The sequence below is a fragment of the Ensifer sp. EB106-03-01-XG145 genome (assembly GCF_058792075.1).
Genome location: NZ_JBYTEC010000009.1, coordinates 111,035 through 224,153, shown reverse-complemented (window position 1 = coordinate 224,153; position 113,119 = coordinate 111,035). Strand labels below are relative to the sequence as shown.

The window sequence follows — 113,119 nt, the reverse complement described above, 5'->3', positions numbered from 1 at the left end:
TAGACCCCCCATCACCAGTTGGGGCATTCTCTTGACGGAGGCCAAGAGCGTCAGCGTTATTGCTTTCTACCCCTGGCTCCTATTTCCCACAATTCCGGTCATTCTTGTGATTTTGGCGTTCAACTTCTTAGGAGATGGGTTGCGTGACGCAGCCGATCCCTACAAATGAAGCCCGATTTGAAGCTGACAACCAGTCAGCGCCAAACGGTTCATTGATCCTGAGCGAAAGGTTTCTTGCATGATGCGGCGTTTTGAAGATGCCCGGATCCTCATGTATAGCCATGATACGTTCGGGCTTGGGCACCTCCGGCGGTGCCGCACGATCGCGCATTCCCTGGTGGAAGACTACCGCGGTCTGAACATCCTGATCATCTCCGGCGCGACGATCGCCGGTGCGTTCGACTACCGTGCGCGCGTCGACTTCGTGAAGATTCCGAGCGTCATCAAGCTGCACAATGGCGACTACACCTCGCTCGACCGTCATATCGAGCTCGACGAGACGCTGAAGATGCGTCAGGCAATCATTCGCCACACAGCCGAGACCTTCAAGCCGGACATCTTCATCGTCGACAAGGAGCCGATGGGCCTGCGCGGCGAGGTCGAGGAGACGCTGACCTATCTGAAGGCGCATGGCACGACGCTGGTCTTGGGCTTGCGCGAGGTCATGGATGCGCCGCATCTGCTGGAAGCGGAGTGGAAGCGGCGCGACACCATGCGCAAGATCGAGCAGTATTACGATACGATCTGGGTTTATGGCCCGCCGGATTTTTACGATCCGCTGACCGAGCTCGAAGTGCCGCCGGCTGTCCGCGACCGGATGAATTTTGTCGGCTTCCTGCAGCGCAGCGTTCCGCGGGAAGAACTGCCGGGCCATAAGCCGCAGGGCGATTACATACTGGTCACCACTGGGGGCGGAGGCGATGGTGCGGACCTGATCCACGACGTTATCCACGCTTACCAGCAGGACCCGGAGCTTACGCACAATGCGTTGATCGTGCTCGGGCCCTATATGCCGGTCAAGAAGCGGGAAAAGCTGATCCGCAAGGGCAGCAAGATCCCCTATGTCAAGATCATCGAGTTCGATAATCGCATGGAAGAGCTCATCGCCGGCGCAAAGGGCGTCGTTGCCATGGGCGGCTACAACACCTATTGCGAAATCCTCTCCTTCGACAAGCCGGCGCTGATCGTGCCGCGCATCCAACCGCGCGAGGAGCAGTTGATCCGCGCCCGCCGCGCGGCCGAGCTTGGGCTCGTCGAAATGCTGTTGCCGGACGAAGCGGACGATCCGCTGCGGTTGGCGGCGGCGCTGAAGGCGCTGCCGTCCCGGGCGCCGCCTTCGAAAAGCACCGCCAACGGCTTGCGGCTGGAAGGGCTCGTGCATATCTCCGAGATCGTTGGTCGGTGGCTCGACCGGCCGTCGAGCGACCACTTGAATATCGTGAAGAAATCGAGCTGAAGCATTGCCGACAGATCGCAAGATTGCAGTCGTGCTGAAGGGCTATCCGCGTCTTTCGGAAACCTTCATCGCGCAGGAACTGCTTGGCCTTGAGCGGGCCGGACTAGACCTCGTACTGATCGCGCTTCGCCGTCCGACCGACGGCAAGCGTCATCCGGTGCACGACGAGATTCGTGCCGATGTTCACTATCTGCCCGAATATCTGCATGAAGAGCCGCTGCGGGTGCTGCGCGGTCTCGTGCGTTCCCTGACGAAGCCGGGTTTCTGGCCGGCATTCGGGCTCTTTCTGAAAGACCTGCGCCGCGATTTCAGCCGCAACCGCTTTCGCCGGTTCGGGCAGGCGGCCGTGCTCGCTTCGGAATGGCCGGGCAATCCGCGCTGGCTGCACGCGCATTTCATACATACGCCTGCCTCGGTGACCGCCTATGCCAGCGTGATCGCCGGTACGCCCTGGACCTGCTCGGCGCATGCCAAGGACATCTGGACGTCGCCGGACTGGGAGCTTTCCGAAAAGCTTGGCCGGGCGCGCTGGACGGTCACCTGCACGCGCATGGGCTACGAACATCTGAAGAGCCTGACGAGCGAAAAGGCGAGGGTGCATCTGAGCTACCACGGTCTTGATCTTGATCGTTTCCCTCGTTTCGAGGGCACGCATTCTGACCGCAATGGTTCCGACCCTTCGGATCCCGTCCGCATCGTCAGCGTCGGCCGCGCCGTCGACAAGAAGGGCTACGACGTCTTGCTGAAGGCACTCTCGCTGTTGCCGGCGGACCTTCATTGGCGGTTCGAACATATCGGTGCCGGCGAACTGACCAGCAAGCTCAAGAGGCTTGCGACCGAACTTGGCGTTTCCGGCAGGGTTTCCTGGAAGGGTGCGCTCGACCAGACCGACGTGCTGGCGCATTACCGGACGAGCGATATCTTCGCGCTTGCCTGCCGGATCACCGCCGACGGCGATCGCGATGGGTTGCCCAATGTGCTTGTCGAAGCATCGAGCCAACGACTCCCGTGTGTCTCGACGGCGATTTCCGGCGTTCCGGAACTTCTCGTCGATGGCGAGAACGGCAGGGTCGTCCCGTCGGAAGATCCGCAGGCGCTTGCACGGGCCCTGGAGCAACTCATCCGAGATCCCGCGCTTCGTCACTGCCTGGGCGGTGCGGCGGAGCGGAAGGTCCGCGTGCAATTCGACCACCACACCAGTATCGATCAGCTTGCCGCCCTGTTTGCCAGCGAATGGAGAGCCGCGTGATGCGTGCGCGCCGTGTCTTTTTCTACGTGCAGCATCTCCTCGGCATCGGCCATCTGGCGCGGGCGAGCCGGATCGCGAGCGCACTTGCCGCCAGGGGTTTCGAGGTGACCGTCGTGACCGGCGGCAGCCCGGTGCCGGGTTTCCCGGGGAATGACGTAAAGCATGTGGCCCTTCCGCCGGTGCTCGCCGGCGACAAGGGGTTTTCCGGCCTTGCCGACAGCGAGGGAAATCCGGTGAGCGACGCTTTCAAGGATCGGCGCCGGGAGCTGTTGATCGAGGCGTACCTTGAATGCGACCCCGATATCGTCATCTTCGAAGCCTTCCCTTTCGGCCGCCGCCAGATGCGTTTCGAGCTGATGCCCTTGCTTGAGGTGATCGAAAGGCAGACCCCAAGACCCCTCGTTGCCGCTTCGCTTAGGGACATCCTGCAGGCGCGGACGAAACCTGGCCGTGCCGAGGAGACCCTCGACGTCGTCAGGGCATATTTCGATCTCGTGCTCGTGCACGGGGACCCTGCCTTCGCGCGGCTCGAAGAGACCTATCCCTATGCGGCCGAGATCGAGGACAAGGTCGCCTATACGGGCCTCGTGGCGGGGCCTGTACCGGCCGCTCCGGCGGAAACGTTCGACGTGCTCGTTTCGGCCGGTGGCGGGGCGGTGGGCAAGGAACTGATCGGCGCGGCGTTGCAGGCGGCGAGCTTGCTGCCGCGCGAGCTGCAATGGTGCCTGGTCACGGGGCCGAACCTGCCGCAGCAGGACTATGACGCCTTCCAAGCCGCCGCGCCCGGCAACGTGCAGCTCTTCCGCTTCCGAAAGGATTTCGCGAGCCTGCTTTCGGGTGTGCGGCTTTCGGTTTCTCAGGCCGGCTACAACACGGTCTGCGACATCATCCGCGCCGGTTGCGGATCCCTGCTGATCCCCTTCGTCGCCGGCGGCGAAACCGAGCAGTCGACCCGAGCGGAACGGCTCGACAAGCTCGGCCTTGCCGGCGTTCTGCCGGAGGCCGAGGTGACGCCCGAGAGGCTGGCGCGCGATGTCGAAGCGATGCTGGCGCGACCGAAGCCGAACATTCCGCCGCTGGATCTGGACGGCGCGATGAAGACCGCCGAAATCCTGGAAGGCCGCACGGCTCTTTGATCGGTCTCCGCGCGGGCGGCGTCTTCTGTGAACGGTCGGCGTCTTATTCGACGGACAGATAGCTCGCTTTGCTGCGGCGCCCGAGCCGCCCTCAGACCGTACCGATCAGCATGAAGCGGGTATATCTTTTCGTCGGCAGCGCGCCGGCAAATTCGATCGTCGAAAGCGCCGCCTGTTTCGTGAACTCCTCGACGGAAGCCACGCAATTGATATGGGTGGGCTCGCTGAAATAGTCGTTGGATTGCAGCAGAACGCGCGTGCCGGCGGGAATGCGATCGAGCCACGATCTCAGATCGGCGATGTGTTCGCAGCTCGTGTTGATGACCAGGTCGGCCCCAAGCGTCGTATAGTCGATCGCATACATGTCGGCCGTGACCGCACGGAATTTCTCCGGGAAGGCATAATTCAGGGTTCGCGCAACCGTTTCCACGTCCGGGTCGATGTCGAAGCTGTCGACCGCAGCCACGTTGAAGCGCGCATCCTCCAGCAGCATCGCGCCGAGGATGCCATACCAACCGCCGAGGATCGCAATCCTGGCGTAGGATGAACCCGCAACACTCAAAAGCGTGTCGCGCGCCCAGACCTTGCAGGCAACCTGCTTGTGATTGAAGGCGTTGGCGATGTGGGCTTCGGGATGTTTGGCGATTACCTTCGCGACGCCTTCGATGAGGGGGCTCTGCGTATAGGCGGCGATACCGCGTGCCAAATCAAAGGCATGCTCGTACCAATCGCTGGTTTGGGAAGTCGGGTGGCTGGTGTGTTTCATGCTCTCGTTGTAAGCTGGGCGCCGGGCGAGTGCAATAACGGCGTGTGCTTCGGAGAGTGACGTTCTCTGTGGTTGCCTTCGCGGCAGTGGAGTCGGAACCGCGTCCATTGCAGATTTCCCTCGCACCTGCATAATCGACAGAACCGGATTCGGCGCCGGACGGAATATGCAGGCATCCACTTCGCGATCGAGCGCCGACAGGCACCCATCCGGAGGCTTCGCCGAGGAATGATGCGTGGTGAGGCAAACGGCAGCCCGCCACGCCAGCAGCTATCGTGTTCAATAAGGTCCTATTGCCAGACACATGGAACCACGCCTTTCCCGCTACATCTGGGCCCACACGCGCAAGGATCAGCTTTGGATTCTGGTGATCGTCGCGCTGTCGATGATCCCCTATTTCCTGTCCTTCGACCTGCCGAAGCAGATCGTCAATGGACCGATCCAGGGTGACGGCTTCGACAGTCCGGAGGCGACGCAGGCCTTCCTGCCGATTTCGTTCGACTTGCCGTATTTCGGAACGATCAATGTCTTTGACGGTTTCCATCTCGGCCGAGAAGGCATGCTGCTCGCGCTCAGCCTGGTGTTCCTGCTGCTGGTGGTCATCAACGGCCTTTTCAAGTTCTACATCAACACCTTCAAGGGCCGACTCGGCGAGCGCTTGCTGCGGCGTATCCGCTTCGAACTCGTCGATCGTGTCCTCCGCTTCCCGCCAAGCCACTTCAAGAGAGTGAAGCCGGCCGAAATCGCAACGATGATCAAGGATGAGGTCGAGCCGCTCGGCGGCTTTACCGGTGACGCCTTCGTCTCGCCGGCGCTGCTCGGCGGCCAGGCGCTGACGGCGCTGGTGTTCATCCTGCTGCAGAGCTTCTGGCTCGGTCTGATCGCGACGCTGATCGTCGCCGTGCAGGCGGTCATCATCCCGCGCATGCGCAAGCGGCTGCTGGTGCTTGGGCGTGAACGGCAGCTGACGGCGCGCGAACTCTCCGGTCGTGTCAGCGAAATCGTCGACGGCATCGGTGCCATCCGCGGGCACGATACCTCCAACTATGAGCGCGCCGACATCGCGGCGCGGCTCGGCCGGATCTTCAAGATCCGCTACGACCTCTACCAGTGGAAGTTCCTCGTCAAGTTCATCAACAATTTCCTGGCGCAGGTCACGCCTTTCCTGTTCTACGCGATCGGCGGCTATTTCGCGCTTCAAGGTCGCCTCGATATCGGTCAGCTCGTTGCCGTCATAGGCGCCTATAAGGACCTGCCAGGTCCGCTGAAGGAGCTGATCGATTGGGATCAGGCTCGCCAGGACGTTCAGGTCAAATACGCGCAGGTCGTCGAGCAATTCAGCATCGATCCGTTGCTCGATCCGAAGGTTCAGGCCGTTGCGGCGGGGACCATCGAATCGTTGAGTGGTCCGCTGGCGGCGGTGAACCTGACGGTGATCGACGACGGCGGCTCGACCGTGCTCGACCACGTGTCGCTTCAGGTGCAGCCTGGCGAGAAGGTGGCGCTGACAGGCGGTGGCGAGGTGCTGGCGGAGGCCTTCGGCCGGCTGGTCTGGCCGGCGAGCGGCAAGGTGGTCATCGGCGGCCAGGACATTCTGGAGATCCCGGAATCGGTTACCGGACGTCGGATCGCCTACGCTTCGTCCGATGTCTACGTGTTCCAAGGCAGCCTCGGCGACAACATCCTCTACGGCCTCAAGCACGCTCCGCTGACGGAAGTAAACTACGAAGGGGAGGGCGCTACGCACCGCAAGTGGGAAGTGACCGAGGCGCGCCTGGCCGGCAATCCGCATTTGGATGTCAACAGCGACTGGGTCGACTACGGTTCGGCCGGGGCGAGCGGTCCGGATGATCTGCTCGTGCAGATCCGCCCGGTTCTCGACGCCGTGCTGCTGACCAATGACGTGATGGCGCTGGCCGTCCGCTCGACGATCGACGCGAACCGCCATGCGGCGTTCGCAGCCGGCATCGTCGAAATGCGCAGCGCGCTCAGGCAACGTCTTGAAAAGGAAAAGCTCAGCGATCTCGTCGTGTTCTTCGAACCGGGAACCTACAACATCGAGGCGACGATCGGCGAAAACATGCTGTTTGGCACGATCACCGATCAGGCGATGTGGGCGAACGCGCTTGAGAACCACCCGTTCTTCAAGACGATCCTGCAACGGGTCGGGCTGCGTGACACATTCTACGCGATGGGGATCGAGATCGCCGAGAACGTCGTCGAACTGTTCCGCGACTTGCCGCCGGATCACCCGTTCTTCCAGCAGCTGACCTTCATGACCGCCGAGGAAATACCTGTCTACGAGGCCATCCTGCAGAAGGTGCGCAGTCGCGGCAAGGCCGAGGTTTCCGAAGACGATCAGATCAAGATCATCCGGCTGTGCTTCGATTACATCGAGCCGCGGCACCGCTTCGGTTTACTGACGGAAGAGGTCATGGCGAAGGTTGTTGCCACGCGCCGTGAGTTCGATGAGGGCTTGCCGGCCGACCTCGCTGGAATGATCGAGCATTATCGTCCGAACCGTTACATTGCCTCAGGCAGCATCATCGACAACGTGCTCTTCGGGCGTATTGGCCACAAGCATGCCGATGGGTCGGAAAAAATCCGGGCGATTGTCCGCGATCTCTTCGAAGCCGGCGGCCTCTATAACGAAGTGCTGGCCTTCGGTTTCGACTACAATGTCGGCGCGGGCGGCAAACGTCTGACGGCAGCGCAGCGACAGAAGCTCGATCTTGCGCGCGCGCTTATCCGCGCCTGCGATTTCTATATCTTCAACCAGCCGCTGCTTGCGCTCGATCAACGCGTCCAGGAGCAGGTCGTGCGCAACGTCTTCTCGATGCTTGACCGGGCCGGGCGCGATCCAGCGATCGTCTGGGTTCTTGCCAATCCCTCGTTGATGGACCTCTTCGACCGTGTCGCAAAGTTCGAGAATGGGCGCCTGATTCATGACACCGGTGCCGATGCCGCAGTGGATGACGGACGCGACTACAAGGAAATGGCATCTTGATGTAATATTAATGTCAGGGCACGAGCATATGGTCCCGCCGCGATGCGGGAGGCAGACTGCTCCCGACGGGAAATCGGAGACACGGATTGTGATGTTGCTCAAGGATGAAGTTGAAATGCTGCGCCGGATAACCCTGTTTTCAGGATTGCCGCCGGCAAAGTTGAAGCTTCTTGCCTTCACGTCCGACAGGGTGATGTACGGTGCCGGCGACGCGCTGTTCTATCAGGGTGACATCGGCGATGCGGCCTATGTCATTCTCTCCGGCAAGGCGGAGGTACTGATCAACACCGCCGGCGGGCCCTTCAAGATTGCCGAGTTCGAGCAGAATTCGATCGTCGGCGAAATCGCCATCCTCTGTAATACGCCTCGCACGGCGACCGTGCGGACCACCACACCGCTCGAAGCCTTGCGTATTCGCAAGGAGGATTTCCTCAAGCTGCTGGCCGACTTTCCCGAGATGGCGGTGGAAATCATGCGTGTCCTGGCTGACCGCCTGGCCCAGACCACGGCCGAGCTCAGCGAAGCCCGTAACCAGGTCGAGCGGGTCGACGCCTGACGCACCCCGCAACCTAAGCTGTATCATGTGGAGACATTCCCTCAGGGCATGTGAGCCTTTCGCAAAAGCGATTCCGCTTGGCGGGTTTATCGGCTAGACAGGCGACATGCGTTCGATCACCTATTTCCGCAAAACCGTTCAGTTTCCCGACAAGCCGGAGAAGAAGCGTTTCTTCGCGCGGCTGCAGAATGGCGATTGGGAGCCTTGTACGTTTCAGAACATCGAGCGCCTTGTCGATCGCAAGACGACCTTCATCGACATCGGCGGATGGATCGGAGTGACGCCCTATTGGGCCGCGCAGATCGCAGACAACGTCATCACCGTCGAGCCCGACCCCGTCTGCTTCGGCATCCTCAAGGAGATGCAGCCCGAAAACAGTGGTGAGGTGCGCGTGATCAACGCCGCACTTTCCGAGGACGAGGTGCTGGTGTTGCACTCTGTCGGCGGCGGTTTCGGCAGCTCGGAAACCTCCGCGCTGATTGCCGACGACAACGGCGAGGCGATCCGGGCGCAGACGGTTACGATCGCCGAGCTTCAGACCATGGCCCGGACCGAGCGGCTCTGCTTCAAGATCGACATCGAGGGATATGAGTATCGTGCCCTGGATCAGTTCCGGGCTATCGATCCGCAACGCACAGCCGGCGTCCTGCTTGCGGTGCACCCGCAAATCCTCTTTGCCTCGCTCAGCGGTCCTTCGGTGGTGCGCGCCATTCGCACGATTACAGCCACGATGCGCCTGATCCGCAGCCTGCGCGGCTTCAGCCTCGACAATCCCTCGGCGATCTGGGCGGCGCTGCGCAAATCGATCGCCCGCCGGGAGTTTCGGGGCTTCGACCTTTTGTTCGTTTCCAGGCAGCGCGACCGCTAGGCGGTTGCGAGAACGGCACCGATCGCTTGAATCAGATGGCTGTCTCTTCGCGCAGACGCGCTCGGCGATAGGCGTTCAGGTCACGTCCTGCGGGATCATTCTGGAGCGAGACACGTTCCCGCCGACAACAGGCGCGGAGCCGGCATGGTTAACCATTCTTTAGAGAATGTTAATTCTTCGTTTAAAGACGTAATTTTCAGTGCTATAAATTTCTTGGCCGCTATTGCCTACCGCGCCGCGCGTCATATGAGACGCGCAAAGGTTGTTGTAGTACTTTGATTTGCTGCATGCCTTTGTCCTCAGATTGAGGTCGATCTAAGGATTCATGCAGGAACCTTGATATTGTATCGTGAGGGCGACCGCATGTCATGGATGTATTTTGCATCTGCCGCCTATTGCCTGACCGCCTTGTTTCTCATGGCGATGACTTATCTCGAAGGTTTGCAGGCGCGTGCGCCTTGGAACATGTATCGTTTTGCCGGGCTGGTCATCTGCATTCTTTGGCCGGTCCCGTTTCTCTATCTGATGTTTAAAATGATATCGAAAACAAGAATCTCGGAGCGTTAAGGTTAGACTTCCCTGCCTCTATGTCGGGTTTTGCGCCCGAACCGTGGCATTTACCATACAACCAGAAAATGCCGGAGATTTAACCCATGAGTACCTCATGCGGATTATGCTTCAGCGGTGATCGACCGGTGTGAAAGTAGTTGAACATGTGCGGTTTCGGTGGCTATTTCGGCTCAATTCCAGACGCAAAGCACCTCCTCGAGAGAATGGTTTCCGCGATTGCCCATCGCGGCCCGGACGAGAACGGCGTCTTCGTCGACAAGGAGGCCGGACTTGGTCATGCGCGCCTGTCGATCGTCGGTCTCGGCGACGGCCAGCAGCCGATGTCGGACGAGAGCGGTGAATTGACGATCGCCTTCAACGGCGAGATCTTCAATTATGTCGAATTGCGCGATGAGCTGCGTACCAAGGGCCGGCGCTTCCACACCTCGAGCGACACCGAAGTAATTCTGCATCTTTACGATGTCATGGGGGAGGAGTGTCTGTCCCGTCTGAATGGCGATTTTTCCTTCGCCATCTGGGATCGCCGCCGCCAGCGGATGATGCTGGCACGCGACCGGATGGGTGTACGCCCGCTGTTCTATATGAACCGTGGCGGCACGCTCTATTTCGCTTCCGAGATCAAGGCCCTGCTTCAGGTGCCGGGCGTTTCCGCCGAACTCGATCCCATCGCGCTCGACCAAATTTTCACGCTCTGGGCGCCGATCGCGCCGCGCACTGGCTTTCGCGACATTCATGAGCTCGAGCCGGCGCATCTCATGATTGCAGAAAAAGGCAAGGTCGCGATCCGGCCCTATTGGCAACTCGACTATCCCGACAGCGGGGCATCGCCACTGTTCACGGACGAGCGCGCCGCTGCCGAAGAACTGCGTGCGCTGCTCACGGATGCCACCCGGATCCGGATGCGCGCCGATGTTCCCGTCGGCTCCTACCTTTCGGGTGGGCTCGACTCCTCCATAGTCGCGGCGATGGCGACCGGCATGGCGCCGCAGGGGCTGAGGACCTTCTCCGTCACTTTCGACAGCGTGGAGCACGACGAGAGCGCCTTCCAGATGGAAATGGCGACAGCGCTTGGTACCCACCACAGCGCCGTTGCCTGCCGGGTGGGCGACATCGCGCGGTCTTTCCCGGAGGTGATCCGCTTTGCGGAGCGACCGATTATCCGAACGGCGCCGGCACCTCTCTATCAGCTTTCAGGTCTCGTCCGGGAGCAGGGGCTGAAGGTGGTTCTGACGGGCGAAGGGGCCGACGAGGTCTTTGCCGGCTACGATATCTTCAAGGAGGCGCGGGTCCGCCGGTTCTGCGGCCGCCAGCCCGGGTCGCGCATGCGCCCGCACCTCTTCCGCAAGCTCTATCCCTACATCCCGGGCCTGCAGCAGCAATCGGCGGAGTATCTCGCCGCGTTCTTCGGCGCTGGCGATGTGCCGCTCGACGATCCGCTCTTCTCGCACCGGCCACGCTTCAAGAGCACGGCGGCGACCAAGATCTTCTTCTCGGGCGACCTGCGTACGCGGCTGAGCAACTACGATGCGGCGGAGGATCTGGCGAGCCGGCTCCCGGCAGCCTTCGGACGTTGGCACCCCTTGCACCAGGCGCAATATCTCGAAAGCCGCTTCCTGCTGCCGGGCTATATCCTGTCGAGTCAGGGCGATCGCATGGCCATGGCCCACGGGATCGAAGGACGCTTCCCGTTCCTCGATCATCGCCTCGTCGAATTTGCGACCCGTCTGCCGCCCGAAATGAAGCTGAAGGGGATGGTGGAGAAGCATATCCTGCGCGAAGCGACCAAGGATCTGTTGCCCCCGTCCATCGGCCAGCGAACCAAGCAGCCCTATCGCGCGCCCGACAGCCATTCCTTCACCGGGGCGGGCGAACTCGATTACGTCCGCGATGCCATGAGTGAGGCGCGCGTCAGCGACAGCGGGCTTTTCAATGCCAAAGCCGTGACGAAGCTCTACGAAAAATGCCAGTCGCAGCCGGTCACCGGCTTCCGCGACAATGCGGCTTTCGTCGGAGTCCTGTCGACACAGCTCTGGCTGCAAACCTTTACCGGCACCAGCGTCCGCGCGGCGGAAGCAGCCTGAACCATTTAGGAAAGGGAACCACATGACGGAAACGATCAAAGACAAGGTTAGAGCCTTCGTCATCGAAAACTTCCTGTTCGGCGATACATCCTACGATCTCGCCGATACAGCCTCGCTCATCGAGAATGACATCATCGATTCAACCGGCGTTCTCGAACTGGTGGCCTTCATCGAAGACCAGTTCGGCATTGTCATGGGCGACGCCGACATCGTGCCTGCGAATCTCGATTCTCTTGCGCGCATTTCGGCCTTCATCGAGGCCCGGGTCGGGGCGCCGGCCACGGCATAATCAAGGCGCGAGGGGGCGTCCATGCGGTTCGAGCAATTCCTTATTGGCAATGCCGGCAGGCAAGCGGCGAAAACGGCGCTGGTCACCGACCGCCGTCGCCTTAGCTACGGCGAATTCGACGACCTAACGGGCAGGCTGGCTGCCGCGCTGGCGCGGGCCGGCGTCAAACGCAACGATCGCGTGCTCGTCTTCATGGACAATTGCTGGGAAGCGGCTGTTTCGATCTTCGCGATCCTGAAGGCCGGCGCGACCTTCAGCCCGATCAACGCCTCGACCAAGGCGGACAAGCTCGCCTATATCATCACCGACTGCGAGGCGGCGGCGATCCTAACGCAGGCAAAGCTGATGCCGATCGTGGCGGAGGCCCAGGCGCTGAGCGGCAAATCGGATCTCTTCGTGGCCTCGACGGCTGCGCCCAATGGCCAGACGCCGGCTGACGCGATCTCCTTCGAAACCTGCCTCGCGGAAGTGGCAACGCCCGTGCCGCATCGCGGCATCGATGTCGACCTTGCGATGCTGATCTACACCTCGGGTTCGACCGGTCGGCCGAAGGGCGTGATGATGACCCATCGCAACATCGATGCGGCATCGGAGTCGATCACCACTTATTTGCGCAACGAACCGGACGACATCATCCTCAACGTATTGCCGCTTGCCTTCGACTACGGCCTCTATCAGCTGCTGATGGCGATCCGCATCGGCGCGACGCTGGTGCTCGAAAAATCCTTCGCGTTCCCGCATGCGATCTTCGAGCGGATCCGGGAGGAGGGCGTTACCGGCTTCCCGCTGGTTCCGACGATGGCGGCGATGATCCTGCAGATGCGCGATCTGGAACCCGGCTTCCTGCCGAGCCTGCGTTATCTCTCCAACACCGCCGCTGCCTTGCCGCCGCCGCATATTGCGCGGCTCCGCGAGCTCTTCCCGGGCGCCCGGCTCTATTCGATGTACGGGCTGACGGAGTGCAAGCGCTGCACCTATCTGCCGCCGGAAGAACTCGACCGCCGGCCGGGTTCGGTCGGCATCGCGATCCCGAACACCGAGGCGTTCGTCGTCGATGACGAGGGCAAATGCGTGCCGCCGGGCGTTCCCGGCGAACTCGTCATTCGCGGTCCCCACGTCATGCAGGGCTACTGGCGCAACGATGCCGCGACTGAGCGGATGCTGCGACCGGGGCCGAACCCCTGGGAAAAGGTGCTCTATACGGGCGACCTCTTCCAGACCGATGAAGAGGGCTTCCTCTATTTCGTCGGCCGCAAGGACGACATCATCAAGACGCGCGGCGAAAAGGTCGCACCCAAGGAAGTCGAGACGGTGCTGCATGCGCATCCGGGCATCGCCGAGGCCGTGGTGGTCGGCGTCGCCGATCCGGTGCTCGGCCACGCGATTGCGGCGCTGGTGGTGCTGTCCGATCCCAGCCTGACGGACAAGGACATTATTCGCCACTGCACCCGCCATCTCGAAGATTTCATGGTGCCGAAGATTGTCGAATTCCGCACCGAACTTCCAAAGACGGATACTGGTAAGGTCAGCCGCCGCCTTGCAGCCGAGACAATGGAGCCCGCCCAATGAACATTCTGATGACTGAGGGCGCGCGCCCGTTTTCGGCCGAGACGCTGACGATCGATCATGCGGCCGAGACTGACCGGATCGTCGCCGGGCTGCGTGAGCAGTTGCGGACGATGAAGAAGCGCGGTCTGGTGCTCGGGCTCTCCGGTGGTATCGACTCGAGCGTTTCGGTCGCGCTGGCCGTGCGTGCCGTCGGCGCCAAGAATGTCTTCTGCCTGTTCATGCCGGAAAACGATTCCGATCCGGAAAGCCTTCGCTTTGGCCGTCTCGTCGCCGAGACCTTCGGCGTCGCGGCAATCATCGAGGATATCGGTCCGACGTTGAAGGCGATGGGCTGCTACGAGCGTCGCGATGCTTTCATTCGCGAGCTGGTTCCGGACTATGGCGACGGATGGGCCTCGAAGATCGTGATCGCCAATGCGCTCGAGGGCGAAGGCTACAATATTTCCTCGCTCGTGGTTCAAAGCCCCGAAGGCACGCGGTCGAAGCACCGCATGCCGCCTTCGGTCTATCTCGGTATCGTCGCCGCCACCAACATGAAGCAGCGCACGCGCAAGCAGGTGGAGTATTATCACGCCGACCGGCTGAATTTCGCGGTGCTCGGCACGCCGAACCGGCTGGAATACGACCAGGGTTTCTTCGTCAAGAACGGCGACGGGGCGGCTGACGTCAAGCCGATCGCGCATCTCTACAAGTCGCAGGTCTACGCGCTTGCCGCCTATCTCGGCATTCCCGAGGAGATCAGACGCAGGCCGCCGACGACCGACACCTATTCGCTGGAGCAGACGCAGGAGGAGTTCTACTTCTCGCTGCCATACGACCGCATGGATCTCTGTCTCTACGGGCTCAACAACGGCATCGATATCGACGCCGTCGCTCAAGCGGCAGGCTTGACGGTCACGCAGGTGGAGCGCGTCTGGGCGGATATCGCCGCGAAGCGCAAGGCGACGCGCTACCTGCATCTGGGTCCCCAGCTCGTGCAGCCGGTGGAGGAGATCAAGGGCTGATGCGAGCCGCGTAGCTCGGCGAGGTTGTTGCGGTGGCTTCAAGGAAACGCCGCAATAACCGAAGCCCTGGTCAGTCGAACTGTCCGGCGATCAGCCGGCACCAATGCTCTCCGGCAATACCGTTGAAAAAGCCTTGTCCGTCCCGGCAGGCCTGGACGATTGCGGGATCACGGGAGTGAAGCACCGTCGAGGCGACATGGACGAAGGCGATCCGACGCCCGAGCATGGCTTCCATAAGCACCGGTTGTGTCCGTCCCCGCAGGCCCGGAAGTCCACGCTTGGTGGCATGATCGACAAGACAGTCGATGACCGGGCCGGCCTGGCCCGGCAGCGCCAATACCTGCAGCACCCGCCCGATCTCGCTCGCCCTGGCGTAATAGGCGAAAGCGCCAACGAGCGTGCCGGTGCGCGCCGTGACCAGAGCGTAGACGAGCTCTCCCTGTTCGGGCTTTTGCTCCGCATCACCGAGAATGTAGTCGAGCTGCCCTTCGGCCCATTCGGGGCGAAGCGGAAACTGCGCGATGAAGCGATCGACCACGGCGGCAAAGCCATTGCGATCGGTTTCCTGTGTCGTGAAACCGGCCTGGCCGATGCCGGCGGCAGACACGGCAGACCAGCGTTGTTCGCCCGGCGCCATCCGCTTGCGGTAGGCGCTGTCAATGGCCCGCGCGAAAGGTGCGGCGAGCCGCGCCGGCTTGATGCGGTTGGCCGCAACACTCAGGCTGAAGGAAGCGGGCTGGATGACGCGCACCCAGTCGAGGCTGTATTGCGGCAGGACGACGCCACGAAGCCGTGTCCACATCTGCGCCGAGACGTCGCTTGCAGTTTCGCTGAAGGAAAGATCCTGTGGTCCGGCCAGAAAGGCCTTGAGGATGCGCGCTCCGGCCAAGGGATCGTTCTCGCGATCCTCGACCATCAGCGAGCCGCAGATGGCCGCACGCAGCCGGCGGCCATTCAGCACCATTGGCAGGACGTTGACGCCGACAAATCCGGAAATGACGCCCTTGTCGTTCACGTGCACGAGGGGGCGTATCTCCGGATCGCAGCCGGGCGCATCGAGGTAAAGCTGCTGCATGTAATCGGCAAGTGCCGGCGGCGGTGTGCCCTGGTCGTTGCGGAACACCCGCTGGAACATGCCTGCGATCGCTGGGATGTCCGCGCGTTCGAGCGAACGGATTTCGCTCATTTGGGTAAGCTTCCGGCCCGGTCGTCGACTTTCCTGACGATCGCGACGCGCGGCTTGCCGTCGCGGTCGGTTGCGAACGTCACCGGCTCATAGGTCTTGATGCGCGACAGAAGGGCGGCCGCCTGTCGATCCTGGCCTTCGCCAAACTCGAACAGCAGCCAGCCACCCGGCTTCAGAAAGGCAACGGCGTCGCGGATCAGCCGCTGGTGAATGGATATGCCATAGGGGCCGCCATCAAAGGCTTCACGCGGCTCGCTTTCAAGCAGGTGCGCCCGGTCTCCCTCCAGACGTCCGGTCGAGATGTAAGGCGGATTGCAGACGATCATATCGACCGCGCCTTCGAGATTATCGCCTTCGAAGGCGGCGAAGAGATCACCTTGCCGGATGGAGACACGTGCGCCGGTCTCGAGCCGGTCGACGTTGCGGCGCGCCAGCGCAACGGTGCTGTCCGTGAGGTCGGCGCCCCAGACGCGGGCAGACGGGACGTCGTTGGCGATACCGAGTGCGAGATTTCCAGAGCCGCAGCACATGTCGATGACGGTCGGTGCCGAAGGGCCATCCGCGAGGATCGACACGGCTTTTCTTCCCAGGAGCTCCGTTTCCTCGCGCGGGACGAGAACGTCGGGTGCCAGTTCAAGCTCCACGCCCATGAAGCGATGCAGACGGATATGATTGTCGTTGTGCGGCACGGCCACCCCCTCGTGTCCTCGGTCGAATTGTTCCTGGATAAATCTGTAGACGCGCAGTGCTGCAGACTATTGTAATCGGGTAAATGAAGCTCAAATGCAATTGCGGCGCATGTGTTAACCGCGCAATCATCTCTACCTGCTACCTTGCGCAGCGATCAAAGGCGATTGCTCGCTGTCATTGAGTGCACTTTTGCGCAATGAACGGTGCGGGTTGGTGTCAAGGGCAGATCGGAATGGCTTCGGAAGGTGTGAAGGAACGCGCGCACAGACCGTTCCTCTCGATGATCATGTCCTATGCTGCATCTGGCGGCAGCCTCGTCATCGGGTCCGCCGCCCAGCTTCTGACGTTTGCTATCCTGGCGCGCTGGCTTGGTGTGCATGAATTCAGTGTTTTCGTCGCAATTACCGCTGTCGCCAACATCGCCGTGCACCTGTGCGGTCTTGGCGCGATGGAGTGCCTGGTGCGCCGCGTGGCGCGCGATCGCAGCATGTACGCGCGCATGCTCGGGCACAATATTCTGCTGACCGCCGTGAGCGGCGTGATCCTGGTTCTGCTCGGCGCTGCCGTCCTGCCGTTCTTCTTCACGTTGTCACCGAATCCCGCGACCAATGTCGCGGTGATCACGCTGATGCTCATCACCAACATCGTCTTCGTTCGCATCATCGTGCTGGCGGAGCAGATCTTCCTCGCGCATTCGAATTTTGCCTCGGCAAACAAGGTCGTCGTCGGCTTTGCCGTGGCGCGCACCATTGCCGCCGCGCTCGCCTGTATCGGGTTCGGAGTTGCGACGGTCGCCTCCTGGGCAGTGTGGCAGTTCATCTGTCATGTGCTCGTGGCAGTCGGATGCTGGCGTGCAGTCAAGGTGCTGGGGCGTCCGACCTATGGCATCGTCCGTGAAGAGTTGCCGCTGGGGCTCTATTTCAGCATCCCGTTCATCCTGCGTGCCGTCAGGCAGAATGCCGACCTACTGGTTTTGAGCCTGGTGGCGACTGCCGAGGTCATGTCGAGCTACAGCGTCGCGCGGCGTATGCTGGAGAGCAGCTATCTGTCGGTCGAAGCGCTGAACCGGTTGATCTATCCCGGCTCCGCGAAGGCGACTGCAACCGGGCTGCATCATGCGTTCGAACGTGTGCGCAAGGTGCTAATTGCCGCCACCTCGATCAGTATCGCCGCCGCTATTGCGGTCTTTGTACTCGCTCCAGTCCTGCCTTATCTTTTCGGCAAGGATTACGTGTCGCTCGTTTCCTTCGCCCGCATCCTCTGCTGGGTCGTCGTGCCGCTTGCCATGTGGACGGTTGCAATGGAGGCACTCGGCGCATCGGGTCACCATCCGGCGCGCGCCTCGGTCATGGGCCTCGGCAGCGTGCTCGGCGCCGCGCTGACTGCCTGGGCCACCTGGTATGCGCCGCCGACCGGAACCTTCGTCTCCTTCTATGTCATCGAAATTGCGATGGTCATCGTGTCCTGGACCGTCTTCTTGCGCTTCGTGCGGAATGATCGGGAGCAGGCCGCTGGCGGTGCGTCTCTGGCAACGAGGATGGCCCATGAAATTTGAGGCCGAAAACATCCAGGCCGCAAGGCCGCTCAGCCGGGAAATGCCGCGCCTGGGCAACGTAAGGGCCATGGAGCCGCGGGATATTCCCATCGTCAGCAGCATGTTCACCCGGATCTTTCGTAAGCGCCAACAGGCGGCGAGCGAAGAGCTTCGACACTATCTCGAGACCACCTTCTTCGGCAGCCCGCTCTATAGCCCGGACAACGGCAGCATCGTCTATGACGACGGGACTGGCGGTATCAGCAGCGCCATACTGGCGCTCCCGATGGAGTTCACGGTCAATGGACGACATACGGTGGCGAAACTGCTTTGCGCCTTCATGTCCGAAGGCAAGGTCGGCGCAGTCGGCGCGGCCTGCCTTGCCCGCGCCATGCGCGCCGCCAAACAGGACATGTGCTTTTCGGACAATTCGTCGCCGGTCAGTGCGGACCACTGGGTGGCAGGCGGGGGCGTCGTGCTTCCGATACAGAGCCTCGATTGGCGCCGTTCCTTCCGGCCGCTCAAAGCCTGGGCTCTGACGATCGGCCGGCAGGCGCCGCTCCTCCGGTCGCGCGTCGTCCTGGGGCCGCTTGCGGTTGCCGATCGAATCTTGCGCCGCCGTCGCCCCCGGACGAAGCCGGACGCCGCGGCCGGTTGCGCGACGCGCGCCATCGATCCCGCGGCCTTTGTCGAATGCGCCGAGCCGATGCTCCAGCGTTTTGCCGTCAGACCCGTGTGGTCCCGCAGTGAATTCGACTGGCTGACGGCCGTCGCCAGTTTGAACAGCACTCTGGGTGAACTCCTGAGCCGGGAGGTCGTGGATGAGGGCGGGCGTGTGATCGGCGCCTATCTCTATTTCGGCAAGGCCGGTGAGACGGCGACGGTGCTCAACATCGTCTGCGAGGCCGGCCGTGAGTTCGACGTCACCGCGCAAATGTTCCATTCGCTTGATGCGGAGGGCTACGCGCTTGCCACCGGCAGCGCGCAGCCTTTCCTGATGAACGCGATCTCTCGCCAGAGATGGCTCTCCTTCCATCATCGCGGCTACTTCTGCATGGTGACCCGGCATGCGGATCTCAAGGATGCCGTGCAACGCAACGATATCTATGTCGGCGGACTGGCATCTGAGAGCTGGAGCCGGTTGCTGACCGACTTCTGACCCCGTGCGTTAAGCGGCAAGCCCTTCCGTTTAACGGAATATTCACCCTACAACCTTAATTCTGCGATAGCAGGCGGCTCGCGGGGTCACGATCTTCGCGTCTTGATGGGCGTGCGTGAGGGATGCTTATGTACAGGCCGGACGAGGCCGAAAAACGGAGGCCCAGCCAGCCGGCGCACGATCAGCGTGCACCGGCCGCGAGAGGCTCGTTGCTCGATCTGCTGTCGTCTGACTTGCCCGAAGCGGAGCAGGTGGCCGAGGAGCCTGTAAACGCCCGGCCGCAACCCAAACATCCCTCGGAAGTATCGAGGCGCCAGGTCAAGGCCGCTGCGTCACACAGCTATCTCCCCGGATTGAACGACCTCGGCAACATCGGCGTCGATGATATCATCGGCTGGCTGCGCGAAGGGCTCCTCTGGATCGTCGTCGCAGTGATGCTCTGTGTGGCCGCCGCGCTCGCCTATGCGGTGACGGCGACGCCGCGCTACAATGTCTACACCGACATCGTTGTCGACCCCTCCAATCTCAATGTCGTCAGCGACGACGTTTTCACCTCCAATCCGCAGCGCGACGCGCAGTTGCTGGAGGTCGAAAGCAAGCTTCGCATTCTTACATCGCGCAACGTGCTGTCGCGCGTGATCGACCAGTTGCGCCTTGCCGAGGATCCGGAGTTCGTGAAGCCCTCGGCCTTCGGTTCGCTGAAGAACCTCTTTTCGACGAAGGCGGAGCAGCAGGCAGGAAATGAACTTGCCGCGATGCGGGCGCTATCGGAGCGCGTCGAAGCCCGGCGCGAGGAGCGCTCCTTCGTCGTGGTCATGAAGGTCTGGAGTGAGGAGGCGTCAAAGGCGGTGACACTGTCCAACACGATCGTCGCGGCCTTTGAGCAGGAACTGTTTCAATCTGCCGCCGAGAGCGCCGGCCGTGTTGCCCAGAACCTCAATGCACGGCTCGACGAATTGCGCCACAATGTCACCGAGGCTGAACGCGCCGTCGAGGATTTCCGCCGCAAGAATGGTCTGCAGTCCACCAATGACGGCCAGCTCGTCAGCAATCAACTTTCAAACGAATTGAACACGCAGGTTCTCGACGCCCAACAGCGCTTCATCCAGGCGGATACGCGCTACCGGCAGATGAACGATGCCATCGCTCAGGGCCGAACCGCGAGCGCCTCGGAGTTCGAATCCGTCAACATGACGAACCTGCGCGAGCAATATAACGTGCTGCAACAGCAGATCGCCTCGATGCAGCGCACCTATGGTGAGCGCCATCCGCGTCTCGTCAATGCCCGCTCCGAGCGCACGACGCTGGAAGGGGCGATGACCGACGAAGCGCGCCGCATTCTCGATCGTGCCAAGGCGGACATGGATCGCGAGCAGCAAGCGTTTGCTGCTCTGCGGGCCAAGGCGAGCGACGAGAAGTCCAACGTGTTTTCCGATAACGAGGCCCAGGTTCAGCTTCGAGACCTCGAACGCGATGCCCGCGCCAAGGCCACCATTTACGAGACCCACCTGGCGCGCGCCCAGCAGATCACCGAGCGCCAGCAGATCGACACGACCAATGTCCGCGTGATCTCGCGCGCGCTGCCGCCGAATGCGCGGAGCTGGCCGCCACGGACATTGATCCTGCTCGCGGGCGGCGCGATCTTCGGTCTCGCACTTGGTATCGGCCTGGCCCTGACGCTGGGGCTCTGGCGTTTCCTGCGCGGACGCCGGCCCGCAGTGGCCTGAGAGAGGGGACGGCATGACGAGCGCCGTCTATCGCGAGGAGAGCCCGGCGGACCTGATCCGCGTCCGCGTCGGGACCATGCTCTTCATGGCGACGTTCCTGTTTTTCTGGATAACGACCACGCCCTTCATCGACCTGACCGGGGCGGCGGTGCTGGATCCTTCGGCCGGCAACTCCAATCGGTTGAACCAGATCGTATCGCTTGCACTCTTCGCGGGCATGTTCGCCTATGGGCTGGCGCATCCGATGCGGGGCATCATCCTGCAGCCGCGGCCATTGCTGACTGTCCTCTACATCTGGTTCCTGTTCGTCTCGGCTATATCGGCCTATCCGATGTTCGGCATCAAGGGGACCGTGCTCGCCGTAATGGTGACGATCAACGCCAGCATTTACCTGCTGCTGCCCGCTTCGGAGCGACATTTCGCCAAGATGCTCGGTATCGGCACCCTGTTCATGCTGGCGGTCGCCTATTACGGGATTCTCTTCAAGCCGACGCTTGCAATCCACCAGGCCTCCGAGCTGCGCGAACCGATGAACGCCGGCCTTTGGCGTGGTCATTTCCCCCACAAGAACAGCGCCGCGGCGGCCATGGTGATTGCCGCCTTCTTCGGCCTCTTCGTCATGAACGTCTGGTCGCGACTGGCGGGCCTTGCCATCGTCATCCTGTCGTTCAACTTCCTGCTTCATACCGGCGGCAAGACGTCGACCGCCATGCTGCCGGCGATCGTGCTGCTTGCCTGGGTTTTCGAGCGGATCCGCTTCCTGCGCATCCCGATCGTTATCGGCGGGGTCGGTCTGTTCAATCTCTTCGCCGTCGGCTCCGCGGTGTTCAAGCCACTCAGCGACTTCGTCACCGAGCTTGGCATCGATGCAACCTTTACCAACCGCGCCGATATCTGGCGCTTCGCCTTCACGGCGCTCGCCGAACAACCGATCACCGGCTACGGCTTCAAGGCTTTCTGGCAGACGTCGGAACTGGTCAACAGCGGTGGCTCGATCGAGACCTGGGCTGTGGCAGCCGCAAATGGTCACAACTCCTATCTCGACATCGCCCTGACGACGGGTTTTCCCGGATTGTTGCTGACGGTGATCTGGCTTTTGGTTCTGCCTCTCCGCAACATCGCGCGCCTAGCACCGGCCGTGGAGCATTCGCATCTGACCCGGCTTTACATCCGCGTCTGGCTCTACACGATCTTCAACGCCGGCCTCGAAAGCCTGTTTTTCGAGGGCGGCAACCTGCTGTGGTTCACCTTCCTCTTTTCCCTCTACGGCCTGCACCTACAATCGCGCGCGGTTCTCTCGGTGGCCCCGCAGCAGGTAAAATCCGGAGCCGTCTATGCCTGATCTCCTGCAAACCGTCGACGGCCTTGTGGATCGCGTCGCCAACCGGTTGATCTGGCGGTTCGCGGCCAAGCCGCGCGACGTTGTGACCGATGTGCCGCTCGTTTCCTTCACCTTCGATGACGTGCCGGATACTGCGCTTCATAACGGGGCAACGATCCTCGAACGCCACGGTGCGCGGGGAACGTTCTACATCGCCGGCGGATTGGCCGATCGCGTCGAGGTTGATCGCACTCTGATCTCAGCGCAGGGATGCGCCGATCTCGCCGATCGAGGCCATGAAGTCGGCTGCCACACCTTTTCACATAGCAAGATCAGGCGCCTGGGTGCTGCCGGTCTTGCTCGGGATCTCGACCGCAATACCGATTATCTGAAGCGCAGCGGTGTCGGGCCGGCAGCGACGAATTTCGCCTTTCCCTACAATGCCGCCTGGCCGCTGTCGCGCCGGGAACTGGGTCGGCGCTACCGCACCTGCCGCGCCGCTGGCGAAAGCATCAATCGCACCGCCGTCGACCCGTTGATGCTGAAGGCAGTGGAGATCCGTCAGCCGGAAGCGGATGCGCGGGCACTGAGCGGTTGGATCGACGATGTGGTCGCCCGCCCCGGCTGGCTCGTGTTTTTTACCCACGACATCGCCGCGCGTCCGACGCCCTATGGCTGCACGCCGGAGACCTTCGAACACCTCGTCGAATACGCGGTCGCAACGGGATGCGTGGTCCTGCCCGTCGAGCGGGTGCTCGACAGGCTCGGCTGGTAGGAGAGCGCCATGTCTGGTCAGCGGCTGCTCGCCATCAACAACTACTTCTATCGCCGCGGCGGCGCCGAAGCGGTTTTCTTCGACCATATGAAGATGTTCGGCGAAATCGGTTGGGACGTGGTGCCCTTCGCCATGGAGCATGAGGACAACGAGCCTTCGCCATGGTCCGACTATTTCGTCTCCGAGATCGAATATGGCCGGCGCACCAATCTGCTGCGCAAGGTCGTGCAGGCGGCGAGCGTGATCTATTCGCGCGAGGCGCAGCGCAATGTCGACCGGCTGATCCGGAGTGCCCGGCCCTCGATCGCCCATGCGCACAATGTCTACCATCATCTGTCGCCGGCGATCTTCTCGACGCTAAAGCACGCCGGCATCCCTGTCGTCATGACGGCGCACGACCTCAAGCTTGCCTGCCCCTCCTACAAGATGCTGCGTGACGGCACCGTCTGCGAGGACTGTCGCGGCGGGCACGTCTACAACGTGTTGCGCCACCGCTGCATCAAGGGAGAGGCGACGCTGAGCGCGGTGGTGCTTGCGGAAACCCTGGTGCACCGCGCTCTCGGTCTCTACCGCAACCAGGTGGACCGCATCGTCGTGCCGAGCAAGTTCTATGTCGAGAAGCTGGTCGAGTGGGGATGGCCGCGTGAGCGCATGGTCCACATTCCGAACTTCGTCGACGTCGAGGACTATTCCGAACAATGGACAGAGGGCGACTATTTCGTCTTCGCCGGACGTCTGGCGCCGGAGAAGGGGTTGGGGACGTTGATCCGAGCGGCGGCATCGTCGCGCCAGCGCCTGGTGATTGCCGGAACCGGGCCCGAGGAAGCGATGCTTCGCGCGCTCGTCGAGCCGACGGGGGCCGATGTCACATTCGCCGGTTATCTCTCGGGCCAGGCCCTGCACCGTCTGATTGGGGAAGCACGCGCCCTGGTCCTGCCGTCTGAATGGTACGAGAACGCACCGATCAGCGTGCTTGAAGCCTATGCGTTGGGACGACCCGTCATCGGCGCATCGATCGGCGGTATTCCCGAAATGATCCGGGAAGGTGAGACCGGGATGACGGCAAAACCCGGTGATGCTGACGATCTCGCGCGCGCATTGACGCGGATGGCGGCGCTCCCTTCCTCCGAACGTGCGGGTATGGGGGCATCGGGCCGGCGCTGGGTCGCCAGTGAATTCTCGGCCGCCGCCTATCGCGACAGAACCCTGGACCTCTATGCATCGCTCGGGGCGGGGGAGGGCCGGTGCCGTTAACCGTCGCGCGCAATTTGTAGTAATGTGGGCTCGCCGTATGGTTTCTGGTCAGTTATATAAGTGGTCAATGAAATATTTACTTGGTTGATAAGTATTTCGCCGTGAAATCTGGTGCGGACAACTTTCGAGGCGACGCATGAGCAGTAACTCTGATGTCTCGCGAAGTCACCGCCAGCAGCCGGTGATTGCACAGGAGATGGCACAATCCGGGCTGTGCGAGGGACGCGCACAGATGCCCCGGCGCGGCGCGGCTCTGTCCGGGAGGCAGCGGGCTCTGGCCGTCCAGAGTGGAGCTGTTGCCGCCAGAGGCGAGCGCAAGCGCGTGATGATGCTGGGCTTGCGCGGTATTCCGAACGTCCAGGGCGGTGTCGAGAAACACGTTGAAATGCTCGCCAGCAAACTCCTGGGCTACGGCTGGGATGTCGAGGTCGTCGGGCGTCGGCGCTATCTTCAGGAAAGCGACTGCTACGCCTGGAACGGGGTCGAGGTCATCCCTCTCTGGTCGCCGCGCCGCATGGCGCTGGAGGCGCTGGTTCACACGTTCCTCGGCGTATGTCTTGCCGCCTGGCGGCGGCCGGACGTACTGCATATCCACGCCATCGGCCCGGCATTGATGACGCCGCTTGCACGCGTTTTCGGGCTGAAGGTTGTCGTCACCCATCATGGCTACGACTACGACAGGCAGAAATGGGGCGCCTTTGCCAGGCGCACGCTGAAGCTCGGCGAGTTCTTCGGCATGCGGTTTTCGAACGGGCGCGTGGCGATATCGCAGGATATCGTCCAAACCATGCGCGCGCGCCACCATGTGTCGATGACGCTGGTCCCAAATGGTGTCGCGATTACGCTGCCCTCCGGCAACGCCGGCATCCTGCGTGAATTTGGCCTGGCGCCGCGACGCTACATCCTGCTCGCCGCACGATTGGTTCCGGAGAAACGGCAGCTCGATCTCATCAGGGCCTTTGCGAAATGTGGGCTCACGGGTGTTCGGCTCGTGATCGCCGGTGGCGCGGAGTTCGAGACACCCTATGTCCGAGAGATGAGAACCCTCGCCGCCGAGGTGCCGGGGGTGGTGCTTACCGGCTTCCAGTCCGGCGATAGACTGGCAGAACTCTTCGCCAATGCCGCCCTGTTCGTGCTGCCTTCAAGCCATGAGGGCATGCCGATCGCGCTGCTGGAGGCGATGGCCTACGGCCTGCCCTTGCTGGCAAGCGATATCATTCCCAACCGGGAACTGGACCTTGCGCCCGACGAGTACTTTCCGCTGGGCGATATCGATGCGCTTGCTGCCGGCATCACCGCAAAGCTTGCTGCGCCACTCAGCGATGACGATGTGCGGGAGCGCGCGGCCCACGCGGAAGCTACCTACAGTTGGACAAACGTGGCGCAAAAGACTGCGGCGGTGTATAGCGCATTGCTGGCGAAATAGGCCGACGTTCGCGTCTGCCAGGTGTCTTCGCCAATCAAGTACGACAGCGCGCCTTGCACGTTTGGACGGGCAGGCGGGCGCCGTCGTGGTCCGTTCGACGATTGCCGTGCCTTGCACGCCGCCTGGAAGACAAGCTGACAATGAACCTCAAACGCGCCGCCGGCCTTTTCGCATGGCTCCTTTTTGCCGTGATCGCCTATTCGACAATGTCTCCCCTCGAATTGCGTCCGCGCATCGGGCATCTCGTCCACCTCGAGCGGTTCGGCGCTTTCGGCCTGCTGGGGCTGCTGTTCGCGATCGCCTATCCGAAGCACCTCATGCGTGTCTTGGTTCTCGTGCTTGCCACCGCGATCGGCTTCGAACTCTTGCAGATGATTTCGGCGGATCGCCATGCGCGGGCGGCTGATGTCGCCGTCAAGCTTCTCGGTGGTGTCTGCGGCGCCTTCGGCGGCTGGTTCCTCTTTCGCTATCGGTTGCCATTGCTGCGTTTGCTGGGGCGGTAAACCAAAACGCAAAATATTGCGGGTAAGATCGTCCGCGACTTGGGCGCGGTTGTCGACGCGCTGTTGATATGAGGAGAATGCGTGGCAGTATCCGTCATCATCAAGACGCTGAACGAAGAAAAGCGCATCGCCGCGAACATCGAGAGCGCGCTTGTCGCCCTCAAGACGGTCGGCGGTGAGGTCATCGTTGCCGACAGCGGTTCCTCCGATAGAACCATAGAGATTGCCTCCCGCTATCCGGTCGTCATCGCCCAGATCAGCCCGCCGGCGCTTCCAAGTTGCGGGATCGGTCCGCAGCTCGGTTTCCAGTATTCCCGCCACGAGCACATCTGCCTGCTCGATGGCGACATGCTTCTGGACAGCGATTTCCTTGAGGTTGCCGAGGTGTTCCTGGCCGACAATCCTAAGGTCGGCGGCGTCACCGGTCATGTCCAGGAAATGCTGACTTCCAACCTCGAATTTGCCCGGCGAGTAACGCGCAATGCGCCCGAGAACCGCATCGGCGCGATCGACCGCATGAACGGCGGCGGCCTGTATCGCCGCTCGGCGATCCAGGCGGTCGGTTACCTCTCCGATCGCAATCTCCACGGCTACGAGGAGTTCGACCTCGGTATCCGGCTGCGCAGTGCCGGCTGGAAGCTGCATCGCCTCGACCGCCGCTTCGTCCAGCATTTCGGCCACACGGACAATTCCTACCGGCTGCTCGTCCGCCGCTGGAAGAGTAAGTATCTGTTCGGCATTGGCGAGCTGCTGCGCGCATCGCTTGGCCGGCCCTATTTCCTGCAGCTCATCAGGGAGCTGCCGGAGCTCAAGCTCTGGGCTCTGGTTTATCTCTGGTGGGCGGTTTCGCTCGGCCTGCTGCTTTTCATGCCTAACAAGGCGCTCGCGCTCGGCGTGGTCCTTGCGATCCTTGTCGGCGTCGTCGGGCTCATGAGCCTGCGCAAGGGAGGCATCAGCATGGGGCTCTATACCGTCGTCGCCTGGTTCTTCCATGCGGCCGCCCTGCCGGTCGGCTTCTTCCGGGTGCGCCGGAAGCCCGATGCGCCGATCGAGAGCAAGCTGCTCGGAGCCCCGGCGTGATAGGGCGTCGGCTGTTCGCTGCTGCGGCAATGCTCCTCGCATTCGGTTCGCCCATGCGCGCATCGGATCAGTGGCTTCCCGTGCGCGAAGTCTCACTCGAACTAGAGGCTGGCAGCCCTCTCGACTTCTCATCTTTCCTGCCGAACGGGACGATCAATGCGGATCGTCGCCTGGTCGCAGGCACCAATGGCCGACTCGCGTTCGCGAGCTCGCCCGAAAAACCTGAAAGGATGCTCTGCGCGTCACTCGCCTGGAGCCCGGCGTCCGGCGGGTTTCCCGATCACGTAACGGCCGATCGCTACGCCCGGCAGTTGGCGATGCACGGCTACAATCTCGCTCGACTGCATTTCGTCGATGCCAGCCTGATGTTCGGCCGTGACCGGGATTTCGACTACGACCCCGAGACCCTCGACCGCATTCAGTATCTGCTGGCGGCGCTGAAGCGCAACGGCATCTACTGGATGGTCGATGGCCTCTCGTCGCTGCGCGGCGTCTATGGCGGCTTTGACGACCGTTGGGACGATGGAGGAAACCTCAAGCTCGAGCTGCTTGTGGATGACCGGGCGTTCGATCACTGGAAGCGCATGCAGGAAACGATCCTTGCGCGCGTGAACCCCTATACGGGCGTCGCGCCCATCCGCGACGATGCCCTGGCGGTCGTCATTCTCGCCAACGAGAACGGGATGGAGTTCGACGCTGTCGTGCACGATCGGCCGGGAAAAGCGCCTTACGATCCGTTGCTCGCCAAGCCCTTCAATGACTGGCTGGCGAAACGCTATGGCTCCACCGAAGCTTTGGCCAAGGCTTGGCCCGATCTTCGCTCCGATGAGACGATCGAGGCGAGATCGGTCGAGCTTCCCGCAGACCGCTACGGCGACAGCGCGCGTCTGCGGGATCTGCAGGCTTTCTTCATCGAGACGGAACGGGCCACAACCGCACGAATGAGCGAGGTGCTGCGCGGGCTTGGCTACCGCGGCCTGATCAGCAACTACAACAATTGGCCGACGGTCCAGGCGTCGCTCAGCCGGCGCGACCTCGAAGCCGTGACCATGAATACCTATCACGACTGGGTCAGCGGCTACGCGCCGGGCAGCAAAACCACCCAGGCCAGCTCGATTGCCGACGGGGTGAACTATGTCCGGCTGATCGCCGCAGCGCGCTGGCTCGGCAGGCCCTTCGTGATCAGCGAATACGATCATCTCTTCTGGAACCGCTACCGCTTCGAGGCGGGGCTGGCGATGTCGGCCTATGCGGCGCTCCAAGGCTGGGATGCGCTTTGCCGCCATGGTCACGGCCCGATCGTTCTTACCTATGGCGAGCCCTTCGCACACAAGAAGGCAATGCTTCCCTATGCGATCGCCCTCGATCCCGTCGCCCGTGCCGGCGAGACGCTGGCAGCGTTGCTTTACCGCCGCGGGGACGTTGCGACATCGGACGTAACCGTCCCGTTTGCCGTGCGTGGTGAAGAGGATCTATCTGACGACATGCAGGCGCGGGAGCCGGAATATCTGACCGACCTCGCGCTCGTCGGGAGGATCGGACTTGAGGACGTAAAGGATCTCGGCAAAACACCTGCCGTACTGCAACCACGTCAGCAAAACAGCGAAGCGCTGCTCGAAAGCCTGCGCCAAAGCGGCGCGCTTCCGGCGGACAATGGCACGAACATCGATGCCGGCATCTATCAGAGCAGCACAGGCGAGATCGTGCTGAACCGTTTTGCCGGGCAATTGCGCGTTGCAACGACCGCGACCGAAGCAGCAGCCTTCTCGTCGCTACGCGAGCCTATCGATCTCGGGGTCCTGAGCATCGACGGGGCCGACGGCAATGGGCTGATCGCGGTCTCGGCCCTCGATGCGGAAGCATCCCTGAGCAAGAGCCGCCGTTTCCTCTTGATCTTTGCGACCGATGCGAAGAACACCGGCATGACATTTCGCGACACCGAAGAGAAGGTGATCGAGGATTTCGGGCGGTTGCCCGTCCGGATCCGGGAAGGCTATGTGGACCTTTCGCTGGAGCGAAGCGCTGCGAGCTGGAGCGTCTCGCCTGTTGGTCTCGATGGGACTGTGCATGCGCCCGTCGTGAAGGGGAAGGGCGCCGTCGCCTTCCGTCTCTCAAACAAACTTCCCTCCGGTCCGACGACCTATTTCCTTCTCGAGCTGCAATAGAAATCGTCTGTCGCCAGTGGATCAATGAATGGCCACGATGTCAGCTTATTCTCCGCCGCTTTCAAGCACAGGAGGGTACGATGAAAATATCGGAAGCCATGCATCCCGGCGCTCGCTGGATCTCTCCCGAAACAGATATCAAGACGATCGCACGCATCATGCGGGACGAGGATATTGGGGCCTTGCCCGTCGGCGAAAACGACCGCCTGATCGGCATGGTCACGGATCGCGACATCGCCTTGCGTGCCTTTGCCAATGGGCGCGATCCCGCTTCGATGACGGCACGCGACTTGATGACCAGGGATATTGTTTACTGCCGCACCGGTGAGACGATCGAACACGCCGTCCACCTGATGGAGGCGAAACAGGTCCGGCGTCTGCCTGTAATCGACGAGGACAAGCGCATGGTCGGCATGCTGTCACTGGGCGACATATCCCATGCCAGCAGCCGGCAGTTGTCAGGTGAACTTGCGCGGGCAGTCACGGCTCATCACCTCTAACATCCTGCCTCTACAGTTGCGGCGCCTACTACGGCGCCGCAAACGGTTTCTCGCGTCGCTCCGCGAACGGATCAGAAGCGGTAACTGATGCCCGTGCCGATCAGCCAGGGGTCGAGTTTGACCTTGCCGCTGACCGCACCGGCACCGGGCAGCGTCGCGTTGACCTCAGGCTCAAGGAACAACTTCTTGACGTCGAAGTTCAGACCCCAATGGTCGTCGAGCTTGATGTCGACGCCCGCCTGCAGCGCCACGCCGAAGGTATTCTTCATGTTGAAGCTCGAGAAATCGCCCCGGGGCTTCTCGTTGTAGAACATCGTGTAGTTCACGCCAGCGCCGACATAGGGCTTGATCTCGTCGGTGACGTTGAAGTGGTACTGCAATGTCAGCGTCGGCGGCAGCAGCCACGCCTTGCCGATTTCGCCGAGACCGGAGATCGAGCCGCTGCCGCGCGCCGTGTGCGGCGTCGTGCCGAGGACCAGTTCAGCCGCGATGTTGTCGGTGAAGAAGTAGGTGATGTCGAGTTCCGGCACGACGGAATTGCTGACGCCGACCTTTTCGCCATCAAGCGCTGTGCCATTCAGGGAGAGCGAGGCTTTGTCGTCGGGCAGGACGGCCAGCGCGCGGGCGCGGATCATCCATCGGCCCGGCTCGCTGGCGAGAGGCATTTCCGGTGCCGCGACCGCGCTCGGCTCGGAGAGATCTGCCGCCGTCGCGATCGCGAGCGGCGCCGCGAGTACGGCAAAGACGACGGCAGATGGCAAGATGGCGCGAGTAGGCATGATTTCCGGACCCCCAGAAGAAATTGAACATCGCCGGTTAGGGCGTTCGGCCACAGGGTATCTGCGGCCGGCGGCACTATGCTCACGAAGTGCGTCTCAGGGGTTGTCCTGGATCAATGCGGCCACGAATCACCAAGTCCTTGGGGGTAATGGCGGATTCGTCCGGACCCAAGAACTTCGTGCAATCCCTTGTCAGGCAGGCATGCGCGGAATGCTGGCAAGCAACCGCTGCGTATAGGGGTGCTTGGGTACAGCCAAAATGTCGCGGGTCTTGCCGCTCTCGACCACCTTGCCCCGTTCCAGGATGATCATTTCTTCACAAAGGGCGGCAACGACGCCGAGATCGTGGGAGACGAACACCAGCGTCAGTTTTTCCGAAAGCGTCTTAAAGAGCTCGACGATGCGGATGCGGGTCGAAAGATCGAGCGCACTGACCGCTTCGTCGGCGAGCACGATCTGCGGACGGGCGACGATCGCACGGGCAATAGCGATGCGCTGGCGCTGGCCGCCCGAGAATTCGTGCGGATAGCGGCGCATCGCGTCAAGCGGCAGGCCTACCGCTTCGAGCGCTTCGGCGACCGTCTGCGTGCGATCGCCCGGGATCCGCAACGACCTGAGCGGCTCGCCGATGATGTCGATCACCCGCTGGCGCGGGTCGAGGGACGAATAGGGATCCTGGAAGACCGGCTGCACCGCGCGTCGATAACGCTGCATGAAGGCACTGTTGCCAGTATCGATGCTCTCCTCGCCGAAGCGAATGACACCGCTGGTCGGGCGAATGAGCCCGAGCATCAGCCTCAGAAGGGTCGTCTTGCCGGAGCCGGATTCGCCGACGAGGCCGACGCTCACGCCACGGCGGACCGAGAGCGAGACGTCGTTGAGCGTGGTCTGCTCGCGGGAATAGCCGAAGCTGACGTTTTGAAGATCGAGCATCATCATCCGGTTGCCCCGAGCGCTTCGTCGAACAGGCGGGCGGCCTCGACCAGGGTTTTGGTGTAGTCGTGTTGCGGGTTGCCGAAGACCGTCTTGACGGGCCCTTCCTCGACAGCAACGCCGTTCTTCAGCACGATGACGCGTTCCACCACCTGGGCAACCACTGGCAGGTCATGGCTGATGAACAGGAGGGACATGCCGGTCTCGCGGACCAACTGGTCGAGCAGCGCGAGGATTTCCGCCTGGGTCGTGACGTCGAGCGCCGTTGTCGGTTCATCGGCGATCAGCAGTTTCGGGCGGCAGGCGAGCGCCATGGCGATTGCCACGCGCTGACGCTGGCCGCCTGACACTTCGTGTGGGTATGAATTGATGATGCGTTCCGGCTGCGGCAGCGCCACCTTGTCTATGAGGTCGCGGACTTCGCGCTGGACGGTATCCTTCGATGTCTTGCCGCTCTCCCGCTCCAGTCGGCGGCGAACCGGTTCGGCGATCTGCCGGCCGATCTTCATCAGCGGGTCGAGTGCTGTCAGCGGCTCCTGAAAGACGACGGCTGCGGCAGCGCCGCGCAGGCGGTTCAGGACCCTGTCGGTGGCGCCGACCACCTGCTGGCTGTCAAGCTCGATCGAACCGCTTACGCCGATCGACACGGGCAGCAGGCCGGTCGCAGCCATGGCGGTCATCGACTTGCCTGAGCCGGACTCGCCGATCAGTCCGATGCGCTCGCCCGGCCGGATCGAGAAGGAGAGATCGGATACCAGCGGCTTATCGCCGGCGCGAATGTGGAGGCCCTGGATGTTGAGAAGCGCTGTCATCGCGATCTCCCGCGTGTCGGATCGCCGATGTCGCGCAGCCCGTCGGCGAGAAGGTTCATGCCGATGACAAGGGCGACCAGGGCGATGCCGGGAGCAATCGCGCCGATCGGCGCCGTATAGACGGTGCCCTGCGCTTCCTGCAGCAGCCGTCCCCAGGAGGCGTTTGGCGGCGGTGCGCCGAGACCAAGATAGGAGAGCGACGCCTCGGCGATGACGGCAAGGCCGAACTGCAAAGCGAAATTGACCGAGAGCGTCGGCCAGATATTGGGAAGCACGTGGCGAAAAACGACGCCGGCCCAAGAGGTTCCCGATGTTCGCGAGGCGACGATATAGTCCTGGCGCAGCACCCGTTTGGCGAGGATGCGGGTCAGCCGAGCGACGATTGCGGAGATCGCGAGGCCAAGGGCCAGGATTGCCGTCCACAGACTGGCGCTGTCGCTTGCCGCGACCACCAACATGGCCAGAAGCAGGGTCGGGAAGGCGATCAGGATATCGAGCGTCGCGGCCATCACGTCGTCGGCAAGGCGTGTTGCAAAGGCGGCGAGAACGCCGAGACTGACGCCGACCGTCGCGCCGATCGCAACGGCGCCGGTGCCGACAAGAAGCGCCGTTCGCGCACCGATCATCAGTTGCGTGAGCAGGTCGCGCCCCAGCCGGTCGGTCCCGAGCCAGTGCAGCAGCGATGGCGCTTCCAGTCGGCCACCGGAGGCGTTCAAAGGATCGTACGGCGTCCAGAACAGCGTGAGCAGGGCGACGAGCAGATTGATGCCGACGAGCGTGAGCCCGAGGGTGAGGGCAAGAGAGTGCCGTTGCTCCCGTCTGGATACCGACGTCTCGACCGGGCTCATGCGCTGCCTCCAACGGCGCGCTCGCGCAGGCGCGGATCGATCAGCCGCTGGGTAAGATCGGCGCCAAAGCCGATCAGCAGCACCAGTAGCGTCGAGATGAACAGCACGCCCTGGACGTTGGGATAGTCACGCTGCTCGATCGCGAGCAGCAGCATCGAGCCGAGACCCGGCAGCGCGAATACACGCTCGATGACGACGGCGCCGAGCAGGGTCGTGGCAAGCTCGATGCCGAGAATGGAGACGATCGGCACGGCGCCGTTGCGGATGCCGTGGCGAACAAGCGCTTCAGGAAAGCTGGCGCCGAGGGCGCGCGCGGTGCGCAGGTAATCGCTGCCGAGAACATCCTGTGTCGCCGAGCGCACGTAGCGCAGCAGCGATGCGCCCATGACGAGCCCGATCGTCAGAACAGGCAGCGCCAGCGCATAGAGCACCTGTCCCTCATTCTGCCAGCCGCGGCGGGGAAAGCCGCCTGATGGAAACAGCCGGAATGTGACGGCAAAGACAGTGACGAGCAGGATGCCGACCCAGAAGACCGGAATGGCGATGCCGAGCTGCGAGACCGTCGAGATCAATCCGCCATACCAGCGGTCGGCCTTGACGGCCGAGAGAATGCCGAGCGGCACCGCGATCAGAATGGACAGCAGGAAGCCCATCAGCGCCAGCGGTACGGTGACCGTCAGCCGCGCGGCGATCTCCTCGATCACGGGCTTGCCACTGACGAAGGAGGTGCCGAGATCGAAGCGGGCGAGGCTGCCGGCAAAACGAAGGAACTGCTGCCAGAGCGGCAAGTTCGAGCCGACCTGCTCGCGAGCCTTTTCGATCTGCGCGGCATCGGCGCCGACGGACAGAAGCGCATTGGCCGGGTCGCCGGGGAGCAGGCGCAACAACACGAACAGCACCACCGCCGCGATCAGCAGCGACAGGATGAGGATGGCAAAGCGGCGGACGAGATAGGTGAGAATGGCTGCATTCCTTTCTTCTCACGGGGTCCCGCGATCAGAGAAGTTGGCTTTTGCATCAAAATGGAGAGGGAGGCTAGAGCGGCGGCTCTATTTTAGTGTGGCCTGTATCGGACTGGCCGAAACGGCTCGGGCGAGGCCAAGCAAGCTTGCGGAACGCAAAGCCCCCGGATTGGATCCGGGGGCTCTTCATTGCCGCGAAAAGCGGACGTCGTTTCGCTTACTGCTCGCTCTTCTTGATGCCGTAGGCAAAGAACTGCGAGTTCAGACCATTCACCGGGTAGCCTGACACAGCCGAGCTCGAAACGACGATCTGCGGATAAAGATAGAGCCAGTTGCTGGCGGCATCCTCGGCGATGATCGTGTTGGCTTCCTTGAGCTTGGCGGTCTGCTCGTCGGTGTTGGCGGCGGCTTCCGAGGCCTTGATCAGGTCGACAACCTTGGGGTTGTTGTAACCCCAGTAGAAGTCCGGGTTGCCGTAGAAGACGATGTCGCGGTGGTTGACGTGCTCCTGCAGCGTCGCCTGGAAATCATGTGCCTTGTAGACCTTCGTGTACCACTCGTTGGCGGTGATCACGTTGATCTCGACCTTGATGTTCACCTTGGCGAGTTCGCTCTGGATGAACTGGGCGACGATCGGGTGCGGGTCGTAGTTCGGCGTGTCGAGCTTGAAGGTGAAGCCATCGGCAAAGCCTGCTTCCTTCAGGAGCGCCTTGGCGCTTTCGACGTCATAGGTGTCGACGGCGGTGAGGTCCACGTACCAGGGATCGGTCGGCGGCACGAAGGAGCCGATCAGCGTGCCGTACTCGCCCCAGATCGAGGTCAGCAACTTCTTGTCGTCGATGGCGCGGGCGATCGCCTTCCTGACCTTGACGTTGTCAAAGGGGGCGACGCGGTCGTTGAAGGCAAGCAGTTCCTTGGTGGTCGACTGGCCGGCGGTTACGGTGAAGTCAGGATTGTCCTTGAACTGGGCGATCGAGTCCGGGCTCTGGACACTGGTGATGATGTCGACGGCGCCGGTCAGAAGCGCATTGTTGAGTGCTGTTGCGTCGGTGAAGTACTGGAAGACGACTTCGCCATTGGTCGGTGCTGTGCCCCAATATTTGTCGTTGCGGGTCAATGCCAGCGACGAGCCGCGGCGCCATTCGTCGAGGCGATAGGGGCCGGTGCCGTCTTCGCTGGCGTTCAGGTCCTTTGCCGCATCGTTGACGATCCAGACGTAGCTCAGATTGTAGGGGAGCGAGATCGAGCGTGCGGACAGCTTGACGACGACGGTTTGGTCATCGGGCGTCTCAATCGCGCTGATCGTCGAAAGGCTCTTCTTGCGCGAACTCTTGGATTGCTCGGCGGTCACGCGCTCGATGCTGTACTTCACGTCGGCTGCGGTGAGCGGGTCGCCGGAATGGAAGGCAACGCCAGGGCGAAGCTTGAACGTATAGGTAAGGCCGTCTTCGCTGACGCTCTGCTCGGCGACCAGACCCGGCTGGACGTCGCCGGCATCGGTCAGCGTGAACAGCGCTTCGTAGACATTACCGTTGAACGCTTCGTTGATGCCCTGGCCGGCGCCGGCGGTGTTGTCGAGGTTCTGCGGCTCATAGAGCGAGCCGATCGTGATCGAGGCGTTGGGGTCAAACTTGGCGTCCTCGGCGAAGACGGCTGTGCTCGTCGACAGAGCGAGCGCCAGTGTGGCGGCAGCCAGAGTTGCTCCTCGTGCGCGGCGGGCTTTTCCCGCGGTCTTGCCAAAACCGATGATAGTGCCAGTCATGTCCCAAACTCCTGCATTGTGCCTGTCACGCGGATCGCGTCGCCACCCGAATGTACGCACCGGATGATTGCGATGCATCATACTTATTCCCTAGTAATTTAGTGGGAAAATTGGTTTCTTTTGTCCGTAGAAGTTGAAAATTGTACCCGCGGCCGTGGCGGATGGGCATACGCGTATTTCGCCTTCCGTCGTCCGGCGCACTACCGAGATATATCAGGGAGCCTTCACGGACCAGCTTGGTTCCGGCGAATTGGGCCGCCACCCAACTCTGATTTTGAACGGTCTTCTCCATAAGCTTTATGCAGGATTGCCGGCTTGGAATAAGGGGGGGGGCGTCGATTGTTATTCATGACAATTTTCCCTCGAAAATTGCAAAATGCAACACGTCGACAAAAGGATTCGACACCCAGGAGATTCTGATATATCGCATGATTAATCGTTTAATCATGCGATAGCGGAAACCACGGATTTTGGCGCGTTCCGGACCAAAACTAACGAGGATTGCCAGAACGCTCGGCGTGTCCGCAGCCACGGTTTCGAACGCGCTCTCCGGCAAGGGCCGCGTGTCTGCCGAAATGGTGGAGAAGATCCGCGCGACCGCGGCCGAGCTCGGTTACGTACCGAGCCAGGCGGGCAGAGCGCTCAGGACCGGTCGCACCGGCGTCATCGGTCTCGTTCTTCCCGATATCGCCAATCCGCTCTTCCCCCAGATCGCCCAGGCGATCGAGCTTGCCGCCTCGTCGTCGGGCTACGGCGTGCTGATTGCGGACTCGCGCGGCGACGTCTCGACCCAGACCAAGGCGATCGAGCGGCTGATCGACCGCGACGTCGACGGCCTGGTGATCGTGCCGCGGCGCGGTACCCGCGTCGCCGATGTCGGCTGTCCGGTTGCCGTCATCGATACGCCCTCGACGCCCGGCAACACGGTTGCCGCCGACCACTGGGGTGGCGGCCAGCAGATCGCCGAGCACCTGAAGGCGCTCGGGCACCGGCGCGTGCTGATCATCGGCAACAATCCCGCCTCGAACGTGCAGAACGACCGCGCCGGCGGCATCCGCTCCGTCTTCGGCCAAGGGCTTCATACCGACACGCTCTGGATCGAGCCCTTGGAGAAAGTGTCCGGCAAGGGCTGTCCGCTCGGGCTCGCCGGGAAGGTGGCGGAAGGCTACACCGCGTTTGCCTGCATCTCCGATCTCCATGCGCTCCGGGCACTGACCGAATTGCAGCGCGCCGGCATCAATGTGCCGGAAAAGGCGAGCGTGACCGGTTTTGACGATCTGATCTGGTCGCCGGTTATCACTCCAGCGCTCACGACCGCGCGCATGGACATGACCGAGATTGCCGCGATTGCCGTTGCCGCGCTCGTCAAGGCGATCCGCGAGCGCGATCCGTTCGATCCCGAGATCGGCGCACCGGTCACGGCCGAGAAGTCGAAAGTGCCGATGCATCTGGTCGTCAGGCAATCGACCGCCGCACCGCCCGCGCTTCAACCCGTTCATACCACTGCCACCGCAGCCACATCCGTCACCGAAGGAGGACACCAGTAATGAAGAAGTTCCTGCTTGCCTCGAGCGCGCTCTTGCTCGTCGCCCCTGCCGCGTCTGCTCAGGAAAAGACGCTCACAATTTCCGTCTACGGCTTTGCCCAGGACGCATTCAAGGAGCTGGTCTACACGCCGTTTGAGCAGAAGTGCGGTTGCAAGCTGGTGGTCGAAACCGGCAACAGCGTCGAGCGCCTGGCAAAGATGGAAGCCAACAAGGCAAGCCCGGTTGTCGACATGGCCGTCGTTTCGATGGCCGACGCGCTCTCGGCTTCGCGTGCTGACCTGATCGAAAAGATCGACACCTCGAAGCTCCAGAACTTCAACAAGCTCTACGATCTCGCCAAGGATCCGAACGGCGACGGCATGAGCGTCGGCTACACCTTCTACGCAACCTCGATCGTCTATCGCTCGGACAAGATGGAAGTGAATTCCTGGGCCGATCTGCTCGACGAGAAGAACGCCAGCCACGTCGCCTTCCCGAACGTCACGACCAACCAAGGCCCGCCGGCGCTCTACATGGTTGGCGAGGCTATCGGCAAGAATACGCCGGACCTCAAGGAAGCGATTGCCGCCGTCGGTGCCAAGAAGGACGACATCGTCACCTTCTACGTCAAGTCTTCGCAGCTCGTGCAGTTGATGCAGCAGGAAGAGATCTGGGCCGCACCGATCGGCCGCTTCTCTTGGGAAGGCTTCACCAAGCTCGGCCTGCCAATCAAGTGGGCAACGCCGAAGGAAGGCCAGACCGGCGGCATGAATGTGATGGTGCTGACCAAGGGCGGCAAGAACCAGGACTTGGCGCTTCAGTTCATGGATTTCTGGCTCTCGACCGAAATCCAGACGGCGCTCGCCGAAAAGCTGGTCGACAGCCCGGCCAACAAGGACGTCAAGGTTTCGCCGGAGATCGCCGAGAACCTGACCTACGGCGAAGAGACGGTGAAGAACCTGAAGCTGATCCCCTCGGCTGTTGCCCTCGACAACCGCGAAGCGTGGCTGTCGGAGTGGAACGCGCAGGTCGGCCAGTAAGCCAAACAACTGAACTCCATCGGCCGGACTTTTCGGCCGGTGGAGCCACGGCCACCGTGACGGGCAGGCCGCTCTACTTGATGCCTTGAAAGGAAGAAGGATGTTTCAGAACCGTGCCGAAGCCCTGGCGCTCGCTCTGCCCGCAGCGGTCTTTGCGGCGATCGTCTTTCTTGCGCCGGTGGTGATCCTGCTGGCGGAAGGCTTTCGCAACGCCGACAGCTGGTCGCTGTCGGCCTATACGACCTTTTTCTCGGATCCGCTGAACCGCACCGTCTTCCTGCGTACCTTCCGACTTGGTCTGATGGTCACCGCTGTTTCGGCGGTCATTGGCTATGCCGCGGCCTTTGCCATCGTCAATCTGACGCCGCGCAACAAGGGGCAGATGATCGGCCTCGTCGTGCTGCCGCTGATGATCTCGTCGGTTGCCCGCACCTATGCCTGGATCGTCATCCTCGGCCGCACCGGCATCGTTAACCAGGCGCTGCAACTGGTCGGCCTCTCGGATGAGCCGATCCGCTTTCTCTTTACCGAAACGGCCGTCTTCATCGGTCTCCTTCAGCTCTTCCTGCCGCTGATGATCCTGTCCTTGATCAGCGCGCTTGAGAACATGCCGAAGGATGCAATTCCTGCGGCGCGTGTTCTTGGCGCCAACTGGTTCCAGGTGTTCTTCAAGGTGATCCTGCCGCTCACCAAAGAGGGCCTTGTGATCGGCGGCACGCTGGTCTTCACCGGCTCGCTGACGGCCTACATCACGCCTGCGATCCTCGGCGGTTCCAAGGTGCTGATGCTCGAAACGCTGCTCTACCAGCGCGTCACCGTCGCCAACGATTTCGTCGCAGCGAGCGTCATCGCCTTCATTTTGATCGTCATGAGCTTTGCCGCCAATCTTCTGTTGAAACGGCTTGCCACCGCGAGGAACAAGCGATGACACCGCGCGTCTTTTCCCCCCTCGTGCTCTTCCTGGTGATCGGCTTCCTGATCGGGCCGTTCTTCATCATCGTCGCCGCCTCGCTGTCGGGCGGCGAGACTTTGGCCTTCCCGCCGCAGGGCTTTTCGCTCAAGTGGGTCGCCAAGGTCTTCACGGTCGAGAGCTTCCAGGAGAGTTTCGCGATCTCGATGCTGCTTGCGATCGGCGGCACGGCGGCCGCTCTCGTGCTCGGCGTTCCCGCTTCTTACGCCCTTTCGCGCTACAAGCTGCCTTTCGGCGAAACCATCCGCACGATTGTCTCCTTGCCGATCATCGTGCCCGGCATCATCGTCGGCCTGGCGCTACTGCGCTATATCGTCGTGCCCTTCGGCCTCAACATCACGCTGACACTGTTCCTCGCGCATACGGCGCTGGTTCTGCCCTATGCGGTGCGGGTCGTCTCGGCGAGCCTCAACAACCTGCGCTCCGATATCGAGGAGGCGGCGGTGCTGCTCGGTTCCTCGCGCGCCGGCGCCTTCTTCCGGGTGGTGATGCCGAACATCCGCAGCGGCATTCTGGCCGCCTTCATCCTCGGCTTCGTCACGAGCTTCAACCAGGTGCCGGTGTCGCTCTTCCTTTCCGGCCCCGGCGTGCGCACGCTGCCGATCGACATGCTCTCCTATATGGAGATCACCTACGATCCGTCGGTCGCAGCCCTCTCGGCACTGCTCGCCTTCATGTCCATCGCCATTGTCTTCCTTGCCGAACGCTTCCTGGGATTCTCTCGCTATGTCTGACGCCGCTTTCCTTAGCCTTGAAAAACTGACGCTCGCCTATGGCGATACCGTTGCGGTGAAGGATCTCGACCTTTCGATCCGCAAGGGCGAACTCGTGGCGTTCCTCGGACCGTCCGGTTGCGGCAAGACGACGACGATGCGCTCGATCGCCGGCCTGCTGACGCCGGCCTCCGGTGCCATCAGGCTCGACGGTGCCGATATTACTCGGGTCTCCGCAAACAAGCGCTCCGTCGGTCTCGTCTTCCAGTCCTATGCACTGTTCCCGCACCTGACCGTGTTCGAAAACGTCGCCTTCGGCCTGCGGCTGAAGAAGCTGCCGGCGACAGAGATCGAGAGCAAGGTAACGGCCGGGCTGAAGTCGGTCGGGCTTTCGAAGTTCTCCGCCCGCAAGCCGGGCGAACTCTCGGGCGGCCAGCAGCAGCGCGTGGCGCTGGCGCGCTCGATGGTCATGGAGCCGAAGGTGCTGCTTCTCGACGAGCCGCTGTCGAACCTCGACGCCCGCCTGCGCCTCGAAATGCGAACGGAATTGCAGCGCGTCCAGAAGGAAACCGGCGTCACGATGATCTTCGTTACCCACGACCAGGGCGAAGCCTTGTCGCTGGCGGATCGGATCGTCGTCATGCTCAACGGCGCGATTGAGCAGATCGGCACGCCCGAGGATATCTACAACCGCCCGATCTCGCGCTTCGTCGCCGATTTCGTCGGCTTCGAGAACATCTTTGCCGTCGAGGGCGGCAAGCTTGCGGTCGGCAACGGCCCGATCGATCTTTCCGGATCCCTGCCGCCTGACACGGCAGGGCTTGCGTGGCGTCCGCGCATGGTGACCCTTGGTTCAGGTCCTTTCCAAGGCACCGTGCGCGGAGCCTCTTTCTCCGGCAGCACGCGCGAATACCTGCTCGATACGCCGCTCGGTGCCATCAAGGCCGAGGAAGATGCCGCATTGGCGGCGCGCGAAACCGGCTCTACGATTGCCTTCGATCTCCCGGTCGACAAGGCTGCGCGCCTCAAGAAGTTCGGTTGACGTCATATGGGTGTCTGGATCGATACGGACATGGGCTTCGACGACATCGCCGCGGTGCTTGTCGTCCTTCATGCCGCTGAAGAAATCGACGGCGTTTCGCTCGTCTTCGGCAACACGCCGATCGAACAGGTGAAGCGCAACGCCGCCAGTGCCGCGCTCGCCTTCGGCTGGAACTTCCCCATCCACGAGGGCCGCGCCTCGCCAGTGCTTGGCAGGCTTGAGACTGCCGAACGTATTCTCGGCGAGGCCGGCATGCCGACCGCCGGGCTGACGCTGCCGCGAGCCGATGCACTGCCGCAAAGCGACGCTTTCGCTGCTCTCTCAGCCTGGTTGGAACAGGAAGGGCCAAAGCGCATTCTCGCTCTCGGGCCGCTCACCAACCTTGGCGCCCTCTGCCTTGCCCGCCCGGACCTTGCCGCGCGCATCACCGACCTTACCTGGATGGGCGGCGGCGTCACCAGCGGCAACCACACAGCCTCCGCCGAATTCAACGCCTTTGCCGATCCGGAGGCGCTTGCCATCGTGCTCGCGCACGGCCTGCCGCTGCGCATGGTCGATCTCGATCTCTGCCGCAAGGTCTTTGCCTATCCGGACGACGTTGCGCCGATCCGCTCGGCCGGCGGCGTCAATGCCGCGCTGATCGCCGATCTGCTTGCCGGATACATCTCGATCGGTACCAGCCGTGGACGCCCGGGCATGGCGATCTATGACCCCTCAGCCGCCGTCGCCTTCGTCAACCCCGGCGCAGTCTCCTTTAAGAGCGCACGTATCGATGTCGAGCTTGGCGGATCCCTGACGCGAGGGCGTACCGTCGTCGAAACCCGCGCGAGCCATGCGACCTTCAATGCCGAATACGCCGTTGACGCACACGTGGAGACGACGCGGGCCCAGATCCTGGGTGCGTTGATGAAAGAAGCGCAGAAATGAACTCCGTGCTGCAGCCTCAGGACCTGGCCGATGCGGCGCTCCGGACCCGCGCGGTGGCCGCAGCGCGCGGTGAGCAACCCTTCGACATCCTGATACAAGGCGGGACGCTGGTCGACGTGGTCACCGGGGAGCTTCGTCCGGCCGATATCGGTCTGGTCGGATCGTTGATTGCGAGCGTGCACGAGCCCGGCACGCGCAGCGACGCGGCTGATATCATCGATGCGGGCGGTGCCTTCGTTTCACCTGGCCTGATCGATACGCATATGCATGTCGAAAGTTCGATGGTGACACCGGCGACCTATGCCAACGCGGTGCTGCCGCGTGGTGTCACGACCGTTGTCTGGGACCCGCATGAGTTCGGCAACGTCAACGGTGTCGCTGGAGTGCGGTGGGCTGCGGATGCCATTCGCGATCTGCCGCTGCGCACCGTTCTGCTGGCGCCGTCCAGCGTACCGTCGGCGCCGGGTCTGGAACTGGCCGGCGCCGATTTCGACGCTGGCATCATCGCCGACATTTTGAGCTGGCCGGAAATCGGCGGCATTGCCGAGATGATGAACATGCGCGGCGTCATCGACGGCGAGGCGCGCATCAGCGCCATCGTCCAGGCCGGGCTCGCCGCCGGCAAGCCGGTCAACGGCCATGCGCGCAGCCTTGCCGGCACCGACCTTCAGGCGTTCGTCACCGCAGGCGTCAGCTCCGACCACGAGCTCGTGTCCGGCGACGATCTGATGGCGAAGCTGAGAGCAGGGTTGTCGATTGAACTGCGCGGCTCGCACGATCACCTGTTGCCTGAGTTCGTCAATACCCTCAATGCCCTAGGCCATCTTCCTCAGACGGTGACGCTCTGTACCGACGACGTCTTTCCGGACGATCTCGCCCGCGCTGGCGGCCTTGATGATGTCGTCCGCCGGTTGGTCCGCTACGGCCTGCCCGCCGAATGGGCGCTACGGGCGGCGACGCTCAACGGTGCCGTCCGGCTCGGCCGGCACGATCTGGGGCTCGTTGCGCCCGGACGCCGGGCGGATATCGTGGTCTTCGAGGACCTGAGCGAGTTCCGCGCGCGCACGGTGATCGTCGACGGCAAGGTCATCGCGAAGAGCGGTGACATGATCGAGCCGCTGACTGACATCGATGTCGCGCCGTTATACGGCACGATGAAAATTGCACCGCTCGCAGAGGCCGATTTCCGCATCTGCGCTGCCGGAACGAAGGTGCGCGTCGCGACCATCGATCGCCCGCGTTTCACCCAATGGGCCGAAGCAGTTGCCGAGGTGGAAGGCGGCTTCGTCGTGCCGCCCGAGGGGACTACGGTGATCGCAGTCGCGCACCGCCACGGGCGCGCTGACAGCCGGCCACGCGTCGGCTTGCTTTCGGGTTGGGGCGCCTGGCGCGGGGCCTTCGCCACCACGGTCTCGCACGACAGCCACAACCTCACCGTCTTCGGTGGCAACGCTGCAGACATGGCTGTGGCGGCCAATGCGGTGATCGCCGCCGGCGGCGGCATGGCCGTCGCGTCCGGCGGCAAGGTTGACGTTCTCCTACCGCTACCGATTTGCGGGTTGGTTTCGGAACAGCCGCTCGCGAAGATAGCTGCCGGCTTCGCAGAACTTCGCGATGCTGTTGGCCGCATTGTGGATTGGCAGCCACCCTATCTGGTCTTCAAGGCCTGCTTTGGCGCGACGCTCGCCTGCAACGCCGGACCGCACCAGACCGACCGCGGCATCGCCGATGTCGCAACCGGCAAACTGATGGAAAGCCCGATATTGGAAGTGCTTTGAGGTGTAACTCGCGCGGGCAGCTCGGTTTAAGCCGCCTGTGCGATCCGCTCTCAGCTCCAATGGGACAGATCACTTCTCCGTTCAGAGAACTGATACAGGCCCCTGAAATTGCGCATCTTCGGGTGATTTGCGGCCACGCGCCCGGGCTGGCGCGCGCTATTCGGCGCGCGGCAGCTCCTGCTCCACCAGCGTCGACCAGAAGGCAACGCCCGGGCCGATCGCGGCGTCGTTGAAATCATAGGCGGTGTTGTGATGCAGCGCGCCGTCGACGGCGGGGCCGTTGCCGAGCCACACATAGCAGCCCGGAGCTTCGAGCCCGAAAAAGGCGAAATCGTCGCCGGCGGTGGAGGGCGGAAATGCCGTGCGGGTCTTTTTGCCGAAGACGGCTTGGGCCGCCTTCAGCGCCCGGGCGGTCGCATCGCCATCGTTGACGACGGGTGGGATGCGGCGCTCGAATTCGTAGTCGACCGCAATCCCGTACATTTCCGCCGTGCCTCGGGCCAGTCGTCCGATCTCGGTTTCGAGCTGGTCGCGCACTTCGGGTGTATAGGCGCGGGCGGTGCCGCCGATTTCCACGATGTCGGGGATCACGTTCAGTGCTTTTGGGTCGCCGGCACGCACGGAGCAGGCGCTGACGACGGCCGGTTGCAAGGGATCGACGACGCGGCCGACGATCGACTGCAGCGAGGCAAGGAAGGTACCGGCCGCCGTTACGGGGTCGCGGCCGAGATGCGGCTTGGCACCGTGGGTTCCGACACCGCGGAAGGTCAGACGCCAGCTGTCCGAGGAGGCGAGCTGCGGCCCGGCGACGACGGCGATTTCGTCCGGATCGAGGCCGGGCATGTTGTGCAGACCGTAGACGGCGTCGCAGGGAAAACGCTGAAACAGCCCTTCCTCGACCATGCGCTTCGCGCCGCCGCGGCCTTCCTCGGCCGGTTGGAAAATGAAATGAACGGTGCCTGAGAAATTGCGGGTCTTTGCCAGATGGCGGGCGGCACCGAGCAGCAATGTGGTGTGGCCGTCATGGCCGCAGGCATGCATCTTGCCGGCTTCGCGGGACTTGTAGGGTCGGTCGGCGATTTCGGGCATGGCGAGTGCGTCCATGTCGGCGCGAAGACCGATCGAGCGCGTGCCGTTGCCCACTTGCAGGGTGCCGACGACGCCGGTTTTTCCCAAGCCGCGATGGACCTTTAACCCCGCCTCTTCGAGCCATTTGGCCACGAGGTCGCTGGTGCGGACCTCCTCGAAGCCGAGTTCCGGATGGGCATGCAGATCGCGACGGAAGTCGGTGAGGAAGGTGAGGTCGTCGGCTATTCCGTCTGGCAGGCGCATCGGCAGGCATTTCCCATGTTTCATCTGGCGAAGGGGCTTGTGAATTCCGCGCGCTTTGCTTGCTCGGAGGTGCCCTTTCGGTTTGATCGAAGTCGCAAACGGTATAGACGAAAACGGCCGGGACCAGAACAGCAAGCCGGCTTTTTTGATCGCCTTTCATTCCGGGCGAAATGCGTAGACGAGGACGGAACCGATGCAGCCTCACGACTTCTGGCAGGAGGTCTACCCGCCGAAAAGTTTCGACATTCAGGCGGGTTATCGCGATTTCTTCCCGGCGACGCTCGGTAACGGGCGCCAGATCCTTTTGCCGATCCGTCCGTTGTCGGACGACAAGCATGCGCTCGCCTCGCTGATCGTCAATCAGGCGAGTTTTGCGGTCGAAGATGCTCTGGCAACCGAACTTGCGACAAGGCTCGCTGCCTTCGAACCCGAAGTCGTCGCCGGCCTGCCGACACTGGGCCTGACGCTTGCTTCTGCCGTTGCGCGCAAGCTCGGCCATAGCCGCTACGTGCCGCTCGGGACCTCCAGGAAATTCTGGTATGTCGATGACCTGTCGGTGCCGCTCTCGTCGATCACGACGCCGGACCAGAAGAAGCGGCTCTATGTCGATCCGCGCATGCTTCCACTGCTCGAGGGGCGGCGTGTGGCGCTGATCGACGACGTCATTTCCAGTGGTACATCTATCCTTGCGGGCCTGACGTTGATGAGCGCCTGTGGCATCGAGCCGGTCGCGATCGGCGCCGCCATGCTGCAGACCGAGCGCTGGCGCCAGCCGCTTGCAGCACTCGCGCCACATTGGCCGGAACGGGTCGTCGGCGTGTTCCAAACGCCGATGCTTCAGCGTGATGAACACGGCAGTTGGCACGCCGCCTGAATTCCTTTGCGTCGTGCGTCGGCCGCGATAGGTTTTGCGGCAAGGCGTCACGAAAGGAATTCCATGCGATTTATTAATCCAATCCCTTTCGTCCGAGACATCAGCCGATCCAAGGAATTCTACGAGGAAAGGCTTGGCCTTACGGTGCTGGAGGACTTCGGAAACTTCGTCCTCTTCGAAGGCGGTTTCGCCATCCACGAAGGACGGTCGCTGCAACAGACGGTCTGGCGAGAAGTACTGGCTCCGGCGGAACCCTACGGGCGGCGAAACCTGCTGCTCTACTTCGAGCACGAGGATGTCGACGCGGCCTTTGAACGCATCGCACCGCATGTGGAGCTGATACACCCCGTCGAGCGTCAGGCATGGGGCCAGCGCGTGTTCCGCTTCTACGATCCGGACGGACATGCGATCGAGATCGGGGAGCCGCTGGACTTCGGATCATCGGGCAAGGGAGAAGCCTAGCTTTCCTGATTGGATACTTCAGCTCGGAAGGCACCTCCACACGGTAGAAGCGCCTTCGATCTCCTGGCCCCGAACCACGCCGAGGGGCCGAGTGCTACTTTGTCCTGGCGCTACTTCACCGGCCGGACCTGATAATAAACCGTCGACTTCGCGCCAGTTGCCTTGGCGATCGTATAGACGTCGTAGGAGGCCTGCGGATCGTTGCCCATGCCGAGCGAGCCCGTGGGCATGCCAGGCACGGCAATACCGGCGATATCCGGCTTCTCGGCAAGGAGCTTGCGGACCGCTTCCACCGGCACATGCCCCTCGATGACATAGCCGTCGATGACGGCGGTATGGCAGCCTTCCACGTCGGCCGGCACCGCGAAGCGGGTCTTGATCACCGACATGTCGGCCTCGTCGTACACCTCGACCTTGTAGCCGGCCGCCTCCATCGCCTCGGCCCATTGCTCGCAGCAGCCGCATTGCGGATCCTTGTAGACGGCCATGGTGCCGGCCGCAGCCGCGGCGGCTGTCGCAAAGAGGGTGATGCCTGCGATTGCGCCTGCTACGAAATGTCTACGTAACACGTCCATTGGACGCTCCTTTCCGGTTCTGCCTGACTATAGCATCGTGCCGGCCCGGGCGGCGTGATTTCGACCCGGGCCGTTTGTCGCAGCTTACTTGACTTCGGTCACGGTCAGCTTGCCGTTGACCCGGTCGGCGACGAATTCGATCGAGGCGCCTTCCTTGAGCTTGGCCAGCATGGCGTCGTCGCCAACGCGGAACACCATGGTCATGGCCGGCATGTCGAGGTTCTTCAGGTCTTCATGATCGATCGTCACCTTCTTGGCCTTGGTATCGATTTTCTTGACGACGCCCTTGGTGAACTCCGCCGCGTGTGCGGGAAGGGCAAAGGCGGCGGCGGAGGCAGCGAGCGCAAGCGCTGCGAAGAATGTACCTACGGTCTTCATGGTCAGATCCTTTTCTATGATCGGGGATTACTTCTTCACGACGTCGAGCGGACCGTGCATGCCGGCGTCGTAGTGGCCGGGCACCAGGCAGGCGAACTCGAAGGTGCCGTCATTGGTGAAGGTCCAGTAGATGTCGCCGGATTTGCCGGGCTCGAGCCGGATGGCGTTCGGGTCGTCGTGCTCCATGTCGGGGAACTTCTCCATGGTGATCTTGTGTTCCTGGATCGTCGCCTTGTCGTCGAGAACGAATTCATGGGCCAACTCGCCGGCATTCTTGATCGCGAAATGAACGGTCTGGCCCTGCCGCACCTTGATGGTCGCCGGCGTGAAGATCATCTTGCCGTCGTCGGTTTCCTTCATCGTGACGCGGATCGTCTGCGTCGCCTTCTTGCTGTCACCGGGCTCGCCGACGGACACTTTGTCGTGGCCGCCCGAGTGGCTGCCCGATGCGAGCGCCTGGGAGGAGAAGGCAGAGGCGACAACGAGCGCCAGAGCGAATGCTGTTTTCTTCATCGTGGTTTTCCTGGTCGATTTGAGAGAGTTCATAACAATCAGCCGTGTCGTCATGGTTTCGGCGTGATCACTGTCTTGGCATCCTTTGCCCTTGTCAGATCCGGCAGGTCGCCGGTCCACTCCCGGGCTTGCGTCCCCGGCGGGTTTTCGTACCAGCCAGGGTCGCTGTAGTCGCCGGCGGAGATGCCTTCGCGCACCTTCACCACCGAGAACATACCGCCCATCTCCAGCGCGCCGTGCGGACCCCAGCCCGTCATCATCGGGATCGTGTTGTCGGGGAGCGGCATTTCCATTTCGCCCATGTCAGCCATGCCGGCCGTTCCCATGGGCATGTAGTCGGGCTTGACCTTGCGGATCTTCGCCGCGACCGACATCTTGTCGGCGCCGATGAAGGTCGGGATATCGTGGCCCATCGCGTTCATCGTGTGGTGCGACTTGTGGCAATGGATCGCCCAGTCGCCCTCATATTTGGCGTCGAACTCGTAGGCGCGCATCGCGCCGACGGGAATGTCGATCGTCACCTCCGGCCAGCGCGCCTCCGGGCGCACCCAGCCGCCGTCGGTGCAGGTTACCTCGAAGTCGTAGCCGTGCATGTGGATCGGATGGTTGGTCATGGTGAGGTTTCCGACCCTCACCCGCACCCGGTCGTTCTTGGAGACGACCAGCGGGTCGATGTCCGGAAAGATCCGGCTGTTCCAGCACCACATGTTGAAGTCGGTCATTTCCATGATGCGCGGAACGTAGGTGCCGGGATCGATGTCATAGGCATTGAGCAGGAACACGAAGTCGCGGTCGACGCGCATGAAGTCCGGGTCTTTCGGATGCACCACGAAGAAGCCCATCATACCCATGGCCATCTGCACCATTTCGTCGGCGTGCGGGTGGTACATGAAGGTACCCGACTTCACGAGGTCGAACTCGTAGACATAGGTCTTGCCCGAGGGGATGTGCGGCTGCGACAGGCCGCCGACGCCATCCATGCCCGAAGGCAGGATCATGCCGTGCCAGTGAATGGTGGTGTGTTCTGGCAGCTTGTTGGTGACGAAGATCCTGACGCGGTCGCCTTCCACCGCCTCGATCGTCGGGCCCGGCGATTGGCCGTTGTAACCCCAGAGATAAGCGGTCATGCCGTCCGCCATTTCGCGTTCGACCGGCTCGGCGACGAGGTGAAATTCCTTGACGCCGTTGTTCATGCGGTGCGGCAGCGTCCAGCCGTTGAGGGTGACGACCGGGTTGTAGTCAGGTCCGCTCGTCGGCACGAGCGGCTTCTGGGTCGCGGCATTGTCCATGCTTGCCGCTTCGGGCAGGCCGGAGTTGGAGGTTTGCGCCCATGCGGCGGTGGAAACGAGAGCCGCGCCGGCACCAAGGAAGTGTCTTCTGTTGAACATGATCCTATTCCTTCTCAATGCCCTGCAGCGGCGGCTTCCGCCGTCGCGGGGGCCGCCGCTGCTTCGGCTGCTCCGCCTGATCCGCCACCGTGGATCGCCGTCATCAGATCGGTGTCGGCGAGCCAGAAATCGCGTTTCGCATTGACTGAGAGAACGGTCGAATCGACCCTCGCCCTGACATCGGCCAGCAGTTCGAAGGTGCTGGTGATCATCCCGTTGTAGCTAAGCGTCGCCTCCTCCTCGATCTTGCTGCGCAGCGGCACGACATTGTTGCGATAGTGGCGGGCGATCTCGTAGCGCGAGCGATAGGCCTCATAGGCCGAGCGGGATTCGGAGCGGATATTGACCGCCTTTTCCGCAAGCAGGTTCGCTGCGCGCATATGGGCAAGCTCCGCCTTGCGCATGCGGGCGTTGCCGCTGTCGAAGATCGGGATGACGAATTCGAGCTCGAACTGGCCCGTCGTCTCGACCTTGGTGCCGTGATCCTCTTGCTCCCGTTCCGCTTCCGCGCCAGCGACGAGTTCCAGATCGGTGACGAAGCGGGTCGCCTCGGTCAGCTTGTAGGATTTCGCCACCGCTTCCAGATCGAGGCGGGCGATCTGCAGATCGACGCGCCGCTTCAGCGCCTCCGCCTCGATGCTATCCTTGCGGGCAAGCATCTTCGGCAAGTCCGGCAGGCGGTTCGGCACCTGGTAGTCGATATCGGATCCCCACAGGCCCATCCGTCGTGTGAGGTTCTCCTTGGCAAGCCGCGCGGTAAGTCGCGCCTCGGCCGCCTGGCCGGCCAATTCGGCATTGAAGACATGCTCGCGTGCCTGGTTGCCCTTGCCCATGGCACCGGTCTCACCGAGCTTTGCGGCGAGTTCGGAGGAGGCATCCGCCGCCGCCTGAGTCTGCTTGAACTGTCCGACGGTTTCCCATGCGGCGACGGCCTCGATCCAGGCGCGACGGGTTTCTGCGGCAAGCTGCAGGGTGCTGAGCGCCGCAATGAGCTGCGCCTGACGGAACCTTGTGTCGGCGACGGCGATGGTCTTGTCGCGGGTCAGAAGTGCCAGGATGTTTGTGGTAACCAGGCCCTCGATTGCGCGGTAGGCTTCGAGTTCCGGCGCGCCGATCCCGGTCGTGCCGATCGATACCGTCGGATTGAGGAACAAAGTCGCCTGCCAGGCGTCCGCCGAGGCATCGCCAAGATCGGCGTAGGTCGCCTGAAGACCCTTGTTGTTGAGAAGCGCGATCTGAACGGCGGTATCGGCGTCGATCGTTTTGCGCTTCAAGAGCGCCTTGACCTCGGCATTGACCTTGTCCGCCTGTTCTCGGTTCTGGATCCAGACGCTTTTCTTGGTCGCAGCTGTCGCAACCTTCGCATCCACCGTCGTAAAGCCAGCGTCCCTGGCCGAATATTCGGCGTTGGTCGCGCAGCCGGCGAGCACGAGCGGCAGGCCGATGAGCGCTGCCAGCTTGATCTTGCGGCTCATCATGACGCGTCTCCCTTCTTGGGCGACTGGGCGTCGTTCAATGGACTCCACGGCTTCGGGCCGATCGGCTCGCGGTGGGTATAGCCGACAACAGGGCTTCGATACTGGAGGCTACGAATTCCGCTGGTGCCGTCGGTGGGATCGCTAAGGCCTGAGACCTCGGCAGGCAAGGTGGCAGCGCATCCGCCCAGGATCATGGGCAGGAGCGCCATGGAAAACAATCGTTTCATGGTCAAACCTGAAATGTGAATGGCAGAGGTCGGCGATCGACCGGCAACAGTCCGGGCGGGCCTCGTCGCGGACCGCGCTACAGCGCCGTGCGCCTCAACAGGCGCGCGAGGGCCGCTGTGCTTTGCATTGCTGCAGGCTCTTGCCCTTCAATCGGCTACGACCAAAGGAAACATGCAGTAGCGGTCACGGGTTCAGAAGTCAGGCTCTTGGGGGGCGATGAAGGCCGTCGAGCTCACCTGGGGTCAACTGCGGCTGCGGTCCGAAGTTGCGGATGGAGCGCGGGGAAACGGGATGGCTGGCGCCGGTATCGGCAAGGACTGCAACGGCGGCACAGAAGGTCTTGCAGCAATCCTTCTTGTCGGCCTTGCCGCTATCCTGGGTCGGCTTCACCTTGCCCTTGTCGAAGCTCGGGCAATGCCCGGTCGCTGCCTGGATCGGGTTGTCTGAGGACACCTCGATCTGCATCGAGCCGTGCGTGGCCGCATGTGTCATGCCGGATGCCGTGGAATAGGGCAGCAAGGCGAGCGACACCGCGATCGCCAGCTTCAACACAATCAGCAAACGCAGATATGTGGTTCGCACCTTTTCCATAGTCGATCCGTAGAAACGCTCGCGATTCCTGTCAATGCCGCCTGCGCTTCGCACCGTCACGAATGCGTGAGACTTTGCCAAGCGCATGGGACCACGTCATCCGCGGCGCCGGTTGCGAACAGGATCGATGCCGGCCGTGCCGAAACGGGCGGGCTCCGCCTGCTTTGCTGGGGTGTTCCCGGCATCGGCCAGATCGTCAAGAATAGGACAGTCCGGGCGTCCGTCGCCATGGCAATGGGCCGCGAGATGCTTGAGCGTCCGGCTCATCGCCTTCAGCTCCTCCGCCTTGCGTTCCAGTATCTCGACATGTTCGAGGGCGATCTTCTTGACCTCGCCGCTGGCACGCGACCGGTCGCGCCACAGCGCCAGGAGGTCGGCCATCTGCTCGACGGTGAAGCCGAGATCGCGTGAGCGGCGGATGAAACGCAGCGTATGGACGTCGTTGTCGCCATAGTTGCGGTAGCCGGCTTCACTGCGGTCGGCCGGCGGGATCAGGCCGATCGTCTCGTAGTAGCGGATCATTTTCGTCGAGACGCCGGAGGCGCGTGAAGCTTCGCCGATATTCATGATTTCATCCTTGCAGCCGCCTTCGCGGCCATTCCCTTCGAATATAAGGGCTCGCCCCGGCTTCCGCCACGCTGTGGCAGAAGCCGGGGAGAATGTCGATCTTACGCCGCGCGTCCTGCCGCTACCGGGCGAAACGCTCTCAGCCGCAAGGCGTTGCCGAGCACGAAGACGCTCGACAGCGCCATGGCGCCGGCGGCGAAGATCGGCGACAGCAGGAGCCCATAGGCGGGATAGAGCACGCCGGCGGCAACCGGGATCAGCACCGCATTATAGGCGAAGGCCCAGAACAGGTTCTCCTTGATGTTGCGGATCGTTGCCTTGGACAGTGCGATCGCATTCGGGACGCCGAGCAGATCGCCGGACATCAGCACAACGTCGGCGCTTTCGATGGCGACATCCGTGCCTGTGCCGATCGCCAGCCCGACGTCGGCTTCGGCCAGCGCCGGCGCATCGTTGATGCCGTCGCCGACGAAGGCGACCGCGCGTCCGCCTTTCTTCAGCTTCTTCAGCGCTGCGACCTTGCCGTCGGGCAGCACTTCGGCGATGACCTCGTCAATGCCGAGCTTGGCAGCGATCGCTTCGGCGGTGCGGCGGTTGTCACCGGTGATCATCGCCACCTTAAGACCAAGGTCGTGTAGCATGCGGATCGCCTGCGGCGTCGTTTCCTTGATCGGGTCGGCAACGGCGATGATCGCCGCCAGCTTGCCGTCGATCGCCGCATAGAGCGGGCTCTTGCCTTCGGAACCCAGGCGGGTCGCCTGCTCGGCGAAAGCGGAAACGTCGAGCTTCAACTGCGCCATCAGCCGGTCGGCGCCGACATGGACGGTGCGGCCCGTGACTTCGGCGCTGGCGCCGAAGCCGGGGATGGCCTCGAACTTCGCCGGCTCGGCGATTGCCAGGCCCTTTGTCTTTGCGGCCTCGACGATTGCTTCGGCGATCGGATGCTCGGAGCGGGTTTCGACGGCGGCGACCAGTGCCAGAACGGTATCGCGGTCGAAGCCTGCGGCGGTTTCTAGGTCGGTCAGTTCAGGCCGTCCCTTGGTCAAGGTACCGGTCTTGTCGACGGCGATGACGGCGGCATTGCGCAGCGTCTGCAGTGCCTCGCCCTTGCGGAAGAGTACGCCCATTTCGGCGGCGCGGCCGGTGCCGACCATGATCGACGTCGGGGTGGCAAGGCCCATGGCACAGGGGCAGGCGATGATCAGAACTGCGACGCCGTTGACGAGCGCGAAGGTCAGCGCCGGATCGGGGCCGAAGACCAGCCAGATGCCGAAGGTCAAAAGCGCGATGGCGATGACTGCGGGCACGAACCAGGCGGTGACGCGGTCGACCAGCGACTGGATCGGCAGCTTCGCACCCTGGGCCTGCTCGACCATGCGGATGATCTGCGCCAGCACCGTGTCGGCGCCGACCTTGGTTGCACGGAAGGTGAAGGAGCCGGTCTTGTTGATCGTGCCGCCGACCACCTCGCTGCCGCCGATCTTTTCAACCGGAACCGGTTCGCCTGTGATCATCGATTCGTCGACATAGGAGTTGCCGTCGATGACGCTGCCGTCGACCGGTACCCGGTCGCCCGGGCGTACAAGTACGGTGTCGCCGGCGGTGACGTCGGAAAGCGGGACTTCGATCGTCTCGCCGTTACGGACGACCCGGGCGGTCTTGGCCTGCAGGCCCATCAGATGCTTGATTGCTTCCGATGTTCGGCCCTTGGCGCGCGCTTCGAGGAAGCGGCCGAGCAGGATCAGGGTGACGATGACGGCGGCCGCCTCGTAGTAGACGTTGGCAGTGCCGTCAGGCAGCAGATCCGGTGCAAAGGTTGCGACGACCGAATAGATCCAGGCGGCGGACGTGCCGATCGCGACCAGCGAGTTCATGTCGGGCGCCAGGCGGAAGAGGGCCGGGACGCCCTTCTGATAGAAGCGCATGCCCGGGCCGAAGAGCACCAGCGTCGTCAGCACGAACTGCAGATACCAGCTTTCCTGCATGCCGATATTGTTCATGACGAAGTCATGCACGGCGGGGATGAAGTGCGAGCCCATTTCGAGCACAAAGATCGGCAGCGTCAGGACGCCGGCGATCAGCAGCGAGCGTGCGAGCCGTCGGGTCTCCTGTTCGCGTTTCTCGCCTTCGCGGTCGACGCTTTCGTCGCCGGTGATGCGCTTGGCGGCGTAGCCGGCAAGGCGGACAGCGTCTTCGAGCGCGGCGGCCGTTGCGATCCCCTTCGTCACGTGTATGGAGGCGCGCTCGGTCGCCAGATTGACATTGGCTTCCGTGACGCCCGGTACGGTCTTCAGCGCCTTCTCGATGCGCGCGACGCAGGAGGCGCAGGTCATGCCTTCGATTGTGAGTTCGATCGTATCTTCGGCGGCGCCGTACCCTGCGTTTTCGATCGCCTTGACGATGTCGGCGGACTTGGTGCTGGCATCGAAGCGAACATCGGCGCGTTCCGTTGCGAGGTTGACCGAGGCTTCGGTGACACCGGGCACGGCGCGGATCGCCTTTTCAACGCGGGAGACGCAGGACGCACAGGTCATGCCCTCGACGGGTATGCTCGCACTCAGCGCGGCCGCGGAAATCGCTTCGAGATCGTTCGTTCTAATGGGGGTCACCGATCCCATGATCGTGCTCCTTTCGCTGTCTTTGTCACAAGATGGAGCTTCCAACGATGGGAAGGTCAAGGGCGCTGCCGAACTTTCTCCGCTGCATTCCCACCACCTTTCTGATGGGCCAAAACTAAGTTGGAGCAGCGCCAAAAAGACACGATACAAACGCAAAAAATGTTGATGTATTTGTCGGGGGTGCGCCCAGTCATCCCCTTTTGCTTGGGGTGGAAAATAGGCTAGGAGACCGAGCCGCGATGGTTTAGCCACATTAGCCGGTGTCTTCTGGCCTTCCATCTGGGCCTCGCGAGAGCGGTCGGGCAATGGAAATTAACCTCGTGCGTGCATCTGCGCGCGCGACGGGTTCACCGAAGCGCCTGTGCCCTAGGGTTATTTGCGGCGGCGTGCGGAAGGTTCCGTCATGGGTGATCAAAAAGGGTCACGGTACAGTAATCATCTGGTTTTATTGGCTTGCGAGTTCAGGCCGAATATCTTGTAGGCTGCAATTCGCGACGCGACTGGATGCGCGGGCATCGTGCACCCTGCGACTCTTTTGAATCGCCTGTGAACACACCGCGCAACAACGATCCGTCAGAGAACGGCGTCCAGAAACGCGTTGATCTTGCGCGACGAACGCCGTTCCTGCAGGCAGGCAAGTCGATACTCGGTTCTCACGCCGCAGTCAGCGATTGCGATCTGAAGGGCTGGGCACTGGCGGTCGCCAGACGTGCCGGTCCCAGAAAGGCGCGCGTGGCGCTGGCCCGCAAGCTGGCGGTGGTGTTGCATCGCATGCTCAGGGACAGAACCAATTTCATTGCTCATAAGCTGGCGCCAGCCCTGGCGGCTTGATGGGAGGAGACGACAAGACAGGTTTCGGACGGGCACAGCCACCAGCCCTTCGGAGCAAGGTCCCTTCGCCGGGACGAGGGATGGGTTAGGCCGCTTTGCGATCAGCAGCACGCGGTGACTGCGCCCCTAAAAGATTGGCCAACAAGCCCTCGCGAGGGATTAAGCGCACAAGGGATTGACGCAAAGCCCGTTACAGAAGTTCGCATAAAGTATCGTCGGGAACCACGATGGCGATATTGTAAGGGTCGCCTCTGCTGTGGAGATGGTTGAAGTCCATTCGCGCGGGTTTGGCGGGCGACCGGCGAGACCCTATGCTGCTTCGGTTTCGGCCTCGTAGTGCGCGAGGATTTCCGCGCCGGTGGTGATCCAGACGTCGTCACGCGCGGCGATCTCGCTGAGGAAATCCCGCAGAATCCGCCACCGCATCGGCCGGCCGGAAACCTGCGGATGCAGGACAAGCGTGGTCACGCCGCCCCACTCGTGGGTTCCGACAAACTCCTCGCGCCAGATGGGTAGGATAGCGTCCCTCCCGAAGAGCGGGCGCGCATCCAGCCGACCGGTCATGCCGAAATTCCAGTCGTCGAAGGCGTAGTTGACCGGAATTTCCACCGGCCCCGGGCGGCCGTCCGCCAGACGGTGACGATAGGGGCGGATATCGTCGCGGAAGGATGAGGAATAGCGCAGGCCCCGTTCGCAAAGATAGGCGAGAAGCTCGGGAAAATTCTCGCCGGATGGCGCGCGATAGCCGACGGGTGTGACACCGAGCCGGGATTTCAGCGCTTCGAGGCCGCGGTCGATCTCCTCTTTTGCTTCGTCCAGCTTGTTGCGATCCGGGCATTTGTGCAGGTAGCCGTGATGGGCGATCTCGTGCCCGGCAGCGACAATCGGTTCACACGCGGCTGTATGGGCCTCGACCGTCCAGCCGGGAATGAAGAAGGTCGCCTTGAGGTGCAGCGTATCCAGCAGTTCGAGGATCTTTGTGATTCCGACCCGGGCGTCGTAGCCGCCGAGTGAGGTCGTCACCATCCGGTCGACATTGGCGTGGTTGTTGCCGATCCAGGCAGTCTCGGCATCGACGTCGAAACCGATAAAGAGGGCGCTCTTCTTGCCGTACGGCCAGTCAAAAACGGGGGCTGGTGACGCGGGGTTGAGTGGGCGAGGGCTGAGATCGTAGGTCATGAAACTTCCTTCTCAAATGAAGACCGGCGCTTCGGGTTCGTCTGCGACCAGCAGGTCAGAAAGGCCCCGGCAGTCCGCGTGTTCCTCCAGCACGCCCACGAAATCGGCGAGGTCCGCGATACGAGCCGCAGGCAATGCCATCGACGCGAGGCTGTCGAATTTGGCACGGATGGCGGCGTCGCTCATCGGCCGCTCGCTGGAGCCGGTGGCGCGGGGCACCATCGCCGTCCTGCTTTCGTCATCAGCGAAGGTGACGGTCACCTCCGGCTCGGCCATTTGCGGCATCTGCGCATCGGGATGAAAGCGGAAGCGGCCGAGAACATCGGCGATGCGCGAATCGCCGCGGGCGGCGGCGGAATACTGTTCGAGGTCGACGCGGCCGAAGACCAGGAGCGCCGCCAGTGCATAGCCGAGGCTCATTTGTGCGCCCGCCAGTGTTTCCAGCCGCGCCCCGCCGCACATGTCCATCAGGAAGGAGCTAAGGCGGACGTCAACCCTCGCGATATCGGCGGCAGTGCGGCCGGTCTCGGCAAGGATGTCGCCGACAGCGTCGATGGCGGAATGCGCGCCGCGGCAAGCAGCGTAGGGCTTGAGCGAGGCCCGTTCAATCTTCCAGTTCGTGCCCAGCCCGGCTGAGAGTTCGCCGGTATGCCCGGCATCCCGGACATAGGTGCGGAAGAAACCGCCCCAGACATCGTCGAACACATGCGAGGGACCGGAAAAGCCGGCGCCGGCGAGATCGGCGGCGAGAAGTCCGCCTTCAGCCGCCCGGCCCGCGTGGACCTTCTTCGCTTGGCTGCCATCATGATTGAAGGCCCACAGGCCAGAGGAAAAGCTGGTGGCCAGCGCCAGGGCGTGGCGAAAGAGGGCGCTGTCATAGCCGCGCAGCCGCGCGACCGCTGCCGCGGCCGCGAGCGTGCCGCAGGTGCCGGTGGAGTGCCAACCGGCACCATTGTGCACGCCGTAGCCGCCGGATGCATCCAGCACGCGGCGGCCGACCTCGTAACCCGCCGTCAGCGCGCAAATGAGATTGCCGCCGGAAATCGGGGCCTCGCAGGACGGAAGAGCTGCCAGTAGCGCGGGCAGAACGACGGCGCCTGTATGATCGCAGCCGCCGGAATCGTCGAGTTCGAAGACATGGGTGGCCACCCCGTTGGCAAGGGCCGCGTCGCGCGGTCCGGTTCGCTGTGGCGAGGCCAGAAGCGGTGTTGTTCCCCCTGGTGCGACGAGCGCACGTACCTTGCGGAATTCGATGGAGCGAGTGCCAGCGAGTGCTGCGCCGAGCGTATCCAGAAAGTGGGATTTGGTACGGGCGGCGATCCGGGTCGGTAGATCGGCAGGCGCAAGTCGGGCGCAGAAATCGGCAAGCGCCTCGACATGCGTCAACGCTTGCACGCCGCTTCGGGCTACATCGGGCATCATGATATCCTCGTTCGGGCAGGCCAGGGGAGCGGCCCGGTTAATGCACCGGGCCACCACCTGATCATTTCACGGCTTCGCCGTTGATCATCAAGCCGTCGAGTGTGCTGCTGGCAAGGCCGTACTTTTCGAAGATCGCCTTGTATTCGCCGGAGGCCATGAGGGCTTTCAGTGCGCCGGCAATCGCGTCGCGCAGCTCTGGCGTCTGCTTGGAGAAGCCGATGCCCTGATAGACTTCCGTAAAGGGCTCGCCGACGATGGCGTAGGTGCCCTTTTCAAGCTGCAGCAGGTAGGGCAGGGTTTCCGAGCCCTGGACCGCGCCGTCAAGGCGGCCCTGCTTCAACTGGGCGCGGGCATCGGCCGAGCCTTCGGTGCCGACGATCACGAGCGCCGGCTTGCCGTTGGCTTCGCAGTTGGCAGCGCTCCACTTCTTGGCCTCGTCCGGGAAGGAGGTGCGGCGGCTCATGCCGACGGTCTTGCCACAGAAGTCGGTGAGTTCCTTGAACTCATCCTTGCGTTTGGCCGAGGTATAAAACTGCGCGCCGGAGCTCATATAGTCGACGAAGTCCATGGTCTCGCGCCGTTTGGGCAGGTCGCTCATGCCGCTCAAAACAAGGTCGGCGCGGCCGGTATTCAGCGAAGACACCATTTGCTCGAAGCCGATCTCGGACCATTCGATCTCGGTGCCGAGCTGCTTGGCCAACGCCTTGCCAAGCTCGATGTCGACGCCCATCAGTTCGTTCGTCGCAGGGTCGCGATATTCCATCGGCGGATAATTCGGCGTGTTCGCCACCACAAGCTTGCCCGCGGATTTTTGTTTCTCCGGCAGATCCTGTGCGTGGGCGGTAAAGGCGAGCAGGCACGCCGAGGCGGCCAGAATTGCTTTTTTCATCGTAGTTCCCATCCTGTCGGTTTTTTGCGGTTATCGTTGCACAGCCTTGAGAAAATCGGCGGTGCGGGGGTTGTCGGGTTGGGTCAGGACCCGCGCCGAAGGGCCGTGCTCAATCAGCCGCCCGCCGTCCATGAAGGCGACGGTGTTGCTAACGTTGCGGGCAAAGCCCATTTCGTGGGTGACGACGATCATCGTCATGCCGGAGGCGGCGAGATCGTTCATCACATCGAGCACCTCGGCCACCAGTTCGGGGTCGAGTGCGGAGGTCGGCTCGTCGAACAGGATGAGCGAGGGACGCATGCCCATCGCTCGGGCGATGGCGACGCGCTGCTGCTGGCCGCCAGAAAGCTCCGAGGGATAGTTGCCGGCCTTGTCGGCAAGGCCGACGCGTTTCAGGAGTTCCATCGCGTGTTCGCGGGCGGCCTTCGGGCTTTCGCCCAAAACCTGTACCGGCCCTTCGATCACGTTTTCCAACGAAGTCTTGTGCGGGAACAGGTTGAAGCGCTGGAAAACCATGCCGATGCCCCGGCGCTGGCGGGCGATTTCCACGTCGCTCAGCTCATAGAGCCTGTTGCCGTCGCGGCGGTAGCCGATCATCTCGCCATTGGCCCAGATCGCGCCGGAGTCGATGCGTTCCAGAAGGTTGATGCAGCGCAGGAACGTGCTCTTGCCGGAGCCCGAGGGGCCGATGATGCAGCTCACCTCGCCCTTACGCACTTCCAGAGCCACCTCATTGAGCGCCTTGAATGTGCCGAAGCTCTTGCAGACGTCAACGGCCTTGACCAGGATTTCGCTTGTCATGTGCGCCCCCTTCAGATCGTCGTGCGGCCGCGGGTGCCGCGGGCGTAGTAGCGTTCGATCCGGGATTGGATCAGGGAGAGGGCGGTGACGATCGCTAGATACCAGAAGCTTGCGACCATCAGCAGCTCCAGCACGCGGGTATTGGCGTAGTAGATCACCTGCGCATTGTGCAGGATCTCCGAATACTGGATCACCGAGGCGAGCGAGGTGAGCTTGACCATGCTGATCACCTCGTTACCTACAGGCGGAACCATGACGCGCATGGCTTGTGGCAGCACGATGCGGCGCAGCGTCTGCATTCCCGTCATGCCGATCGTCCGAGCGGCTTCGTACTGGCCGGCGTCCACGGACAGGAGGCCGCTTCGCACGACTTCCGAGGTATAGGCGCCCTGCTGGATGCCCAGGCCGAGCATGGCGGCGACGAAGGGCGTCATCACCTCGACGGTGTTGAATTCGAACAGGCCCGGAATGCCCATCGTCGGGAAGATCAGCGCGAGGTTGAACCAGAGCAGCAGTTGGAGTAGCGCCGGCGCGCCACGGAAGATCCAGACATAGACGAGCGCGATGTATTCGAGCACCGGATTGCCGGAAATGCGCATGATCGCGATGAGGACGCCGAGTGCGATGCCGAGCAACATCGCCGCGACTGTCATCAGAAGCGTATTCCAGATGCCCTGGATGATCACGGGGGCGAACAGGAATTGGCCGACGACCGGCCATTCGATCTGGCCGACAACGAAGGCGCGGATCAGGAGCGCCACCAGCAGCACCACGATGGCGGCGAAGACCTTGCGCCCCACATGCCTGCGCGGGACGAGTTCAAGATGGGCGATGTCATGGGCATCGCGGCTGGATTGGGGTAGGGGCGTGTCGGTCATGCTTCCTCTCCCGTTAAGGGGACTAGGGCAACACCCGAGAGATCCTGTTCGGCCCAGGTACGCTGCTCTTTGCAGGTGTCGGCAAAGGCCGCGATCTGCTCGCGCACGCGGGCGGGGGCGGTTCCCCCCTGGCCGAAACGTTCGGCGAGCGCCCGGGCTGGGTCGATCACCTTAAGTACATCCGGAGTCAATGCCTCATCGATGTTCGGCAGGTCGGTCTCGGTCAGCCCGTCGAGGTCCATGCCGCGCTCTTCGCAGTAACGTACGGTGGCGCCGGAGATCTCATGGGCATGCGAGAAAGGAATGCCCTGCCGCACCAGCCAATCCGCCACCTCGGTTGCCAACGTGAAGCCGCGTGGCGCGTCGGCGGCCATGCGTTCAGTGTCGAAGGTCAACGTCGCGACCATGCCGGCGAAGGCAGGCAGGATCAGGTCGAGAAGATCGATCGTCTCAAAAAGCGCGCGCTTGTCCTCGGCGAGATCGCGGTTGTAGGCGAGCGGCATCGCCTTGAGAGTGGCGAGCATGCCCGCAAGATTGCCAATCATGGTGCCCGACATGCCGCGCGTCAGCTCGGCGATGTCGGGATTCTTCTTCTGCGGCATGATCGACGAGCCGGTCGAGTAGGAATCGTGCAGCTTCACCCAGGCGAACTGGCGCGAAGCCCAGATGCAAATCTCCTCCGACAGGCGCGAGAGGTTCACGCCCAGCATCGCGGTCACGAACAGGAATTCCGAGACCACGTCGCGGCTCGCGACGGCATCAATGGAATTCTCGCAGGGACGGGCGTAGCCGAGATCGCGCGAAGAGCTTTCAGTATCGCGGGCGAAAGCCGAGCCGGCCAGGGCGGCGGCGCCGAGCGGCGAACGGTCGAAGCGGCGGTCCCAGTCGATGAAGCGCTCGATGTCGCGGCTGAGCGACTGTGCATGCGCCATCAGGTGATGGCCGAGCGATATCGGCTGAGCGGGCTGAAGGTGGGTGAAGCCCGGCATGACCGTCTCGATATGCTCATACGCCTGGGTGGCGAGTGCGTCCTGCACCGCAAGGACCAGCTGCACCAGTCGCCGCGCCGTGCGGCGAAGGTAGAGGCGGGTGTTGTTGGCGGTCTGGTCGTTGCGCGAGCGGCCGGCACGCAGCTTGCCACCGAGGGCACCCAGCCGCTCGATCAGCAGGCGCTCGTGGAAGGTGTGAAGATCCTCATCCGAGGCTTTCGGCTTTTCGCGGCCGGCCGCGACATCGGCCGCGATCGTATCGAGCGTTTGCAGCATCCGCGGCAGTTCGTCCTCGCTCAGTACGCCAGCGCGCGCAAGTTCGCGCGCATGGGCGCGAGACCCGGCGATGTCTTCGGGGGACAGGCGGAAAAAGCTTGGATTGCTTCGCGAGAGCGCCGCGAGTTCCGGAGAGGGACCGCTGGAAAATCGGCCTCCCCACAGCGATGTCGCTTGTTCTGTCATGACAGTCTCCCATCTCGGTAATTATGTTCCCGAGTTGAGGTTGCCTTTTAGGGATCGCTTGCACAAACGCGAAAAAGCGATACCGTTATGACGAAACCGACTAGCCCCTTGCCGGAGAATGCCCTTGGTTCATACCTCCGTACCACTGCCTTCGATGACTGCCCTTCGCGTGATGCTGGCGATTGCGGAGCGAGGCTCGACGACGGCGGCTGCGGAAAGCATCAACCTGTCGCAAAGCGCCGTCAGCAAGCAGTTGCTGACCCTCGAAAACCTTCTCGGCGCGCAGATGTTCACGCGAAAGCCGTCGGGCATGGTGCCGACAGACCTCGGCCGCATCTATTTGGAACAAGCGCAGGTGGCGATCAAGGCGATGGAGGAGGCCGCTTTCCGCGCGGCGAGCCTGCAGCCCGATTCCCATACGCTTCGGCTGAAGGTGTTGCCCATCCTCGGCGACCGCTGGCTCTTGCCGCGCTTTTCCGACTTCAATCAGAAACACCCGGATATCGACGTCCAGTACACCACCTTTGCGACCGACAACCCGGCGGCTCAGCCGGACGCAGTGTTCCGCTTCGGCCGTGGGCCATTCGCGAACGAACACTCGGTCTACCTTTTCGGCGAGGATGTCCGGCTCGTTTGCGCACCCGCTTATCTCGCGCGGCTCGGCTCCTGTGAAACGCTCGAGGATGCGGCGCGCGGTGTCATCATCGAGCATCCGAGCACTCCGCTGCGCTGGATCGACCTCGTGGCGGAACATGGGAAACCGGACCTCGAGCCACAGGGCGTCATGCGCTTTGACTATTATACGCTGGTCCTGCGCGCCGCGATCTCCGGCCAGGGCATGGCCCTCGTTCCACCACAGCTCGTCGAGGAGGAACTGAGGACCGGAAGCCTTGTCAATCCCGGGGGGCTTCACTACGCATCCAAGGTCGCCTACTGGTTCACCACCCCAACGGACCGCAAGCCTTCATCGGCGCTCAAGGCGTTTCAACGTTGGCTGATGCAGCAGGTGGAATAGTGGAGAGGCCGATGGAAAAAGTGACGATACGGCATGCGAGCCTGGCCGATGCGGACGCAATCGCGCATTTCCACGTGCGGGTCTGGCGACAAACCTATCGCGACCTTGCCCCACCCGAGATTTACGCCGCGCTCGATGAAAGCCTTCGCCGCAACACCTGGCGCGAAAAGCTTGCGGTAGCGGACCTTGACCAGATCGTGCTTCTGGCCGAATTGGAGGGAAGGCCGGTCGCGATCGGCGCTGCCGGTGCACCCTCAGATGCGATCTTTGGCGATCTTGGCGAGATCAAAAACCTCTACGTCGATCCGGATGTCAAACGCCAAGGCATCGGCCGCCTATTGCTCTCAAGGCTTGCTTTGCATTTGCGGGAGAGAGGATTTCCCGGAGTTGGGCTGGGCGTGGTCGACGGCAACGAACCTGCGATCGCTTTCTACGACGCGCTCGGCGGCAAGCGGGCCGGGGAATACACGGATGCTGGCCCGATCTGGCGCTCGCGAAATATCGTCTTTGTGTGGGCTGACAGTTTGGTGCTCTGAACGTCTCTGGCAGTCAACAGTTCGATTCCGTTCACATCAGGATTTTTGTCAATGGTTCATTCACGTGGCATCGAATTGTTCCTTCGTAAGCGGATCCACGGTCTGAGCCCATAGCATTTACCGGCCCGTCCCCGGACCTGTACAATCTCACATCCGGTCGCCGCTTGTTACGGCTGCACCACTAACCCGCTTTCGACGGGAACGGGCTCAGGAGAACGGGACCAATCTCAAGGTCGGCGGGTAAAGCCAAACGGAATCCCGGTCCGTCCACCTGGATCCGTCAGGGCTGATCAAGCCCTGAGGATTGGAATTTAGTCTATTGGCTCGTTTGATGGCTTAAGCGCTTTTCATGATCGCGCCCTCGATGACGACGCCAGAGCTCACGTATTTCCAAAGTGCAACCAGCAACTTGCGAGCCAAAGCCACGATCATCGGCTGTTTGAGACGGCCGCTGTTGCGGGCAATGCGCTCCTTGAACCAGAGAGCGAGCGCCGAATTTGGTTGGTGACGCAGCCACAACCAGGCAAGCTCGACCATCGTCGCTCGCAAACGCGGATTTCCTGCCTTCGAGACACCTTGCTCACGATTAACGTTGCCGCTTTGCCAAGGCGAGGGAGCTAGTCCCGCGTAGGCAGCGACTTGGCGCCGATTGTCGAAGTGTCTGAACAGACCTTCCGAGTAGAGGATCGTCGCGAACTCAGGACCTATTCCCCGGATTCCTAAGAGCGCGGCGGCTCTTGGCGGTGTCTCGGCTGTCTCGCGAGCGATCAAAGCATCCCGGTCTGCTTCCACAGCCTTGATCTGTGTAAGTAGCAATTCAAGGCGATCGAGTTCTCGGCAGATTTCGGCTTTCAGGTGCTTTGATAGCATCCGGCCATCGCCAGTACGAGCTTCCTCCAGTCGCTGACGGCGATCGCGACGCAATGGCTCGTACTCTCGTATTCCTTGCGTAAACAGCAGCCCCTTTATGCGATTGACGTGGAAAACACGCTCCGCAATCAGGGTTTTTCGCTCCCGTCCAAGCCTGCGGATGTCTTCCTCATCCGGCGTAAGCAACTTGACCATTGAACAAGCACGCGGCTCGCCGCGTTTCCAGGCCATCAAGGCGCGTATCAAGGTTTCGCCATCGATGCGGTCCGTCTTTGCGCGGCGATGACGGCGCGGCATGGCAATGGATGCGGCTTCCACAATATGGCTCTCGATCCAGGTTTCCTTGCTGAGCACTCGCCCCAGCCAGAAGCCATCAAGCCCGGCTTCTTGGATCACGACCAGCGGGTAGAGCCTGTCCTTGCGCCGCTGAACTTTCTGGCGCAGGGAGGCAAAACATGAGAACAAGCCGGTGATGTCGCCTCCAGCAACAGCAAAACGAGACATCTTTTCGGTCCCCGGCGAAAGCGCCGTCACGAGCCATGTGGATTTGCTCAGACCGTATGTTCTCGGTGTGAAGGTGGCTCACCCCCGCGATAAGCTGAAATCGGGGGTTGCTTCGGAGTGGCCGAAGCCGAGCCCCATAGCTTAGCGAGGGTGAACCATGAATAAGCATAACAGGCTTTTTGTCGGTTTGGACGTTTCGAAATTGAAGATTTCTGTGGCCGTCGCTGAAGGTGAGCGGGGCGGGGAAGTAAGGTTTTATGGTGACGTAGCCTCGGATCCGACCTCGGTGGCGAACATCGTGGAAAAATTGGCGAAGCGAGGAGCTGTCCTCCACTTCTGCTATGAGGCCGGACCGACAGGTTACGAGCTTTACCGTCAGCTTACCCGCATGGGGCACGACTGCGTGATAGTCGCGCCTGATCACCTTCGACGAAACTGGCGTCACCTTCCGCTACAAGGACTACCGCCGCGGCTGCGCGGACCGGCAGCAGATCATGACGCTCGCGGTCGATGAGTTCATCCGCCGCTTCCTGCTCCATGTCTTGCCGCGTGGCTTCCATCGTATCCGGCACTACGGCCTGCTCGCCGGCTCAGCCCGCAAGACCAGCCTAGCGCTCGCACGCGAACTCCTGCACGTCGCCGCACCAGCCGACAACGGCACACCAGGCGAACCGGATGACTTCCGCCCGCCATGCCCCTGCTGCGGCGGACGGATGATCGTCATCGAGATGTTCGAACGCTGGAAACAGCCGCGCGGACCGCCGGATGCGACGGCGACGAACCGGGAGACGGCTTCATGACCCGGCATGGCATGGTCAAGACTTCAGTCGCAGGCGTCACGCCTCCGGCAACCGACCCGCATGCGTCCGTGGTGATCATCGCCGCCGACAGGGTCGTGACCAACCAGGTGACAGGCCAGAAAAACCACGCATACGTACAACGAAGCGGCCTGTCAGTGTCCATAATCCCGCACACTGGCTGCGATCGTGCGATCGCGGATATGAGCCGCAGATTGAAATCTCCATAGCCTTCAACTGTGGCCCGCGGGTTCCTTCCTCGGGGACTTTTGTACGCCTGCCGGCGCCCGAAACTCTTCACGGAAGGAGACTGGCCGCATCTGGAGAGTTGGCCAGAAATGCAGAATTGGCGCCGTTGCAGTTCGGGTTTCCCCCGGAACGCAACTTCGCGAACAGAACTGGGACTTCCGCCGAAAGCCCCCGCTCGCCGCCCATCACCAGGCGTTCAAGAACCATCCGCTTTCCGTGGATACTCATTTCCGTGTCGTCCACTTCGACGCCGTCGGTCACAAAGAAGGATGACGGCTCGATGGAGGTGGAGATCGCCTGGACATTACCTCCGACCACTTGTTGACTCACCCGCGGTCGAACAATAACTTGCGAACTCGGTCGTTAGGCTTGTCCTTACATGACGGATCAGTCTCTTCAGCGTCGCCTTGCCGCCATCGTCGTTGCCGATGTGGTGGGATATTCACGCCTGATGGAGGCTGATGAAGTCGCAACGCTGGCGAACCTCAGGGAACTCCGTTCTGGCGTTATCGAGCCGGCTGTGATGCGCCACAACGGTCGAATCTTCAAGCTCATGGGCGACGGATTCTTAATCGAATTCGTTAGCGCGGTGGACGCGGTCACAGCAGCGTTGGAAATGCAACGAGCCACCACTGCTGTTGAGGCTTCCGGAGACCGGCGCCTGCTTTTGCGTGTAGGCGTCAATCTGGGAGATGTCATTGACGACGGTTCAGACGTCCTCGGCGACGGCGTCAATGTCGCGGCGCGCCTCGAGACGCAGGCCGCACCGGGAGGTATCTGCATTTCAGCCAAAGTTCACCGCGAGATCGTCGGCAAGATCGGCGAGCGGTTCTTTGATGCAGGCGAACGCTACCTAAAGAACCTGACTCGCCCGGTCCACGTGTGGCATTGGCCGGATGCGCTGCAGAGCATATTGCCGCTGCCCGAATGTCCCTCGATCGCTGTATTGCCGTTCACGAATATGAGTGGGGATGAAGCGGACGCGCCTTTCGTCGACGGCTTGACCGAAGACCTGATAACCGACCTTTCCCGTACGGCTGGCCTGTTCGTCATCGCGCGCAATTCCGTGTACGGCTACAGGGGCAAGCCGGTCGACGTACGGCTGGTCGCCCAGGAGCTCGGCGTCCGCTACGTCCTCGAGGGGAGCGCCAGACGCGCAATGGGCCGTGTCCGCATCAATGCCCAATTGATCGACGCGCTTTGCGGCCAGCACTTGTGGGCCGAACGGTTTGACAGGACGGTGGAAGATGTTTTCGAATTACAGGATGAAGTTAACGCGAAGATTGTTGAAGCCCTCGTCGGCCGGCTGAGCATCCCGACGCAGCGCAATCGGCCGAAGAACTTTGAGGCGTACGATCTGTGTGTGCGCGCCCGCCTCCTGACGGAAGAGTCGCCGCAAACTGAGCGTGAGGCCTATATGCTGCTCCAACGCGCGGTTGAGCTCGAGCCATCATATGCCGAGGCGCTCGGTCTGCTCGCCTATAACCGTTGGCTTGCCTGGACTCATTTCGGCGAGCCCGAAGATCCTAACCGTCGGATGGCGGCGACGTTCGCGCAGAAGGCGGTCGACCTAGATCCCAACGATGCCGGCTGCCGTTACGTTCTGGGGACCATTTTGGCTTATGAGCGGCGATGGGAGGAATCGGAGGCCGCCTTCGCCAAGGCCCTGGAGCTGGACCCCAACCACGCCGACACCTGGGCCGCCATGTCGGACATGTCCGTGCTGGACGGCAGGGTTGCCGACGGACTGGCGCAGATCGAAAAAGCTCTGCGGCTCAATCCCTATCCAACCTGCTGGTATCTTTGTCATCTTGGGCAGGCGCAATACGCCGCGCGTGACTATGAGGCGGCAACCGCTACACTCCGCAGGAAAGACACGTATCGTACCAACTCACGCAAATTCCTGGCTGCTTCGCTTGCGCAGTTGGGCCACCGTGAGGAGGCGCGGCGAGAAGCAGAATTGTTCCTGATCACCCACCCTCATTTCACGATCGGCCATTGGCTCAGCTCCCAGCCGCTGCGCGATGCATCTGTACGAGACCACTTTGTCGACGGCTTCCGAAAGGCTGGCCTGCCGGAGATGTGACAGCGGGTGGGGGCAATCCCGACGCGTTCGAGGACTTGATCAACGGATCCGCACTGCGCGAGAACGGCGGTCTTCTGGATCGCAGTGCCGAGCTTCTTCAGACGCTCCACAATACGCGTCAACCAGCCCGAGTCTCGCATGACTTTTCCGCTGGACCGCCTTGCATCATGGTGGCGATGAGCCCGTAGCCCAGAATGAAGACAGGGTGCTTTGCGAAACATTTAAGCAGCTTCGCCGAGACATGAAGGCGACGGCGCTTATATCCGCTATCGGCGGCGCAAAGATGCCGTTACCTTGAAACTAGACAATGTCTGCTTTCCGGCAGTTGCAAGATCTGCTTCAACGGCCGAAATGGTGAAGGCGACGACAAGACAGGACAGGCTTTCGGACGGGCACAGCCATCAGCCCTCCGCAGCAAGGTCCCTTCGCCGGGACGATGGATGGGCTAGGCCGTTATGCGATCAGCAGCACGCGGTGACTGCGCCTCTAAACGATTGGCCAACCGGTCCTCAGCAGACACCATAGAGCAGCGGCAAAGCTCCGTCTGCGGACATATGTGGACGGCCCCCTCCTTGCAAGAACTCTGCGTTCATATGTCCGGCCTGTTGCGCTCGCACATGAACGCCGGCCAAGATGAGTTCCGCGACATGGATTCCAAACAGAAGGTCGACTTCAAAAGCCACTGTCCGCAACGGAGTGTCCCACGTCTCGGATCGATCGATCACACCATCTGCTCGTTTCTGCAAGTTCACGCATCAGATCAACGCGGTAGCTTCCAGCTTGCCATGGTTGCCTGATTTCTTAAGCCGCACTTGCCAACTTTGGCGGCTCAGCGTTTTTGGCGATAGGTTGCGCCGGTCACCATCATCTTTCGTTGCGCATTTCACGGATCGTGACGACCGCGCGTTCGAGCAGCCGGCGCTTTTCAAAGTTGGTCAGGTGTTCGACCAGGTTGGCCGCCCAGACGAGCTCAGAGTTGAAGGCAGTGGTGAGGGACATGACGGGCAGCGTACGTCGCTGTGGCGGGGCGTCAATATTCGCTAGGCAGCCCCTAGTGCCCCCGTGCCTTCCGAGGCGATCTCTACGTATCAGCCGATCGACCATAGGTAATTTACAATCTCCCGCCGGATTGAGTCTCGGTCGCCGTACTTCTCGCAGATGCGGTTGAGCTCTTCGCTCACGGCCTCCTGCTCCTCGTCGTCGCAAATCACGTACATGTTGTGCCCCACAGCGTTGATGTGGCACCCAGCCTCGATCACGTCTGCCACGAATGCAGGAATTTCTTCTTCGTTCATAAGGTGCAACAGGGCCGCATTGCTCATGCTGAGGTTCCTTCTGCTTTCGGACCGCTAGTAAGGTTTGGGGCAAGGACAACGACGGAGAAGTCAGCCAAAATTGCAAGAGAGCAAAGGTGCTCGTCAGCGATCTGGATCAATGCGACGGCGACCTCATCGTCGGACCAGCCCGCCGCCGTACAGTAAGCGGCGAACGCGCCGAACGCCTCTTTGAGAGCTTCTTGGCATTCATCACTGCTCTGCTCGTATCTAGCTTGGCGGGTGGGAGGGGCAATTTTCGGTAAGTTTACCTGCATCATAGTTTCCCCGAGCGGCCTCATTGTTCTTTTGAGCCCCAGCGGAGCCATCTATGTGACCGTGGCGCTGAGGCGGTAACGCCTTGGTTGAAAACAGAATATGCGGCGATTGGTTTCCACCGCAATTGACCTCAGACCATTGGCGGGCCACCTAAGACTTGAGCCCTACAGCGAACGGGTACTCCCCGGCAGCTTCCTACCTCAACTTAGCTATTTGTAATTTCAAAAAGGATTACCTACCGCGCCGGGCCGACCACGAGGTCGTAAATGAAGAGGTTCTCGTAGTTCCGAGCCTGATCCAGCCGCAGACTGACCCCAGAGCGCTACGTCGCTTGGGGCTGGGGCGCGCTCTGGGGTCACTAGCGCCAAAGGTGCGGTTGACGCTCAACTAGGAATGGCAGCGCCAATCGGATTCGGCAACGCAGATAGGACCTTTGCCGGAGCGCGTCAGACCTAGGTCGGGGTACTTCCGGTATTGCGACTGATTAGCGCTTCAGCTTACCGACCTTGATCGTATTGCCGTCGCTGTTCCGGCACTGCTTGCAGCGCACGCGTGGCGCCAGCGTTGCCGGCTTCCGATCGTCTCAGTCGGGTGGTTTTCTGCCTTCCGATCGGAACGTGCAGGCAGTGCCATCGTCTGGGACATTGCGCGTGTGGCGATCCGACCCCGTTGACGACCTTGGTCGTTGCAGACTTAACGTCATAAACGAGGTCGAAAACTGACCTTCAGGCGACTTCCCCTTGGACGCCACAGAACGGGTTTCGGGGGACGTACATGGTGTGGGCGACACGTTCCTCGATCGACTCTGACTGTCACCCCCTGAGGGCGCCACATCAGACGACACGAGCGGCCTCGTATTTCAACACGACAGATGAACGAATGGTCGCGCCCCGACAAAGCAACCAGGCGGCGAGGCGCGCGTCACGCAACTGTCACGCGCAAAGAACTTTAGAAACTGCTAAGAAGTAGAGAGCCATGACGGTGTTCGAGTACGAAGATGCGCCGATACCTCTTTCACATTCATCTTCTTGGGACGGTCAATCGCGACCACACCGGAGCGTTTCATGCTAGCGACAGCCAGGCGGTGGCGCGCGGGAGATCGGTTGCGGACGGGATCGCAGAAAACGACAGGCACCGGAGCGTGATCGTAACCGTTGAGAGGGCAGGTGGCCCTGTTTTGGCGCGCGTAACTGCGGCGAAGGCCATGCCCCCCTGGCAGTCTGCAAGCTCGAGGTTCGAACACGCTTGGCGGGAACTGACCGGCTTAGATACCAGCCAACGCCCAAGGGATTGCGCCCGCGCTTTCAGGGAGGAATGAAGGTTTGGACGATGAGCTGGTCCTGACAGACTAGCCGATCAGTGGAAATACTTGAGGTTGATGGTTGCGCTGAATTCGCCGTTCATGAGTCGCTTCAGGTGTAAGCCAGCGAGCGGGTCCTCAGGATTGCGACCGACCAGCGCAGCGAATGAAGCTACGACACGCGGCCCTGACCGGGCGTTCCTCTGAATAGAAGATGCCGGACGTGTGAAAGGAACACCGGTGCCCGGTCACTGCGGCTCGGAACCACGCGAACCATACCGCTCGAACTGGGCGGCAGTCATCAATAGGCATTCCGCCGACCTCATTGCGGTAGAATGTTCTGGTTCATGTGGAAGAGATTGTCTGGATCGTAGTCGCGCTTGACCTTCTGAAGCCTTGCGTAGGTTCCTGCACCGAACGCGTCGCGAACTAGGGTCTCACCCTCCCCAAATCCGGGAAAGTTCAGATACAGGCGACCGGTGGAATGGGGCTGCATATCCTCCCAAACGTCGCGAACCCACTCGATGTTGGTATCGTCGTCCGCCGGATCGGACCAGATTGCATCGAGACTGAGCATGAAAGGCATGGAACGGTCGCCAAAGGCGGTGGCATCGGCGGCAACACGTTGTACCGCGCGGCCAAACTTCCAGATCGAGGCAAAGGTCATCTCGGACGGGCGTTTCGCCAGATGCTTGGTGATCTCGCTGACAACACTGTCGCCGAGACCCGAGAGGTATGTCGATTTCCAGTAGCATCGGTCGCGGCCCGTGGGAAACAATCCGTCGTAGATGGACTGCAGCGCACGGTATGGCATGCGGCCGCTGAAATCGAGCAGCGGTTCACCAAAGCTGCGCAACGGCCGCGTGACACGCTCGCCCTCTTCAGCCGGACCATCATAGACTGTGGCGAGCGCCAGCACACGCTTGCCCCATGTGTCTTCCGGATACGCCGGGTCCCTGGGTATGGTGGAAAATTCGGCGAGACCGCTGACTTCGTCCGGTGCTGAGGCCAGGTAGTCACGCCATTGCTGAAGGATGTCGTTGGCACGCTCTTCGGGATAGGCCGGAGCGCAGAACATCAGCTCTTCCACGATCGGATGTAGCCGAAATTCGAAGTTCACGACGATGCCGAAGTTTCCACCGCCTCCCTTCAGTGCCCACAGCAGGTCGTAGTTTTCCATCTCGCTCGCATGGATCAGGTCACCGCCGGCAGTAACCACATCGGCGGCAATGAGATTGTCGCAGCTAAGACCGTGCCTACCCCGCAACCAGCCAATGCCGCCCGACAAAGTGAGTCCGGCGACACCCGTCGTCGAAATCAGTCCGCCGGGCGTGGCGCGTCCGAAAGGCGTCGTTGCGGCATCGACATCGCCCCAGGTGGCCCCGCCTTCGACATACGCCCGGTCAAGTCCAGACGTAATGCGGACGGCATTCATCGGAGACATGTCGATCATCAGCCCGCCATCGCAGACGGCATAGCCGGCGACATTGTGTCCGCCGCTGCGAACGGCAATGGCGAGCCCATGGGTGCGAGCGTGCTTCACCGACGCGACGACGTCGGCGGCGTTGCGGCATCTGGCGATCAGCGCCGGCCGCCTGTCGATCATCCCGTTCCACACCACCCGCGCAGCGTCGTAGGCGGCGCTTCCCGGAGCGAGCAGTTCGCCGCGCAGTTCATAGCGGAGTGCTTCATCCGTCATGTCGAGACCTCCTCTTGCCCCGTATCAGCCTAGTAGCGCCGGACGTTCGGGACTAAAGTCAAAAATGCTGAAAAGCGGTCGTTTCTGCCATGCTCGATCAAAGAAGCCGCATCAATGTAGCCATCCTCGCGGTGCCTGAGGTTACCGCCTCGGCGTTGTTCGGCATGTTTGACCTGTTTTCTTCACCCGGCCGGGACTGGTCCTACATCGTAACTGGTGAAGCAGGCGAGCAGCGCATGCGGCCCTACATCGTTGCTCGATCCCGTGAGGGTTTCGAAGCCGCGAATGGCATCCGGGTGAAGCCGGACCATGATTTCAACGGATGCCCGCGCCCTGATATCGTCTGCATTCCGGATTTCTTCGTCAATCCGGGCGAAAGCGTTACCGGACAGTATGAACCTGAAGCGAGATGGCTGAAGCGGTCGCACGAGGATGGCGCGATGTTGGCCAGCGCCTGTTCAGGTGCGGTGTTGCTCGGCGAAGCCGGGCTGCTCGTTAATTGTGATGCCACCATTCACTGGGGCTACGTCGCGACGCTCACCAACAACTATCCGGGCGTACGGGTGAGAGTGGATCGGTCTCTCGTGCTGACGGGCGAAGCGCAGCGCATCGTCATGGCGGGGGGCGGATCGAGCTGGCAGGACCTCGCATTGTATCTGATCGCGCGGTTTGTCGGTCTGAAGGAAGCAATGGAAGTCGCCAAGGTCTACATGCTGCAATGGCATGACATGGGACAGCAGCCATTCGCGTCGCTCGTGGGCCTCCGGCAGACAAGCGATGTGGTGATCAACAGATGCCAGCGCTGGCTGGCGATGAACTACAAGGCTCACACTCCGGTCGCCGCGATGGTGGCACTTTCCGGCCTTCCCGAGCGCTCCTTCATCCGGCGCTTCACCAAGGCCGCAGGCATGACTCCCCTCGACTACGTGCATGCATTGCGTATCGAGGAAGCCAAGCAGATGCTGGAGACCACCGATCTGCCGATCGAGGCCGTCGCCAACGAAGTTGGCTACGAGGATGCGAGCTTCTTCGGCCGCCTGTTCCGCCGTGAGACCAGCCTGACACCTGGACACTATCGCCTACGATTTGGCTTCTTGCGCAGAACGCTGATGCACAAGAACCAGGACATGCGTCGAGGCTGATGGAACAGTAGCTTTGGGTCGAAGGGAGACGTTCTTCACGAGCCCTGTGCACGGCAGGTTGCGAAGATGTTCTCGTTTTGTGCTAGCAATCGCATAATGTATCGACTGGAATGTGTCGTACTGGGGCAAGGGGGCTGGCTATGCCGCTCTATCGATTTCTGGGATCAACGTTGGCGATCAAGAGTTAGGATTGCCCTATCCTGTGCGAGTGAAGGCAAGTGAATTCCTTGCCAAATTTTGCCAAGCAGGTTATCTTGATTTCATGAGCACAATGAACATTTCCCTTCCGGACTATCTGAAGAGCTTCGTCGATGAACAAGTCGCCGGACGGGGCTATGGCACAAGCAGCGAATACATTCGCGAGTTGATCCGCCGAGATCAAGACCGCCTGACGTTGCGCAGCTTGTTGCTTGACGGTGCTTCCTCCGCACAGACTGCCCCGGCCGATGCAGATTACTTCACCGGGTTGCGCGATCGGGCTCGTGGTCGGCAGAGCAAGTGAAAACCAAGCCGGTTATTCCACGTGAGCTGGCACGTACAGATGCCGAAGCGGCCGTCGACTTTTATGTAGGCGAGGCAGGAGCGGATGTCGCCTTAGGATTCGTCGACGCTCTTCAAGCGGCTTACGATTTGATAGCGAGGCATCCAGAATCTGGATCCTTGCGGTATTCATACGAATTGGGATTGCCTGACTTGAGGAACGTCTGTCTGAAGAGATATCCCTATCTCGTTTTCTATCGCGTGCAGGTTGACCACGTCGACGTTTGGCGCGTGCTTCATGCCAAGCGGGATATCCCGCAATGGATGCAGAGACCGGATAGCCACTGATCTTTCGAAGACTCATCGTTGGAAGTTGTCGGTGGCTAAGGTTCGACTCCCATCAAGGCGAGGGAGGCATCCGCTAGGCGGCATGTTGCCGGCTTCCGGCCGTCTCAGTCGGGCGGACTTCGCGTTACTGCCCCTTGATCTGAACGCCCAGGAAGCGTCAGGAGCGGATACTTGGCCAGCGTGACCCCAGCGTCTCAATTGGGGCCGGGGAACGAACCCGCTGCGCGGGAGGGCGCCTGCGGTTGAGGTAGAGATCAAGAACTGGTCGTTGCGCCTGCGTTGAGCGGAGTTCTGTAGGGACAGAGCATCACAGACTTCTTCAACAAAGGAGCCTGACCATGCCCCATCCCACTCTCGATGCCCCTATCAGCCCGATGCGCCAACGGCTGATCGACGACATGAACATGCGGCGTTTCTCACGGGAGACGCAACGCAACTATCTCCGCGATATCGGACGCCTGGCGACTTTCCTTGGGCGTCACCAGACACAGCGACCACCGACGACCTGCGCCGGTTCCAGATCGAGCAGCAGGAGGATGGCGTTCCGATCTCGACCATGAACAGCATCGTGTCGGCGCTGCGCTTTTTCTTCACCCACACCCTCGATCGCCCGGACCTGGCGCGCAGGCTGGTCCGGCTGGCGCATCCGCGCAAGCTGCCGGTGGTGCTCAGCCGCGACGAGGTGGCCCGGCTGCTCAACGCCACCACCTGCCTCAAGCACCAGGCCGCACTGTCGGTCGCTTATGGTGCAGGTTTGCGCGTTGCCGAGGTGTCGATGTTGAAGGTCGCCGACGTCGACAGCGAGCGCATGCTGCTCAGGGTGGAACGCGGCAAGGGCGGGCGATACCGGAACGCCATGCTATCGGACGACCTGCTTTTGTTGCTGCGCCAATGGTGGAAGGGAGGGCGTGATGCACCGCGACGGCTGGCTGTTCCCGGGACAGCACGCGATGAAGCCGATCAGCACGCGGCAGCTCTATCGGATCGTCGTTGAGGCGGCCCAGGCCGCCGACATCGCCAAGCGGGTCGGACCGCACACGCTGCGGCACAGCTTCGCCACCCATCTTTTGGAGGACGGCACCGACATCCGGATCATCCAGGTCCTGCTCGGGCACGCCAAGCTCAACAACACCGCCTTCTACACCAAGGTTGCAACCCGCACGGTGCGCACGGTCACGAGCCCGCTCGACAAGCTCGGGCTGTTCAAGGGAGAAGTATCCCCCGACGGCTGAGCCGTGCACGCCGCGGTCGAGATCGCCGACATCTTCCGTGCCGCCGGGCCCGCGTACCGGGCCACCCATTCCAGGCGCCTGAGCCTCACCCAGCTCAAGGTCATGTCGGCGATCGAGCATTGCCGCACCGCGGCCCTCGGCGGTCATGTCGAGGCCTGCAAGGACTGCGGCCAATTGCGGGTCGCCTACAACTCCTGCCGCAACCGGCACTGTCCCAAGTGCCAGGGCGCGGCGGCGCGGACTTGGCTGGCCGAGCGCGAGACCGACCTGCTGCCGGTCGGCTACTTCCATGTCGTGTTCACGCTGCCCGCCGAAGTCGCCGGCATCGCGTTACACAACAAGGCGCTGGTCTACGACCTGCTGTTCAAGGCGGCATCGGATACGATGCTGACCATCGCCGCCGATCCGCAGCATCTCGGCGCGCGCATCGGCATCACCGCCGTGCTCCACACCTGGGGATCGGCGATGACGCACCATCCGCACGTGCACATGATCGTGCCGGGCGGCGGAATCGCGCCGGACGGGAAGCGCTGGATCTGGTCGCGTCGGGCCTTCCTTCTTCCGGTCCGGGTACTGGGGAAGCTGTTCCGCCGGCTGTTCCTCACCCGGCTGATCGCCCTAAAGACGCCGGCCGGCTCGCCTTCTTCGGATCCATGGCGCACCTGGCCGACCGACGCGCCTTCCTGCACCATCTGAAGCCTGTTCGGAGCAAGCGCTGGGTCGTCTATGCCAAGGCTCCCTTCGCCGGTCCGGAAGCGGTGCTAGCCTACCTGTCCCGCTACACCCACCGGGTGGCGATCTCGAACCGTCGTCTTGTCCGGTTCGACGAGAGCGGCGTCACCTTCCGCTACAAGGACTATCGTCGCGACGGCGCCAATCGCCAGCAGGTCATGACGCTCGCCACCGACGAGTTCATCCGCCGCTTCCTGCTTCATGTCCTGCCGCGTGGCTTCCATCGCATCCGCCACTACGGGCTGCTCGCCGGCTCCGCCCGCAAGGCCAGTCTCGCACTGGCTCGCGAACTGTTGAACGTCGCCGCACCGTCGGCTGACGACGGCCCGGAAGAACCGGACGAGTTCCGCCCCCCCATGCTCCTGCTGTGGCGGCCGCATGATCGTGCTCGAGGTGTTCGGACGATGGAGGCAGCCGCGCGGGCCGCCGGACGCGACGACGACGAACCGGGAGACCGTTCCATGACCCGGCATGGCATGGTCCAGCCTTCGGCCGGAGGCACCCCGCCTTCGGCAACGGATCCGCACGCCTCCATGGTGACCCTCGACGCTGACAGGGTCGCGTCCGACCGCCCACCAGGCCGACAACACCGCGCGGAGGCGCAACGAAGCGGTCCCGCCGGATCCATCCCGGTGCCTCCCGAAAGCGGTCACGCTATCATCGACATCAGCCGAAAACGGAAATCCCCATAGCCATCGCCTGTGGCCCGCGGGTTCCTTCCTCGGGGACTTTCGTACGCCTGCCGGCGCCCGAAACTCTTCACGACAGCGGAACGGCCGCTTCCTAGATGGTAGTGCTGAAAGCCGACCTTTGTATTCAGCGTAGTGGCCGACCGCAGGGACGACGAACGGAGCGACGGCCCTTACTTCACCGTGATGGCAAGTCCGCTGAGATCGGCGTTGACTTGCAGGCCTACCTGCTTGCCTGACAGCTCGAGTTGGGCGCCCTTTGTGCCCTCGCCTCCAGAACCACCTACAAAGAAGGCAGCCTTGTAGACTGAGAAGCTGATCGTACCGCTGTCGGCATGCGCGGTGCCGGCAAAGCTGATTCCTACTGCAGCGATAACCGCAGCCGCGACTGAACGAAATCTGGACGAAATTTTCATGATGCGAGTCTCCTCAAAATCGAGACTTATCCAGCCAGGAGGGCACGTCAGCGTCATGCCAAAGTCCCATCTGAAACAGTCTCGCCCGTCATTAGTTCCAAGCACGCGGCCAGAATCCGGCTGCGAGACGGTCGCCACGAAACGAGGCGGATGGCAAACATACTCGCGGTGGCAGGGCCGGTGGCAGCCAACACTCGGCTGACTCGGGATTGCCTGCACGTGGGGCATACGCTTCACCGGATAATCCGGGCCAGAGGCGAATCGGACTTCGCCGGAAATCAGTACCCACCGCCCTGATTGCGAAGCTGTCTTCGCCCGGCGGACCTAGTTTTGCGTGAAATCGTGGCTGACGCGATCTGGCACGGTCCTTGCTACCTCTGTTTCGGCGCAGCTCGTGGCTGCCTAATGGAGTGGTGGCATGAGCAATAGGCTTCTCACCTACAATCCTGAGACCGAGGGCGCAGAAGGCGGCCTTCTCATAATGGGCGCGCCGACGCGAGCGGCGCAGCCTCAGCCATCGACCGAACTCGAGGAGCTCGAACTCGGCAGCGCCTTTCTCGAGGCCACGAGCACCAGCGAACTCGCCAGCGTCGTGAACCGGATTCTTCGCCATGGCGCATTGCTCGCCGGCAAGCCTATCGCCTCGCAGGTCGTGCAGCATCTTGGAGCGCGCCTCAACCGAGCCGGTCAATCCGTCAGGACTTTGCTGGCGCCGCCTGCGGGTCGATCCGACACCGCCCCTTCCGAGGCGATGGAGCGCATCACCGGCGCCGAGTTGGAAGGTCTGAGCGACGAGGACAAAGAATTCGAAACCGCGCGAGCGTTCGTGCGCTTCGCCATGGAGGCCGGGCGCCTCGCCGCCAGGGCGCCCTCGACCCAGCCGCCGGCTGCGGTTGCTACTGCCGCGGCGAGGGTCGCGGCGCGTCGCCACGCGCCGGGATTGGACTTCGTCCAGCTTGTGCCGGGGTTCCGCGCGCGCCGCGCCATAAGACGTCAGAGCTTTGCTTGAAACCCAACCCAGGAGAGCGTCATGCATGACATCGACCGTACCCAACTGGAATTCCAGGAAGCCGCCCCATTCCAGAACGAGGAGTTCGAATTCCAGGAATTCGAATGGGGCTCCGGCCAGTCGGAGCTCAGCGAGAACGAGGAAATCCAGCTCGCCCACGAGCTTCTGGCCGTCAACAACGAGCAGGAACTCGAGCAATTCCTTGGCGACTTCATCAAGAAAGCCGTCAGCGTCGTCGGCCAGGCGGCGAAGTCGCCCATCGGCCAGGCGATCGGCGGCGTGTTGAAGGGCGTTGCCAAGAAGGCCCTGCCCATGGCCGGCCAGGCTTTGGGTGGTTACATCGGCGGCCCGTTGGGTGCCAAGATCGGCACCGGCCTTGCGAATGCGGCCGGCAAGGCGATCGGCCTCGAGCTCGAATTCGGCGAAAACGAGGAGTTGGAGTTCACCGGCGCCCGCCAGTTCGTGCGCCTCGCCTCAGACACTGCCAGGCAAGCGACCAACGCGGCTGCCGCCGGCACGGATCCGCGCACTGCGGCCCAGCAGGCCGTGGTGGCGGCCGCCCGCAAGCATGCCCCGGGGCTCCTTGGCCCTGCGGGCGGAACGGCTTTGACGGCCAGGGCCGGCGGCATGCTCGGCCAACGTGCTGCCTCGGGCCGCTGGGTCAGGCAGGGCAACAGGATCGTCGTATACGGAGCCTGAGCCGCCATGGCGATCGACCCATTCACATTTCGCATGCTCGAAGAGGAGGCGCGCGGCCTTCGGACGCGGCTTGACCGCGTCAAGCCGTTCGCCTTGCTCGAGCCGATGGTGCCGGCCGCCAATCTGTTTCCAAACGCGCAGTCGGCGATCGAGAGGGCCCTCATCGACGGGCGAAGGGAGCTAAGGCGCCTGATGGCAAGCTTCCTTGCCTGGCTGCACCGAGCAAGGGCCGCGGCGACGCCGGCCGATGCGCAACGACGCCTCTCGATCCTGCGCCTCAGGTTCCACCAGGTGCTCAACGAGTTCGACATGTACAGTGACGTCATCACACAACGCAGCGAGCACGACAACGGGCCCTGGCTCTCAGGTCTCGACTCGGTCGCGGCCGATGCGCTCACTCTTCAGGGCCAATTCTACGAGCTGCCGCCGGTCGTGTGTCACCTGGAGCGCGGGCCTGGCGCCGCTATCCGCCGGGCGCGCACGCGGCTGCCCGGCGGCCGCACAAGTCCCGTCGCGGTCATCCGTGTCCCGCGCGAGCGAATGGTCGGCAGCGGCATCGCCTCTTCGCTCATTCACGAGACGGGGCATCAGGCGGCTGCGCTGATCGAGCTTGTTCCCTCGTTGCGCGCCATGCTGAAACCGCTCAAGGAGCAGGCCAGCCCCGACAAGGATCTGTGGGCGATCTGGGATCGATGGATCTCCGAAATCGTCGCGGATTTCTTCTCGGTGGCTCGTGTCGGCATCACCTCGACGATCGGCCTGATCGGCGTCGTCAGCCTGCCGCGCGCCTTCGTATTTCGCGTCGATGTCAACGATCCGCATCCCACGCCCTGGCTGCGCGTGAAACTCAGCGCTGCGATCGGTCAGGCGCTCTACCCGCATCCGCAATGGGCCCGCATCGCGGCCCTGTGGGAAGAGCTCTATCCGCGCGAAGGGCTCGACCTCGAGCGCCGTACCCTGTTCGAACGCCTCGAGCACCATATGCCGCAGTTCGTGGCGCGGCTCGTCGAGCATCGTCCGGTAAGGCTGCGCGGACTGACGCTGCCCGACGTGCTGGAGGTCCAAACCCGCGCGCCCATGCAACTTGCGCTGATGTTCCAATCATGGTCGCGAGCGCCGGCGGGCATGTACCGGGCGCGGCCGACGGTCGTTTTCGCAGTGCTGGGCCAGGCCCGCGCCGACGGCAAGCTCTCTCCGGAAGACGAGAGCATGCTGATCGGCAAGCTGCTGACCTTCTGGGCGCTCAAGACGACGCTCGACACAAGTTACGCATGCGCCCTCACGGGCGAGACCCTGCGCGGCGGAACTTTCCCCGCCGCTATGCGATCCCCGAACCCCAGTCTGACCATCCAAGGAGGATGAGATGAGCCCGAGCACCGTTTCCGACAAAGTTCGCATCACCGTCCATGTCAGGGGCCTGCTGAGCAACGGCCTTCGCGTGTGCCTGACCGGCGTGGAGGTCGCCATCATCGATGACCGGACAATCGTCACTCAGATCAAGAAAGGCAAAGATGTAATTGGGTACATCATAGAAAATTGGGACATCATCCATCACGAGACGACAAAGGCGGATGGCAATGCCAGGTTCGAGATCCCGAGGCCCGGCGACATGGAAGAGGACTATGCTGTCGTAGCCCGCTTCCATAACGACGAAATAAAGGAGCAGAAGCCCTTCCTGCTCAACCAGGACGGCGAGACGAGCATTGCGCTTAAGTTGAATCTCACCGACAAGTTCAAGATCTATGTGACCTCGCCCGACCAGACTTCACCCGTGGAGGTTGGCGCTCGGTTGCCGACGCTTCCCGTGGGAAAGAGCGCCACGTTCAAGTTCCGCTGGCCCAAGGGCGAAGCGAACGTGCATGCACACCTTCGTGCTTCGCTGGGCCGCATTGCGCCGACTGCCCAAGATATCGAAGACGGTGGCATGTTCGACAGCGAGTTCGTCCTGACGGCCGACCGCCAAGGCGAGGTCCACATGGTCGGTGGTTTCGGGAACGTGCCTCACCAGGGTTTCGACTTCGTCAATGATGCGACCTCGTCCGGCGTTTTTGCACCGCCGGAGCCCTCGGCCGTTGCCGGCCCCGTCACCGTCACCTTGCAGCGCACCAGCTCCTTCGCGACCACTGACCTGTCGATCTGGCCGAAGATCCGCCGCAACACGGACGCGCTTCTGTTCAAGAACTACTTCGATTTCATGGACTGGGTGTTCTGCGGCGATCCGATCGGAGCCGGCAATCCGATCGACAAAGGCCGAACGAAGGACGCGCTGTCGCGGACCACAAAGCGGCGGGCGCTCCCCTTCACGGACACTGACGCCTACCGCAACATCAAGGTGGCGACCGAAGCGTTCGTGATGGCGAATTGCGGTTTTCTCGGCGATCCGAGTAGCTACACGCAGGACGATGGCGATTTCATCACCGGCCGCGTCGTTGTGCCCACGAACATCGGCGATTTGGCGACCTGGCTCGGTCGCTACCTGGAATTCGACTTCCAGGCACAGGCCGGGCTGCTTCCTTATCTTGCCCTCATTCGGCGCAAGATGATCGACGAGCCGATCAAGCAGACGGACATAGGCGATGTCGACCTCGAGCTCGACCCCGACCAATTCAAGGAGCAAGTGAGCAATTGCTACGGCATCCTGCGGTCCAGGCTGGTTGAGCCGTGCTTGCTCGAGCTCATCTGGTCGTACTGGCAGGAAGAGGGAATGCTGGTCCAGGCCATGAATTCGATTACGCGCCGCTTCCAGAACATCCGCGGGCCGCTGCAGAATGATCCCCTCGCCAATATGGAGGTCGATCCGCTGCGGCCGCTCAATAACCTGCTGTGGGGCTATATCCAGGACGAGCAGCATCGCCTGAGCGTCGTGCGGCGCAACTACGAATATGACCATCACTACGGGCTGAGGCTGTCGGGCAAGGCGGTCAACAATATGCGCCCTGCCGATAGCCGGTCGAAATTCCTGGAGGCGTTCCACACGCTGCTCTCCGTCGTCTCGCGCTTCTACCGGCTCGACGACGATACGACCGTGAAGGCCGATGCCTTCCCGGTGCTTAATGCATTGAAGGAGGCGCACCTTATCCTGTCGCAGGGCGCACACAACCAGTTCGGCGACCTGCCTTCGACAGCGCGCATCGAGATGCTCATGCAGCAATGGATCCTCGCCCGTCCCGAGTTCCGCGAGTTCCTGCCGACGCGCATCATGGTCGCCTATCCCGAACCCTGGATGGATCGTGTCGACGCCATGAAGAAGCTGCAGGGATGGTCGGACACCAGCAGCCTGCACTTCCGCAACCTCGCTATCTTCGGCGAGCAGGTGCTGCTGTCGGTCCGTTTCGGCAACTGGGCGGACGTCAACGATCCTTATCAGGCGCTGAACTGGGCACGCTACTGGCGTTCCGAGATCCAGGGCTACCTGCATGCTTATCGTTCGGCGACCGCCGTCGATCTCTCGCTCGACGTGTCGGCCGCGCGGATCGACGCCACCATGCCCTCGGTGCATCTCGTCAGGCGCCTAGACGAACAGCGGCGCCTGGTCTGACCGCGAGGGAGTGTGTGCCATGCTGGACTTCACGTCCGCACTCTATCTCGGGTTTGACCATCCGAGCGCATCGCTTGCCCCGTGGCAGGCGTTGACGCTCGGCCGGCCCGCCGCCCTCGATGAGCCCCCGGGAGCGCGCCCGCTGGCGCGGGACCTGGCACTGCTCATGGGCGAGGCGGCAGGGCTGCTCTATCCTTCGACGTTGCACCTGTTCCGCGATCTGTTCCAGGCTGCCGTGTCGAAGGAGAGCCTTCTCCTTTTCGACGCTTCATCCTATCCGATCGCACGCTGGAGCGCCGAGCGCGTCCAGCTCGATGAGGTGCCGGTGGAAACCTACCGGCACCATGATACGGTCAGCTTGGAGCGGCGGCTGCGAAAAGCGCGCCGCGCCGGGCAGCGTCCGGTCATCGTCACGGATGGGCTTTGCCCATCCTGCGGCCAGGTGGCGCCTCTGCCCGCTCTATCGCGCCTGGCGGCCGACATGGGAGGGCGCCTCGTGATCGACGACACGCAGGCGCTCGGCATGCTTGGCCGCAACCCGTCGCCGGCCCAGCCGCTTGGCCTCGGCGGTGGCGGCTCGCTCGCCTGGCATGGCCTGTCCTGTGCCAACATTGCGACGGGTGCGTCGCTCGCCAAGGCGTTCGGCGCGCCGCTGGCCGTGCTGTGCGGCACCCAGGACTTCGTCGCGCGCGCCGCGCGTGACGGGGAAACCCGTGTTCACACCAGCCCGCCGTCGGTCGCGGACATTGCCGCGGCAAGGGGCGCGCTCGCGGCAAACTGCAGCGCCGGCGACACATTGCGGGCGCGCCTGGTGCGGCTTGTCGAGCAGCTTCGCGCCGGCGTGAGGCGGATAGGTTTGCAGGTCAGGAGCCTGCTGCCGGTTCCGATGCAAACCATCGCCATGCCTTCCATCGACGCGGCGCGAGCCGCGCTGGAGTCTCTTGCCGGCATGGGCGTGCGCGCGCTGGCGACCCGTTCATGCGGCGAGGGCAAGCCGAACCTTTCGTTCTTGGTCACTGCGCGTCATGCGCCGGCCGACATCGGCCGCCTGCTGGCCGCGCTGGAGCGCATCGCGGACGGCATTTCGGCCGCGTGAGACAGGAGGCGTCATGAGCACGATCCCGACCATCGACCCGTTCCCGACGGAACTAGAATTCGAGCGCTCGTTCAGGCCGGCTCGTGGCGCAGCAACAGGACCGAGGAGTGGACAGCCGTCACGCCCGCCGCGCTCCTCCCAGCCGCCATACACTCCCGCCTGGCGCAGGCGGCGATTTGGCGGCCCGCGCTCCTCGACGATTGGCGCTGCATACGACGAGCCGGATCCGTACCCACGGCAGCGCACGCTGGACGGCGAGCCGGCGCGTCCGGGCAGCTCCGAATACGTCCGTTGGGTGCAGGACACGCTCAACACCGCTCTCGGGACCACACTGGCCGTCGACGGCGTCATGACCAACTCCTTGCGCCAATGGATACGCGTCTTCCAGCGGCGCTGCCGCCTGCCGGTCAGCGGCTTCATCGGGCCGGACACCGAAACCGCGTTGCGCCGGGTCCGGAGCGACCGCGAGCAGCGCGAGTTCGAATTCGAATGGGAGCTGTCGGGCGCGGCGCTGACGGCGGAAAACGCGCTCGCGGTAACCAATGCAAAGCCCGTCGAGCTCGTGCTGAAGTCGCTGGGAAAGCAAAAGATCCCCGGCCTTTACCGCTTCCACACGTCCACCGGCAAGTTCTACACCGGCAAGGCCGTCGATCTGCGTCGTCGCCTGGTCCAGCACATGTGGTGCCTGTCGCATTTCGGGAAGACCGCAAGAGGCATGAAGCTCGCGCTCCACCTCATGAAGGACGCCACGGAAGCGCAGGTCCGTGCGCTCGAAAAGAAGATCAACGAGCATCACAAGAACGATAACAACCGCCTCAACAGGGTCACCGAGCTGGAGGTGCTCGCGCTCAACGAAATCTGAACGCGCAATCATCATGTCACTCTAACAACGGGAGGCTAGTATGCATCCGATGTACTGCAATTGCCCAAGCTGCCGCGCCGCGGCAGGGGAATTTGAACTATATGGAGCTTTCGAAGCCGGCGAACTCCTCTCCGAGAACGAAGAGTTCGAGCTGGCCATGGAGCTGCTCTCCGCCCAGAACGAACAGGAGCTTGAGCAATTCCTTGGCGGCCTCTTCAAGAAAGTTGGCGCCGGTCTGAAGTCGGTCGGCAAGTTCGTCGGCAAGAACGTGCTGCCCGTGGTCGGCCCAGCGCTGAAGTCGCTTGCCAAGGCCGCGCTGCCGATCGCCGGCGGCGCGCTCGGCTCGCTGATCCCCATTCCCGGGGTCGGAACGATGATCGGCCGGGGGCTGGGCCAGGCTGTGGCCAGCGCGCTCGAATTGGAAACCGCGGGGATGAGCCCGGATCAGGCCGACATCGAGAAGGCCCGCCGCTTTATCAGGATTGCAGCAACCGCGATCGCCGACGCCTCGGCCGCGCTCGGAACCTCGCCGGTGGTGCCCGGTTCTGCACCTGCCGAGCAGATCGCGCGCACCGTGGTGGCCAACGCAACGCGCCGTCATGTACCTGGCGTGAATGCCACCGTGCTGCGGCAGGTCGCGTCCGGAGCCCGCACTTCGGAACCCTCGAAAGCGCTGGCCGCATCGGGAGGGGCTGCGGCGATCGCAGGAAGGGCTGCGGGCGGCAGATGGTGGCGCCGCGGCAACGCCGTGGTCATCGAAGGCGTGTAAAACATCCTGTCCGCCACGGCCGGACTCGTCCCCACTCTGTCGGGACGAGTCCGGCCGTGGCGGACAGGATCCGGTAATCGCATTGAGGCTGTCTGGCCATGATCATCGACTGCCATTGTCACGCCGGAAAGGGCGACGGGCTCACGCAGCCTGCCGACACGTCCGCTCCGCTTGGCCGGTATCTCGCGCGCGCACGCGAGGCCAACATCGACCGCACCATCATCTTCGCGGCATTTTCCGACGGCTACCGTCTGGCCAATCGGGAAGTGGCGCGCATCGTTGCCGGCAACCCCGATCGCCTTTTCGGCTTCGCCTTTGTCCACCCGGTCGTCGACAAGGGCCGCGTCGAGATGATGATCCGCGAGGCGGTAGTGTCGCTGGGCCTCGTCGGCATCAAGGTCCATCGTCACGACGGGCGCATAACCCGCGAAATCTGCGAAGCTGCGCGCCGCTATCGGCTGCCGGTCCTTTATGACGTCATGGGCGAGGTTTCGGTCGCCGAAATCCTTGCCCATGAATATCCGGACGTGCCGTTCATCATTCCGCATCTTGGCAGTTTCGCCGACGACTGGAAGGCGCAGAGCGCACTCATTGACCATCTGGTCCGGCACAGGAACATCTTCACCGACACTGCCGGCGTGCGCCGTTTCGACATTCTCGAAGAGGCGGTCAAGCGCGCCGGCGCCAGGAAAATACTGTTTGGGTCGGACGGGCCCTGGCTGCATCCCGGCGTCGAGATCGCCAAGATCGAGGCGCTTGGCCTCAACCCCGAGGATCGCGCAGCGGTCCTCGGCGGCAACGTGCTCAGGCTTGTCAGCAGGGTTCAGGGGTTTTCGGCCGTCGCGTGACGTGCGCCGCCTCCGGCCGCCTGGTCATGACTGGCGCGGCGCAACTGCAGCGCGCGATCGGTGATTCCGAGGCGGCGCGCGGCGCGCTGGAGGTTGCCGCGCTCCTGTTCGAGCGACAGGTTGATGGCAGCGTTGGAAACGGCGCGGCCGATTTCCTTCAGGCCAATGCCGTGGTCAAAGGCGTGCTGGATCGCCAGCAGGAATCCGGGCTCGCCGAATGGTTCGGGCGGTCGGCCGCCCACCGGCCGATCGTCGAGCGGAAGCGCCCCGATCGTGATCGGCCCCTTGCCGACATGGCGTGAATGAAGACGCATCACCAGCCGTCTAAGATCGCGCACATTACCTGGATAGTCGCGGCTGACGAGATAGTCGGCCAGGGCCGGTTCGATTTCGGGCGCTGCGGCGTTGCCGCTGGCAGCTGTCAGGAAATGCCGCGCCAGCGGGAGGATGTCGGCGCGCCGCTCACGCAGCGGCGGCGGGTTGATCACCCAGTCGGCGATCCGGTAGTACAGGTCGCCGCGAAAACCGCCTTCAGCCACGAGCTTCTCCAGGTCGCGGTTGCTGGCGCAGATCAGGCGGAACTCGGTGCGGTTCCATACATTACCTCCGACCCGCTTGTAGGTACGCTCCTGGATCACGCGCAGCAGTTGCGCCTGCAGTTGCAGCGGCAGTTCGCCGATCTCGTCGAGGAAGAGTGAGCCGCCGTTGGCGAGTGCGAAGGCGCCGTCACGCTCCGTGATAGCCCCGGTGAAGGCGCCGCGTTCGTGCCCGAACAGCTCGCTTCCCGACAGCTCCGGAGACAATGTCGTGCAGTCGACGACGACCAGTTCCGGCTTGCCTGCCCACTTGCTAAGCTTGTGTATGGCTCTGGCGATCTGCTCCTTCCCAGTGCCGGTCTCGCCGATCAGGAGCACGTTGCCCAAGGAGTATGCGGCCGCCTCGACCAGTTTTCGCTTCAGCGATTTCCAGCACGGCGAAACACCGACGAGGCCGTGCTGAAGCGCGTCGCTCTCCACCAGCCGTGCGATCTCGATCCAGCGCGTGAGGCGCGCCGCGATTTCCTCGGGCAGCGCACGTTCGTCACTCCAGTCGAGCACGTCCATGGCGCCGGCGTTGAGAAGCTCCCACCGCGGATCTGCCGCGCCGGTTGAACCCGGGATCAGGACAACGATGAGCTGGAAGCGTTGTGAGAGCTCTTCGATATACGCGATGAGCGCGGCATCGACGTCCGAGATGAAAGCGATGCAGTACTCGGCGTCGCCGTCGCGTTCCGCAAGCGCGTCCTGAAAGCCGAGCTCGGACAGCCGGCCTCGCACGACATCGACGGTTGCCCCCGTGCCTGCGAAACACACAAAACGGACCGGGTTCCCCATCGCGGGCCGCTCCACATCAAGGGGCGATGGTTAAATCCGTAAAACCTACCGCGTCGAGGCGCGTTCGATCACTTGCTTGGGGCAAGTGCCGCCTTCCCAGGCCCGGCCCATGCGCAAAAAAGAGATGGCGCACATCATTTGACGGAATCTCAACATCATCGTTGCCGACTCGACTATCACGATTACGCTGCGCTGACACTGGGCAACCTCTAGGCTGCCATTACGAAGATGCGAACCACAAGAATGACAGTTCTTACCCGGCGCGTGGGCCAAACTTCGAGCTAGGCAGAGTATCTCGCATCATTGATGAATTCAATCACACCTGGGTCTTCCTCAATTTGTGTGGTTCATTCGCCGTTAACGATAATGCCGCTATGGGGCGGGCATGCGAACCAAAACGAAATGGGCACCCGGACCAGGGTCAAAGTTCTGGGCGTCGCGCTCACCGATTATGAGTGCTGAGTTGTCTCCGCTGCAGGACCAGCTTATGGCGTTTGTCCCGATTGCGGACGGGTGTCACGGTGAAGCTTCGGCTGAGCCGCTGGCGATGCGCATATCAAAAGTGCGAACGACAAACCTTCATCTGCCGACGGCTTCGATCTCGGTGTGGCTGCTGCCGAAGCACAGGCCGCGATGGCGTTGAACTATGGCCGACTCGTGCTGAACAGTGCGAAATTCGGGACCGTCAGAAACAACGTCGTTGCCTATGTCCACGTCACGGCTCCGCAGCGCCGCTTTACTCCACGTGGACGGGAAAGGTTGACATAATCCTGCCGGCGATAAAATTGTGAGAAAAGTATTGTCAGGCGCTTGACGACGCCACGGTGCGCCTGGCTCGGAGCACGGTGAGGGCTCAGGTGCGTTTTCCCCGATGTTGCCCGAAAGTTCTCGTTCTGTGCGTTTGGGATCGCATTGGGGCCGCGAACGATGTCGCCTCAGGACAAGCGCGCTTCTTGAAATGGTAGGCCACAGCGTCCCTTTTAAAGGGTGCTTGGCGGCCTCGAAGCATTGCGCCTCCTCACTCTGAGGCGCAGTTGGGTCAAGGTTTAGAATCTAGCCAACTCGGGTGAAAGCGTACGGCGACGCAGCACCTCACAAGGCATTGGAAAATGCCGTCTCAAAGCCTTCCTTGCGAACTCAAGCCTGAACGGTAGAGATGAATCCTCGGGAATCTGGATCTCGTTGAAAGGCACCCCGCCGGTCCGCTTGTTCGCCCACTAATTTGTAATTTAAAACCAAAAAAGCTTGACATTTCAAGGTTTGATGTAGTTATAAAGATAACAACAAATTTCAGGATTTCGATCATGTTGGCCATTGTCGCTGATGATTTGACGGGAGCGCTCGATGCCGCCGCGCCGTTTGCGGCGCGGGGCATGCATGTCGAGGTCGCTTTGGTGAGCGGGGCAATTGACGATGCCCTCCGGCAAAAGCCCGACGTTATTTCGATCAATCTCGGCTCGCGCGAGCTGGCTGCGGAAGTGGCAAAGCGGTCGGCATCCGAAGCGCTCGCCGCATTGCCTTCCGGAACGCGCCTCTTCAAGAAGGTCGACTCGCGCCTGAAGGGCCATATCGCCGTCGAACTCGACGGCATGCCTTTTCGTTCTGCTTTGGTCGCCCCGGCCATTCCGGCATTTGGCCGATATGTGGCAGGTGGGTGCGTTCGTGGTTTTGGGGTGGACGAGCCGATTTCCGTTCATGAACGGCTCGGTCGGCATGCGGATCTGTCCACGATCCCGGATATGTCCACCGCGGCCGAGATGCGCGCCTCGCTTGAGGATGCTGAGCGGAATGGCGTCGACCTGTTGATAGGGGCGCGTGGCCTGGCTGAAGCGCTTGCCGAACGCATGACTGGCGAAGCGGCCGCGCAGGCCGCCGAGATCTCTGCCGGTCCGACCTTGTTCGTCATCGGATCCCGTGACCCCATCACCCTTGCCCAGATCGACGTTCTGCGCCGCTCGATAGTGACGCGCTATCTGGCAGCACCCAATGGGCGGCTTACGGACCCGAAAGACGAGGGCTGCGCGATCACTCTCGTCCAGGCCGTCCCTGGTGAAGGGGAGGTCTCATCTGAAGAGGTTTCCGAGGCGCTTGCCGATAGCGTCTGTCCGAACCTCGCGCTGTCGGCTGGCACAATGCTTCTTTCTGGCGGCGCCACGGCGGAGGCGGTTTTGAGAAAGATGGAAGTCCAGCGTTTCCGCATGCTCGGCGAATGCCTCCCGGGCCTGGGCTTGGCGGAGGTCGATGGACGTTGCATCATCGCCAAATCCGGTGGATTCGGTTCGCCGGACACACTGAAGCAGATCGCGGAGGCGATCCTCCGCAAGATGGGATCATAAATGGGACTGGAGACCGGTACAGCACGCAAGAGCCTTGGTGATCTCGTCTTTGAGCGCATGCATCGTGCGATCAAATCCGGCGCCTACAAACCGGACGAGCGCTTGCCGACCGAGCACGATCTGGCCAGCGAGTTCGAGGTGTCCCGTCCGATCATTCGCGAAGCTCTGCGCCGGCTGCGCGAACAGGGGTTCATCTACTCGCGCCGCGGCGCAGGCAGCTTCGTGCGCGCCGTCGGCATGCGCGAGCCGCTTGGCTTTGGGCAGTTGGAGAACGTTGCTGATCTTCTCAACTGCTACGAGTTCCGCTTGACCGTCGAGCCGGCGGCGGCGGCCGCTGCAGCGGAGCGCCATGACGCCGGCTCCCTGGCCGCCATTCGTCAAGCGCTTGAGCTGATGCGGGACGCAACCAACCGTCAATCTCACCGAGAAGATGCGGACTTCCAGTTCCATCTTGCCATCGCGCGCGCGGCTCATAACAGCTATTTTTTCACGGCCATGGAAGCGCTCAAGGACCACATCGCCGTCGGCATGCGGTTTCATGGTGCTTCGGTCAAGCGCGAGACAGCGGGTCTAACGCGGGTCTTTGCAGAACACGAGGCTATCGCCGAGGCCATCACCGCACGTGAAGCCGATAAGGCGAGGCAGCTCATGCATGATCATCTTGTGGGTTCGCGAGAGCGCCTGTTTCAAGCGACCAAATAGCCTTCAAAGAAACCCCGGCGAGTGCCGGGGTTTCTTTGAAGCGCGCGGTTGGTCAGAAGGCGGCCCTATAGACTGCCAGCACATCCTCAACGCTCATGTCGATCGGATTGTTGTCCATGAGACGGCGGTTGGCATGGGCCTCGCTCGCATAGAGCGGTAGGTCGTCCGGTTTTGCACCGTGAGCGGCAAGAGACATTTCGATGCCGAGATTGCGGCAGAAGCCGCAGGCGGCGTCGAGAAGCTCGCGGGCTGCAAGGCTTTCGCCAAGGCCTAAGGCCTGCGCGACTTCCGCGGTCTTGTTCACTGCAACCGGCTGGTTGAAGGCGAGCACGTAGGGAAAGATGATGGCGTTGGCCAGCCCGTGCGGCAGGCGAAGCCTTGTGCCGAGCGGGTAGGCGATGGCATGGCCGGCGGCCGTGTTGACCGGGCCAAGGCAGATGCCGCCATAATAGGAAGCAAGCATCATTCCTTCGCGCGCTTCGGTATCGGTGCCATCCTGGACTGCGCGCGCCAGATACTTGCCGACGAGCCTGAAGCCCATTCGCGCAAAGCCATCGATCATCGGATGGGCGCGGCGATTGGTGAAGGCCTCGACGCAATGGGCCATGGCGTCGACACCGGTAGCGGCGGTGACCGCCGGCGGTACGGAATAGGTGAGTTCCGGATCGAGAACGGCAACATCGGCGATCATGTGCGGGCTTTCGACCGCGATCTTGTTGCCTTTTTCGGGATCGGTGATCAGCGAGCGGATCCCAGCTTCCGAGCCCGTGCCGGCCGTGGTGGCGACCTGCACGAGGCGCGTGCTGCGGCCGGCTACCCTGTTCGGCCCGGCGACATCGGCAAGCGTCTGCTCTGAGTTCCAAAGCACGGCAACCAGCTTGGCGACATCGAGAACCGAGCCGCCACCCAGGCCGACGATCAGATCCGGCTTCTGCTGGCGCGCAACCTCCAGGGCGGCGTTCAACGTCGCGATATCGGGTTCGCCGGGAATGGCGTCAAACACCACGATGCGACCCTTAAGCTTCAGTCGATCGACGAAACCGGCGGTGATCGGTGTTGCAACGACGAGGATCGAGGTGGCGTCGGTCGCCCAACTGCCGACCTCCGATATCGTGCCGGCGCCGACGATGAGGCGGCGGGGCTGGTGAAGGGTGATGGGAGCAGTGGTCATGACGTCATCCTCGCTTGGCAGCACCCGACACCAGCCTGCGGGCGTAGGCGATCGCGGAGTTCATGTTGCCGTGGTTGGCAATGCCTTTGCCGGCGATGTCGAAGGCTGTGCCGTGATCGACCGAGGTGCGATCGATCGGCAAGTCCACAGACACGTTCACGGCCGTGTCGAAGGCGACGAGCTTGACCGGGATGTGTCCTTGGTCGTGATATTGGGCAACGACGAGGTCGAAGCCGCCCGAATAGGCACGGTGGAACACGGTGTCGGCGGAGATCGGGCCATACGCGTCGATACCTTCCGCCCGCGCGGCTTTGACGGCCGGTGCGATCTGGTCGTCATCCTCTGTGCCGAAGAGACCGTTCTCACCGCAATGAGGATTGATGCCGGCGACCGCGATCTTGGGTGCCGCATATCCGATGCGCTTCAGATGCGCATCGCCGGCCCGGATGGTAGCCAGCACCCGCTCGGTTGTCGAACGCCGGATCGCTTCCTGAAGCGAGACATGCGTCGAGACGTGGATGACCTTGAGGCGCTCCGAGGCGAGCAGCATGTAGGCTGCCTTGGAGCCCGTCAGGCTACGCAGCATTCCGGTGTGGCCGTCATAGTGATGGCCAGCAAGGTTCAGCGCTTCCTTGTTGATCGGTGCGGTGACGATGCAGCCGATGATGCCGGCTTCGGCGTCCCGCACCGCCCTTTCGATGAAACGAAACGCGGCGTCACCGGCAACAGGGCTCAACTGGCCCCAGGCAAGTGGCGCGCCTTCGACCGGCAGGTCCACGACGTGAGGCGCGAGATCGATGTCGAGGCCCAAGGCCGCTCGGGCCGCTTCGAGCGTTGCAAGGTTGCCGTAGATGCGGATCGTCTCGCGCCCTTGCTGTGTCATTTCGGCGAGTGCACGAACCGAAATCTCCGGGCCGACGCCGCACGGGTCGCCCATAGTTATGCCGATGATATTGCTCATGAAAGTCTCCGTGCGTCGGCGCGGTCCCAGCCAGGGGCCAGGCGGACATATTTGATGGCGCGCCGGTGATAGGTGTAGGCGAGGTGCATGGTTCCGTCCGGGCCCTCAAGCAGCCAGGGATAGGACATTTCCTTATTGCGGCCGTCGGTCGAGTCGTTGGAAAGGCAGGTTCCCGGACCATCTTCGATCACCAGGCGGACGGGAAAGGTCCTGCCACCGTCCTCCGAAAGGCAGAGGGCGACGGGCGCACGCGGCACGCCCCAGATCGGCAAGCAGCCACCTTCCGGGCTCGCATCGGGGCGCCCGTCCTCCTCTCCGAGTTCGTCGTAAAGAGAGGCGCGCCGCTCGGTGAATTCTGCGGCACTGACGGGATTGCAGATCGTCGCGATCCGGCCATCGCCAAGGCGTATGGCGGCGATGGAGGAGTTGTTGTTCGGTACGTCGCTCGCGTCCGGTATCGACCACGAGCGTCCGCCATCAAGGCTCTCCGTCCTGTAGATCCAGTCGGCCTGCCGGCGGCGGAAGAGCGCAGCGAGGCGTCCTTCTCCGAGGGAAACGGGTGACATGTGCACGCAGCCGATCGACCGGTCGAGATCCTCCAGTTGCCACGTTTCCCCCTGATCGAACGAAATGCCAACGGCAGCGGTGTCATGGCTGCCGTTCCATTTCTGACCAGGGCGCTGAACGCACCGGAAGATTGGCAACAGCCAGGCTCCGTCATCGCGCACCACCAGAGGCGCGCGAACGAAACAGCCACGGGGGAGGTCGAGATAGCGACCTTCGGCAGCGATAAGTGCCAAGGGGTCGGACGGGTCCCGGCGGAGCTCGGCCATCCGGATCCGGCACTCATCCTGATTGCCGGAGGGCTGGGAGGTGTGAAAGAGCCAAAGCCTGCCGTCGGGAGCGGCGAAGAGGACCGGGTTCTGTTCCGAATGCGCCGGGTCGAAGCTCAGGCGTTGCGGCGGCCCCCATGCCGTCGCGTCCTTAGGCAGCACAGAGGCAAATATCGAAATATCGGACTTGCCTTCAAGCGTGCCTCCGAACCAGGCGCAGGCGAGCGCACCATCTGAAAGTAGATGCAGGAATGCGGCGTGATTCTGGATCATGGGCGACGGCAGCAAGGCTTCCTGACGCGCGGGCGACGTGGATCGAAGCGCGCCATTCATGTTGCGGGCTATTTCCTCTGGGGTCATTGGCTCCTCCTACTTGCTCTTGAAAATCGTTGAAAATACAAAGTTGTCAAGTTCTATTATGTAATCTAGTGGCATATAAGAAGATATTATGCCTGTTAAATTATTGAAAATACATCATTAAAAATAACGCAAGATCCACGAGTATTTTTACATAATGAAATCGTTTGACAAATTTGTTCGAAAGGAGGATTGTCGTGTCAAGCCGGCAAGAGGATGCCGGGGAGGAGTTTGTTATGCCGGAAGCCGGCAGCCCCAAGGGGGCTAAGATGGCCGTGATCTTTGCTGTAGGCGCTGCGATCCTTGCGGCAACCGATGCGGTGATCGTGCGTGCACTGAATGGCGCCGTGCATCCCTTCGTCATCGGCTTCTTTCGCGCCTTCTTCGGCGCCGTCATCTTGTTGCCCTGGGTCGTTCTGCGCCCGTCCGTCCTGCGTTCGAGCCACTCGTTGCACCAGCATGCGGTGCGTGCCGGCTTTAAGCTTCTCGCTATGGTCGCCTTTTTTGCTGCTTTCAGCTGGGGGGCGCTGGCCGACGTAACGGCGATAGCCTTTACATCTCCGATATTTGTTCTGCTGGGTGCGGCGCTGACGCTGGGCGAGCGACCGGGACCCGTGATGATCGGCGCCGTGGCGCTTGGTTTTGTCGGTGCGATGCTGATCGTTGGGCCGTCTGGGGCCGGTTTCAGCCTGGCCATCTTGCTCGCCCTTGTCGGCGCGGTGCTCCAGTCCGCGATTCAGCTGATCCTCAAGTCGATGTCGAAGGGCGATTCAACCTCGACGCTTGTCGTCTGGAACCTTCTTTTGACCGTGCCGATCGCGCTTCTCTTCGCCCTTCCGTTCTGGGCCACGCCGGGGGCGAAGGAATTGTCGCTCCTGGCGCTCCAGGGTCTCGTGGGCACGGCATGCATGGGCATGATGACGCATGCCTTTTCGCTCGCCCCGGCCACGATCATTGCGCCCGTCGATTTCCTGCGGTTGCCGCTCGTGGCACTCGGCGGCTTTGCGCTCTTTGGCGAACACATTGCCCTCACCACACTCTGCGGCGGCGGGCTCATCGGTTTTGCAGCGCTGGTCGCTGCGAGGTCCGGAAAAGCAACATCTGGCTGAACGAATTTCAATAGGGAGGAAATGCCGTGAAGAAACTATTTGTCTTGAGTGCGCTCATGCTGAGCTCCGCTCTTTCGCCCGCCTTTGCCGGGTCGGGTCCGATCAAGATCGTGCTGGCGGAAGAAGCCGACCTGCTCGAACCCTGCATGGCGACCCGCTCGAACATCGGTCGCGTAATCATGCAGAACGTCAGCGAAACACTGACCGAACTCGATGTTCGCGGCGACAAGGGCGTCATGCCGCGGCTTGCCGAGAAATGGGAACAGAATGAAGACGGCAGCTGGCGCTTTTACCTGCGTCAGGGCGTCAAGTTCTCCGACGGCACGACCTTCGACGCCAAGGATGTCAAGCACAGCTTTGACCGTATCATGAGCGACAAGAACACCTGCGAGTCGCGTCGCTATTTCGGCGGCATTACGGTGACCCCCACTGTGGTCGACGATTACACGATCGACTTCAGCGCCGATCCGGTCCAGCCGATCCTGCCGCTCTTGATGTCTCTTGTCACGATTGTGCCCGAGGAAACACCGCTCGAGTTCATCCGCGAGCCGGTCGGTACCGGTCCCTACAAGCTCACCAACTGGACGCCGGGGCAGCAGATCGTGCTGACGAGCCGCGACGACTATTGGGGCACGAAGCCCGAGGTCACGGAAGCCACATATCTGTTCCGCGCCGACCCGTCGGTGCGCGCCGCCATGGTGCAGACCGGCGAGGCCGATCTCTCGCCGTCGATCTCGCAGCTCGACGCCACCAATCCGGCCACGGACTTCTCCTACCTCGACAGTGAAACCGTCTACCTGCGCATCGATCACAACATCGAGCCATTGAACGACGTTCGCGTTCGCCGCGCGCTCAACATCGCCATCGACCGCCAGGCCTTCCTCGGTACCCTGGTTCCCGAAAGCGCACTGCTCGCGACCGCGATCGTGCCACCGCCGACGCTTGGCTGGAACCCCGACGTGAAGGTCTTCCCCTATGACCCGGAAGGCGCGAAGAAGCTGCTCGAGGAAGCCAAGGCCGATGGCGTGAAGGTCGATACGCCCATCACCATCATCGCCCGTTCGGCAAACTTCCCGAACGTGACCGAGATCATGGAAGCCATTCAGGCGCAGCTTCAGGAAGCGGGCTTCAAGGTCGAGCTGAAATTCGTCGAGGTTGCCGAGCACGAACAGTACTATTCGAAGCCCTTCAAGGAAGGCCGCGGTCCGCAGATCGTCGCTGCCATGCACGACAATTCCAAGGGCGATCCGTCATTCTCGATGTTCTTCAAGTATGCGACCGACGGTACGCAGTCCGGCTTTTCCGATCCGAAGGTTGACGACCTGATCAAGCGCGCGTCGGCTGCCGTGGGCGAGGAACGGGCCAAGCTCTGGTCCGAACTGATCGCCTATGTGCATGACGATGTCGTCGCCGACGTCCTGCTCTTCCACATGGTCGGTTTCTCGCGCGTTTCCGAGCGGCTTGATTTCAAGCCGACGATGGCGACCAACGGGACGCTGCAGCTCTCGGAGATCAAGATCAAGTAAACTGTCCTGGCGAACGACGTTCGCCAGACACAACAGCAATCAAGGCGGTGGGATGATCCCGCCGCCGGATCTCTTCGAGGACGCCATGCTGAAATTCGTTCGAAAACGCGCCGTGGCCAGTCTGATCTCGCTCGTCGGACTGCTCGTCATGGTCTTCTTCCTGTCGCGGTTGACGGGTGATCCGGCCGCCTTGTTCCTGCCGGTCGAAGCCTCCGCGGAGATGAAGGCGCAATTCCGCGAACTGCATGGCCTGAACGACCCCATGCTGGTGCAGTTCGCGCGTTATGTTGGCGATGTCGTGACCGGCGACTTTGGCGAATCCCTGCGCAAGGCCCGCCCTGCTCTGGATGTCGTGCTCGAGGCGTTCACTTGGACGCTCTGGCTTGCCGTCATCACCATGACGCTTGTCGCAGGTGCTGCGATTGTCGTCGGCTCGCTTGCCGCCTTCCGCGCCGGCGGCTTCTTCGATCGGCTATCCTCGCTGATCTCGCTGGTCGGCGCTTCCGTTCCCGATTTCTGGATCGCCATCGTCGCGATCGTCGTGTTTTCGGTAAACCTCGCCTGGCTACCGACGTCGGGCACGGGCTCTCTGCTTCATTGGATCCTGCCGATCTCGGTTCTGTTCATCCGACCCTTCGGCATCATCGTGCAGGTGGTGCGCGGCTCTATGATTGGGGCACTCTCCTCGGCCTATGTGAAGACGGCGCGCGCCAAGGGCGTCAAATCAGGGCCGATCATCTTCGTGCATGCGCTACGCAATGCCATGCTGCCGGTCATCACCGTCATTGGCGACCAGGCGGCGAGTCTTCTGAACGGCGCGGTGATCGTCGAAACCATCTTCGGATTTCCGGGGGTCGGCAAGTTGATGATCGATTCCATTTTGCAGCGGGATTTTAATGTCGTGCTTGCCGCCATCCTCGTCACGGCTCTGGCGATCTTCCTTATGAACCTGCTGATCGACCTCGCCTATGCGCTGCTCGATCCGCGAATTCGACACTGAGGAGGCGACCATGACCCTGCAGACCGCCGATACCGTCATCGCCGAAGAGCCGCGCTTCGCGACGCGCATGTTCCGCATGCTGCTTGCCGACAAGTTCGCGCTTTGCGCTGCGATCTTCCTGATTTTCGTGCTGATCGTCGCGATCGTGGGGCCGAGCTGGCTCGGCGATCTCGCGACCAAGCAGAACCTTAGAGGGCGCAACGCCGTGCCTTTCGATTGGGAGCGCGGATGGGTCTGGTGGATGGGGGCCGACGCGCTCGGTCGGCCGCTGCTTGCCCGCATCATCGTGGCCACCCAGAACACGCTGATGGTGGCCGCAGGTGCCGTCGCGCTTTCGGCGACCGTCGGCACCTTCCTCGGCCTTGTCGCCGGCTTTTCCTCGCCGCGTGTCAATCAGGTCATCATGCGGCTCGCGGACGTCATCATGTCCTTCCCGTCGCTGCTGATCGCCGTCATCGTGCTCTACATTCTCGGCTCGTCGATCCTCAACCTGATGCTGGTGCTGGCGATCACGCGCATCCCGGTCTACTTGAGGACGACGCGCGCCGAAGTGCTGGAAATCCGCGAGCGCATGTTCGTGCAGGCCGCGCGCGTGATGGGCGCGTCCAGCAAGCGTATCCTCTTCCGCCACATCCTGCCGGTGGTGCTGCCGACACTGACGACACTTGCCACGCTGGATTTCGCCTATGTGATGCTGGCGGAAAGTGCGCTCTCATTCCTGGGTATCGGCATCCAGCCGCCGGAAATCACTTGGGGCCTGATGATCTCTCAGGGCCGCCAATACCTCACCAACGCATGGTGGCTTTCCTTCTGGCCCGGGCTTGCGATCATCCTCACCACCATGTCGCTGAACCTCCTGTCGAACTGGCTGCGCATCGCGCTCGATCCGGTGCAGCGCTGGCGCCTCGAACTGAAAGGTCGTAAGAATGGCTGACCATCTCCTGGAAGTCCGCGACCTTTCGGTCGAATTCCACACCGCAGTCGGCGTCGTGAAGGCGGTCCGCAACATCTCCTACCACCTCGACCGCGGCGAGACCCTGGCGATCCTCGGTGAAAGCGGGTCCGGCAAGTCGGTCTCTTCCTCGGCGATCATGAACCTGATCGACATGCCGCCGGGGCGCATCAGCTCCGGAGAGATATTGCTCGACGGCGTCGACCTGCTGACGATGCCGACGCAGGAAAGGCGCAAGGTCAACGGGCGCCGCATCGCCATGATCTTCCAGGACCCGTTGAGCCACCTCAACCCGGTCTATACCGTCGGCTGGCAGATCCGGGAGGCGCTCACCACTCACGGGACCCATGCCGCCAAGGCTGGGTCGGAGGCATTGCGACTTTTGACGCGGGTCGGCATCCCCGACCCCGTGCGCTCGCTGGACAAATATCCGCACGAATTCTCCGGCGGTCAGCGTCAGCGCGTCATGATCGCCATGGCGCTGGCGCTCCGTCCGGACCTTCTGATCGCCGATGAGCCGACGACGGCACTCGACGTCACCGTGCAGGCCGAGGTGCTCGCCCTGCTCGAGGAATTGCAGCAGGAGACCGGAATGGCGGTCCTCATCATTACCCATGATCTCGGTGTCGTCGCCGAGATCGCCGACCACGTCGTGGTGATGGAGAAAGGCGTTCTGGTCGAGGCCGGCACGGTGAGCGAGGTCTACAAGAACCCGCAGCATCCCTATACCAAAAAGCTCATTGCCGCCGCCCCCGGCAAGGGCGAGATGCATGCGCCCGCCGTTCGCGCCGAGCCTGTTCTCTCGGTCCGTGACGTGCGCAAGCGTTATGGCTCCTTCGAGGCCCTGAAAGGCTTGTCCTTCGATCTCATGCCCGGCGAGACCATGGCCGTCGTCGGCGAGAGCGGCTCGGGCAAGTCGACGCTGGCGCGTATCCTGCTGCGCCTCGACGAACCCGACAGCGGCAGCGCGCTGTGGAAGGGCCGCGACCTCTTCACCATGTCGCCAGCCGAGCTCTACAAGCTGCGCCGCGACCTGCAGATGGTGTTCCAGGATCCGACGCAATCGCTCAATCCGCGCATGACGGTTTATCAGCTGATTTCCGAGGCCTGGGTCATCCATCCGGATATCCTGCCCAAGGCGAAATGGCGCGAGCGCGTGGCTGAGCTTTTGGTGCAGGTCGGCCTCGGTCCGGAGCACATGGGCCGCTACCCGCATCAGTTCTCCGGTGGCCAGCGCCAGCGCATCGCAATCGCCCGCGCACTTGCGCTCGAGCCGCAGCTCATCATTTGCGACGAGGCTGTTTCGGCGCTTGACGTCTCGGTGCAGGCGCAGGTGATCGCACTGCTCGACAGGCTGCGCAAGGAAATGGGCATCGCCTTCATCTTCATTGCCCATGATTTGCCGGTGGTGCGCGACTTTGCCGACCACGTCATGGTCATGCAGAAAGGCAACATCGTCGAGTTCGGCACGGTGCGCGAGGTGTTCGAGACGCCGCAGCAAGACTATACGCGCGCGCTGCTCGCCGCCGGCCTCGACCCCGATCCCGATGTCCAGGCGGCCCATCGCGCCGCCCGTCTTCAGCGCGCGTCTTGAGGCGTGCACATTCAAAGGAACACCCGCATGACCAAGCAAGCTTTCGTTGCCCTCGTGACCTGCTTCAACGAGGACGAGACCATCAACTATCAGGCGACACGCGCCCAGGTCCGCCGCCAAGTCGCGGCCGGCAACAACATCATGTGCGCCGGAACCAATGGTGACTTTACCGCGCTGACATCAGAGGAAAAAGTGCGCCTGACGGAGGAGGTGGCCGACGAGGTCGGCGGCCGCGTCAAGGTGATTGTCAATGCCGGCATGCCGGCAACCTTCGAGACGGTGAAGCTCGCCCGCGAATTCGACCGTATCGGCGTCGATGGGATCGCAGTCATCACCCCCTTCTTCATTGCCTGCACACAGGATGGCCTTGTCCGCCATTTCTCGACCGTCGCCGACGCCGTCAAGACGCCCGTCTACCTCTATGACATTCCGGCCCGCACACAGAACCACATCGAGCCCGATACCGCGCGCACGCTCGCCGGCCACGGCAACATTGCCGGCATCAAGGATTCCGGCGGTGCAAAGGAGACGCTGGAGGCCTATCTGCAGGTTGCCAAGGAGGTCGACGGTTTCGAGGTCTATTCCGGCCCCGACCACCTCGTGCTCTGGGCGCTGCAGAACGGCGCGGCCGGCTGCATTTCGGGCCTCGGCAACGCCATGCCGCATGTACTTGCAGGCATCCTGAGGGCGTTCAATGCGGGGGAGATCGGCGAAGCCGAAAAGCAGCAGGCGATCTTTACCGCTTTTCGCACCGACCTCTACGCGCTGGGCTTCGCCCCTGCCATGGTCAAGCGAGCGCTCTACTTGCAGGACGCTTCCGTCGGCGCGAGTCGCCAGCCGGCCCTGCTGGCGAATAAGAAACAGGACGATCAGATCGCTGAAATCCTTGGACGCTACCGCCTTCTGTAGAATCTCCGCCGTTCACCTCGGGCAGCCGACTGGATGCATGCGCAGCAGCCCCAGAGCAAGGAGATGGCAGCATGATCAGTACCGCTTCGCCTCGTCGGACGCTTCTTTGCGGACGCCCACGGATGACCACGACAGTGCCGAGACGGGATCACCTCGACCGGATCGCGCCATCGAAAGCGGACACTGCGGCTGCCGCAAAACTCCCTGTTCTGCGACGTCGCAAAAGTTAGGCGCAAAAGCGAAACAAAACTCGGGAGTTTCGCGACATGGTCTAGCCTTGAGCCAAGGCCTCAACGCTCTTTTGTCGCCGCTTCGATTTCGTCAGAACATCAAAGATCACCGCTCCCATGACCAGGCCGCCACCAGCCCAGGTGGCCCAGGCGGGAAACTCCCCGAAGGCCAGCCACACCCAAAGCGGCGCGAGCGGGTTTTCCATGCTGCCTATCAGGGCCGAACGCGTGGCCGAGATCAGCCGCGTTCCGATCGTCATCAACAGCAGGCCGAGACCGAACTGGACGGTTCCGAATAGCACAAGGTCTAACATGACCGGGGCTGCCACCTGCATGGGCTGAGCGAATGGCAGAGCCACAAACGCGCAGAGAAAGGCCGACAAGGAGGCGGCCGGGAGCATGGAAGCATGCCGGTTCTTGCGGATGATGACCATCATTGCGGCATAAGATAGCGCCATCGTTGTCGCGAAGGCGTAGCCTGCCAGATAGTCGCTCGAAGTTTGCGGATTGACGATGATCATCACCCCAACCAGGGCTGTGAAGCTTGCCGCCCATGTCGCCCATTCTTCCCGCTCGCCCGCGAAGACAAGGGCGAGCGTGGCGGTCATGAACGGAATTGCGGCGTGGATTGTCATCACGTCTGCCACCGGGGCCAGGCGAAGGGCATTGATAAAGCAGATGGTCGCGACAGTGGATAGAATCATGACCCAGAAGCCAGCCATCCCCATGGCCCGGATCGCTACCCACAGGTCTTTCTGGTAACGCCAGACCACATAAGCGCCGATGAACAGCCCGCCGAAGATCCCGCGCCAGAACAGGACCGTCCAGACATCGAGCGTGATGAGCCGGGTGAAATACCCGGAAAGGCTATAGGCGATCGCAGAGCCTATAATCAGCAGTGTTCCGAGCCATTTGTTTTGATCCTCTTCCATTGCAGCCCCCTTGCATCCGGAGCTTTGTACTCCGATGCTACTGACACCGTTTTGTCAGTGGTGTTTGGAGGCTGCGCGTGCGCCGTGCCGATCGTCTTTTCGATATCATTCAGGCGCTACGCGGAAAGACGCAGCCCACGACAGCCGCTGCGCTGGCGCAAAAACTGGAAGTGACTACTCGCACCATCTATCGCGACATTGCGACCTTGCAGGCTCGTCGGATTCCGATCGAGGGTGAGCCTGGGCTTGGCTATCTGCTACGAAAGGGGTTTGATCTCCCACCCCTGATGTTCACGATGGAGGAAATCGAAGCCATCACGGTCGGAGCAAACCTCGTTCATCGCATTCGCGATCCGAAATTGCAGGAAGCGGCCGAAAGCGTTCTGAACAAGCTTCAGCATGCCGTCCCGAAGGAACTGCGCTCTTATCTTGTATCTCCCCGGTTCTATGTATCGGAAGGGGATACGGTGCGACCTGAAGGGATCGAACTGCTCGACGTGCGCAATGCCATCCGGACATGTCGCAAAATCGCCATCACCTACATCGACGAGCAACAGCGCCGATCACGGCGCACGATCTGGCCTATCGCCACGGTTTACTATGTCGATGTCACATTGATCGCCGCCTGGTGCGAGCTTCGCGGGGATTATCGCCATTTCCGGGCAGACCGTATCGTGCAATCAGAAGTGCTTGAAGAGCGGTATGCCGCCGATAGCAGCCCCATGATGGTCGAGTGGATGGCCATGCGTTCGCAGAATTCCGAAGTTTAGCGACAAACTCGTCGGCGCTGATCTCGAGGCAATGGCGTGCGCGCCGAAGAAGCCGATGGTGACGACCCCGATGGCGGCGATGATCGCTAAGAGCGAGCTTGCGGCGGTGGCGCAGACGCCGGCTAGAAGCAGGGCGACCGGGATCCAGAAGGTGCGCCGGACACCTGGGGCGCAGTCCTCCATCCCGCAGGATGCTTCCGTTCTGGTTTAAAAAAGCGGAACGTTCGAGAGGCGGCCCGCGCCGCTGCTTTACGGCTTCAACAGCGCGCGCACACCACCGAGGTCTAGATATTGTCGATCCGGTACTCGGGCAGGGCACCCAACTTCGGCCTGGGACCAAATAGTTAGATGCGAACCTTTGGGCTTGATGAGCTTACCCATTCGCCGGTACTCGTCAGAGAGAAAGAGCGCCTGATGCGGTCGGCGAAAGGTCTGTCAGTCATTGCTGCCTTGCGCCAGAAATTGTACGAGCGCCGCAACAAGGGCTTCTGCGCTGTAGTAGTCCAAAGGGACTTCGATGTTCGCGCCCGTGAATGAGGTCAGTTCAAGTGTCCCAAGAAGTGGCTCCCGTGAGACGATACTGATTTCGAAACCCTGAAACTCCGCGGTTATTGTGGTCCGATCATGTTCCATCTCTATCCCCTCCAGGCAAGTATGCTGGCAATAGAGCGCTGAAAGGTTGGCACATCTCACCGCACTCCCTCGTATATAAGTGATACGTAATATAACTCACCTTCAAGATCGACGAAAGCCGTCCCCCGGCCAGAAGAGCCGCGTCTCATTCAAGGCGGAGATTGCGGGTGCGATTGTGGGGTTGTTCCGGAACTCGGCTATGCAGTGTGGCAGTTCGATAAGCTTGAACGCGTCGTAGCACTCGACGTCCGTTCTGACGATCTCAAGACGCTGGTTCTGGACGAAAACCTGCCAGGCAGCCGATCGCCGCTCGCCTATGCGCAGACGATGGCGTTGGCCCCGCAACGGCAGAGGGACTAACGGGCGCGCCGTTGTATCGTTGGAAACTCACAGCCTGGCATCGGTGATTTCCCAACCTTCCAGATTGGCAACTGCGCGATTTTCGCCGGACCGGACAGACTTTTTCAATGAAGCGAGGCTAAATGGCTATTGTCGCGCTGGTCTCGCCGTTTAGCAGTCGCCTCAGGTGGAAGCTAGCAAGCCGATCATCGGAGTTTCGACCAACGAGGGCTGCAAATGACGCGACCGCATGGGGATTACCCGCCTCCAACTCTTCGAAAGCTTGCAAATACGCCTGTGTGTCTGGACTGGCGTATCGCGCCGGCTCAAGCGGCTCGAAAGCGTGGATCGGCTCGACCCTGCCTCGAAGCAACAAGTTGCCAACCGGGCGACCACAGAACGCCTGCACCCGTGCAGCCAGGTTGCTGCTGACGCAGATACGTGTGCCGATCGTTTTGTTGGCCGCCTCCAATCGCGCGGCGACATTGATGGTGTCGCCATAAGCACTGTAGTCGAAAAACCGCCCTCCGCCGAAGTTGCCGACGACAGCGGCGCCCGCGTGTGCACCGATCCGAGTATAACCAAGCGCTATTCCCTTTCTGCGCCATTGCTCGCGGAAGGACGATGCGAACACATCGAGTTCGAGACAACAGGCGACGGCGCGGCCGGCGTGGTCCGGCTGATCGGCCGGCGCTCCGAAAAGCACGTGCAACGCATCGCCGATGATCTTGGCTACCGTGCCGTCATGGGCGAACACGATGTCGGTCATACCGACGATGTAGTCGTTGAGCAGTTGTCCCAGCACGTCCGGTTCGATTGTTTCCACCAGCGTTGTGAACCCGGTTAGGTCGGTAAAGAGCGAGGCGACCTCTCGACGTGCGCCGCCGAGGTCAAGTGTCTCAGAGCAGTTTGCGAGTCGCTCGGCGAGGTTGGGCGAGAAGTAACGGGAAAGCGACGCATGCGCCCGTTCGGCCGCGCTCTGCCGACGCTGTGCTTCGCGCAGCGTTTCCACATGGTGGATGGTCTTGCCAATCGTCGCCTCCAGATCGGCAAAATCGATCGGCTTCGTTACAAAGTCGTAGGCGCCGCGGTTCATCGCGGTGCGGATATTGGCCATGTCGCTGTAGGCGGAAACGATTATCGTGGATAGATCCTCGTCCCTTTGCTGAAGCTTCGCCAGCAGCGACAGGCCATCCATACGCGGCATGTTGATGTCGCTCAGCACAATATCCACGTCGTGGTTGGCAGCAAGCACGGCCAAGGCTTCAACTCCGTCGTGGGCGAACAGGAAACGCAGTGACCCGTCACGGATCTGCTTCCGGAATTTCTGGAGAAGAAGCATCTCCAGGTCCGGCTCGTCGTCCACAACGAGTATGCTCGTATTCATGTGGCGCGCCCAACTCGACTGTTGATTTCTTCTCGCAACGCGATGAAGTCGATCGGCTTGGTCAGCAACGCTTCTGCGCCACATTCCATGGCTCTTCGTCTCGTGTCCGGATCGCCATAGGCAGTGATCACTATCACCGGCACGTCGGGCCTTATACTCCTCGCCTTTGGCACCAGTTCAAGCCCGCTCATCCCCGGCATGTTGACGTCGGACAGGATGAGAATGAGCGTAACGTCGCCTGAATCGGCGATCCGCTTGAGTGCAGCTGATGCTGATCGCGCGAACTCCATGCCGAAGCGGCCAGCGCGCAGGTCATGGCGGAACTGTTGTTTGAAAAGCAACTCGACGTCGGGCTCGTCATCGACCACCAGAATGAGGAGGCTCATGATCTGCCCTCCGGCGCTGACATCGCCGGGGTGTTCCGCGGCAGTCGGATGCGAAACTCGGTGTAACGACCAGGTTCTGTATCCACCTCGATGGAACCTGCATGCTGCTTGACGATGATGTCATGGCTGAGCGACAGGCCGAGGCCAGTCCCCTCGCCAGCAGGCTTGGTTGTGAAGAAAGGATTGAACATCTTCTCCCTCACCTCTGGCGGGATTCCGACGCCGTTGTCGCGGATAGTGATCTCAACGCTGTCTCCGAGGTTCCTGGTCACCGCCGCGAGCGTCGGCTCATAACTGTCACCGGGCTCTGATGCCGTGCGTTTACTCGTCGCATAGAAGCCGTTCGAGATAAGGTTGAGAAGCGCGCGTGTGATCTCCTGCGGGTACAGGTCGACCTCTCCAGCCAGCGGGTCGAACGATTTCTCCAGCGTGATCGTGAACCCTTGCTTCTCGGCTCGAGCGCCATGATAGGCGAGGTTCAGGCTCTCCTCGACGATGACGTTGATATTGGTCGGCCTGCGCTCGCCCGCCCCCTGACGTGAATGCATAAGCATATTCTTGACGATTGAATCTGCGCGTTTGCCATGCTGAATGATCTTTTCAAGATTACCCTTTATCGTTTCAGCGAGCGTGTCGATCTCGGAGTGGGGTGTACCGTCGGCTACCGCGCCGTCGAGCGCCTCCTGTAGCTCTTCGAGCAACTCGACCGACAGCGCCGAGAAATTATTCACGAAGTTCAACGGGTTCTTGATCTCGTGCGCAATTCCGGCAGTCAGTTGTCCGAGCGAGGCAAGCTTTTCCGTTTGGATCAATCGGTCCTGCGTCGCCTTGAGTTCTTCGAGGGAGTGCGACAGTTCCTCGGTTCTTGCCCGCACTTCCTGAAAAAGGCGCACATTCTCGATGGCAATCACGGCCTGGTCGGCAAAGGTAGATGCCAACTCGATCTGCTTGTCCGTGAATGGCCGCACGGTGGAACGGGTCAATGCGAGCACCCCGATCGGGCTTCCCTCGCGCAGGAGCGGCACGCCAAGTACGGTACGAAACCCGCCAAGTCTTTGCGCTTCCGGCATGGCGTACTCGGGATCGTCGAGGACGTCGGCCACCTGAACCGGCCGGATCTCAAGCAGGGTTCGCCCGACTATGCTCCCGCGCCCCGGCTCCAGCGGGAGCGCTCGGAAATATTGGTCGAATTCCTGCGAGAAGCCGTAGCTGGAGACTGGATAATGCGCGTCACCGATCGGCCGGGTCATCGTCGCCATGTCCGCCTCGCAAAGACGGGCAGCGGACGCCACCAGAGTATCCAAAACCGATTGCAGGTCGAACGCGGAGCGGCTGATGACCTTCAGTACATCAGCCGTCGCGGTTTGCTGTTCCAGCGCTTCGGCCAGCTCGGCCGTCCGCGCCTTCACCTCGTCGAAAAGCCGCACGTTCTCAATCGCAATGACGGCTTGGTCGGCAAAGGTCTGGAGAAGGTCGATCTGCTTTTCGGCAAATGGCTTGACTTCAGTTCGGCGTATGACGAGTCCACCAATAGCTTCCTGCTGTCGCAGCAAGGGCGCGGCTAAAATCGTGCGATGCCCCATCCGCACCGCCATGCTCTGGCCGTCCGGGTATTCGTCGGCTTCAGCCGTCAGGTCAGGCACATGAACCGGTTTTCTGTCAACGACGGCCCGTCCGGTCACCCAGCCCCGTGACACTGGCCAGCCGACGAAATCGATCGGTATTGGCCCGTGATGCGCCCTCAAGTAGAGAGTGTCTCCATCCTTTAGGAAAATGGCCGCATCATAGGCCTCGCAAAGCCGCACGGCCGATTCGACAAGCGTATCCAGCACCGTCTGGAGATCGAAGGCCGACCGACTGATGACCTTGAGAACATCGGCTGTCGCAGTTTGCTGCTGCAGTGCCTCCTTGAGGTCGAGATTCCGTTCCTCCAAATCGGAAAACAGTCGGACATTCTCGATTGCTATCCCGGCCTGGTCGGCGAAAGTCTTGAGGACTTCGACCTGGCGATCGGGGAACAATCCTGGGTCGCCCCGTGCCACGACGATGGTTCCTATCGGAACGTCGCCGCGCATGATGGGCACGGCCACCAGGCTTCGGTATTTCGAGGATTGAGCAATGAGGGTGGGGTGGGCCTGATATTCCAAATCGACGAGCCGGTCCGCTATCTGTTCCACCGAGCGGCTGAGGATCGAGCGACCGGCCGCACTGCCTCGACCGGGTGGGGCTGGAAGCACCGCGCCTTCGGGTTCCAGCTGATGATGTGCCACGAAATGCAACAGCTCGCCATCATAGCGAAACACGTGGCAGAACTGCGCGCCACAAAGCCTGGCTGCGCGCTGCGCGATCGTGTCGAACACGGGCTGCGCGTCGGTCGGTGAGGTCGAGATGACGCGAAGTATTTCACTGGTCGCCGTCTGCTGTTGGAGCGCCTCGCCAATCTCTCGGTTGTGCGCTTGCGCCTCCTCGAAAAGACGAACGTTCTCGATGGCGATCACCGCCTGATCAGCGAACGTTCGTAGCAGCTCAACCTGTCGCTCTGGAAAGACGCCGATCGCGCGCCGAGTGACGGCGATCGATCCAATCGGACGTCCCTTTCTTAATAGCGGGACGCCCATGGCGCTACGGTACGACACGATCTTCGCCAGCTGCAGCATCTGATAATCTGGGTCGGAAAAGACGTCGGGGATCTGCTCGATGACACCGCTGATAAAAGCTCTGCCCGTGACGTTGCCTTTACTTGGTCGCTGCGGAAACCGGGCCCGTACCGCTTCAATGCCTTCGCGCGATATGCCGTGATAGGCAACTGGGTGTAGGAACTCTCCGTCGAACTGAAATACGAAACAAAATTCCGCCTCGCATAGCCTTGCCACGCTTTTCGCTATCGCATCGAAGACGGGCTGCGCTGAACTGGTCGAGATCGGGATGACTCGCAGTATTTCGCTCGTCGCCGTCTGTTGCTGAACGGCCTCGTCAAGCTCCCGCTTCAGTAGTTCGACCTGGTGTCTGAGACTGACGCTTGAGTCATCCGCCTCGCGCCCCTCCACTGCAGTGTCCCCCATGCAATCAGCTTGCGTCGAGTGCTACCGTCCCCACCACGGGGTACGCCACGGCCGGTATGGCTGCGAGGATGTATAGAATACTCTATCTGATCGGTGGTGACGAGGTTACTGCATTGCCGTCGGGCAGCGTGCCGCCCTCTACGATAAGGTCGAAACTCATCTTTCGCCTTTCTGGTAGGGGATCATCAAAGCTTTGGGATAGGTGGCGCGGCGCGCGACCAGGATCAGCGCCAGGATTGACAGCGCATAGGGCATCATCAGGAAAACCTGATAAGGCACGATGCCGCCCGATATCTGCTGCAAGCGAACCTGATAGGCATCGAAGGCGGCGAACAGTATGGCGCCGATCAGCGCCTTTCCAGGCCGCCAGGAACCGAAGACGACCAACGCGATGCAAATCCAGCCGCGCCCATTTATCATCTGGAAGAAGAACGAATTGAAGGCCGAGGTGGTGAGAAAGGCGCCGCCGACCGCCATCAGCGCGCTGCCTACGGCAACGGCGCCCATGCGGATGCCGGTGACCGAAATGCCCTGGGCCTCGACCGCCGACGGGTTTTCGCCGGCAGCGCGAACGGCGAGGCCGACGGGCGTGCGATAGAGGATCCAGGCGACGGCTGCGACCGATACGAATGCGAGATAGGTCAGCGGCGTCTGGGTAAACAGCGCCTCTCCAATGACGGGAATGCTGGACAGGCCCGGGATCGGCAACGGCTGGAACGGCTCGATCTTTGGCGGCGACGTCACCTCGGGCAGTGCAAGACGATAGGTGAAATAGGTAAGACTCGTGGCAAGCAGCGTAACGCCGATGCCGACGACGTGTTGCGACAGGCCGAGCGGTACGGTGAGCGTGGCGTGCAGCAAGCCGAACATGGCGCCCACAAGGGCGGCGACCAGCACGCCGGCCCAAAGATCGCCGCCAGAATAGACGGTGAACCAGCCGGCGAAAGCGCCCGCTGTCATGATCCCTTCGATGCCGAGGTTGAGAACGCCCGCGCGCTCGCAGATCAACTCGCCCATGGTCGCGAAGATCAGCGGGGATGCTATGCGGATGGCGGCAACCCAGAAGGAGGCGGTGAAGAGGATTTCGAGCACGTCCATGTCACCTCCACCTAATCCGGAATCGCGTCAGAAGGATCGCGACAACCATCGTCAGCAACGAGGTGGCGACCATGACGTCGGCAATGTAACTCGGCACCTTGGCCGCACGGCTCATGGCGTCGGCGCCGACGAAGATGCCGGCGACGAAGATGGCCGATGCGATAACGCCGAGCGGATTGAGCATGGCGAGCATCGCGACGACGATACCGGTGTAGCCGTAGCCCGGCGACAGGTCGAGCGTCAGGTTTCCCTTGAGCCCCGAGACTTCGGAAAGGCCGGCAAGTGCGGCCAAACCGCCCGAAAGCAACGCCGTCTTCATCAGTGTGCGGTTGACCAGAATGCCGACAAACCGTGCGCCCTCGGGATTGTGGCCGACGGCGCGCATTTCGTAGCCGAGAACCGTCTTTTTCATGACGACCCAGATGAGAACGGCCGAAACCACGGCTATGACGAAGCCGTAGTGCAGGCGCTTGCCCTGGATGAGGCGCGGCAGTTGCGCTTCGGCGATGACCTTCTGCGATTGCGGCCAGCCGAGCCCCATCGGGTCCTTGAGTACACCTTCAAGCAGCATCGACACGAACAGCAGGACGATGAAGTTGAGCAGTAGCGTGGTGACCACCTCATCGACGCCGAAGCGGGTCTTCAGCACGGCCGGGCCGAGCAGAAGCAGCGCGCCTGCGGCCATGACGGCGACCATGATCACCGGGATCAGAACGACCGAAGGTAGCGGCAGAGCGCCGGTTCCCAGCACCACGGTGACGACGCCACCGATGTAGAGTTGGGCTTCCGCGCCGATGTTCCACAGCTTGGCCCGAAAGGCGACGGCGATCGCCAGGCCCGTGAAGATCAGCGGCGTCGCGCGGGTCAGGGTTTCCAGTAGCGCGAACTGTGAGCCGGCCGCTCCCTTGGCCACGAGATAGAAGACGGACAGTGGCGAAGCGCCAGCGGCGAGAACGAGCATCGATGTCAGCGCCAGCGTTGTGGCGATGGCTGCCAGCGGAAACAGCAAGGTGACCGCCAAGGACGGTGCGGGCTTCGGCTCAAGCCGCATGGTCGCTGTGCTCCCCGTGGCCCGCCATCAACTCCCCCAGTTCCCGGATGCTGCGCTCGCCGCGCGAAGACGGCGTCGAAAGGCGTCCCTTGGACATGACGATGATGCGGTCGGACAATGCCAGGACTTCCTCGAGGTCCTCCGAAATCAGCAAGATCGCCGCGCCCCTGTCTCGTGCTTCAAGCAGCATGCGGTGGACATAGGCGACGGCGCCGACATCAAGGCCGCGGGTCGGCTGGCTAGCAAGGATGACCGTCGGGTCGGGATCAAGGGCCCGGCCGAGGATAAGCTTCTGCATGTTGCCGCCCGAAAGCAGGCGTATGCGGGCCTCGGGCGAGGGGCATTTGACCTCGTAGTCGGCGATGAGTTTCTCGGCGAAGCGGCGGGCAGCCCTCCAGTTCAGGAAGCCGATGCGGCTGAACCGCGGGCTCCGGTAGCGTTCGGCGATGACATTCTCCATTACGCTCATGTCGCCGATGCTGCCGATAGCATGGCGGTCTTCCGGGATCCGGGCCACGCCGTGGGCGAGTGCTGCGCGCGGCGACCAGTCGGCGACTTCCCGCCCGGCGATGGAGATGCTCCCGCAGGTTGGACGCTGGATGCCGGCGATGAGGGCCGCAAGGACAGCCTGGCCATTGCCGGCAACGCCGGCAAGGCCGGTTATCTCGCCGGCCGTGAGCGTGAGCGACACTTGATCGAGGCCGGCCCCGTTATACGGCGTCGTGGAGACCCTTTCGAGCGCCAGCAGCGGTGCACCCCGCTTTACCGGGTTGACCTCCGCCGGCTTGACCTCCTGGCCAACCATTAGGGCGGCTAGTTCTTTGCGGTCGGTTGAACCCGTTTCACGCTCGCCGACGAGCTGGCCGGAGCGCAGAACCAGCACACGATCGCTGACAGCCATCACTTCGTGTAATTTGTGGGAGATGAAGATGATCGACAGGCCCTTGGCGACGAGCAGCTTCAGCGTCCGGAACAGCGCATCGGTCTCGGCGGGGGTCAGAACGGCCGTCGGCTCGTCCAGGATCAGGATACGGGCTTCGCGATAAAGAGCCTTCAGGATCTCGACGCGCTGACGTTCGCCGACCGAGAGCATGGAGACGGTGGCAGCGGGATCGACGGCGAGGCCGAAATCGGCCGATAGTTGCTCGATGCGCCGCCGCGCTGCGGCCCTGTCGAGCCGCATGCGCAAAAGGCTCTGCGTGCCAAGCGTGATGTTTTCCTGCACCGTCATGTTGTCAGCAAGGGTGAAATGCTGGTGGACCATGCCAATGCCGGCATCGAGAGCCGCGCGCGGATCTCCCGGCGGAAGCGGCTTTCCGAAGGCCTCGACGCTTCCCTCGTCGGCGACATAGTGGCCGAAGAGAATGTTCATCAGCGTCGTCTTGCCGGCACCGTTCTCCCCGAGAAGTGCTATGACTTCGCCCCGCTTCAGCTCGAAGGAAATGGCATCGTTGGCCCTGAGCGGACCGAAGCGCTTGCTGA

99 protein-coding genes and 8 pseudogenes (2 of these 107 cut by a window edge) are annotated in these 113,119 nt (G+C 62.1%); 63 read left to right on the top strand and 44 right to left on the bottom strand.

Features of this window, described 5'->3' with window-relative positions:
• The 4 genes from AC3WWH_RS21685 to AC3WWH_RS21670 form a co-directional block, all read left to right on the top strand.
• Window positions 1–169, top strand: the 3' portion of a protein-coding gene (locus tag AC3WWH_RS21685) for an ABC transporter permease (protein ID WP_058323942.1). 1,007 nt of this gene lie to the left of the window's left edge; only the last 169 of its 1,176 coding nucleotides appear in the window; its start codon lies beyond the left edge, outside the window; the stop codon is at window positions 167–169.
• 69 nt (window positions 170–238) lie between these two features.
• Window positions 239–1,456, top strand: coding sequence for a glycosyltransferase family protein (locus AC3WWH_RS21680; RefSeq protein ID WP_492377267.1), 1,218 nt, complete (start codon window positions 239–241; stop codon window positions 1,454–1,456).
• Between the two features lie 4 nt (window positions 1,457–1,460).
• Window positions 1,461–2,705 carry a glycosyltransferase gene (locus AC3WWH_RS21675; protein ID WP_058323940.1) on the top strand — a complete coding sequence of 415 codons (1,245 nt, stop codon included), beginning with the start codon at window positions 1,461–1,463 and terminating at the stop codon, window positions 2,703–2,705.
• Entirely contained in the window at window positions 2,705–3,841 is a 1,137-nt protein-coding gene (locus AC3WWH_RS21670) for a glycosyltransferase family protein (RefSeq protein ID WP_113399071.1), read from the top strand. Before AC3WWH_RS21675 ends, AC3WWH_RS21670 begins: the two co-directional genes overlap by 1 nt.
• A 91-nt stretch (window positions 3,842–3,932) precedes the next feature.
• On the opposite strand, the gene AC3WWH_RS21665 is transcribed toward AC3WWH_RS21670, so the two are convergent.
• Window positions 3,933–4,607: a class I SAM-dependent methyltransferase gene (locus tag AC3WWH_RS21665; RefSeq protein ID WP_058323938.1), complete on the bottom strand. Its 675-nt coding sequence runs from the start codon at window positions 4,605–4,607 to the stop codon at window positions 3,933–3,935.
• 304 nt (window positions 4,608–4,911) lie between these two features.
• Here AC3WWH_RS21665 and AC3WWH_RS21660 point away from each other — a divergent pair, with 304 nt between their 5' ends.
• The 8 genes from AC3WWH_RS21660 (at window position 4,912) to nadE (ending at window position 14,551) form a co-directional block, all read left to right on the top strand.
• A complete protein-coding gene (locus tag AC3WWH_RS21660; protein WP_058323937.1) occupies window positions 4,912–7,614 on the top strand; it encodes an ABC transporter transmembrane domain-containing protein in 2,703 nt (900 codons plus the stop codon).
• A gap of 91 nt (window positions 7,615–7,705) precedes the next feature.
• The gene (locus AC3WWH_RS21655; protein WP_057251293.1) at window positions 7,706–8,170 is read left to right on the top strand and encodes a cyclic nucleotide-binding domain-containing protein; all 465 of its coding nucleotides are present in this window, start codon (window positions 7,706–7,708) and stop codon (window positions 8,168–8,170) included.
• Between the two features lie 106 nt (window positions 8,171–8,276).
• Window positions 8,277–9,038, top strand: a complete 762-nt coding sequence (locus tag AC3WWH_RS21650) for an FkbM family methyltransferase (RefSeq protein ID WP_058323936.1) — start codon at window positions 8,277–8,279, stop codon at window positions 9,036–9,038.
• A 342-nt stretch (window positions 9,039–9,380) separates the two neighbouring features.
• A complete protein-coding gene (locus tag AC3WWH_RS21645; RefSeq protein ID WP_156433190.1) occupies window positions 9,381–9,605 on the top strand; it encodes a hypothetical protein in 225 nt (74 codons plus the stop codon).
• 146 nt (window positions 9,606–9,751) lie between these two features.
• Window positions 9,752–11,689, top strand: coding sequence for an asparagine synthase (glutamine-hydrolyzing) (asnB, locus tag AC3WWH_RS21640; RefSeq protein WP_492377266.1), 1,938 nt, complete (start codon window positions 9,752–9,754; stop codon window positions 11,687–11,689).
• Between the two features lie 22 nt (window positions 11,690–11,711).
• On the top strand, window positions 11,712–11,978 hold the full coding sequence (locus tag AC3WWH_RS21635) for an acyl carrier protein (protein WP_057251289.1): 267 nt from the start codon (window positions 11,712–11,714) through the stop codon (window positions 11,976–11,978).
• Between the two features lie 21 nt (window positions 11,979–11,999).
• The gene (locus AC3WWH_RS21630; RefSeq protein WP_492377265.1) at window positions 12,000–13,547 is read left to right on the top strand and encodes a class I adenylate-forming enzyme family protein; all 1,548 of its coding nucleotides are present in this window, start codon (window positions 12,000–12,002) and stop codon (window positions 13,545–13,547) included.
• On the top strand, window positions 13,544–14,551 hold the full coding sequence (gene nadE / locus AC3WWH_RS21625; protein WP_058323932.1) for an NAD(+) synthase: 1,008 nt from the start codon (window positions 13,544–13,546) through the stop codon (window positions 14,549–14,551). The genes AC3WWH_RS21630 and nadE overlap by 4 nt, the downstream gene beginning before the upstream one ends.
• A gap of 70 nt (window positions 14,552–14,621) precedes the next feature.
• Here the strand turns inward: nadE and AC3WWH_RS21620 are convergent, their stop codons facing one another.
• On the bottom strand, window positions 14,622–15,737 hold the full coding sequence (locus AC3WWH_RS21620) for a hypothetical protein (RefSeq protein ID WP_492377264.1): 1,116 nt from the start codon (window positions 15,735–15,737) through the stop codon (window positions 14,622–14,624).
• A complete protein-coding gene (locus AC3WWH_RS21615) occupies window positions 15,734–16,387 on the bottom strand; it encodes a N5-glutamine methyltransferase family protein (RefSeq protein ID WP_082641002.1) in 654 nt (217 codons plus the stop codon). The genes AC3WWH_RS21620 and AC3WWH_RS21615 overlap by 4 nt, the downstream gene beginning before the upstream one ends.
• A 272-nt stretch (window positions 16,388–16,659) precedes the next feature.
• Here AC3WWH_RS21615 and AC3WWH_RS21610 point away from each other — a divergent pair, with 272 nt between their 5' ends.
• The 11 genes from AC3WWH_RS21610 to AC3WWH_RS21560 all read left to right on the top strand — a co-directional run bounded on the left by AC3WWH_RS21610 (window position 16,660) and on the right by AC3WWH_RS21560 (window position 29,871).
• Window positions 16,660–17,982: a lipopolysaccharide biosynthesis protein gene (locus AC3WWH_RS21610; RefSeq protein WP_058323496.1), complete on the top strand. Its 1,323-nt coding sequence runs from the start codon at window positions 16,660–16,662 to the stop codon at window positions 17,980–17,982.
• The gene (locus AC3WWH_RS21605; RefSeq protein WP_058323497.1) at window positions 17,972–19,120 is read left to right on the top strand and encodes a hypothetical protein; all 1,149 of its coding nucleotides are present in this window, start codon (window positions 17,972–17,974) and stop codon (window positions 19,118–19,120) included. Before AC3WWH_RS21610 ends, AC3WWH_RS21605 begins: the two co-directional genes overlap by 11 nt.
• A 128-nt stretch (window positions 19,121–19,248) precedes the next feature.
• On the top strand, window positions 19,249–20,847 hold the full coding sequence (locus AC3WWH_RS21600) for a GumC family protein (protein ID WP_058323498.1): 1,599 nt from the start codon (window positions 19,249–19,251) through the stop codon (window positions 20,845–20,847).
• Between the two features lie 13 nt (window positions 20,848–20,860).
• Window positions 20,861–22,189 (top strand): O-antigen ligase family protein, encoded by a 1,329-nt coding sequence (locus AC3WWH_RS21595; RefSeq protein ID WP_058323499.1) that lies wholly within the window; start codon window positions 20,861–20,863, stop codon window positions 22,187–22,189.
• Window positions 22,182–22,943 (top strand): polysaccharide deacetylase family protein, encoded by a 762-nt coding sequence (locus tag AC3WWH_RS21590; protein WP_058323500.1) that lies wholly within the window; start codon window positions 22,182–22,184, stop codon window positions 22,941–22,943. The genes AC3WWH_RS21595 and AC3WWH_RS21590 overlap by 8 nt, the downstream gene beginning before the upstream one ends.
• A 9-nt stretch (window positions 22,944–22,952) precedes the next feature.
• On the top strand, window positions 22,953–24,197 hold the full coding sequence (locus AC3WWH_RS21585; RefSeq protein WP_492377263.1) for a glycosyltransferase family 4 protein: 1,245 nt from the start codon (window positions 22,953–22,955) through the stop codon (window positions 24,195–24,197).
• Window positions 24,198–24,522: 325 nt separating this feature from the next.
• Window positions 24,523–25,623, top strand: coding sequence for a glycosyltransferase family 4 protein (locus tag AC3WWH_RS21580; RefSeq protein ID WP_245299216.1), 1,101 nt, complete (start codon window positions 24,523–24,525; stop codon window positions 25,621–25,623).
• A gap of 140 nt (window positions 25,624–25,763) precedes the next feature.
• Window positions 25,764–26,126: a VanZ family protein gene (locus AC3WWH_RS21575; RefSeq protein ID WP_058323502.1), complete on the top strand. Its 363-nt coding sequence runs from the start codon at window positions 25,764–25,766 to the stop codon at window positions 26,124–26,126.
• A gap of 81 nt (window positions 26,127–26,207) precedes the next feature.
• On the top strand, window positions 26,208–27,206 hold the full coding sequence (locus AC3WWH_RS21570) for a glycosyltransferase family 2 protein (RefSeq protein WP_058323503.1): 999 nt from the start codon (window positions 26,208–26,210) through the stop codon (window positions 27,204–27,206).
• Window positions 27,207–27,259: 53 nt separating this feature from the next.
• Window positions 27,260–29,371 (top strand): glycoside hydrolase, encoded by a 2,112-nt coding sequence (locus tag AC3WWH_RS21565; RefSeq protein WP_492377262.1) that lies wholly within the window; start codon window positions 27,260–27,262, stop codon window positions 29,369–29,371.
• Window positions 29,372–29,451: 80 nt separating this feature from the next.
• Complete coding sequence (locus tag AC3WWH_RS21560; protein ID WP_057251516.1) at window positions 29,452–29,871, top strand: CBS domain-containing protein; 420 nt, start codon at window positions 29,452–29,454, stop codon at window positions 29,869–29,871.
• A gap of 71 nt (window positions 29,872–29,942) precedes the next feature.
• Here the strand turns inward: AC3WWH_RS21560 and AC3WWH_RS21555 are convergent, their stop codons facing one another.
• From AC3WWH_RS21555 to AC3WWH_RS21530, 6 genes are all read right to left on the bottom strand, one after another.
• Window positions 29,943–30,650: an OmpW/AlkL family protein gene (locus AC3WWH_RS21555; protein WP_063891513.1), complete on the bottom strand. Its 708-nt coding sequence runs from the start codon at window positions 30,648–30,650 to the stop codon at window positions 29,943–29,945.
• 192 nt (window positions 30,651–30,842) lie between these two features.
• On the bottom strand, window positions 30,843–31,589 hold the full coding sequence (locus AC3WWH_RS21550) for an ABC transporter ATP-binding protein (protein WP_058323505.1): 747 nt from the start codon (window positions 31,587–31,589) through the stop codon (window positions 30,843–30,845).
• Window positions 31,586–32,395 (bottom strand): ATP-binding cassette domain-containing protein, encoded by an 810-nt coding sequence (locus tag AC3WWH_RS21545; protein ID WP_058323506.1) that lies wholly within the window; start codon window positions 32,393–32,395, stop codon window positions 31,586–31,588. Before AC3WWH_RS21545 ends, AC3WWH_RS21550 begins: the two co-directional genes overlap by 4 nt.
• Window positions 32,392–33,243, bottom strand: a complete 852-nt coding sequence (locus AC3WWH_RS21540; protein ID WP_058323507.1) for an ABC transporter permease — start codon at window positions 33,241–33,243, stop codon at window positions 32,392–32,394. The genes AC3WWH_RS21545 and AC3WWH_RS21540 overlap by 4 nt, the downstream gene beginning before the upstream one ends.
• Window positions 33,240–34,205 carry an ABC transporter permease gene (locus AC3WWH_RS21535; protein ID WP_057251520.1) on the bottom strand — a complete coding sequence of 322 codons (966 nt, stop codon included), beginning with the start codon at window positions 34,203–34,205 and terminating at the stop codon, window positions 33,240–33,242. Before AC3WWH_RS21535 ends, AC3WWH_RS21540 begins: the two co-directional genes overlap by 4 nt.
• 217 nt (window positions 34,206–34,422) lie before the next feature.
• Window positions 34,423–35,967: an ABC transporter substrate-binding protein gene (locus tag AC3WWH_RS21530; protein ID WP_058323508.1), complete on the bottom strand. Its 1,545-nt coding sequence runs from the start codon at window positions 35,965–35,967 to the stop codon at window positions 34,423–34,425.
• Between the two features lie 470 nt (window positions 35,968–36,437).
• Between AC3WWH_RS21530 and AC3WWH_RS21525 the strand changes: the two genes are divergently transcribed.
• The 7 genes from AC3WWH_RS21525 to AC3WWH_RS21495 all read left to right on the top strand — a co-directional run bounded on the left by AC3WWH_RS21525 (window position 36,438) and on the right by AC3WWH_RS21495 (window position 43,963).
• A complete protein-coding gene (locus AC3WWH_RS21525) occupies window positions 36,438–37,514 on the top strand; it encodes a LacI family DNA-binding transcriptional regulator (RefSeq protein ID WP_492377261.1) in 1,077 nt (358 codons plus the stop codon).
• Window positions 37,514–38,533: an ABC transporter substrate-binding protein gene (locus AC3WWH_RS21520; protein ID WP_057251523.1), complete on the top strand. Its 1,020-nt coding sequence runs from the start codon at window positions 37,514–37,516 to the stop codon at window positions 38,531–38,533. Before AC3WWH_RS21525 ends, AC3WWH_RS21520 begins: the two co-directional genes overlap by 1 nt.
• 100 nt (window positions 38,534–38,633) lie before the next feature.
• Window positions 38,634–39,461, top strand: coding sequence for an ABC transporter permease (locus AC3WWH_RS21515; RefSeq protein ID WP_057251524.1), 828 nt, complete (start codon window positions 38,634–38,636; stop codon window positions 39,459–39,461).
• Window positions 39,458–40,237, top strand: a complete 780-nt coding sequence (locus AC3WWH_RS21510; protein ID WP_492377260.1) for an ABC transporter permease — start codon at window positions 39,458–39,460, stop codon at window positions 40,235–40,237. The genes AC3WWH_RS21515 and AC3WWH_RS21510 overlap by 4 nt, the downstream gene beginning before the upstream one ends.
• Window positions 40,230–41,258 (top strand): ABC transporter ATP-binding protein, encoded by a 1,029-nt coding sequence (locus AC3WWH_RS21505; protein WP_057251526.1) that lies wholly within the window; start codon window positions 40,230–40,232, stop codon window positions 41,256–41,258. Before AC3WWH_RS21510 ends, AC3WWH_RS21505 begins: the two co-directional genes overlap by 8 nt.
• Window positions 41,259–41,264: 6 nt before the next feature.
• On the top strand, window positions 41,265–42,185 hold the full coding sequence (locus tag AC3WWH_RS21500) for a nucleoside hydrolase (RefSeq protein WP_057251527.1): 921 nt from the start codon (window positions 41,265–41,267) through the stop codon (window positions 42,183–42,185).
• On the top strand, window positions 42,182–43,963 hold the full coding sequence (locus AC3WWH_RS21495; protein ID WP_113399008.1) for an adenine deaminase: 1,782 nt from the start codon (window positions 42,182–42,184) through the stop codon (window positions 43,961–43,963). The genes AC3WWH_RS21500 and AC3WWH_RS21495 overlap by 4 nt, the downstream gene beginning before the upstream one ends.
• A gap of 156 nt (window positions 43,964–44,119) precedes the next feature.
• Here the strand turns inward: AC3WWH_RS21495 and AC3WWH_RS21490 are convergent, their stop codons facing one another.
• Window positions 44,120–45,295, bottom strand: coding sequence for a M20 aminoacylase family protein (locus AC3WWH_RS21490; RefSeq protein ID WP_058323512.1), 1,176 nt, complete (start codon window positions 45,293–45,295; stop codon window positions 44,120–44,122).
• A 193-nt stretch (window positions 45,296–45,488) separates the two neighbouring features.
• Here AC3WWH_RS21490 and AC3WWH_RS21485 point away from each other — a divergent pair, with 193 nt between their 5' ends.
• The gene (locus tag AC3WWH_RS21485) at window positions 45,489–46,169 is read left to right on the top strand and encodes a phosphoribosyltransferase (protein WP_492377259.1); all 681 of its coding nucleotides are present in this window, start codon (window positions 45,489–45,491) and stop codon (window positions 46,167–46,169) included.
• A 63-nt stretch (window positions 46,170–46,232) separates the two neighbouring features.
• Window positions 46,233–46,631, top strand: coding sequence for a VOC family protein (locus tag AC3WWH_RS21480; protein WP_058323514.1), 399 nt, complete (start codon window positions 46,233–46,235; stop codon window positions 46,629–46,631).
• Window positions 46,632–46,741: 110 nt separating this feature from the next.
• On the opposite strand, the gene AC3WWH_RS21475 is transcribed toward AC3WWH_RS21480, so the two are convergent.
• The 9 genes from AC3WWH_RS21475 to AC3WWH_RS21435 form a co-directional block, all read right to left on the bottom strand.
• A complete protein-coding gene (locus AC3WWH_RS21475; protein ID WP_058323538.1) occupies window positions 46,742–47,200 on the bottom strand; it encodes a DUF411 domain-containing protein in 459 nt (152 codons plus the stop codon).
• A gap of 90 nt (window positions 47,201–47,290) precedes the next feature.
• Window positions 47,291–47,584, bottom strand: coding sequence for a copper-binding protein (locus tag AC3WWH_RS21470; RefSeq protein WP_058323515.1), 294 nt, complete (start codon window positions 47,582–47,584; stop codon window positions 47,291–47,293).
• A gap of 27 nt (window positions 47,585–47,611) precedes the next feature.
• Window positions 47,612–48,097, bottom strand: coding sequence for a cupredoxin domain-containing protein (locus AC3WWH_RS21465; RefSeq protein ID WP_058323516.1), 486 nt, complete (start codon window positions 48,095–48,097; stop codon window positions 47,612–47,614).
• Window positions 48,098–48,147: 50 nt separating this feature from the next.
• Entirely contained in the window at window positions 48,148–49,485 is a 1,338-nt protein-coding gene (locus AC3WWH_RS21460; protein ID WP_113399006.1) for a copper oxidase, read from the bottom strand.
• A gap of 14 nt (window positions 49,486–49,499) precedes the next feature.
• Window positions 49,500–50,963 (bottom strand): TolC family protein, encoded by a 1,464-nt coding sequence (locus tag AC3WWH_RS21455; RefSeq protein ID WP_492377258.1) that lies wholly within the window; start codon window positions 50,961–50,963, stop codon window positions 49,500–49,502.
• Entirely contained in the window at window positions 50,960–51,190 is a 231-nt protein-coding gene (locus AC3WWH_RS21450; protein WP_492377257.1) for a hypothetical protein, read from the bottom strand. Before AC3WWH_RS21450 ends, AC3WWH_RS21455 begins: the two co-directional genes overlap by 4 nt.
• A gap of 199 nt (window positions 51,191–51,389) precedes the next feature.
• Window positions 51,390–51,782: a hypothetical protein gene (locus tag AC3WWH_RS21445; protein ID WP_156433179.1), complete on the bottom strand. Its 393-nt coding sequence runs from the start codon at window positions 51,780–51,782 to the stop codon at window positions 51,390–51,392.
• A 96-nt stretch (window positions 51,783–51,878) separates the two neighbouring features.
• The gene (gene cueR, locus AC3WWH_RS21440; RefSeq protein ID WP_058323520.1) at window positions 51,879–52,349 is read right to left on the bottom strand and encodes a Cu(I)-responsive transcriptional regulator; all 471 of its coding nucleotides are present in this window, start codon (window positions 52,347–52,349) and stop codon (window positions 51,879–51,881) included.
• Window positions 52,350–52,450: 101 nt separating this feature from the next.
• A complete protein-coding gene (locus AC3WWH_RS21435) occupies window positions 52,451–54,967 on the bottom strand; it encodes a heavy metal translocating P-type ATPase (protein WP_113399005.1) in 2,517 nt (838 codons plus the stop codon).
• A gap of 678 nt (window positions 54,968–55,645) precedes the next feature.
• Here AC3WWH_RS21435 and AC3WWH_RS21430 point away from each other — a divergent pair.
• Window positions 55,646–55,798 (top strand): annotated as a pseudogene (locus tag AC3WWH_RS21430) (IS110 family transposase); the annotation flags it as partial.
• Window positions 55,799–56,107: 309 nt separating this feature from the next.
• Here the strand turns inward: AC3WWH_RS21430 and AC3WWH_RS21425 are convergent.
• From AC3WWH_RS21425 to argH, 6 genes are all read right to left on the bottom strand, one after another.
• Window positions 56,108–56,977 carry a polysaccharide deacetylase family protein gene (locus AC3WWH_RS21425; protein ID WP_058323524.1) on the bottom strand — a complete coding sequence of 290 codons (870 nt, stop codon included), beginning with the start codon at window positions 56,975–56,977 and terminating at the stop codon, window positions 56,108–56,110.
• Window positions 56,978–56,989: 12 nt separating this feature from the next.
• The gene (locus AC3WWH_RS21420; protein WP_492377256.1) at window positions 56,990–58,396 is read right to left on the bottom strand and encodes an MmgE/PrpD family protein; all 1,407 of its coding nucleotides are present in this window, start codon (window positions 58,394–58,396) and stop codon (window positions 56,990–56,992) included.
• Between the two features lie 64 nt (window positions 58,397–58,460).
• On the bottom strand, window positions 58,461–59,288 hold the full coding sequence (locus tag AC3WWH_RS21415) for an ABC transporter substrate-binding protein (protein ID WP_492377255.1): 828 nt from the start codon (window positions 59,286–59,288) through the stop codon (window positions 58,461–58,463).
• A gap of 30 nt (window positions 59,289–59,318) precedes the next feature.
• Window positions 59,319–60,089, bottom strand: coding sequence for an amino acid ABC transporter ATP-binding protein (locus AC3WWH_RS21410; protein WP_058323526.1), 771 nt, complete (start codon window positions 60,087–60,089; stop codon window positions 59,319–59,321).
• Window positions 60,090–60,100: 11 nt separating this feature from the next.
• On the bottom strand, window positions 60,101–60,967 hold the full coding sequence (locus AC3WWH_RS21405) for an amino acid ABC transporter permease (protein WP_058323527.1): 867 nt from the start codon (window positions 60,965–60,967) through the stop codon (window positions 60,101–60,103).
• On the bottom strand, window positions 60,964–62,418 hold the full coding sequence (gene argH, locus AC3WWH_RS21400) for an argininosuccinate lyase (RefSeq protein ID WP_058323528.1): 1,455 nt from the start codon (window positions 62,416–62,418) through the stop codon (window positions 60,964–60,966). Before argH ends, AC3WWH_RS21405 begins: the two co-directional genes overlap by 4 nt.
• Before the next feature lie 118 nt (window positions 62,419–62,536).
• Between argH and AC3WWH_RS21395 the strand changes: the two genes are divergently transcribed.
• Together AC3WWH_RS21395 and AC3WWH_RS21390 are read left to right on the top strand one after the other, a co-directional pair.
• Complete coding sequence (locus AC3WWH_RS21395; protein WP_058323529.1) at window positions 62,537–63,433, top strand: LysR substrate-binding domain-containing protein; 897 nt, start codon at window positions 62,537–62,539, stop codon at window positions 63,431–63,433.
• A gap of 11 nt (window positions 63,434–63,444) precedes the next feature.
• Window positions 63,445–63,969, top strand: coding sequence for a GNAT family N-acetyltransferase (locus AC3WWH_RS21390; RefSeq protein ID WP_058323530.1), 525 nt, complete (start codon window positions 63,445–63,447; stop codon window positions 63,967–63,969).
• A gap of 336 nt (window positions 63,970–64,305) precedes the next feature.
• On the opposite strand, the pseudogene AC3WWH_RS21385 reads toward AC3WWH_RS21390, so the two are convergent.
• Window positions 64,306–65,394 (bottom strand): annotated as a pseudogene (locus AC3WWH_RS21385) (IS110 family RNA-guided transposase); the annotation flags it as partial.
• 106 nt (window positions 65,395–65,500) lie between these two features.
• Between AC3WWH_RS21385 and AC3WWH_RS21380 the strand changes: the two are divergent.
• Together AC3WWH_RS21380 and AC3WWH_RS21375 are read left to right on the top strand one after the other, a co-directional pair.
• Window positions 65,501–65,761 (top strand): annotated as a pseudogene (locus AC3WWH_RS21380) (IS110 family transposase); the annotation flags it as partial.
• Window positions 65,754–66,143, top strand: a pseudogene (locus AC3WWH_RS21375) (transposase); the annotation flags it as partial. The pseudogenes AC3WWH_RS21380 and AC3WWH_RS21375, both read left to right, overlap by 8 nt.
• 294 nt (window positions 66,144–66,437) lie before the next feature.
• Here the strand turns inward: AC3WWH_RS21375 and AC3WWH_RS21370 are convergent.
• Entirely contained in the window at window positions 66,438–66,707 is a 270-nt protein-coding gene (locus AC3WWH_RS21370; protein WP_058323532.1) for a hypothetical protein, read from the bottom strand.
• Window positions 66,708–66,768: 61 nt separating this feature from the next.
• Here AC3WWH_RS21370 and AC3WWH_RS21365 point away from each other — a divergent pair, with 61 nt between their 5' ends.
• Window positions 66,769–68,475: an adenylate/guanylate cyclase domain-containing protein gene (locus AC3WWH_RS21365; RefSeq protein WP_058323533.1), complete on the top strand. Its 1,707-nt coding sequence runs from the start codon at window positions 66,769–66,771 to the stop codon at window positions 68,473–68,475.
• Window positions 68,476–69,339: 864 nt separating this feature from the next.
• Here AC3WWH_RS21365 and AC3WWH_RS21360 read toward each other — a convergent pair.
• From AC3WWH_RS21360 to AC3WWH_RS21345, 4 genes are all read right to left on the bottom strand, one after another.
• Window positions 69,340–69,474: a hypothetical protein gene (locus AC3WWH_RS21360; protein ID WP_280938346.1), complete on the bottom strand. Its 135-nt coding sequence runs from the start codon at window positions 69,472–69,474 to the stop codon at window positions 69,340–69,342.
• A gap of 89 nt (window positions 69,475–69,563) precedes the next feature.
• On the bottom strand, window positions 69,564–69,797 hold the full coding sequence (locus AC3WWH_RS21355; protein ID WP_058323535.1) for a Y4lK-related protein: 234 nt from the start codon (window positions 69,795–69,797) through the stop codon (window positions 69,564–69,566).
• On the bottom strand, window positions 69,794–70,069 hold the full coding sequence (locus AC3WWH_RS21350) for a hypothetical protein (RefSeq protein WP_197417409.1): 276 nt from the start codon (window positions 70,067–70,069) through the stop codon (window positions 69,794–69,796). The genes AC3WWH_RS21355 and AC3WWH_RS21350 overlap by 4 nt, the downstream gene beginning before the upstream one ends.
• A 1,620-nt stretch (window positions 70,070–71,689) precedes the next feature.
• Entirely contained in the window at window positions 71,690–73,066 is a 1,377-nt protein-coding gene (locus tag AC3WWH_RS21345) for an FAD-binding oxidoreductase (RefSeq protein ID WP_058321098.1), read from the bottom strand.
• An 89-nt stretch (window positions 73,067–73,155) separates the two neighbouring features.
• Here AC3WWH_RS21345 and AC3WWH_RS21340 point away from each other — a divergent pair, with 89 nt between their 5' ends.
• From AC3WWH_RS21340 to AC3WWH_RS21320, 5 genes and pseudogenes are all read left to right on the top strand, one after another.
• Window positions 73,156–74,208 carry a GlxA family transcriptional regulator gene (locus AC3WWH_RS21340; protein WP_058321099.1) on the top strand — a complete coding sequence of 351 codons (1,053 nt, stop codon included), beginning with the start codon at window positions 73,156–73,158 and terminating at the stop codon, window positions 74,206–74,208.
• 262 nt (window positions 74,209–74,470) lie between these two features.
• Window positions 74,471–74,710 (top strand): type II toxin-antitoxin system ParD family antitoxin, encoded by a 240-nt coding sequence (locus AC3WWH_RS21335; protein ID WP_058321101.1) that lies wholly within the window; start codon window positions 74,471–74,473, stop codon window positions 74,708–74,710.
• The gene (locus AC3WWH_RS21330) at window positions 74,707–75,036 is read left to right on the top strand and encodes a type II toxin-antitoxin system RelE/ParE family toxin (protein WP_058321100.1); all 330 of its coding nucleotides are present in this window, start codon (window positions 74,707–74,709) and stop codon (window positions 75,034–75,036) included. The genes AC3WWH_RS21335 and AC3WWH_RS21330 overlap by 4 nt, the downstream gene beginning before the upstream one ends.
• Before the next feature lie 338 nt (window positions 75,037–75,374).
• Window positions 75,375–76,268 (top strand): annotated as a pseudogene (locus AC3WWH_RS21325) (site-specific integrase).
• A 3-nt stretch (window positions 76,269–76,271) separates the two neighbouring features.
• A pseudogene (locus AC3WWH_RS21320) lies at window positions 76,272–77,465 on the top strand (IS91 family transposase).
• Window positions 77,466–77,862: 397 nt separating this feature from the next.
• Here AC3WWH_RS21320 and AC3WWH_RS21315 read toward each other — a convergent pair.
• Window positions 77,863–78,105, bottom strand: coding sequence for a hypothetical protein (locus tag AC3WWH_RS21315; protein ID WP_058322990.1), 243 nt, complete (start codon window positions 78,103–78,105; stop codon window positions 77,863–77,865).
• Window positions 78,106–78,523: 418 nt separating this feature from the next.
• Here AC3WWH_RS21315 and AC3WWH_RS21310 point away from each other — a divergent pair, with 418 nt between their 5' ends.
• The 8 genes from AC3WWH_RS21310 (at window position 78,524) to AC3WWH_RS21275 (ending at window position 86,926) form a co-directional block, all read left to right on the top strand.
• Window positions 78,524–79,114 (top strand): hypothetical protein, encoded by a 591-nt coding sequence (locus AC3WWH_RS21310; protein WP_058322991.1) that lies wholly within the window; start codon window positions 78,524–78,526, stop codon window positions 79,112–79,114.
• 21 nt (window positions 79,115–79,135) lie between these two features.
• Window positions 79,136–79,813 (top strand): hypothetical protein, encoded by a 678-nt coding sequence (locus AC3WWH_RS21305; protein WP_058322992.1) that lies wholly within the window; start codon window positions 79,136–79,138, stop codon window positions 79,811–79,813.
• A gap of 6 nt (window positions 79,814–79,819) precedes the next feature.
• A complete protein-coding gene (locus tag AC3WWH_RS21300) occupies window positions 79,820–81,175 on the top strand; it encodes a hypothetical protein (RefSeq protein WP_492377254.1) in 1,356 nt (451 codons plus the stop codon).
• Window position 81,176: 1 nt separating this feature from the next.
• Window positions 81,177–83,351, top strand: coding sequence for a hypothetical protein (locus AC3WWH_RS21295; protein WP_492377253.1), 2,175 nt, complete (start codon window positions 81,177–81,179; stop codon window positions 83,349–83,351).
• Between the two features lie 19 nt (window positions 83,352–83,370).
• A complete protein-coding gene (locus tag AC3WWH_RS21290; RefSeq protein WP_058322994.1) occupies window positions 83,371–84,447 on the top strand; it encodes an aminotransferase class I/II-fold pyridoxal phosphate-dependent enzyme in 1,077 nt (358 codons plus the stop codon).
• A gap of 13 nt (window positions 84,448–84,460) precedes the next feature.
• Window positions 84,461–85,309, top strand: coding sequence for a peptidoglycan-binding protein (locus tag AC3WWH_RS21285; protein WP_492377252.1), 849 nt, complete (start codon window positions 84,461–84,463; stop codon window positions 85,307–85,309).
• Window positions 85,310–85,466: 157 nt separating this feature from the next.
• On the top strand, window positions 85,467–86,078 hold the full coding sequence (locus tag AC3WWH_RS21280; RefSeq protein WP_492377251.1) for a hypothetical protein: 612 nt from the start codon (window positions 85,467–85,469) through the stop codon (window positions 86,076–86,078).
• Between the two features lie 98 nt (window positions 86,079–86,176).
• Window positions 86,177–86,926, top strand: a complete 750-nt coding sequence (locus AC3WWH_RS21275; protein ID WP_058322997.1) for an amidohydrolase family protein — start codon at window positions 86,177–86,179, stop codon at window positions 86,924–86,926.
• Here AC3WWH_RS21275 and AC3WWH_RS21270 read toward each other — a convergent pair.
• Window positions 86,902–88,242: a sigma-54-dependent transcriptional regulator gene (locus AC3WWH_RS21270; RefSeq protein WP_492377250.1), complete on the bottom strand. Its 1,341-nt coding sequence runs from the start codon at window positions 88,240–88,242 to the stop codon at window positions 86,902–86,904. The genes AC3WWH_RS21275 and AC3WWH_RS21270 overlap by 25 nt on opposite strands.
• 442 nt (window positions 88,243–88,684) lie before the next feature.
• Between AC3WWH_RS21270 and AC3WWH_RS21265 the strand changes: the two are divergent.
• The 3 genes and pseudogenes from AC3WWH_RS21265 to AC3WWH_RS21255 all read left to right on the top strand — a co-directional run.
• Window positions 88,685–88,889, top strand: a pseudogene (locus tag AC3WWH_RS21265) (ISL3 family transposase); the annotation flags it as partial.
• A gap of 714 nt (window positions 88,890–89,603) precedes the next feature.
• On the top strand, window positions 89,604–90,635 hold the full coding sequence (locus AC3WWH_RS21260; RefSeq protein ID WP_492377249.1) for a four-carbon acid sugar kinase family protein: 1,032 nt from the start codon (window positions 89,604–89,606) through the stop codon (window positions 90,633–90,635).
• Window positions 90,636–91,337 (top strand): FadR/GntR family transcriptional regulator, encoded by a 702-nt coding sequence (locus AC3WWH_RS21255; protein ID WP_058323000.1) that lies wholly within the window; start codon window positions 90,636–90,638, stop codon window positions 91,335–91,337.
• A gap of 52 nt (window positions 91,338–91,389) precedes the next feature.
• Here AC3WWH_RS21255 and AC3WWH_RS21250 read toward each other — a convergent pair whose 3' ends face one another.
• Genes AC3WWH_RS21250 through AC3WWH_RS21240 form a run of 3 tightly spaced genes read right to left on the bottom strand, consistent with a single transcriptional unit; the run spans window position 91,390 to window position 94,662 of the window.
• Window positions 91,390–92,508 carry an iron-containing alcohol dehydrogenase gene (locus AC3WWH_RS21250; protein ID WP_058323001.1) on the bottom strand — a complete coding sequence of 373 codons (1,119 nt, stop codon included), beginning with the start codon at window positions 92,506–92,508 and terminating at the stop codon, window positions 91,390–91,392.
• Between the two features lie 4 nt (window positions 92,509–92,512).
• Entirely contained in the window at window positions 92,513–93,469 is a 957-nt protein-coding gene (gene pdxA, locus AC3WWH_RS21245; protein WP_058323002.1) for a 4-hydroxythreonine-4-phosphate dehydrogenase PdxA, read from the bottom strand.
• Window positions 93,466–94,662, bottom strand: a complete 1,197-nt coding sequence (locus tag AC3WWH_RS21240) for a sialidase family protein (RefSeq protein WP_492377248.1) — start codon at window positions 94,660–94,662, stop codon at window positions 93,466–93,468. Before AC3WWH_RS21240 ends, pdxA begins: the two co-directional genes overlap by 4 nt.
• Before the next feature lie 194 nt (window positions 94,663–94,856).
• On the opposite strand from AC3WWH_RS21240, the gene AC3WWH_RS21235 reads away from it, so the two are divergent.
• The 6 genes from AC3WWH_RS21235 (at window position 94,857) to AC3WWH_RS21210 (ending at window position 101,749) form a co-directional block, all read left to right on the top strand.
• On the top strand, window positions 94,857–95,768 hold the full coding sequence (locus AC3WWH_RS21235) for a DMT family transporter (protein WP_245299180.1): 912 nt from the start codon (window positions 94,857–94,859) through the stop codon (window positions 95,766–95,768).
• A gap of 56 nt (window positions 95,769–95,824) precedes the next feature.
• Entirely contained in the window at window positions 95,825–97,294 is a 1,470-nt protein-coding gene (locus AC3WWH_RS21230) for an ABC transporter substrate-binding protein (RefSeq protein WP_373419896.1), read from the top strand.
• 85 nt (window positions 97,295–97,379) lie between these two features.
• On the top strand, window positions 97,380–98,294 hold the full coding sequence (locus AC3WWH_RS21225) for an ABC transporter permease (RefSeq protein ID WP_058323048.1): 915 nt from the start codon (window positions 97,380–97,382) through the stop codon (window positions 98,292–98,294).
• 10 nt (window positions 98,295–98,304) lie between these two features.
• Window positions 98,305–99,228: an ABC transporter permease gene (locus AC3WWH_RS21220; protein ID WP_058323049.1), complete on the top strand. Its 924-nt coding sequence runs from the start codon at window positions 98,305–98,307 to the stop codon at window positions 99,226–99,228.
• On the top strand, window positions 99,221–100,840 hold the full coding sequence (locus AC3WWH_RS21215) for an ABC transporter ATP-binding protein (RefSeq protein WP_492377247.1): 1,620 nt from the start codon (window positions 99,221–99,223) through the stop codon (window positions 100,838–100,840). The genes AC3WWH_RS21220 and AC3WWH_RS21215 overlap by 8 nt, the downstream gene beginning before the upstream one ends.
• A gap of 27 nt (window positions 100,841–100,867) precedes the next feature.
• Window positions 100,868–101,749: a dihydrodipicolinate synthase family protein gene (locus tag AC3WWH_RS21210; RefSeq protein WP_058323007.1), complete on the top strand. Its 882-nt coding sequence runs from the start codon at window positions 100,868–100,870 to the stop codon at window positions 101,747–101,749.
• A 271-nt stretch (window positions 101,750–102,020) separates the two neighbouring features.
• On the opposite strand, the gene AC3WWH_RS21205 is transcribed toward AC3WWH_RS21210, so the two are convergent.
• Entirely contained in the window at window positions 102,021–102,911 is an 891-nt protein-coding gene (locus tag AC3WWH_RS21205; RefSeq protein WP_492377246.1) for a DMT family transporter, read from the bottom strand.
• A gap of 77 nt (window positions 102,912–102,988) precedes the next feature.
• Between AC3WWH_RS21205 and AC3WWH_RS21200 the strand changes: the two genes are divergently transcribed.
• Together AC3WWH_RS21200 and AC3WWH_RS21195 are read left to right on the top strand one after the other, a co-directional pair.
• Complete coding sequence (locus AC3WWH_RS21200; RefSeq protein ID WP_058323010.1) at window positions 102,989–103,681, top strand: helix-turn-helix transcriptional regulator; 693 nt, start codon at window positions 102,989–102,991, stop codon at window positions 103,679–103,681.
• Between the two features lie 55 nt (window positions 103,682–103,736).
• Window positions 103,737–103,892, top strand: a complete 156-nt coding sequence (locus tag AC3WWH_RS21195; RefSeq protein WP_156433125.1) for a hypothetical protein — start codon at window positions 103,737–103,739, stop codon at window positions 103,890–103,892.
• 224 nt (window positions 103,893–104,116) lie between these two features.
• Here the strand turns inward: AC3WWH_RS21195 and AC3WWH_RS21190 are convergent, their stop codons facing one another.
• Window positions 104,117–104,314: a Rossmann-fold NAD(P)-binding domain-containing protein gene (locus AC3WWH_RS21190; RefSeq protein ID WP_058323011.1), complete on the bottom strand. Its 198-nt coding sequence runs from the start codon at window positions 104,312–104,314 to the stop codon at window positions 104,117–104,119.
• Between the two features lie 129 nt (window positions 104,315–104,443).
• Here AC3WWH_RS21190 and AC3WWH_RS21185 point away from each other — a divergent pair.
• A pseudogene (locus tag AC3WWH_RS21185) lies at window positions 104,444–104,674 on the top strand (hypothetical protein); the annotation flags it as partial.
• Window positions 104,675–104,792: 118 nt separating this feature from the next.
• On the opposite strand, the gene AC3WWH_RS21180 reads toward AC3WWH_RS21185, so the two are convergent.
• From AC3WWH_RS21180 to AC3WWH_RS21155, 6 genes are all read right to left on the bottom strand, one after another.
• Window positions 104,793–106,040 carry an adenylate/guanylate cyclase domain-containing protein gene (locus tag AC3WWH_RS21180; RefSeq protein ID WP_492377245.1) on the bottom strand — a complete coding sequence of 416 codons (1,248 nt, stop codon included), beginning with the start codon at window positions 106,038–106,040 and terminating at the stop codon, window positions 104,793–104,795.
• On the bottom strand, window positions 106,037–106,426 hold the full coding sequence (locus AC3WWH_RS21175) for a response regulator (protein ID WP_058323013.1): 390 nt from the start codon (window positions 106,424–106,426) through the stop codon (window positions 106,037–106,039). The genes AC3WWH_RS21180 and AC3WWH_RS21175 overlap by 4 nt, the downstream gene beginning before the upstream one ends.
• Window positions 106,423–109,488 (bottom strand): GAF domain-containing protein, encoded by a 3,066-nt coding sequence (locus AC3WWH_RS21170; RefSeq protein WP_113398707.1) that lies wholly within the window; start codon window positions 109,486–109,488, stop codon window positions 106,423–106,425. The genes AC3WWH_RS21175 and AC3WWH_RS21170 overlap by 4 nt, the downstream gene beginning before the upstream one ends.
• Window positions 109,489–109,644: 156 nt before the next feature.
• Window positions 109,645–110,586: an ABC transporter permease gene (locus AC3WWH_RS21165; protein WP_058323014.1), complete on the bottom strand. Its 942-nt coding sequence runs from the start codon at window positions 110,584–110,586 to the stop codon at window positions 109,645–109,647.
• A 1-nt stretch (window position 110,587) separates the two neighbouring features.
• Entirely contained in the window at window positions 110,588–111,637 is a 1,050-nt protein-coding gene (locus AC3WWH_RS21160) for an ABC transporter permease (protein ID WP_492377244.1), read from the bottom strand.
• Window positions 111,627–113,119, bottom strand: partial view of an ABC transporter ATP-binding protein gene (locus AC3WWH_RS21155; RefSeq protein WP_113398706.1) — the 3' portion only. Its footprint extends 34 nt past the window's final position; only the last 1,493 of its 1,527 coding nucleotides appear in the window; its start codon lies off the right edge, out of view; it ends in the stop codon at window positions 111,627–111,629. The genes AC3WWH_RS21160 and AC3WWH_RS21155 overlap by 11 nt, the downstream gene beginning before the upstream one ends.

What these genes read in the sequence shown, in the direction of transcription:
- AC3WWH_RS21680 (WP_492377267.1), top strand. Translation starts at nt 239, where the DNA reads ATGATGCGGCGTTTTGAAGATGCCCGGATCCTCATGTATAGCCATGAT.
- AC3WWH_RS21670 (WP_113399071.1), top strand. Translation starts at nt 2,705, where the DNA reads ATGCGTGCGCGCCGTGTCTTTTTCTACGTGCAGCATCTCCTCGGCATC.
- AC3WWH_RS21665 (WP_058323938.1), bottom strand. Translation starts at nt 4,607, where the DNA reads ATGAAACACACCAGCCACCCGACTTCCCAAACCAGCGATTGGTACGAG.
- AC3WWH_RS21660 (WP_058323937.1), top strand. Translation starts at nt 4,912, where the DNA reads ATGGAACCACGCCTTTCCCGCTACATCTGGGCCCACACGCGCAAGGAT.
- AC3WWH_RS21655 (WP_057251293.1), top strand. Translation starts at nt 7,706, where the DNA reads ATGTTGCTCAAGGATGAAGTTGAAATGCTGCGCCGGATAACCCTGTTT.
- AC3WWH_RS21650 (WP_058323936.1), top strand. Translation starts at nt 8,277, where the DNA reads ATGCGTTCGATCACCTATTTCCGCAAAACCGTTCAGTTTCCCGACAAG.
- asnB (WP_492377266.1), top strand. Translation starts at nt 9,752, where the DNA reads ATGTGCGGTTTCGGTGGCTATTTCGGCTCAATTCCAGACGCAAAGCAC.
- AC3WWH_RS21635 (WP_057251289.1), top strand. Translation starts at nt 11,712, where the DNA reads ATGACGGAAACGATCAAAGACAAGGTTAGAGCCTTCGTCATCGAAAAC.
- AC3WWH_RS21630 (WP_492377265.1), top strand. Translation starts at nt 12,000, where the DNA reads ATGCGGTTCGAGCAATTCCTTATTGGCAATGCCGGCAGGCAAGCGGCG.
- nadE (WP_058323932.1), top strand. Translation starts at nt 13,544, where the DNA reads ATGAACATTCTGATGACTGAGGGCGCGCGCCCGTTTTCGGCCGAGACG.
- AC3WWH_RS21620 (WP_492377264.1), bottom strand. Translation starts at nt 15,737, where the DNA reads ATGAGCGAAATCCGTTCGCTCGAACGCGCGGACATCCCAGCGATCGCA.
- AC3WWH_RS21615 (WP_082641002.1), bottom strand. Translation starts at nt 16,387, where the DNA reads ATGGGCGTGGAGCTTGAACTGGCACCCGACGTTCTCGTCCCGCGCGAG.
- AC3WWH_RS21610 (WP_058323496.1), top strand. Translation starts at nt 16,660, where the DNA reads ATGGCTTCGGAAGGTGTGAAGGAACGCGCGCACAGACCGTTCCTCTCG.
- AC3WWH_RS21605 (WP_058323497.1), top strand. Translation starts at nt 17,972, where the DNA reads ATGAAATTTGAGGCCGAAAACATCCAGGCCGCAAGGCCGCTCAGCCGG.
- AC3WWH_RS21600 (WP_058323498.1), top strand. Translation starts at nt 19,249, where the DNA reads ATGTACAGGCCGGACGAGGCCGAAAAACGGAGGCCCAGCCAGCCGGCG.
- AC3WWH_RS21595 (WP_058323499.1), top strand. Translation starts at nt 20,861, where the DNA reads ATGACGAGCGCCGTCTATCGCGAGGAGAGCCCGGCGGACCTGATCCGC.
- AC3WWH_RS21590 (WP_058323500.1), top strand. Translation starts at nt 22,182, where the DNA reads ATGCCTGATCTCCTGCAAACCGTCGACGGCCTTGTGGATCGCGTCGCC.
- AC3WWH_RS21585 (WP_492377263.1), top strand. Translation starts at nt 22,953, where the DNA reads ATGTCTGGTCAGCGGCTGCTCGCCATCAACAACTACTTCTATCGCCGC.
- AC3WWH_RS21580 (WP_245299216.1), top strand. Translation starts at nt 24,523, where the DNA reads ATGATGCTGGGCTTGCGCGGTATTCCGAACGTCCAGGGCGGTGTCGAG.
- AC3WWH_RS21575 (WP_058323502.1), top strand. Translation starts at nt 25,764, where the DNA reads ATGAACCTCAAACGCGCCGCCGGCCTTTTCGCATGGCTCCTTTTTGCC.
- AC3WWH_RS21565 (WP_492377262.1), top strand. Translation starts at nt 27,260, where the DNA reads ATGCGCGCATCGGATCAGTGGCTTCCCGTGCGCGAAGTCTCACTCGAA.
- AC3WWH_RS21560 (WP_057251516.1), top strand. Translation starts at nt 29,452, where the DNA reads ATGAAAATATCGGAAGCCATGCATCCCGGCGCTCGCTGGATCTCTCCC.
- AC3WWH_RS21555 (WP_063891513.1), bottom strand. Translation starts at nt 30,650, where the DNA reads ATGCCTACTCGCGCCATCTTGCCATCTGCCGTCGTCTTTGCCGTACTC.
- AC3WWH_RS21550 (WP_058323505.1), bottom strand. Translation starts at nt 31,589, where the DNA reads ATGATGATGCTCGATCTTCAAAACGTCAGCTTCGGCTATTCCCGCGAG.
- AC3WWH_RS21545 (WP_058323506.1), bottom strand. Translation starts at nt 32,395, where the DNA reads ATGACAGCGCTTCTCAACATCCAGGGCCTCCACATTCGCGCCGGCGAT.
- AC3WWH_RS21540 (WP_058323507.1), bottom strand. Translation starts at nt 33,243, where the DNA reads ATGAGCCCGGTCGAGACGTCGGTATCCAGACGGGAGCAACGGCACTCT.
- AC3WWH_RS21530 (WP_058323508.1), bottom strand. Translation starts at nt 35,967, where the DNA reads ATGACTGGCACTATCATCGGTTTTGGCAAGACCGCGGGAAAAGCCCGC.
- AC3WWH_RS21520 (WP_057251523.1), top strand. Translation starts at nt 37,514, where the DNA reads ATGAAGAAGTTCCTGCTTGCCTCGAGCGCGCTCTTGCTCGTCGCCCCT.
- AC3WWH_RS21515 (WP_057251524.1), top strand. Translation starts at nt 38,634, where the DNA reads ATGTTTCAGAACCGTGCCGAAGCCCTGGCGCTCGCTCTGCCCGCAGCG.
- AC3WWH_RS21510 (WP_492377260.1), top strand. Translation starts at nt 39,458, where the DNA reads ATGACACCGCGCGTCTTTTCCCCCCTCGTGCTCTTCCTGGTGATCGGC.
- AC3WWH_RS21505 (WP_057251526.1), top strand. Translation starts at nt 40,230, where the DNA reads ATGTCTGACGCCGCTTTCCTTAGCCTTGAAAAACTGACGCTCGCCTAT.
- AC3WWH_RS21500 (WP_057251527.1), top strand. Translation starts at nt 41,265, where the DNA reads ATGGGTGTCTGGATCGATACGGACATGGGCTTCGACGACATCGCCGCG.
- AC3WWH_RS21495 (WP_113399008.1), top strand. Translation starts at nt 42,182, where the DNA reads ATGAACTCCGTGCTGCAGCCTCAGGACCTGGCCGATGCGGCGCTCCGG.
- AC3WWH_RS21490 (WP_058323512.1), bottom strand. Translation starts at nt 45,295, where the DNA reads ATGCGCCTGCCAGACGGAATAGCCGACGACCTCACCTTCCTCACCGAC.
- AC3WWH_RS21485 (WP_492377259.1), top strand. Translation starts at nt 45,489, where the DNA reads ATGCAGCCTCACGACTTCTGGCAGGAGGTCTACCCGCCGAAAAGTTTC.
- AC3WWH_RS21480 (WP_058323514.1), top strand. Translation starts at nt 46,233, where the DNA reads ATGCGATTTATTAATCCAATCCCTTTCGTCCGAGACATCAGCCGATCC.
- AC3WWH_RS21470 (WP_058323515.1), bottom strand. Translation starts at nt 47,584, where the DNA reads ATGAAGACCGTAGGTACATTCTTCGCAGCGCTTGCGCTCGCTGCCTCC.
- AC3WWH_RS21465 (WP_058323516.1), bottom strand. Translation starts at nt 48,097, where the DNA reads ATGAAGAAAACAGCATTCGCTCTGGCGCTCGTTGTCGCCTCTGCCTTC.
- AC3WWH_RS21460 (WP_113399006.1), bottom strand. Translation starts at nt 49,485, where the DNA reads ATGTTCAACAGAAGACACTTCCTTGGTGCCGGCGCGGCTCTCGTTTCC.
- AC3WWH_RS21455 (WP_492377258.1), bottom strand. Translation starts at nt 50,963, where the DNA reads ATGATGAGCCGCAAGATCAAGCTGGCAGCGCTCATCGGCCTGCCGCTC.
- AC3WWH_RS21450 (WP_492377257.1), bottom strand. Translation starts at nt 51,190, where the DNA reads ATGAAACGATTGTTTTCCATGGCGCTCCTGCCCATGATCCTGGGCGGA.
- AC3WWH_RS21445 (WP_156433179.1), bottom strand. Translation starts at nt 51,782, where the DNA reads ATGGAAAAGGTGCGAACCACATATCTGCGTTTGCTGATTGTGTTGAAG.
- cueR (WP_058323520.1), bottom strand. Translation starts at nt 52,349, where the DNA reads ATGAATATCGGCGAAGCTTCACGCGCCTCCGGCGTCTCGACGAAAATG.
- AC3WWH_RS21435 (WP_113399005.1), bottom strand. Translation starts at nt 54,967, where the DNA reads ATGGGATCGGTGACCCCCATTAGAACGAACGATCTCGAAGCGATTTCC.
- AC3WWH_RS21425 (WP_058323524.1), bottom strand. Translation starts at nt 56,977, where the DNA reads ATGACCTACGATCTCAGCCCTCGCCCACTCAACCCCGCGTCACCAGCC.
- AC3WWH_RS21420 (WP_492377256.1), bottom strand. Translation starts at nt 58,396, where the DNA reads ATGCCCGATGTAGCCCGAAGCGGCGTGCAAGCGTTGACGCATGTCGAG.
- AC3WWH_RS21415 (WP_492377255.1), bottom strand. Translation starts at nt 59,288, where the DNA reads ATGAAAAAAGCAATTCTGGCCGCCTCGGCGTGCCTGCTCGCCTTTACC.
- AC3WWH_RS21410 (WP_058323526.1), bottom strand. Translation starts at nt 60,089, where the DNA reads ATGACAAGCGAAATCCTGGTCAAGGCCGTTGACGTCTGCAAGAGCTTC.
- AC3WWH_RS21405 (WP_058323527.1), bottom strand. Translation starts at nt 60,967, where the DNA reads ATGACCGACACGCCCCTACCCCAATCCAGCCGCGATGCCCATGACATC.
- argH (WP_058323528.1), bottom strand. Translation starts at nt 62,418, where the DNA reads ATGACAGAACAAGCGACATCGCTGTGGGGAGGCCGATTTTCCAGCGGT.
- AC3WWH_RS21395 (WP_058323529.1), top strand. Translation starts at nt 62,537, where the DNA reads ATGCCCTTGGTTCATACCTCCGTACCACTGCCTTCGATGACTGCCCTT.
- AC3WWH_RS21390 (WP_058323530.1), top strand. Translation starts at nt 63,445, where the DNA reads ATGGAAAAAGTGACGATACGGCATGCGAGCCTGGCCGATGCGGACGCA.
- AC3WWH_RS21365 (WP_058323533.1), top strand. Translation starts at nt 66,769, where the DNA reads ATGACGGATCAGTCTCTTCAGCGTCGCCTTGCCGCCATCGTCGTTGCC.
- AC3WWH_RS21360 (WP_280938346.1), bottom strand. Translation starts at nt 69,474, where the DNA reads ATGTCCCTCACCACTGCCTTCAACTCTGAGCTCGTCTGGGCGGCCAAC.
- AC3WWH_RS21355 (WP_058323535.1), bottom strand. Translation starts at nt 69,797, where the DNA reads ATGAGCAATGCGGCCCTGTTGCACCTTATGAACGAAGAAGAAATTCCT.
- AC3WWH_RS21350 (WP_197417409.1), bottom strand. Translation starts at nt 70,069, where the DNA reads ATGATGCAGGTAAACTTACCGAAAATTGCCCCTCCCACCCGCCAAGCT.
- AC3WWH_RS21345 (WP_058321098.1), bottom strand. Translation starts at nt 73,066, where the DNA reads ATGACGGATGAAGCACTCCGCTATGAACTGCGCGGCGAACTGCTCGCT.
- AC3WWH_RS21340 (WP_058321099.1), top strand. Translation starts at nt 73,156, where the DNA reads ATGCTCGATCAAAGAAGCCGCATCAATGTAGCCATCCTCGCGGTGCCT.
- AC3WWH_RS21335 (WP_058321101.1), top strand. Translation starts at nt 74,471, where the DNA reads ATGAGCACAATGAACATTTCCCTTCCGGACTATCTGAAGAGCTTCGTC.
- AC3WWH_RS21315 (WP_058322990.1), bottom strand. Translation starts at nt 78,105, where the DNA reads ATGAAAATTTCGTCCAGATTTCGTTCAGTCGCGGCTGCGGTTATCGCT.
- AC3WWH_RS21310 (WP_058322991.1), top strand. Translation starts at nt 78,524, where the DNA reads ATGAGCAATAGGCTTCTCACCTACAATCCTGAGACCGAGGGCGCAGAA.
- AC3WWH_RS21305 (WP_058322992.1), top strand. Translation starts at nt 79,136, where the DNA reads ATGCATGACATCGACCGTACCCAACTGGAATTCCAGGAAGCCGCCCCA.
- AC3WWH_RS21300 (WP_492377254.1), top strand. Translation starts at nt 79,820, where the DNA reads ATGGCGATCGACCCATTCACATTTCGCATGCTCGAAGAGGAGGCGCGC.
- AC3WWH_RS21295 (WP_492377253.1), top strand. Translation starts at nt 81,177, where the DNA reads ATGAGCCCGAGCACCGTTTCCGACAAAGTTCGCATCACCGTCCATGTC.
- AC3WWH_RS21290 (WP_058322994.1), top strand. Translation starts at nt 83,371, where the DNA reads ATGCTGGACTTCACGTCCGCACTCTATCTCGGGTTTGACCATCCGAGC.
- AC3WWH_RS21285 (WP_492377252.1), top strand. Translation starts at nt 84,461, where the DNA reads ATGAGCACGATCCCGACCATCGACCCGTTCCCGACGGAACTAGAATTC.
- AC3WWH_RS21280 (WP_492377251.1), top strand. Translation starts at nt 85,467, where the DNA reads ATGGAGCTGCTCTCCGCCCAGAACGAACAGGAGCTTGAGCAATTCCTT.
- AC3WWH_RS21275 (WP_058322997.1), top strand. Translation starts at nt 86,177, where the DNA reads ATGATCATCGACTGCCATTGTCACGCCGGAAAGGGCGACGGGCTCACG.
- AC3WWH_RS21260 (WP_492377249.1), top strand. Translation starts at nt 89,604, where the DNA reads ATGTTGGCCATTGTCGCTGATGATTTGACGGGAGCGCTCGATGCCGCC.
- AC3WWH_RS21255 (WP_058323000.1), top strand. Translation starts at nt 90,636, where the DNA reads ATGGGACTGGAGACCGGTACAGCACGCAAGAGCCTTGGTGATCTCGTC.
- AC3WWH_RS21250 (WP_058323001.1), bottom strand. Translation starts at nt 92,508, where the DNA reads ATGACCACTGCTCCCATCACCCTTCACCAGCCCCGCCGCCTCATCGTC.
- pdxA (WP_058323002.1), bottom strand. Translation starts at nt 93,469, where the DNA reads ATGAGCAATATCATCGGCATAACTATGGGCGACCCGTGCGGCGTCGGC.
- AC3WWH_RS21240 (WP_492377248.1), bottom strand. Translation starts at nt 94,662, where the DNA reads ATGACCCCAGAGGAAATAGCCCGCAACATGAATGGCGCGCTTCGATCC.
- AC3WWH_RS21230 (WP_373419896.1), top strand. Translation starts at nt 95,825, where the DNA reads ATGCTGAGCTCCGCTCTTTCGCCCGCCTTTGCCGGGTCGGGTCCGATC.
- AC3WWH_RS21225 (WP_058323048.1), top strand. Translation starts at nt 97,380, where the DNA reads ATGCTGAAATTCGTTCGAAAACGCGCCGTGGCCAGTCTGATCTCGCTC.
- AC3WWH_RS21220 (WP_058323049.1), top strand. Translation starts at nt 98,305, where the DNA reads ATGACCCTGCAGACCGCCGATACCGTCATCGCCGAAGAGCCGCGCTTC.
- AC3WWH_RS21215 (WP_492377247.1), top strand. Translation starts at nt 99,221, where the DNA reads ATGGCTGACCATCTCCTGGAAGTCCGCGACCTTTCGGTCGAATTCCAC.
- AC3WWH_RS21210 (WP_058323007.1), top strand. Translation starts at nt 100,868, where the DNA reads ATGACCAAGCAAGCTTTCGTTGCCCTCGTGACCTGCTTCAACGAGGAC.
- AC3WWH_RS21205 (WP_492377246.1), bottom strand. Translation starts at nt 102,911, where the DNA reads ATGGAAGAGGATCAAAACAAATGGCTCGGAACACTGCTGATTATAGGC.
- AC3WWH_RS21195 (WP_156433125.1), top strand. Translation starts at nt 103,737, where the DNA reads ATGGTGACGACCCCGATGGCGGCGATGATCGCTAAGAGCGAGCTTGCG.
- AC3WWH_RS21190 (WP_058323011.1), bottom strand. Translation starts at nt 104,314, where the DNA reads ATGGAACATGATCGGACCACAATAACCGCGGAGTTTCAGGGTTTCGAA.
- AC3WWH_RS21180 (WP_492377245.1), bottom strand. Translation starts at nt 106,040, where the DNA reads ATGAATACGAGCATACTCGTTGTGGACGACGAGCCGGACCTGGAGATG.
- AC3WWH_RS21175 (WP_058323013.1), bottom strand. Translation starts at nt 106,426, where the DNA reads ATGAGCCTCCTCATTCTGGTGGTCGATGACGAGCCCGACGTCGAGTTG.
- AC3WWH_RS21170 (WP_113398707.1), bottom strand. Translation starts at nt 109,488, where the DNA reads ATGGGGGACACTGCAGTGGAGGGGCGCGAGGCGGATGACTCAAGCGTC.
- AC3WWH_RS21165 (WP_058323014.1), bottom strand. Translation starts at nt 110,586, where the DNA reads ATGGACGTGCTCGAAATCCTCTTCACCGCCTCCTTCTGGGTTGCCGCC.
- AC3WWH_RS21160 (WP_492377244.1), bottom strand. Translation starts at nt 111,637, where the DNA reads ATGCGGCTTGAGCCGAAGCCCGCACCGTCCTTGGCGGTCACCTTGCTG.